The sequence below is a fragment of the Nocardia salmonicida genome (assembly GCF_036142455.1).
GTDB lineage: Bacteria > Actinomycetota > Actinomycetes > Mycobacteriales > Mycobacteriaceae > Nocardia > Nocardia salmonicida.
The window spans coordinates 1,893,574-2,007,223 of sequence record NZ_CP108014.1; the positions used below are offsets into that span (position 1 = coordinate 1,893,574).

109 protein-coding genes (2 of these 109 running past the window's edge) are annotated in these 113,650 nt (G+C 67.8%); 37 read left to right on the forward strand and 72 right to left on the reverse strand.

The genetic code is table 11. From position 1 onward, the window contains the following. Together OHS03_RS08940 and OHS03_RS08945 are read left to right on the forward strand one after the other, a co-directional pair. A protein-coding gene (locus OHS03_RS08940; RefSeq protein WP_328662293.1) for a non-ribosomal peptide synthetase crosses the window boundary here: on the forward strand, nt 1-2,221 show its final stretch. Its footprint begins 22,112 nt before the window's first position; the window shows 2,221 of its 24,333 coding nt (coding positions 22,113-24,333); its start codon lies off the left edge, out of view; the stop codon is at nt 2,219-2,221. Continuing rightward, a complete protein-coding gene (locus OHS03_RS08945) occupies nt 2,221-2,997 on the forward strand; it encodes an FkbM family methyltransferase (protein ID WP_328662295.1) in 777 nt (258 codons plus the stop codon). The genes OHS03_RS08940 and OHS03_RS08945 overlap by 1 nt, the downstream gene beginning before the upstream one ends. A gap of 12 nt (nt 2,998-3,009) precedes the next feature. Here the strand turns inward: OHS03_RS08945 and OHS03_RS08950 are convergent, their stop codons facing one another. Next, nucleotides 3,010-3,594 carry a TetR/AcrR family transcriptional regulator gene (locus OHS03_RS08950; protein WP_328662297.1) on the reverse strand — a complete coding sequence of 195 codons (585 nt, stop codon included), beginning with the start codon at nt 3,592-3,594 and terminating at the stop codon, nt 3,010-3,012. Between the two features lie 170 nt (nt 3,595-3,764). Between OHS03_RS08950 and OHS03_RS08955 the strand changes: the two genes are divergently transcribed. Continuing rightward, nucleotides 3,765-4,610, forward strand: coding sequence for a Vgb family protein (locus tag OHS03_RS08955; RefSeq protein WP_405151631.1), 846 nt, complete (start codon nt 3,765-3,767; stop codon nt 4,608-4,610). 15 nt (nt 4,611-4,625) lie between these two features. On the opposite strand, the gene OHS03_RS08960 is transcribed toward OHS03_RS08955, so the two are convergent. From OHS03_RS08960 to OHS03_RS08970, 3 genes are all read right to left on the reverse strand, one after another. After that, nucleotides 4,626-6,293: a vWA domain-containing protein gene (locus OHS03_RS08960; protein ID WP_328662299.1), complete on the reverse strand. Its 1,668-nt coding sequence runs from the start codon at nt 6,291-6,293 to the stop codon at nt 4,626-4,628. 140 nt (nt 6,294-6,433) lie between these two features. After that, nucleotides 6,434-6,688, reverse strand: coding sequence for a WhiB family transcriptional regulator (locus OHS03_RS08965; protein ID WP_056817644.1), 255 nt, complete (start codon nt 6,686-6,688; stop codon nt 6,434-6,436). After that, nucleotides 6,685-7,227 carry an HNH endonuclease gene (locus OHS03_RS08970; protein WP_407942466.1) on the reverse strand — a complete coding sequence of 181 codons (543 nt, stop codon included), beginning with the start codon at nt 7,225-7,227 and terminating at the stop codon, nt 6,685-6,687. Before OHS03_RS08970 ends, OHS03_RS08965 begins: the two co-directional genes overlap by 4 nt. Here OHS03_RS08970 and OHS03_RS08975 point away from each other — a divergent pair. Then, complete coding sequence (locus OHS03_RS08975) at nt 7,226-7,501, forward strand: hypothetical protein (RefSeq protein ID WP_328662301.1); 276 nt, start codon at nt 7,226-7,228, stop codon at nt 7,499-7,501. The genes OHS03_RS08970 and OHS03_RS08975 overlap by 2 nt on opposite strands. Before the next feature lies 1 nt (nt 7,502). Here OHS03_RS08975 and OHS03_RS08980 read toward each other — a convergent pair whose 3' ends face one another. Genes OHS03_RS08980 through OHS03_RS08995 form a run of 4 tightly spaced genes read right to left on the reverse strand, consistent with a single transcriptional unit; the run spans nt 7,503 to nt 13,948 of the window. Beyond that, nucleotides 7,503-9,056, reverse strand: a complete 1,554-nt coding sequence (locus tag OHS03_RS08980) for a GMC family oxidoreductase (RefSeq protein ID WP_328662302.1) — start codon at nt 9,054-9,056, stop codon at nt 7,503-7,505. Next, nucleotides 9,053-10,567, reverse strand: a complete 1,515-nt coding sequence (locus OHS03_RS08985) for an aldehyde dehydrogenase family protein (protein ID WP_328662304.1) — start codon at nt 10,565-10,567, stop codon at nt 9,053-9,055. The genes OHS03_RS08980 and OHS03_RS08985 overlap by 4 nt, the downstream gene beginning before the upstream one ends. A gap of 11 nt (nt 10,568-10,578) precedes the next feature. Beyond that, nucleotides 10,579-12,726, reverse strand: a complete 2,148-nt coding sequence (gene betT, locus OHS03_RS08990) for a choline BCCT transporter BetT (protein ID WP_328662305.1) — start codon at nt 12,724-12,726, stop codon at nt 10,579-10,581. Nucleotides 12,727-12,736: 10 nt separating this feature from the next. After that, nucleotides 12,737-13,948, reverse strand: a complete 1,212-nt coding sequence (locus OHS03_RS08995) for an MFS transporter (protein ID WP_328662307.1) — start codon at nt 13,946-13,948, stop codon at nt 12,737-12,739. A gap of 82 nt (nt 13,949-14,030) precedes the next feature. On the opposite strand from OHS03_RS08995, the gene OHS03_RS09000 reads away from it, so the two are divergent. Continuing rightward, on the forward strand, nt 14,031-14,483 hold the full coding sequence (locus OHS03_RS09000) for a winged helix-turn-helix transcriptional regulator (protein ID WP_328662308.1): 453 nt from the start codon (nt 14,031-14,033) through the stop codon (nt 14,481-14,483). 53 nt (nt 14,484-14,536) lie between these two features. On the opposite strand, the gene OHS03_RS09005 is transcribed toward OHS03_RS09000, so the two are convergent. Further along, nucleotides 14,537-15,826: an acyl-CoA dehydrogenase family protein gene (locus OHS03_RS09005; protein WP_056817637.1), complete on the reverse strand. Its 1,290-nt coding sequence runs from the start codon at nt 15,824-15,826 to the stop codon at nt 14,537-14,539. 2 nt (nt 15,827-15,828) lie between these two features. Beyond that, nucleotides 15,829-16,446 (reverse strand): TetR/AcrR family transcriptional regulator, encoded by a 618-nt coding sequence (locus OHS03_RS09010; protein ID WP_328664148.1) that lies wholly within the window; start codon nt 16,444-16,446, stop codon nt 15,829-15,831. A gap of 258 nt (nt 16,447-16,704) precedes the next feature. On the opposite strand from OHS03_RS09010, the gene OHS03_RS09015 reads away from it, so the two are divergent. Next, nucleotides 16,705-18,882 carry a malate synthase G gene (locus OHS03_RS09015; protein ID WP_328662309.1) on the forward strand — a complete coding sequence of 726 codons (2,178 nt, stop codon included), beginning with the start codon at nt 16,705-16,707 and terminating at the stop codon, nt 18,880-18,882. Nucleotides 18,883-19,298: 416 nt separating this feature from the next. Here OHS03_RS09015 and OHS03_RS09020 read toward each other — a convergent pair whose 3' ends face one another. Continuing rightward, nucleotides 19,299-19,913: a TetR/AcrR family transcriptional regulator gene (locus OHS03_RS09020; RefSeq protein WP_328662310.1), complete on the reverse strand. Its 615-nt coding sequence runs from the start codon at nt 19,911-19,913 to the stop codon at nt 19,299-19,301. 105 nt (nt 19,914-20,018) lie between these two features. Between OHS03_RS09020 and OHS03_RS09025 the strand changes: the two genes are divergently transcribed. From OHS03_RS09025 to OHS03_RS09035, 3 genes are read left to right on the forward strand one after another with little or no spacing between them, the layout of a single operon-like run. After that, complete coding sequence (locus OHS03_RS09025) at nt 20,019-20,174, forward strand: hypothetical protein (protein WP_328662311.1); 156 nt, start codon at nt 20,019-20,021, stop codon at nt 20,172-20,174. Then, complete coding sequence (locus tag OHS03_RS09030) at nt 20,171-22,099, forward strand: linalool dehydratase/isomerase domain-containing protein (RefSeq protein WP_328662312.1); 1,929 nt, start codon at nt 20,171-20,173, stop codon at nt 22,097-22,099. Before OHS03_RS09025 ends, OHS03_RS09030 begins: the two co-directional genes overlap by 4 nt. Further along, complete coding sequence (locus OHS03_RS09035; RefSeq protein WP_328662313.1) at nt 22,096-23,019, forward strand: oxygenase MpaB family protein; 924 nt, start codon at nt 22,096-22,098, stop codon at nt 23,017-23,019. Before OHS03_RS09030 ends, OHS03_RS09035 begins: the two co-directional genes overlap by 4 nt. 347 nt (nt 23,020-23,366) lie before the next feature. Here the strand turns inward: OHS03_RS09035 and OHS03_RS09040 are convergent, their stop codons facing one another. The 4 genes from OHS03_RS09040 to OHS03_RS09055 are packed head-to-tail and all read right to left on the reverse strand — an operon-like array spanning nt 23,367 to nt 26,689. Further along, nucleotides 23,367-23,969 (reverse strand): TetR/AcrR family transcriptional regulator, encoded by a 603-nt coding sequence (locus OHS03_RS09040; protein ID WP_328662314.1) that lies wholly within the window; start codon nt 23,967-23,969, stop codon nt 23,367-23,369. 45 nt (nt 23,970-24,014) lie between these two features. After that, nucleotides 24,015-24,749 carry an SDR family oxidoreductase gene (locus tag OHS03_RS09045; RefSeq protein WP_328662315.1) on the reverse strand — a complete coding sequence of 245 codons (735 nt, stop codon included), beginning with the start codon at nt 24,747-24,749 and terminating at the stop codon, nt 24,015-24,017. Between the two features lie 50 nt (nt 24,750-24,799). Continuing rightward, on the reverse strand, nt 24,800-25,654 hold the full coding sequence (locus tag OHS03_RS09050) for an alpha/beta fold hydrolase (RefSeq protein ID WP_328662316.1): 855 nt from the start codon (nt 25,652-25,654) through the stop codon (nt 24,800-24,802). Between the two features lie 39 nt (nt 25,655-25,693). Further along, nucleotides 25,694-26,689, reverse strand: a complete 996-nt coding sequence (locus OHS03_RS09055) for an NADP-dependent oxidoreductase (RefSeq protein WP_328662317.1) — start codon at nt 26,687-26,689, stop codon at nt 25,694-25,696. A 396-nt stretch (nt 26,690-27,085) separates the two neighbouring features. Here OHS03_RS09055 and OHS03_RS09060 point away from each other — a divergent pair, with 396 nt between their 5' ends. The 4 genes from OHS03_RS09060 (at nt 27,086) to OHS03_RS09075 (ending at nt 30,293) form a co-directional block, all read left to right on the forward strand. Then, nucleotides 27,086-27,889, forward strand: coding sequence for a HEAT repeat domain-containing protein (locus OHS03_RS09060; protein WP_162256210.1), 804 nt, complete (start codon nt 27,086-27,088; stop codon nt 27,887-27,889). A 47-nt stretch (nt 27,890-27,936) separates the two neighbouring features. Further along, on the forward strand, nt 27,937-28,239 hold the full coding sequence (locus OHS03_RS09065) for a hypothetical protein (protein ID WP_131817049.1): 303 nt from the start codon (nt 27,937-27,939) through the stop codon (nt 28,237-28,239). Then, on the forward strand, nt 28,229-28,615 hold the full coding sequence (locus OHS03_RS09070; protein WP_328662318.1) for a hypothetical protein: 387 nt from the start codon (nt 28,229-28,231) through the stop codon (nt 28,613-28,615). Before OHS03_RS09065 ends, OHS03_RS09070 begins: the two co-directional genes overlap by 11 nt. A 304-nt stretch (nt 28,616-28,919) precedes the next feature. Further along, nucleotides 28,920-30,293, forward strand: coding sequence for an FAD-dependent oxidoreductase (locus OHS03_RS09075; RefSeq protein ID WP_328662319.1), 1,374 nt, complete (start codon nt 28,920-28,922; stop codon nt 30,291-30,293). Between the two features lie 12 nt (nt 30,294-30,305). On the opposite strand, the gene OHS03_RS09080 is transcribed toward OHS03_RS09075, so the two are convergent. Genes OHS03_RS09080 through OHS03_RS09100 form a run of 5 tightly spaced genes read right to left on the reverse strand, consistent with a single transcriptional unit; the run spans nt 30,306 to nt 36,166 of the window. Next, nucleotides 30,306-31,676 (reverse strand): hypothetical protein, encoded by a 1,371-nt coding sequence (locus tag OHS03_RS09080; RefSeq protein WP_328662320.1) that lies wholly within the window; start codon nt 31,674-31,676, stop codon nt 30,306-30,308. Between the two features lie 9 nt (nt 31,677-31,685). After that, nucleotides 31,686-32,522 (reverse strand): ABC transporter permease, encoded by an 837-nt coding sequence (locus tag OHS03_RS09085; protein WP_056817605.1) that lies wholly within the window; start codon nt 32,520-32,522, stop codon nt 31,686-31,688. A gap of 20 nt (nt 32,523-32,542) precedes the next feature. Continuing rightward, nucleotides 32,543-33,490 carry an ATP-binding cassette domain-containing protein gene (locus tag OHS03_RS09090; RefSeq protein ID WP_328662321.1) on the reverse strand — a complete coding sequence of 316 codons (948 nt, stop codon included), beginning with the start codon at nt 33,488-33,490 and terminating at the stop codon, nt 32,543-32,545. Further along, entirely contained in the window at nt 33,487-34,749 is a 1,263-nt protein-coding gene (locus OHS03_RS09095) for a glycosyltransferase (protein WP_328662322.1), read from the reverse strand. The genes OHS03_RS09090 and OHS03_RS09095 overlap by 4 nt, the downstream gene beginning before the upstream one ends. A gap of 4 nt (nt 34,750-34,753) precedes the next feature. Continuing rightward, nucleotides 34,754-36,166, reverse strand: a complete 1,413-nt coding sequence (locus tag OHS03_RS09100) for a condensation domain-containing protein (RefSeq protein ID WP_328662323.1) — start codon at nt 36,164-36,166, stop codon at nt 34,754-34,756. A 796-nt stretch (nt 36,167-36,962) separates the two neighbouring features. On the opposite strand from OHS03_RS09100, the gene OHS03_RS09105 reads away from it, so the two are divergent. Both OHS03_RS09105 and OHS03_RS09110 read left to right on the forward strand, forming a co-directional pair. Next, nucleotides 36,963-37,538 (forward strand): hypothetical protein, encoded by a 576-nt coding sequence (locus OHS03_RS09105; RefSeq protein WP_328662324.1) that lies wholly within the window; start codon nt 36,963-36,965, stop codon nt 37,536-37,538. A gap of 78 nt (nt 37,539-37,616) precedes the next feature. Beyond that, nucleotides 37,617-38,018 (forward strand): YybH family protein, encoded by a 402-nt coding sequence (locus OHS03_RS09110; RefSeq protein ID WP_062987500.1) that lies wholly within the window; start codon nt 37,617-37,619, stop codon nt 38,016-38,018. On the opposite strand, the gene OHS03_RS09115 is transcribed toward OHS03_RS09110, so the two are convergent. Continuing rightward, nucleotides 38,019-38,360, reverse strand: coding sequence for an LSm family protein (locus OHS03_RS09115; RefSeq protein ID WP_062987502.1), 342 nt, complete (start codon nt 38,358-38,360; stop codon nt 38,019-38,021). Nucleotides 38,361-38,464: 104 nt separating this feature from the next. On the opposite strand from OHS03_RS09115, the gene OHS03_RS09120 reads away from it, so the two are divergent. Then, nucleotides 38,465-39,223, forward strand: coding sequence for a 2'-5' RNA ligase family protein (locus tag OHS03_RS09120; RefSeq protein ID WP_328662325.1), 759 nt, complete (start codon nt 38,465-38,467; stop codon nt 39,221-39,223). On the opposite strand, the gene OHS03_RS09125 is transcribed toward OHS03_RS09120, so the two are convergent. From OHS03_RS09125 to OHS03_RS09160, 8 genes are all read right to left on the reverse strand, one after another. Next, nucleotides 39,213-39,551, reverse strand: coding sequence for a 4Fe-4S dicluster domain-containing protein (locus tag OHS03_RS09125; RefSeq protein WP_062987507.1), 339 nt, complete (start codon nt 39,549-39,551; stop codon nt 39,213-39,215). The genes OHS03_RS09120 and OHS03_RS09125 overlap by 11 nt on opposite strands. Beyond that, on the reverse strand, nt 39,548-41,140 hold the full coding sequence (locus tag OHS03_RS09130) for an FAD-dependent oxidoreductase (RefSeq protein WP_328662326.1): 1,593 nt from the start codon (nt 41,138-41,140) through the stop codon (nt 39,548-39,550). Before OHS03_RS09130 ends, OHS03_RS09125 begins: the two co-directional genes overlap by 4 nt. A gap of 101 nt (nt 41,141-41,241) precedes the next feature. Next, nucleotides 41,242-42,177 (reverse strand): TauD/TfdA dioxygenase family protein, encoded by a 936-nt coding sequence (locus tag OHS03_RS09135; protein WP_328662327.1) that lies wholly within the window; start codon nt 42,175-42,177, stop codon nt 41,242-41,244. Between the two features lie 108 nt (nt 42,178-42,285). Beyond that, on the reverse strand, nt 42,286-43,626 hold the full coding sequence (locus OHS03_RS09140) for an LLM class flavin-dependent oxidoreductase (RefSeq protein WP_328662328.1): 1,341 nt from the start codon (nt 43,624-43,626) through the stop codon (nt 42,286-42,288). A gap of 13 nt (nt 43,627-43,639) precedes the next feature. Next, nucleotides 43,640-44,533: an ABC transporter permease gene (locus OHS03_RS09145; RefSeq protein WP_328662329.1), complete on the reverse strand. Its 894-nt coding sequence runs from the start codon at nt 44,531-44,533 to the stop codon at nt 43,640-43,642. Then, nucleotides 44,526-45,389: an ABC transporter ATP-binding protein gene (locus tag OHS03_RS09150; protein ID WP_328662330.1), complete on the reverse strand. Its 864-nt coding sequence runs from the start codon at nt 45,387-45,389 to the stop codon at nt 44,526-44,528. Before OHS03_RS09150 ends, OHS03_RS09145 begins: the two co-directional genes overlap by 8 nt. Then, on the reverse strand, nt 45,386-46,468 hold the full coding sequence (locus OHS03_RS09155; protein WP_328662331.1) for an ABC transporter substrate-binding protein: 1,083 nt from the start codon (nt 46,466-46,468) through the stop codon (nt 45,386-45,388). The genes OHS03_RS09150 and OHS03_RS09155 overlap by 4 nt, the downstream gene beginning before the upstream one ends. A 322-nt stretch (nt 46,469-46,790) precedes the next feature. Beyond that, nucleotides 46,791-47,531 (reverse strand): IclR family transcriptional regulator, encoded by a 741-nt coding sequence (locus OHS03_RS09160; RefSeq protein WP_328662332.1) that lies wholly within the window; start codon nt 47,529-47,531, stop codon nt 46,791-46,793. 198 nt (nt 47,532-47,729) lie between these two features. Here OHS03_RS09160 and OHS03_RS09165 point away from each other — a divergent pair, with 198 nt between their 5' ends. Both OHS03_RS09165 and OHS03_RS09170 read left to right on the forward strand, forming a co-directional pair. Continuing rightward, nucleotides 47,730-49,184, forward strand: coding sequence for a PLP-dependent cysteine synthase family protein (locus OHS03_RS09165; RefSeq protein WP_328662333.1), 1,455 nt, complete (start codon nt 47,730-47,732; stop codon nt 49,182-49,184). Between the two features lie 52 nt (nt 49,185-49,236). Further along, nucleotides 49,237-49,434 (forward strand): hypothetical protein, encoded by a 198-nt coding sequence (locus tag OHS03_RS09170; protein ID WP_328662334.1) that lies wholly within the window; start codon nt 49,237-49,239, stop codon nt 49,432-49,434. Nucleotides 49,435-49,625: 191 nt separating this feature from the next. Here the strand turns inward: OHS03_RS09170 and OHS03_RS09175 are convergent, their stop codons facing one another. The 7 genes from OHS03_RS09175 to OHS03_RS09205 all read right to left on the reverse strand — a co-directional run bounded on the left by OHS03_RS09175 (nt 49,626) and on the right by OHS03_RS09205 (nt 57,110). After that, the gene (locus OHS03_RS09175) at nt 49,626-49,787 is read right to left on the reverse strand and encodes a hypothetical protein (protein ID WP_328662335.1); all 162 of its coding nucleotides are present in this window, start codon (nt 49,785-49,787) and stop codon (nt 49,626-49,628) included. Between the two features lie 51 nt (nt 49,788-49,838). Continuing rightward, nucleotides 49,839-51,044: a peptide synthetase gene (locus OHS03_RS09180; protein WP_328662336.1), complete on the reverse strand. Its 1,206-nt coding sequence runs from the start codon at nt 51,042-51,044 to the stop codon at nt 49,839-49,841. A gap of 34 nt (nt 51,045-51,078) precedes the next feature. After that, a complete protein-coding gene (locus OHS03_RS09185) occupies nt 51,079-52,122 on the reverse strand; it encodes an NAD-dependent epimerase/dehydratase family protein (protein WP_328662337.1) in 1,044 nt (347 codons plus the stop codon). Beyond that, nucleotides 52,119-53,777 (reverse strand): fatty acid CoA ligase family protein, encoded by a 1,659-nt coding sequence (locus OHS03_RS09190; RefSeq protein WP_328662338.1) that lies wholly within the window; start codon nt 53,775-53,777, stop codon nt 52,119-52,121. The genes OHS03_RS09185 and OHS03_RS09190 overlap by 4 nt, the downstream gene beginning before the upstream one ends. After that, nucleotides 53,774-54,673, reverse strand: a complete 900-nt coding sequence (locus tag OHS03_RS09195) for a hypothetical protein (protein WP_328662339.1) — start codon at nt 54,671-54,673, stop codon at nt 53,774-53,776. The genes OHS03_RS09190 and OHS03_RS09195 overlap by 4 nt, the downstream gene beginning before the upstream one ends. A 10-nt stretch (nt 54,674-54,683) precedes the next feature. After that, nucleotides 54,684-55,733, reverse strand: a complete 1,050-nt coding sequence (locus OHS03_RS09200; RefSeq protein ID WP_328662340.1) for a 3-oxoacyl-ACP synthase III family protein — start codon at nt 55,731-55,733, stop codon at nt 54,684-54,686. Nucleotides 55,734-56,114: 381 nt separating this feature from the next. Next, nucleotides 56,115-57,110: an MsnO8 family LLM class oxidoreductase gene (locus OHS03_RS09205; protein ID WP_328662341.1), complete on the reverse strand. Its 996-nt coding sequence runs from the start codon at nt 57,108-57,110 to the stop codon at nt 56,115-56,117. A gap of 158 nt (nt 57,111-57,268) precedes the next feature. On the opposite strand from OHS03_RS09205, the gene OHS03_RS09210 reads away from it, so the two are divergent. Continuing rightward, nucleotides 57,269-57,667 (forward strand): DUF779 domain-containing protein, encoded by a 399-nt coding sequence (locus OHS03_RS09210; protein ID WP_056817566.1) that lies wholly within the window; start codon nt 57,269-57,271, stop codon nt 57,665-57,667. 4 nt (nt 57,668-57,671) lie between these two features. On the opposite strand, the gene OHS03_RS09215 is transcribed toward OHS03_RS09210, so the two are convergent. The 7 genes from OHS03_RS09215 to OHS03_RS09245 all read right to left on the reverse strand — a co-directional run bounded on the left by OHS03_RS09215 (nt 57,672) and on the right by OHS03_RS09245 (nt 65,542). After that, nucleotides 57,672-59,069 carry a hypothetical protein gene (locus OHS03_RS09215; RefSeq protein WP_328662342.1) on the reverse strand — a complete coding sequence of 466 codons (1,398 nt, stop codon included), beginning with the start codon at nt 59,067-59,069 and terminating at the stop codon, nt 57,672-57,674. A 10-nt stretch (nt 59,070-59,079) separates the two neighbouring features. Then, nucleotides 59,080-59,904, reverse strand: a complete 825-nt coding sequence (locus OHS03_RS09220; RefSeq protein WP_328662343.1) for an ABC transporter permease — start codon at nt 59,902-59,904, stop codon at nt 59,080-59,082. Between the two features lie 29 nt (nt 59,905-59,933). Continuing rightward, nucleotides 59,934-60,896, reverse strand: coding sequence for an ATP-binding cassette domain-containing protein (locus tag OHS03_RS09225; RefSeq protein ID WP_328662344.1), 963 nt, complete (start codon nt 60,894-60,896; stop codon nt 59,934-59,936). Further along, a complete protein-coding gene (locus OHS03_RS09230) occupies nt 60,893-62,149 on the reverse strand; it encodes a glycosyltransferase (RefSeq protein ID WP_328662345.1) in 1,257 nt (418 codons plus the stop codon). The genes OHS03_RS09225 and OHS03_RS09230 overlap by 4 nt, the downstream gene beginning before the upstream one ends. Nucleotides 62,150-62,151: 2 nt before the next feature. Then, entirely contained in the window at nt 62,152-63,582 is a 1,431-nt protein-coding gene (locus OHS03_RS09235; RefSeq protein ID WP_328662346.1) for a condensation domain-containing protein, read from the reverse strand. A gap of 362 nt (nt 63,583-63,944) precedes the next feature. After that, nucleotides 63,945-64,805: a glycoside hydrolase family protein gene (locus OHS03_RS09240; protein WP_328662347.1), complete on the reverse strand. Its 861-nt coding sequence runs from the start codon at nt 64,803-64,805 to the stop codon at nt 63,945-63,947. 50 nt (nt 64,806-64,855) lie between these two features. Then, nucleotides 64,856-65,542 (reverse strand): TVP38/TMEM64 family protein, encoded by a 687-nt coding sequence (locus OHS03_RS09245; protein ID WP_328662348.1) that lies wholly within the window; start codon nt 65,540-65,542, stop codon nt 64,856-64,858. Nucleotides 65,543-65,715: 173 nt separating this feature from the next. Here OHS03_RS09245 and OHS03_RS09250 point away from each other — a divergent pair, with 173 nt between their 5' ends. The 4 genes from OHS03_RS09250 to OHS03_RS09265 all read left to right on the forward strand — a co-directional run bounded on the left by OHS03_RS09250 (nt 65,716) and on the right by OHS03_RS09265 (nt 71,468). Next, nucleotides 65,716-67,587, forward strand: a complete 1,872-nt coding sequence (locus tag OHS03_RS09250) for a methylmalonyl-CoA mutase family protein (protein WP_328662349.1) — start codon at nt 65,716-65,718, stop codon at nt 67,585-67,587. Next, nucleotides 67,587-69,851, forward strand: coding sequence for a methylmalonyl-CoA mutase (gene scpA / locus OHS03_RS09255; RefSeq protein WP_328662350.1), 2,265 nt, complete (start codon nt 67,587-67,589; stop codon nt 69,849-69,851). The genes OHS03_RS09250 and scpA overlap by 1 nt, the downstream gene beginning before the upstream one ends. A 110-nt stretch (nt 69,852-69,961) precedes the next feature. After that, entirely contained in the window at nt 69,962-70,945 is a 984-nt protein-coding gene (gene meaB, locus OHS03_RS09260) for a methylmalonyl Co-A mutase-associated GTPase MeaB (RefSeq protein ID WP_056817716.1), read from the forward strand. 199 nt (nt 70,946-71,144) lie between these two features. Continuing rightward, nucleotides 71,145-71,468 (forward strand): hypothetical protein, encoded by a 324-nt coding sequence (locus tag OHS03_RS09265; protein ID WP_328662351.1) that lies wholly within the window; start codon nt 71,145-71,147, stop codon nt 71,466-71,468. A 13-nt stretch (nt 71,469-71,481) separates the two neighbouring features. Here the strand turns inward: OHS03_RS09265 and OHS03_RS09270 are convergent, their stop codons facing one another. From OHS03_RS09270 to OHS03_RS09300, 7 genes are all read right to left on the reverse strand, one after another. Next, complete coding sequence (locus tag OHS03_RS09270) at nt 71,482-72,609, reverse strand: magnesium and cobalt transport protein CorA (RefSeq protein WP_328662352.1); 1,128 nt, start codon at nt 72,607-72,609, stop codon at nt 71,482-71,484. A gap of 179 nt (nt 72,610-72,788) precedes the next feature. Beyond that, complete coding sequence (locus tag OHS03_RS09275) at nt 72,789-74,330, reverse strand: molybdopterin-dependent oxidoreductase (RefSeq protein WP_328662353.1); 1,542 nt, start codon at nt 74,328-74,330, stop codon at nt 72,789-72,791. Between the two features lie 48 nt (nt 74,331-74,378). Continuing rightward, nucleotides 74,379-75,116, reverse strand: a complete 738-nt coding sequence (locus tag OHS03_RS09280; RefSeq protein ID WP_328662354.1) for an anti-sigma factor — start codon at nt 75,114-75,116, stop codon at nt 74,379-74,381. Further along, nucleotides 75,113-75,760 carry an ECF RNA polymerase sigma factor SigK gene (gene sigK / locus OHS03_RS09285; RefSeq protein ID WP_056817712.1) on the reverse strand — a complete coding sequence of 216 codons (648 nt, stop codon included), beginning with the start codon at nt 75,758-75,760 and terminating at the stop codon, nt 75,113-75,115. Before sigK ends, OHS03_RS09280 begins: the two co-directional genes overlap by 4 nt. Before the next feature lie 122 nt (nt 75,761-75,882). Beyond that, entirely contained in the window at nt 75,883-76,539 is a 657-nt protein-coding gene (locus tag OHS03_RS09290; protein ID WP_328662355.1) for a fasciclin domain-containing protein, read from the reverse strand. Between the two features lie 120 nt (nt 76,540-76,659). After that, complete coding sequence (locus tag OHS03_RS09295) at nt 76,660-77,970, reverse strand: cryptochrome/photolyase family protein (RefSeq protein ID WP_328662356.1); 1,311 nt, start codon at nt 77,968-77,970, stop codon at nt 76,660-76,662. Next, on the reverse strand, nt 77,967-78,560 hold the full coding sequence (locus tag OHS03_RS09300) for a lipocalin family protein (protein ID WP_405145704.1): 594 nt from the start codon (nt 78,558-78,560) through the stop codon (nt 77,967-77,969). Before OHS03_RS09300 ends, OHS03_RS09295 begins: the two co-directional genes overlap by 4 nt. Before the next feature lie 174 nt (nt 78,561-78,734). On the opposite strand from OHS03_RS09300, the gene OHS03_RS09305 reads away from it, so the two are divergent. Beyond that, on the forward strand, nt 78,735-79,571 hold the full coding sequence (locus tag OHS03_RS09305; RefSeq protein ID WP_328662357.1) for a MerR family transcriptional regulator: 837 nt from the start codon (nt 78,735-78,737) through the stop codon (nt 79,569-79,571). Nucleotides 79,572-79,715: 144 nt separating this feature from the next. Here OHS03_RS09305 and OHS03_RS09310 read toward each other — a convergent pair whose 3' ends face one another. Further along, a complete protein-coding gene (locus OHS03_RS09310) occupies nt 79,716-81,068 on the reverse strand; it encodes a TIGR01777 family oxidoreductase (RefSeq protein ID WP_328662358.1) in 1,353 nt (450 codons plus the stop codon). A gap of 58 nt (nt 81,069-81,126) precedes the next feature. Further along, nucleotides 81,127-82,617, reverse strand: a complete 1,491-nt coding sequence (locus tag OHS03_RS09315; protein WP_328662359.1) for a multicopper oxidase family protein — start codon at nt 82,615-82,617, stop codon at nt 81,127-81,129. 214 nt (nt 82,618-82,831) lie between these two features. On the opposite strand from OHS03_RS09315, the gene OHS03_RS09320 reads away from it, so the two are divergent. The 3 genes from OHS03_RS09320 (at nt 82,832) to OHS03_RS09330 (ending at nt 85,803) form a co-directional block, all read left to right on the forward strand. Next, nucleotides 82,832-83,986 carry a sensor histidine kinase gene (locus tag OHS03_RS09320; protein ID WP_328662360.1) on the forward strand — a complete coding sequence of 385 codons (1,155 nt, stop codon included), beginning with the start codon at nt 82,832-82,834 and terminating at the stop codon, nt 83,984-83,986. Continuing rightward, complete coding sequence (locus tag OHS03_RS09325) at nt 83,983-84,621, forward strand: response regulator (protein WP_328662361.1); 639 nt, start codon at nt 83,983-83,985, stop codon at nt 84,619-84,621. Before OHS03_RS09320 ends, OHS03_RS09325 begins: the two co-directional genes overlap by 4 nt. A gap of 144 nt (nt 84,622-84,765) precedes the next feature. Further along, nucleotides 84,766-85,803 carry an alpha/beta hydrolase gene (locus tag OHS03_RS09330; protein WP_328662362.1) on the forward strand — a complete coding sequence of 346 codons (1,038 nt, stop codon included), beginning with the start codon at nt 84,766-84,768 and terminating at the stop codon, nt 85,801-85,803. Here the strand turns inward: OHS03_RS09330 and OHS03_RS09335 are convergent, their stop codons facing one another. From OHS03_RS09335 to OHS03_RS09345, 3 genes are read right to left on the reverse strand one after another with little or no spacing between them, the layout of a single operon-like run. After that, on the reverse strand, nt 85,804-86,685 hold the full coding sequence (locus OHS03_RS09335; RefSeq protein ID WP_063003252.1) for an amidohydrolase family protein: 882 nt from the start codon (nt 86,683-86,685) through the stop codon (nt 85,804-85,806). Next, complete coding sequence (locus OHS03_RS09340; RefSeq protein WP_328662363.1) at nt 86,682-87,722, reverse strand: nucleoside hydrolase; 1,041 nt, start codon at nt 87,720-87,722, stop codon at nt 86,682-86,684. Before OHS03_RS09340 ends, OHS03_RS09335 begins: the two co-directional genes overlap by 4 nt. A 55-nt stretch (nt 87,723-87,777) precedes the next feature. Continuing rightward, nucleotides 87,778-88,992, reverse strand: coding sequence for an FAD-dependent monooxygenase (locus OHS03_RS09345; protein ID WP_328662364.1), 1,215 nt, complete (start codon nt 88,990-88,992; stop codon nt 87,778-87,780). A 106-nt stretch (nt 88,993-89,098) separates the two neighbouring features. Here OHS03_RS09345 and OHS03_RS09350 point away from each other — a divergent pair, with 106 nt between their 5' ends. Then, the gene (locus OHS03_RS09350; protein ID WP_328662365.1) at nt 89,099-89,668 is read left to right on the forward strand and encodes a TetR/AcrR family transcriptional regulator; all 570 of its coding nucleotides are present in this window, start codon (nt 89,099-89,101) and stop codon (nt 89,666-89,668) included. A gap of 13 nt (nt 89,669-89,681) precedes the next feature. Here the strand turns inward: OHS03_RS09350 and OHS03_RS09355 are convergent, their stop codons facing one another. Continuing rightward, on the reverse strand, nt 89,682-91,109 hold the full coding sequence (locus OHS03_RS09355; protein WP_328662366.1) for a CoA transferase: 1,428 nt from the start codon (nt 91,107-91,109) through the stop codon (nt 89,682-89,684). Between the two features lie 42 nt (nt 91,110-91,151). On the opposite strand from OHS03_RS09355, the gene OHS03_RS09360 reads away from it, so the two are divergent. Continuing rightward, on the forward strand, nt 91,152-91,904 hold the full coding sequence (locus OHS03_RS09360) for a thioesterase II family protein (RefSeq protein ID WP_328662367.1): 753 nt from the start codon (nt 91,152-91,154) through the stop codon (nt 91,902-91,904). On the opposite strand, the gene OHS03_RS09365 is transcribed toward OHS03_RS09360, so the two are convergent. Beyond that, a complete protein-coding gene (locus tag OHS03_RS09365; protein WP_328662368.1) occupies nt 91,885-92,259 on the reverse strand; it encodes a DUF2784 domain-containing protein in 375 nt (124 codons plus the stop codon). The two genes, OHS03_RS09360 and OHS03_RS09365, sit on opposite strands and share 20 nt — an antisense overlap. A 68-nt stretch (nt 92,260-92,327) precedes the next feature. Continuing rightward, nucleotides 92,328-93,758, reverse strand: coding sequence for an SDR family NAD(P)-dependent oxidoreductase (locus tag OHS03_RS09370; protein WP_328662369.1), 1,431 nt, complete (start codon nt 93,756-93,758; stop codon nt 92,328-92,330). Between the two features lie 83 nt (nt 93,759-93,841). Here OHS03_RS09370 and OHS03_RS09375 point away from each other — a divergent pair, with 83 nt between their 5' ends. Then, the gene (locus OHS03_RS09375; RefSeq protein ID WP_328664152.1) at nt 93,842-94,564 is read left to right on the forward strand and encodes a TetR/AcrR family transcriptional regulator; all 723 of its coding nucleotides are present in this window, start codon (nt 93,842-93,844) and stop codon (nt 94,562-94,564) included. On the opposite strand, the gene OHS03_RS09380 is transcribed toward OHS03_RS09375, so the two are convergent. Continuing rightward, entirely contained in the window at nt 94,561-94,911 is a 351-nt protein-coding gene (locus OHS03_RS09380; RefSeq protein ID WP_056817525.1) for a hypothetical protein, read from the reverse strand. The two genes, OHS03_RS09375 and OHS03_RS09380, sit on opposite strands and share 4 nt — an antisense overlap. Nucleotides 94,912-95,169: 258 nt before the next feature. Here OHS03_RS09380 and OHS03_RS09385 point away from each other — a divergent pair, with 258 nt between their 5' ends. Next, on the forward strand, nt 95,170-95,880 hold the full coding sequence (locus OHS03_RS09385; RefSeq protein WP_328662370.1) for a hypothetical protein: 711 nt from the start codon (nt 95,170-95,172) through the stop codon (nt 95,878-95,880). A gap of 59 nt (nt 95,881-95,939) precedes the next feature. Here OHS03_RS09385 and ligD read toward each other — a convergent pair whose 3' ends face one another. From ligD to OHS03_RS09400, 3 genes are all read right to left on the reverse strand, one after another. Further along, nucleotides 95,940-96,938, reverse strand: coding sequence for a non-homologous end-joining DNA ligase (gene ligD, locus OHS03_RS09390; protein ID WP_063003248.1), 999 nt, complete (start codon nt 96,936-96,938; stop codon nt 95,940-95,942). Next, nucleotides 96,935-98,014, reverse strand: a complete 1,080-nt coding sequence (locus tag OHS03_RS09395) for an ATP-dependent DNA ligase (protein ID WP_200950468.1) — start codon at nt 98,012-98,014, stop codon at nt 96,935-96,937. Before OHS03_RS09395 ends, ligD begins: the two co-directional genes overlap by 4 nt. Before the next feature lie 173 nt (nt 98,015-98,187). Continuing rightward, nucleotides 98,188-98,571, reverse strand: coding sequence for a cold shock domain-containing protein (locus tag OHS03_RS09400; RefSeq protein ID WP_328662371.1), 384 nt, complete (start codon nt 98,569-98,571; stop codon nt 98,188-98,190). 219 nt (nt 98,572-98,790) lie between these two features. On the opposite strand from OHS03_RS09400, the gene OHS03_RS09405 reads away from it, so the two are divergent. Further along, nucleotides 98,791-100,308, forward strand: coding sequence for a condensation domain-containing protein (locus OHS03_RS09405; protein WP_328662372.1), 1,518 nt, complete (start codon nt 98,791-98,793; stop codon nt 100,306-100,308). On the opposite strand, the gene OHS03_RS09410 is transcribed toward OHS03_RS09405, so the two are convergent. The 6 genes from OHS03_RS09410 to OHS03_RS09435 all read right to left on the reverse strand — a co-directional run bounded on the left by OHS03_RS09410 (nt 100,309) and on the right by OHS03_RS09435 (nt 106,396). Then, a complete protein-coding gene (locus OHS03_RS09410) occupies nt 100,309-101,622 on the reverse strand; it encodes a pyridoxal-phosphate dependent enzyme (protein WP_328662373.1) in 1,314 nt (437 codons plus the stop codon). Then, nucleotides 101,622-103,031, reverse strand: a complete 1,410-nt coding sequence (locus OHS03_RS09415) for an alanine racemase (RefSeq protein ID WP_328662374.1) — start codon at nt 103,029-103,031, stop codon at nt 101,622-101,624. The genes OHS03_RS09410 and OHS03_RS09415 overlap by 1 nt, the downstream gene beginning before the upstream one ends. Next, the gene (locus OHS03_RS09420; protein WP_328662375.1) at nt 103,028-104,281 is read right to left on the reverse strand and encodes a heavy-metal-associated domain-containing protein; all 1,254 of its coding nucleotides are present in this window, start codon (nt 104,279-104,281) and stop codon (nt 103,028-103,030) included. The genes OHS03_RS09415 and OHS03_RS09420 overlap by 4 nt, the downstream gene beginning before the upstream one ends. 40 nt (nt 104,282-104,321) lie before the next feature. Next, nucleotides 104,322-105,599, reverse strand: coding sequence for an aminotransferase class V-fold PLP-dependent enzyme (locus OHS03_RS09425; protein ID WP_328662376.1), 1,278 nt, complete (start codon nt 105,597-105,599; stop codon nt 104,322-104,324). A gap of 86 nt (nt 105,600-105,685) precedes the next feature. Then, nucleotides 105,686-106,120, reverse strand: coding sequence for a CBS domain-containing protein (locus OHS03_RS09430; RefSeq protein ID WP_328662377.1), 435 nt, complete (start codon nt 106,118-106,120; stop codon nt 105,686-105,688). Nucleotides 106,121-106,207: 87 nt separating this feature from the next. Then, nucleotides 106,208-106,396 carry a hypothetical protein gene (locus OHS03_RS09435; RefSeq protein ID WP_056817493.1) on the reverse strand — a complete coding sequence of 63 codons (189 nt, stop codon included), beginning with the start codon at nt 106,394-106,396 and terminating at the stop codon, nt 106,208-106,210. 354 nt (nt 106,397-106,750) lie between these two features. Between OHS03_RS09435 and OHS03_RS09440 the strand changes: the two genes are divergently transcribed. Beyond that, a complete protein-coding gene (locus OHS03_RS09440; protein ID WP_056817490.1) occupies nt 106,751-106,984 on the forward strand; it encodes a DUF397 domain-containing protein in 234 nt (77 codons plus the stop codon). An 18-nt stretch (nt 106,985-107,002) separates the two neighbouring features. Further along, nucleotides 107,003-107,887, forward strand: a complete 885-nt coding sequence (locus tag OHS03_RS09445; RefSeq protein WP_056817487.1) for a Sco1979 family transcriptional regulator — start codon at nt 107,003-107,005, stop codon at nt 107,885-107,887. Between the two features lie 99 nt (nt 107,888-107,986). Here the strand turns inward: OHS03_RS09445 and OHS03_RS09450 are convergent, their stop codons facing one another. From OHS03_RS09450 to OHS03_RS09465, 4 genes are all read right to left on the reverse strand, one after another. After that, nucleotides 107,987-108,241 (reverse strand): hypothetical protein, encoded by a 255-nt coding sequence (locus tag OHS03_RS09450; RefSeq protein ID WP_328662378.1) that lies wholly within the window; start codon nt 108,239-108,241, stop codon nt 107,987-107,989. Nucleotides 108,242-108,596: 355 nt separating this feature from the next. Beyond that, complete coding sequence (locus OHS03_RS09455; RefSeq protein WP_328662379.1) at nt 108,597-109,250, reverse strand: SDR family oxidoreductase; 654 nt, start codon at nt 109,248-109,250, stop codon at nt 108,597-108,599. 10 nt (nt 109,251-109,260) lie between these two features. Next, the gene (locus tag OHS03_RS09460) at nt 109,261-109,743 is read right to left on the reverse strand and encodes a DUF2599 domain-containing protein (RefSeq protein WP_328662380.1); all 483 of its coding nucleotides are present in this window, start codon (nt 109,741-109,743) and stop codon (nt 109,261-109,263) included. An 80-nt stretch (nt 109,744-109,823) separates the two neighbouring features. Continuing rightward, nucleotides 109,824-110,075, reverse strand: a complete 252-nt coding sequence (locus OHS03_RS09465; protein WP_056817475.1) for a hypothetical protein — start codon at nt 110,073-110,075, stop codon at nt 109,824-109,826. A gap of 276 nt (nt 110,076-110,351) precedes the next feature. Between OHS03_RS09465 and OHS03_RS09470 the strand changes: the two genes are divergently transcribed. From OHS03_RS09470 to OHS03_RS09480, 3 genes are all read left to right on the forward strand, one after another. Further along, a complete protein-coding gene (locus OHS03_RS09470; RefSeq protein ID WP_328662381.1) occupies nt 110,352-111,569 on the forward strand; it encodes a lipase family protein in 1,218 nt (405 codons plus the stop codon). A 253-nt stretch (nt 111,570-111,822) separates the two neighbouring features. Continuing rightward, nucleotides 111,823-113,187, forward strand: a complete 1,365-nt coding sequence (locus OHS03_RS09475; RefSeq protein ID WP_328662382.1) for a lipase family protein — start codon at nt 111,823-111,825, stop codon at nt 113,185-113,187. 281 nt (nt 113,188-113,468) lie between these two features. After that, on the forward strand, nt 113,469-113,650 hold the beginning of the coding sequence (locus OHS03_RS09480) for an esterase/lipase family protein (protein WP_328662383.1). It continues 1,000 nt past the right edge of the window; only the first 182 of its 1,182 coding nucleotides appear in the window; its start codon is at nt 113,469-113,471; its stop codon lies beyond the right edge, outside the window.

A 113,650-nucleotide genomic window follows, 5' to 3' on the forward strand; every position in this document is an offset into this window, starting at 1 on the left:
GCAGATACCCGAATTCGGCGGGCCGATACTGCTTGTGGACGACGACGCGGTCGCCGCGAGCGGGCACGACGGTGCCGCGCGCCCGGACAATATCGCCTACATGATCTACACCTCCGGCTCCACCGGTCGGCCGAAGGGTGTCGCGGTCACCCACCGCGATGTGGTCACCCTGCTCACGAACGCCGCGGATAATTTCGACGTCGGGGCCGACGATGTGTGGACGCTGTTCCATTCCTACGCTTTCGATTTCGCGGTCTGGGAGATGTGGGGCGCTCTGCTCTCGGGTGGGCGTCTGGTGGTCGTCGATTACGACACCACTCGCACACCCGACGCCTTCGTCGAGCTCGTGGCGCGCGAACAGGTCACCGTGCTGAGCCAGACGCCGTCGGCGTTCTACGGATTCGTCGACGCGGAGCGCCGCTACCGTGGCGCGGGCGGCGACGAGCTGGCATTGCGCTACATCGTGTTCGGTGGTGAAGCGCTCGACCCGGCCCGCCTGACCGGCTGGTTGCTCGCCCACCCGGCGGGCTCGCCGCGACTGGTGAACATGTACGGCATCACCGAGACGACGGTCCACGTCAGCTATGCCGAAGTCGATCATGCCGGCACCAGCGGGATCGGCCGTGCCCTGCCCGGTATGGCGGTGTACGTGCTCGACGAGCGGTTGCGGCCGGTGCCTGCCGGTGTCGCCGGTGACCTCTACGTCGGCGGCGGACAGCTCTCGCGCGGCTACCACGGCCAGGGCGCGCTCACCGCGGGCCGATTCGTCGCCGATCCGTTCGGCACGCCGGGTAGCCGCCTGTACCGGACCGGTGACGTCGGCCGGTGGCGTCGCGGCGAACACCGACTGGAACTGGACTACCTCGGACGCGCCGACGCGCAGATCCAATTGCGCGGTTTCCGCATCGAATTGGGTGAGGTGGAATCGGCGCTGCTCGGCCATCCCGGCGTTGCCCAGGCGGCTGCCGCGGTGCACCGCCACGCCAAGGACGTCGACCAGCTGATCGGGTATGTCGTTCCCGTCGACGGGCAGGAACTGGACCCGGCGCAGGTGCGTGACACCGCCGCGAGGCTGCTCACCGGTTACATGGTGCCCTCGGCCATCGTGGTGCTGTCCGCGCTGCCGGTGACGGTCAACGGCAAGCTCGACCGAAACGCCCTGCCCGCGCCCGACTTCGAACCGTCCGAACGCGAATACGACGCGCCGCGAACACAGTCCGAGATCGCGATCGCCGAGGTGTTCGCGCACACCCTGAACGTGGCCAGGGTCGGGGCCGCGGACGGATTCTTCGACCTCGGCGGCAACTCGCTGCTGGCGACCATGGCCGTGGCAGAACTTCACGGCCGTGGAGTCCGGATCGAGCTGCCGTGGATGTTCGACGACGCGACACCGCGGGCACTGGCCCGCAGAGTCGACGAGGCCGAGGGCGGATCGGGCATGCAGGTGCTGCTGCCGCTGCGGCCCGCGGGTGATGCCGCGCCACTGTTCGCGATCCACCCGGCGGGCGGGCTCGCCTGGTTCTACGGCGGACTGGTGGGGCATCTGCGCGGCGATCGGCCGGTATTCGGCTTGCAGGACCCGCACGTTGTCGCCGACGAACCCGGCGCCACCTCGATCGATGAGCTCGCGCACCGCTACGTCGACGAGATCCGCCGAACCCAGTCCAGCGGGCCCTACCACCTGCTCGGCTGGTCGCTGGGTGGCGAGATCGCCCATGCGGTGGCGACTCGACTACAGGAGCAGGGCGAACAGGTCGCGCTGTTGGCGATGATGGACAGCGCGGTCGGCGCCCCGCCGATCACGCCCGACACCGGTTCCGCACCGGGCGAGTTGATGGCTGATCTGCTGGGTGGCTGGCGGGAACTGTTCGACCTCGGCGACACCGTCACCGCGAGCACCACCGAGCAGGCCTGGCAGGTGGTCCGCGATCAGATCACCGGCACCGGTTTGTTCACCGCCGACCAGATCGACCGGGTGATGGAAAGCTTCTCCACCGCAGGCGAACTCGCCGACGCCTACCGGCCCCGGGCCTTCGACGGTGACCTGATCTTCTTCACCGCGGGCAAGGATCGTGACGACACCGAAGCCGTCGCGCAGACATGGCGACCCCACGTCACGGGCCACATTCACAACACCGTTCTCGACGCACGCCATCTCGAGCTGACCCACCCCTCCGCGCTGGCCGTGATCGGCCCGATCCTCGAAGGATTCATGCACTGATGACGACCACACCGCAGCAATTGCGCCTCGACGACGGCCGCACCGTCACCTGCACCAGCCCCGCCGAAGCGCGCATGCTCTGGAACGAGATGATCGCCGACGGGTACTACCGGCGAGCCGCCGCCACCCTGCGACCCGGTGACCTCGTCGTCGACGTCGGCGCCAATATCGGACTCAGCGCGATGGTGTTCGCCGAAACGCACCCCGGCGTGCGGGTGATCGCGGCCGAACCCGCCCCCGCCACGTACGAGTGTCTGCACCGGAACATGTCGGCGCACGTGCCCGACGGTGTCGCCCTCGAGGTCGCGGTGGGTGCCGCACCCGGTGTGCTGCCGTTCACCTGGTACCCCCGAGCCACCGCGAACTCGAGCCTGTACGCCGATCGGGAGGCCGACGACGACGCGACGAAAACCTTCCTGCGCAACAGCGGTCTGCCCGACGACGCGATCACCCTCATCACCCGTGGCCTGCACGACGGCGAGCAGATCGATGTCGAGGTCACCACGGTGTCGGCGATCCTGGCGCAGGAGGACCCCGCCGCCGAGATCGGCGTACTGAAGATCGACGTCGAACGCGCCGAATTCGATGTCCTGCTCGGCATCACCGAATCCGACTGGTCCCGGATCCGCGCCGTCGTCGCCGAGGTACACGACCACGAGGGCCGCCTCGCCGAATTCTGCGAGGTCCTCGAACTCCACGGCCTCACCCCACGAAGTCGCCAGGATCCCTCGTTGGCCGGCACCGAACTGCACGAGGTGTACGCCGTTCGGGTATGACCACAGGCTGATTCAAGCACCTGTTCTCGCGACGGTGGCCGCGATATCCGCGGCTCGACGTGCCTGCTCGACGGTGACCGGTTCGTGGGTGATGAACAGCCGGTGGAACAGCGGTGCGATGGCCAGCCGGATGATCTCGGTCGCGTCGATGTCGGGCGCGACCTCGCCACGGACGATCGCCCGCCGCACGATCTGCGCCGCCTCGTCGTGACGCGCGGCATAGAAGCCGCGCAGCGCGGCGGCGGCATCGGGGTGCTGCATGCCCGCTGCGACGAAAGCCGCTGCCACCGTGCCGGATTCGGGATCGGCGAAGCTCGCGCGCACCAGTTCGGTGAGTGCGCGCAGATCACCGGTGAGGGAGCCGGTGTCCGGGATCGGCCACGGCTGTTCCGCGGCGCGTTCCAGTGCGTCGGCGACCAAGCCCTCCGGGCCGCGCCAGCGCCGGTAGACGGTGGTCTTGTGGACCCCGGCTCGCTGGGCGACCGCGTCCACGGAGAGGCCCTGATAGCCCTGCTCGGCGAGTTCGGCCGTCGTCGCGTCGAGAACAGCCTCCCTGACCCGGGCACTCCGTCCGCCGGGGCGTCGTTGCGGTTCCAAAAACTACTCCCGTTGCGTTAGTCGGCTCGGTTTTGTAGGTTAAAGCTACATGAGTTGCGATTGGAGCACTGTTCGACCACTCAACGACTACCGCAGTGCGGTGGTCGTGGCGTCGCACGATCGGGCGTTCCGACGTCGTTTCCGGGGAATACAGAAGGGAATTGAAGATCTTGGCTGAGATCGTGCAGGTGATCGAGGTGCCCGGCGCGCCTTACGGAATCACTGTCGGGCCCGATGGGGCGCTGTGGTTCACGCTGGTCGCGCAGGGCGTGATCGGACGATTCGCCGACGGGCTCGTTCGGACTCATCCGCTCGAGCAGTCCGACGGACAACCCACGGTGATCGTGGCCGGGGCCGGTAATGCCCTGTGGTTCACCGAGTTCCACGGTGGTCGACTCGGCCGCATCACCGTCGACGGTGCGGTGACGAGCCGGTCCATGGAAGGCCCCTACGGTGCGTGCGTCGGGTCGGACGGGGCGCTGTGGTTCACCGAGTTGCAGGCGGGTCGGGTCGGGCGACTCGGCGCGGACGGCACCATCACCCGCGTCGAGGTCGACGGCATGCCCTCGATGATCACACCGGGGCCCGATGGGGCCGTGTGGCTCACGGTGAACCAGGGCAACGCCATCGCCCGGATCGACAACGACCTCGCGCTGCGGGTCCACCCGCTGCCCACGCCCGCGGCCGCGCCGGTCGGTATCGCCGCAGGCCCCGACAAGGCATTGTGGTTCACCGAGATCGGCGCAGGTGCCATCGGCCGGATCGACCTCGACGGCACCGTCACCGAGTTCGCCCTCCCGGACGCCGAGGCTCGCCCGCACGCGATCGTGGCAGGCAGCGACGGTGCCCTGTGGTTCACCGAGTGGGCGAGCTGCCGTCTCGGCCGGATCACCACCGACGGCGAGATCACCCACCTCGACCTACCTGGTGCCGAACCGCACGGACTCACGGTCGACGCGGCCGGAGACCTCTGGGTAGCGATGGAATCCGGTGCGCTGGTGCGGGTTTCGCCGTGACGGCGGCGTCGAAACCTACGGCGTGGTGAGCGCCTTGACCACCGCGGTGCCGAAGCCGAGGTCGTTGCTCGCCGGCATGCGGGTGTAGGTGCCGCCCGTCTGATCGGCGAGGGTCTGCAGGGTCTGGGTGCCCTGGCCGCCGATCACCACGACGTCGATGCGGATGGGTTTGCTCGAGGTGGTCGCCGCGGTGATCTGCTCGACCAGCGCGGTGCCGGTCAGCGTCGAGTCGTCGTCGGGGCCGTCGGTGATCAGCAGAATCGAGTTCGTGCGACCGGGGGAGTAACCGGCCACCGCGGCACGGTAGGCGGCGAGCAGACTGGGATAGGCCTGATCGGCGGTGAGCTGGCTCGGTTTCACCGCGGTGACCGCCGAGCCGACCGCGTTGCGTTGGGCGTCGGTGAGCAGATCGGTGGCCACCTGCGCCTTGTACGGGGTGGTGCCGTCGATGTTCTTGCCGAACGTCCACAGGCCGAGCCCGAAGTCGGGCGGCATCACCTGCAGTGTCGAGGCGACGGCGGCTATCGCGTTCGACAGGCGGGTGGTCGACCCCTCCGCGGTGCCCATCGACGACGACACATCGAGCAGGACCGTGGCGTTCACGCCGAGGACCGGGTTCGCCAGCGTCGACCGCACCTTCGCCAACGCCGCGCGCACCGGATTCGCCGGTGCCGAGCCGATGGCGGGCCCGAAGCCCTCGGTGGCGAGCGCACCCGCCTGCTCCGGTGCGCGCAGGAAGTCGATGAACCGCGACGCGATCAGATTCTGGGTCTTGTCGACCCACGGACCCGACACCAGCGCCGCGGGGTAGTCGGCCAGCGGCGCGATGCCGATCGGGCGGAACGCGGTGAGCCCGCCGGTGCCGAGCTGCTGCTGGGTCGCGGCGACCGCGTGCACCTCGTCGTCGGTGGGATTCGCGCTGATCGCCGACATGGCGGTCGTCAGATCGGCCGGTGCATGCGCGTCGGCGGCGAGCCCGGAGATCGCGGCAACGACCTGACCGGATTCGGCGGCCTGCTCGGTCAACGGCTCGGTCCCCGAGATCGAGGAACCGATCGCCGCCGCGGCCGCGGTCGTCGCGTCACCGGCGGGCAGCGCCATCCGCAGCCCGCCCCACCCGGTCAAACCGACTTCGTCGAGCGAGCCCTGCTGCAATCGCGGCAGGTCGGCCCAGGCGATCTGGTGCTGTTCGAGCGCTTGGCGCAGGGCATCGGGCACGGCGAGGACAATCGGACTGGTAGCGATGGAGGCGGGCGTGCCCTCGATGAGACCGGGCACCCGGACCAGTTCGACCGACCGGCTCGAGTCGGCGATCCACAGCCCCGGCTTCGGCCCGAGCGCCGGATCCCACGCCGCGACATCGGCCAGACCGGCGCCTACGGCGGTCGATGGGCGCGCCGACACTTCCACCCGCGCGCAGTGGTCACGCACCCGCGGCTTGCTCGCGTTGTACCGTTCGGCCGCGGCGCGAACCGGACCGGCGATGGCCGGATCGACCGTGACGTCGAGCGACGCGGCCCCTTCGACGCACTCGGCAGCGGCCGCGACGTCTGTCGAATCGGCGCGATCGCTGAGTTGGAACCACGCGAACACGGCCACGATCACCAGGACGAGAACCGATGCCGCGATAACCGGACCCTTGCTGATACTTCGAGAACTGGTCCCGTTGCGATGCGTACCCACGCGGCAAGTTTAAGGACATCACGCGACAACACGGCACAGCGCATACCCGTCTGCATCACCCCAGGTCACGGCCTCGGTAAGAGCCCGACATGCCGAACGGACACGGGGCCGGGTGTCAGGCGACACCCGGCCCCGGCCGGTCATGGACGAATCACGCGACCACGGTCGTATTCACGACCGCCCCACACCCCCGACTGGCCGGTCTGGGCCGCGTACTCGGCGCACCCCGCGAGCAACGGGCAACCGGCGCAGATCCGGCGGGCGTAGTCGAAGTCCTGCGACGGGTACGGGAACCACGCCTCGTGGTTGGGGTCACCTCGGCAGGCGGCGCGGTGCCACTGCCCCGAATCGGACAGGGTCAGCAGTTCGGTCAGTGCGAGGTCGGTGGTGGTCACGGCGCGTACTCCTTCCAGATCCGGCGCTGCTTGCGGGCGAGCGGGTCGGGAGCCTTGGGCTCCCACAGCAGCCGCATCCCCGCCTCTTCCGGGGTGCGGTCGGCCTTGCCCGCATTGCACGGTGCGCAGCAGGCGACGAGATTGCTCCAGGTATTCGGTCCGCCCCGGCTGCGGGGGCGGATGTGGTCGACGGTGTGGGCCCAGTCGGCGCAGTAACCGCACCGGTGCTTGTCGCGACGCAGCACCCCGGCCAGCGTGGCGCGGCTGTCGTCACCGATCGGCGCCACGTGCGCCAGGTAGACGTAGCGCACCAACCGGATCGTCTCCGGCAACGCGATGACCAGATGTTGCGACCGGATCGGGAACCGCGGCGCCCGCTCGATCACGGTCTCGGCGGCGCCGCTGATCAGCAATGTCACGGCTCGGTCGGCGGTGATTTCGTCGAGGGCCTCGTAGCTGGCATTCAGCACGAGCACCCTCGTGCGTATCCAGTCCTCGGATGCGGGGGCCGTCGGGTCGACGGCATGACGAATCATCATGGGAATCACCATGTTTCGGAGAGAGCGAACGTCCGGAGCAGAAAAGGAAACGGGCCGGTCAGGCCGCGAACCGGAGACGGCCGGAGCCATCGATACCCCGGCGCATGGCGCTGTGGGCCGAATTCGCGCGGCGATAGGTATGTTCCGAATCTCGCTGTGGCGCTTGCTGTTTCACGGCCGTCTCCTCCTCTCGATGCTGCTCGTCGGTTCCTCGCCCGATGCGAATCACCTGCGTGAAATCATGGTGACATACCGCGTCCGAAATGTCGGCTGATTTATTTTCGGTCGGCGGCGACGAGTTCCGCGCAGCGCTCGCCGACGAGCATCACGGTGATGTTCGGGTTGACCGTGGTGTGCGCGGGAAACACCGAGGCGTCGGCCACGCGCAGACCGTCGACACCCTTGACCCGCAGCTCAGGGTCGAGGGGACTCATCGGATCGTCGACCGCACCCATGCGGACCGTGCCCACCGGGTGATAGACGGTGTTGTGGGTCAGGCGGACGTAGTCGGCCAATTCGGCATCGGTCCGCACGTCCGGCCCCGGATACAACTCACGCCGCACCCAGTCCGACAACGGCGCTGTCGCGGCGATCTCGCGCGCCTTGCGCAGACCCGCGACCATCACCCGCATGTCGTGGCCGTCGGGATCGGTGAAGTAGCGCGGGTCCACCTTCGGCTTGTCCCGGAAGTCGCGCGAGCGCAACCGCACGGTGCCGCGTGAGCGGGCATGGGTGACGTTCGGGGTCAGGCAGAAGGTGTTCTCGGCGGTCGGGTAGCCCTGTCGCAGCGTGTGCATGTCGAAGGGGACGCTGCCGTAGTGCATCATCAGGTCGGGCCGGTCGAGGCCGTCTTCGGTCGTGGTGAAGATGCCCGCCTCCCACCATTGGGTGGAGCTGTCCACCATCGGTCGCGTCGTCTCGAAACCGATCACGCCCTCCGGATGGTCCTGCAGGTTCGCGCCGACACCGGGAGAGTCGACGATCACCTCGATTCCGTTCTCGCGCAGGTGAACCGTGGGTCCGATGCCCGAGAGCATAAGCAGCTTCGGCGAGTCGATGGCGCCGGCGGAGACGATCACTTCGTGGTCGGCGGTGATCCGGGTGGTGCGGCCGAACGCGTTGTCGGTGATGTCGACCCCAACGGCCCGCCCGTTCTCGATCACGATCTTCTTGGCCCAGGCGCCGGTCCGGACGGTGAGGTTCGGCCGGTCCAGATTCGGATGCAGGTAGCTGACCGACGACGACGATCGCGTGCCATCGGAACGCCGGTTGATCTGAAAGAAGTTGGCGCCGTTGACGACTGTGTTCCCGGAGTTGAACTCGGCGCGCGGAATACCGGCCGCCTCGCACGCGTCGAGCAAGGCCACACCGCACGGATCGTTGGGCGGCACCGTCATGATGTTCACCGGGCCGCCGCGGCCGTGATGCTCGCCGGGAGCGTCGTTGGTCTCGATCCGCGGATACAGCCGGTACACCGAATCGGCGCCCCATCCGGTGGCGCCGTGCTCGCGTTCCCAGGAGTCGAGATCCTCACGCGGAGCCCAGAACGCGATGCAGCTGTTGTGCGAGGAGCAGCCGCCGAGCACCTTGGCGCGGGCATGGCGCATGAACGAATTGCCGTTCTCCTGTGGCTCGATCGGGTAGTCCCAGTCGTAGCCCGATTCCAGCAGTTCCATCCAGCGATCGAGTCGCAGGATGGCCGGGTCGTCGACATCGGAGGGTCCCGCCTCGAGCAGACAAACGGTCACCGACGGGTCCTCCGACAGCCGCGACGCGACGGCCGCCCCCGCGGAACCGCCGCCGACAATCACGTAATCGTATGTGGTCACCGCTGTTCCTCTCGATCGGCGAACCAGCCGGTGACGCCCGGCCGGAGATTCTGGTAGACGTGCTTGGCCTCGCGATACTCGTGCAGCCCGGAAGGACCGAGCTCGCGGCCGACCCCCGAGCGGCCGAAACCACCCCACTCGGCCTGCGGCAGATACGGCCCGAAGTCGTTGACCCACACGGTGCCGTGCCGCAACCGGGCCGCGACGCGACGCGCGCGTGCGGCGTCACCGGACCACACCGCGCCCGCGAGACCGTACTCGGTGTCGTTGGCGATGGTGACGGCCTCGTCCTCGGTGGTGAAGGTTTCCACGGTCACGGTGGGCCCGAACGCCTCGTCGTGCACACACGCCATCGCGCGGGTGGCGCCGTCGATGACGGTCGGCAGGTAGAACCACCCGTTGTCGAGATTGCCGGAGCCCGCGTCGCCGGTGGCGAACGCACCACCGGTGCGGATGACGGCACCCTCGGCACGGGCCTGGTCGACATAGGCGTTCACCTTGTCGCGGTGGGCCGCCGAGATCAGCGGCCCGGTCTCGGTGCCCTCGGCGAAAGGCAACCCGAGCCGGATCTGCTCGGCGCGGCGCACCAACTCGCCGACGAACCGGTCGTGCGCCGATTCCTCGATCACCAGGCGAGCGCCCGCCGAACACACCTGGCCGGAGTGCAGGAACGCGGCGTTGAGTGCGTTGTCGACACTCGCGGCGAGGCGCTCATCGGTGTCGCAGGCGTCGGCGAAGACGACATTCGGATTCTTGCCGCCCAGCTCGAGCGCTACTTTTTTGACCGTGGCGGCCGCCTCGCGCGCGATGATCTTGCCGGTGGCCAGCCCGCCGGTGAACGAGACCAGGTCGACATCGGGATGCTCCGACAGCGGCGCACCCGCGCTCGCACCCGCACCGAGCACCAGATTCGCTACCCCGGCGGGCACGTCGAGATCGTCGAGCACCTGCATCAGCAGAATCGCGGTGTGCGGGGTCAGCTCGGCTGGTTTGAGCACGAACGTATTGCCGGCCGCCAAGGCCGGGGCGACCTTCCAGGCCGCCTGCAACAGGGGGTAGTTCCAGGGTGTGATCAATCCGCAGACACCGACCGGTTCGTAGACCACGCGGGAGTCGATATCGGGTGAGCCCGCGTCGACGACGCGGCCGGCGTCGTCGGCGGCGAGCTTGCCGAAATACCGGAAGCAGTTCGCGATATCGGACATGTCGATGTCGGACTCGTAGGGTCGCTTGCCGGTGTCGAGGGTTTCGGCGCGCGCGAACTCGGCCCGCCTGTCGTCGATGGTGTCGGCGACGCGCAGCAGCAGGTCGCCTCGTTCGGCGGCGGTGGTCTTGCGCCACGGCCCGTCGTCGAAGGCCCGGCGGGCCGCGGCGATCGCGGCGACGGTGTCGTCTCGGTCTGCCTCTGCGACGATGCCGACGAGGGAACCGTCGGCCGGACAGTGGATCTCGCGGGTCTGCCCGGACGCGGACGGGCGCCAGGAGCCGTCGATATAGAGGGTTTCGCTCATGTTGGATCCCTTCACAGATCGCTGTCGGTGCTGTCGCCGGCTTCGGGCTCGTGGTGATCTGTCGCCGAGCGGCGCAGGTGCAGGTAACCCAGGTGGCGCTCGTACTGGTCGAGAATGTCGCCGATGATCTGCTCGCGGCTGTAGCCGTTGAGCGAGTAGCCCTGCGATCCCTCGGCGAGGTAGACCTCGCAGCGGAAGTAGCGATCGTCGGACCGCTGCGCGAGCACGGCGTAGGTCGGGGCCGGTGCCGAAACCGGCCAGATGCCGTACTCGAAGCGGGGCTCACTGGCTTGATCGACCAGCAGACGCGGCGACGGCAGACCCTCGTTGGACTGCGAATCGTCGATGGTCGCCGTCATGCCCATGTGCTCGAATTCCGCTGCGACATCGTGCATCGCCGGATCGACGGTGCCGGTGATGAATTTGCGCGTCGCCGCGGCTCCCGGGTAGTTGATGGTCGAGAGCAACCGGCGACGCCAACTGCTGAGTTCGGCCGGGCCGCGGCCCGCGGCGAATGCCTTGGGCAGCGAGGTGCGGTAGCTGTCGAGCTTGAAGGACTCGTTGTGGACAGCGCGCAACAACGCGATGCCGATCAGCGCCAAGACGAACGAGAACGGCAGCCCCATGATGATGGTGGCGTTCTGCAGGGTCGTGATGGACCCGCCCGCACCGGCGAACAGCATCGACAAGGTGAGCACACCGATCGCGGCCGACCAGAAGATCCGGGTGCCGGTGGCGCAGTCGGCCATCGGATCGGGCAGTTTCGAGGTGAAATTGCCCATGACCAACGACCCCGAATCGGCGGTTGTCACATAGAAGAGCAGCCCGGTGATGGTCGCGATGCCGAACAACAGCGTCGCGCCGGGATATTTCTCGAGCAGAGAGTAGAAGCCGAGTTCGGCTTGGGCTGCGGTCTTCTCGGCGAAGGCGGTGTCGTCTCGGGCGACCTCGAGCGCGCTGTTGCCGAAGATCGAGATCCACATCAGGGTGAAGCTGAACGGCACCACGAGCACCCCGAAGATGAACTGGCGCAGCGTGCGTCCGCGCGAGATGCGCGCCAGGAACAGGCCGACGAACGGGGCCCAGGCCACCCACCAAGCCCAGAAGAACAACGTCCAGCTGTCCAGCCAGGTCGTCGGCGTGTTCGCCGTCTCGGGATTACGTTCCCAGGCGAAGGTGTCGAGGGTCCGGTCGGGGAAGGTCGACAGGTAGTCGCCCGCGTTCTGGGCCAGGCCGTTGAGCAGGAAAGAGGTATTGCCCGCTACCAGGATGTAGATCAGCAGCGCGATCGCCATGATGACATTGAGCTCCGACAATCGCCGGATGCCCTTGTCGACTCCGGTGGTAGCCGAGATCGTGGTGATGGCGACCGACAGCGCGATGAGCCCGATCTGGGCGGCCTTGCCCTGGGAAATCCCGAACAGCTGGTTCAGGCCGTAGTTGAGCTGCACGATGCCGATACCGAGCGAGGTGGCGATGCCGAAGATGGTGCCGAGCACCGCGGCCACGTCGATCGCGTCGCCCCACCGGCCGTGTACCCGCTTGCCGAAGATCGGATAGAGCGCGGCACGGATCGTCAACGGCAGGTTGTGCCGAAACGCGAAGTAGGCGAGCGCGCCGCCCATCAGCGCGTACATCGCCCAGCCGGTGATGCCGTAGTGGAAGATCGTCCAGGCCACCGCGTTGCGGGCAGTCGCGTTGGTGGCGGGCTCGCCGAGCGGCGGATGCAGGTAGTTGTAGACCGGCTCGGCGACCGAGAAGAACATCAGGTCGATGCCGATACCGGCCGCGAACAGCATCGACGTCCAGGAGAACAGGCTGTACTCCGGCCGCGATTCCTCCGGTCCGAGCCGATACCGGCCGTAGCGGCTGGCGCCGAGGAAGACGACGAGGCCGAGGATGGCCGTGGCGAGCACGAAGTACCACCAGCCGAACCAGGTGGAGATGAAGGTCTTGACCGTGCCGACGATGGTCTCGGCGCTCTCCGGTGCGGCCAACGCCCAGATCCCGAAGGCGAGCACGGTGCCGGCCGCGAGCCCGAAGACCGGTTTGTTGACCGAGCGCCGCCCGGCTACGGGATGTACCGGGACCACGTCCTGCGCGGTCCCGGTAGGTGGAAGTTCAGTGCCGTTGTCTCCGGGTTTGCTGACACCGCCCATGCGAGGCAGGCTAGTTCGTTCTCGCCCGTATATCGGGGACCTTCACCGGTTGCCGACCTCGTGTTCCAGCCGTCGCGAAAGCCCACACGACGAGACCGGCTACGGCGTAGAACGCGCCGGTCACGCAGGAGGCCCACCACCCCCAGGAGGTGTACGCCCACGCGGTCGTGATCGCGCCGAGGGCCGAACCGAGGGAGTAGCAGGCCATGTAGGCGCCGATGACGCTGCCCGCGCGGTCGGGGTGCGCGGTGGTCAGCAGATGCTGGCTGCTCACGTGCACCGCTTGGACGGTGAAGTCGAGCACGACGATGCCGATGACCAGCGATGCCAGGGTCGGACCGGTCCGAGCGATCAGCAGCCAGGACGCGGCGAGCGAGAGCAGCGACCACCCGGTGATCGACGGGGCGCGACCGGCATCGGCCCACCTACCGGCTCGTCCCGCGCCGAGAGCTCCCGCGAGTCCCACCAACCCGAACAACCCGATCTCGGTGGTGCCGAAAGACCAGGGTTCGGCGCCGAGCGGGAGCGCCAGGCCACTCCAGAGGGTGCCGAAGGAAGCGAACAGGAAAAAGGTGATCAGGCCCCGGCTCAGGAACAGTCGATCCGTCGCCACGAGGTGTCCCATCGACCGCAGAATCTGGGTGTATCGCCGACCGGATGTTCTGACGTCGGGGTCCAGGCCACCTCGGGTGACGAGGGCGAGCGTCACGCAGAGCACGGCGAGCAGCACATAGACGGATCGCCAGCCGAGCGTGTCCCCCAATACTCCCGCGACGATCCGGGCACCGAGGATGCCGATCACCACACCTGATGTCACGGCGCCGATGTTGCGGCCGCGTTCACCCGGCGCCGACACGGCGGCGACATAGGCGACCGTCACCTGCACGACAACCGCGAACAATCCGGCGATCGCGAGCCCGGCCACCGCGAGAACGCCGTTCGGCGCGGCGGCGGTGATCGCGGCCCCTACCGCGGTGAGCGTCAGTAGAACGCCGATGAGCCGATGCCGATTCACCGCATCGCCCAGCGGTACCAGAAGAATCAGCCCCGCGAAGTACCCGATCTGCCCAGCGGCGACCAACAGCCCCGATGACTGCGGTGACAGCCCCAGGTCGGCGCCGGCCAGCGCGAGGACCGGCTGGATCGCGTAGATCGTCGACACCGCCACGGCGCACACCGTCGCCAGCACCAACCGCTGCGTTCGCGTGACTCCCGATGCCATCCGACCTCCAATTGGTAGCAATATGAAACCAATTCACGGTAAGGCAGAATGGTTTCGAATTGCAACCCACAAGGAGGTGGCCATGGCACCGGAATCGGGCGCCGAACGTGAATGGACCGACCCCACCTGCCCGGTCGCCAGAACCGTCGACCTGGTGGGCGACCGGTGGAGCCTGCTCATCGTGCGCGACGCCATGGACGGACCGGGCTCGTTCACCGAGTTCCGGCAGCGGCTCGGCATCGCGCGCAACATCCTCGCCGACCGACTCCGCCGACTCGTCGAGGACGGCATCCTCCGCACCAGCGCCACCCCGAGCGGCAAGCGTCACGTCTACGAGCTGACTGCCGCCGGGCGGGACCTGTTCACCACCATCGTCGCGCTACGGCAGTGGGGAGAACGTCATGCCTTCGCCGAGGACGAACCCCGCTCGACGCTGGTGGACCGTGACGGGAGACAGCTCGCCGAGCTGTCTGCCCGCGATCGGTCCGGTGCGGTGGTCACCGCCGACACCACCGGCGTGCGCCGAGTGGACTGAGTCCACACCTCGACCCTCGCCGGTGACCGTCCGGACTTCTCAGTGGCCCACGATCAGAGGTTGCCGACCTCGCGTTCGAGGCGGCGGGCGACGAGGTCGCGAGCTTCCTCGATGAGCTTGGGTCGGAAGCCGCTGGGATACACCGGATCCGCCGGTGTGTAATTCTTGAGCACTTCCTTGGCGAGGGTGATCTTGTGGACCTCGGTGGGGCCGTCGGCGATGGCCATGACCTCGGCGTAGGTGGTCATGTCGAGGAAGGGGAGGTCGGTGCTCACGCCCATCGCGCCGTGCAGATGCAGTGCGCGGCGGGCGATATCGTTCATGACGGTCGGCATGGCGATCTTGATGGCGGCGATGTCCTTGCGGACGGCGCGGTAGTCCTGGGCCTGGTCGATGCGCCAGGCAGTGCGCAGGACCAGCAGCCGGAACTGCTCCATCTGGATCCAGCTGTCGGCGATGCGCTCCTGGGTCATCTGGAAGCCACCGAGCACGCCCTTGCGGGCCGGGCGTGAGACGGCGCGCTCGCACATCATGTCGAAGGCCTTGCGTACCAACGCGACCGTGCGCATCGCGTGGTGTACCCGGCCGCCGCCCAGGCGGGTCTGCGCGACGACGAACCCAGCGCCTTCGGCGCCGAGCAGATGATCGGCGGGCACCCGGACATCGGTGAATCGAAGGTGTGCTTCGTGTTCGCTGAACCCGGGCACGGTGAAGTTGCGCACCAGTTCCAGGCCGGGCGCATCGGCGGGGACGATGAACATCGACAACCGCTGGTGGGGTTCGGCCTCGGGATCGGTCACCACCATCACGATGTGGAAGGTGGCGAACTCGGCGGCGGAGTTGAACCACTTCTCGCCGTTGATCACCCACTCGTCACCGTCGCGCACCGCGGTGGTCCGGAACGCGGTCGGGTCCGAGCCGCCGGTGGGCTCGGTCATCGCGTAGCAGGAGCCGATCTCGCCGTCGAGCAAGGGCTGCAGATATTTTGCCTTCTGCTCCTCGGTGCCGAAATGGGCCAGGATCTCGGCGTTGCCGGAATCCGGTGCCTGACAACCGAAGACGAGCGGTGCCCACATCGAGGTGCCGAGTACTTCGTTGAGCAGCGCCAGCTTGAGCTGACCGAATCCGGGCCCGCCGAGCTCGGGACCGAGATGGCAGGCCCACAGGCCCGCGTCCTTGACCTGCTGTTGCAGTGGCCGCATCAGCGCCCGGATCTCGGGGTCGCTGCGGTCGTAGGGGTTGGGGTAGAGCAGATCCAGGGGCTCGACCTCGGTGCGGACGAACTCCGCCACCCAGTCGAGCTTGCGCTGGTACTCTGGATCGGTCTCGAAATCCCAAGCCATGGTCAGCCTTTCGTGTTGTCGCCGGTGGCGCGTAGCCCGGACAGGACGGTGTCGGTGAGGATGTCGGCGATCTCGGCAGGGGAGTGGGTGCCGCGCTCGCGGTACCAGTAGCCGAGGGAATTGAGCATGCCGAGCATGCCGTTGGTGACGATGTGGTCGGCGGTGCGCAGTTGCCCGGCCGCGTGGCCCGCGTCGATGACGTCTTGCCAGAGGTGCTGGAGCCGGTCGCGCAGCTGCTGCAGGACGACGGCGTGTTCGCGGGTGAGCGCGTCGGCGTCGCGCAGGTGTACAGCCACCGCGCGCCGGTGGGTGATGATCAGTTCGACATGGCTGCGAATCAGCAGGCGCACGGTGTCGAGAGGGTCGGAGCCCGCCTCGACGATGCGTTCGGCGTCGGCGAGCAGCAGCCGGGTGTAGTCGCGCAGGATCGCCCACAGCAGGTCTTCCTTCGAGCCGATGTGGTAGTACAGCGCACCCCGCTGGACGTCGGCTTTCGCGCCGATCTCGGCGACCCCGGTGGCATGGAAACCGCGTTCGGCGAACAGCTCGAGTGCCGCGTCGTGGATCCGTTCCCGCGTGTCCGCGCGCTCGGTGGCCCGGGGACGTCCGCGACGACGCATGGGGGATACCGGTTCGGTTGTCACGGCGCCTCCGTTCGGTCCGGCTCCCGACTTAATGTTCCGGTCAGTACATTAATTGTCCCCGCACCTACAATCAAGGGGTGATCCGCCGCGCCCATGCCTCCGACCTCGGCGGCTCGGCGTGGCGGAATGGACGAAGCCCGCAGGGCGTTCGAACCCACACGAGGTGTCACCTCTACCCACGGGTAACATGACATCGACTTATCCCACCCGGTTTTCACCAAAGTGAGGCAGTAGATGACAGAGCGGATTCAGGTCGGCGGGCTCCAGGTGGCGAGCGTTCTTCACGATTTCATCGAGAACGAGGCGCTCCCCGGTACCGGCGTAGATTCCGCCGCGTTCTGGGCCGGTGCCGAGCAGATCATCAACGACCTCGCCCCGCGTAACCGCGCTCTGCTCGCTGAGCGCGACGAGTTCCAGGGCAAGCTCGATGCTTGGCACGGCGAGAACCCGGGCACCGGCTACGACAAGGCCGCCTACAAGCAGTTCCTGACCGAGATCGGTTACCTGCGGCCCGAGCCCGCGCCGTTCCAGATCGGCACCGGCAACGTCGACACCGAGATCGCCGCCACCGCGGGCCCGCAGCTCGTGGTGCCGGTGATGAACGCGCGCTTCGCGATCAACGCCGCCAACGCGCGCTGGGGCTCGCTCTACGACGCGCTCTACGGCACCGACGCCATCCCCGAGGCCAACGGCGCGGAGAAGGGCAGCGGCTACAACCGCGTGCGCGGCGACAAGGTCATCGAGTGGGGCCGTAACTTTCTCGACGACGCCGTCACCCTGATCACCGGTTCGCACATCGGTTCGTCGTACTACAAGATCGTCGACGGCGAGCTCGAGATCGGCCTGGAAGACGGCACCGACATCGGCCTGGCCGACCCGTCGCAGCTCGTCGGCTACCTGGGCGATCCCGAGGCCCCGACCTCGATCCTGCTCAAGCACAACGGGCTGCACATCGAGATCCAGGTCGACGCCGACTCGCCGATCGGCTCCACCGACACCGCCGGTGTCAAGGACATCGTCCTGGAGTCCGCGCTCACCACGATCATGGACTTCGAGGACTCGGTCGCCGCGGTCGACGCCGACGACAAGGTCGTCTGTTACCGCAACTGGCTCGGCCTGATGAAGGGCGACCTGGCCGAGGAAGTCTCCAAGGGCGGCAAGACCTTCACCCGCACCATGAACCCCGACCGCGTGTTCACCGCGCTCGACGGCTCCGAGCTGGTCCTGCACGGTCGTTCGCTGCTGTTCGTGCGCAACGTGGGCCACCTGATGACCTCCGACGCGATCATCGACGCCGAGGGCAACGAGGTCCCCGAGGGCATCCTGGACGGCCTGATCACCTCGCTGATCGCCGTGCACTCGCTCAACGGTGACAACACTCGCCTCAACTCGCGCACCGGCTCGGTCTACATCGTGAAGCCGAAGATGCACGGCCCCGACGAGGCCGCGTTCACCAACGAGCTGTTCGGCCGGATCGAGGATGTCCTCGGCCTGACCCGCAACACCCTCAAGGTCGGCATCATGGACGAGGAGCGCCGCACCACGGTCAACCTCGCCGGCTCGATCGAGGCCGCCAAGGACCGCGTGGTGTTCATCAACACCGGCTTCCTCGACCGCACCGGCGACGAGATCCACACCTCCATGGAGGCCGGGCCGATGGTCCGCAAGGCCGAGATGAAGGCCCAGACCTGGATCACCTCCTACGAGGACTGGAACGTCGACACCGGCCTGGCCAAGGGTCTGCCCGGCAAGGCGCAGATCGGCAAGGGCATGTGGGCCATGCCCGACCTGATGGCAGGCATGCTCGAGCAGAAGATCGGCCACCCCAAGGCCGGCGCCAACACCGCGTGGGTGCCCTCGCCGACCGCCGCCACCCTGCACGCCACCCACTACCACCTGGTGGACGTGTTCAAGCAGCAGTCGCAGATCGCCAAGGGCGGCCCCCGCGCCACCGTCGACCAGATCCTCGAGATCCCCCTCGCCCAGTCCACCGACTGGACCGACGAGGAGAAGCGTCAGGAGCTGGACAACAACTCCCAGGGCATCCTGGGCTACGTCGTCCGCTGGATCGATCACGGTGTCGGCTGCTCCAAGGTGCCCGACATCAACGACATCGGCCTGATGGAAGACCGTGCCACCCTGCGCATCTCGAGCCAGCTGGTCGCCAACTGGCTGCGCCACGGCATCGTCACCGAGGCCGACGTGATCGCCAGCCTCGAGCGGATGGCCCCGGTCGTCGACCGCCAGAACGCGAACGACAAGACCTACCGCCCGCTGGCCCCGAACTTCGATGACAACATCGCGTTCCAGGCCGCCAAGGAACTGGTCCTGGAAGGCACCACGCAGCCCAACGGCTACACCGAGCCGATCCTGCACCGGCGTCGCCGCGAGTTCAAGGCCGCGCAGAAGTAGTGGTGTCGAGTTCTTGAAAAGTAGCTCGTAGCAGCGCTTTTCGTGTGAGGCCCCGCATCGGAGACATCCGAGGCGGGGCCTCTGCCGTCACTGGAGATCGCCTCGGGATACCGGCTCGTCACGCTCGAAACGGTCACAGGCAGAACGCGCTGACATCGTCCACAGAAGTTGTCTACCACCGGGTTCGCTTCTCTCCTTCGGGCTGACGTCGCGGCGATGCGGCGTGGGTTGTGGCCGTCCGGTGTCGGCTACAGGTACGCAAGGTTCCCGCGATCGGCGCGTTGTGCCTTGATCGGCGTGAAGTCGCCGCGGAGACGTGGTCGCGGCAATGGATGATCCGCTGCTCTGTACCGCACACGGTTCGGATACGCGCGGGTCTTCAACGGCGCACAGAAATCGGACCTGGCACGGGGCCGTCAGGCTTCTCGGCGCATCCGCTCCGCGGCATCGGCGCCGATACCGACGAGCAGCGCGACCAGCTCCTCACGCCCGACTCCGGACTCTCCTCTCAGCCACAGCGCTACCACATGGTGGGTGCCTGCCACGAGTAGATGGCCGAGCAGGCGGGCGGTTGCCCGCGGCGGGCTGGTGCCGACCAGCCGGACGAGCAGCTGGTCGGTCAGGGCGCCGACCGCGGCCTCGCGGACGGCCATGCCCGCGGGGCTGCCGGCCGACTCCAGGTAGAACCGGGCTACCCGGGGGTCGTCCATGACCGAGAGCGCGCTGCGGGCGGCTACCTCCAGCAACTGTTCGGCGGGGTCATCGGGTTTCAGTCCGGAGTCCTCGACAGCCCGACCGACCTGCTCGAAGACCAGCTGAAGGGCGCCTGCGACCAGCTCGTCGAGGGAGGCGAAGCTCTCGTAGAAGTAGCGCTTGCCGACGCCGGCGGAGGCGCACACCGACGCCACCGTCAACACGCCGAGACCGCTCTCGCCGACGACGTCGAGCACTGCCTCGAGTAGCCGCGCCCGACGCTGCTCGCGCCGCGCGCCGCTGGGCATGCCCGCGTAGGGGCGTGCGGGGGAGGTCATGGCGAGCATCTTGACACGCCGTGCCGCAACCTGTCACGTTATTAGGAACCAAAACGATCCGGTTCCTGAATCGGATTTCTGTCCGACAGTCCAAGGAGGCTCGTCATGGTTTGTTGTGTGGCCGCGCTCGCGGTGATGGCCGCGCTCGACCGGCTCCTACGCGCGCTGCGTGGGAGCGACGGGACCAGCTGGTCCGGTCGGAACGCGTTCGCGCGGGAGACGGTGTTCGCTCCACCCGCTCGCTACGTGGTGACCCGATGAGCCCGATCACCGGGGCCACGCCGTTACGCACGATGACCGTGGCACTCACCCCGCTGGACGAGCGCGCGCCGCTGCTACCACCGGTCACCCTGCGGGTCATGCTGCGCGTAGGAGGTGGCCTCGGTGTCGTCTGGCTGCTCGGCGCGGCTCTGACCCTCACCGGCGCCGACCGGCTCCGACTCCTGGGCGCGGGTTTGATGCTGCCAGGCGGCCAGCACCTCGCGAGCGGCCATCTGCTGCACGCGCTCGTCGCGGTGCTGGCCATCGGCGCGGCCATGCTGATCTGGTGGATGATCGGCGCGGTCGTCGCGCCTGTCACGGTATGGGCGCTCGACCTCGCTCTCGGTTCCGTGACGAGCCACCACCCCACCGACATCGGGCTGGGCGCCGTCGCCGTCGCCGGGCCGACTCTGGCCGCGCTCTGTCTCGCCGCGCACGCGGTGCGGCACAACCGGCGCCGACAGCGGGCCGCGCGCCTCAACGCGGGCGTTCTGGCTAGGCCGGCCACCATCACCCAGGTGCCCTCGCGCGTCGAGCCGCCGGTGCGTGAGGCGAGCACCGACGACCTCGAGCGGCTCCGGTTCGCGCTCGATCTCGCCCTGCAGCCGGTGGCGTCCTTCGACGGGTTCGACCGGCGCGATCAGTTCCGCGAGGCAGCGCTGCGCTATCAACTCTGCCTGCTCGGCTACGCGCTGGCGGCCTACCGCCACACTTGCGCTCCGGCCTTCGGCGGCTATCTCACCGAGGCGCACGCCCGCTCGATCGAGAAGATGGGTGATCGGCGGGTGTGGGGGTATTGGGCGCTGGAGAACGCGTGGGGGCGGCTGTCACTGCGCCGCGATCCGGTCGACAACGGCGACAACGTCATGCTCACCGGCTGGCAGGGCGTATCGGTCGGCCTCTTCGAGACCTTCGACGACGCCCGCTTCTCCGCACCGGGCGGGCTCACCTACCGCTGGTCCGACGACGAGGCCTACCGCTACGACCTCCCTGCGCTGGCCTCCTCGATCGCGACCAACATGGAGCGCTCGGCGTTCACGCTGTTCTCCTGCGAACCACGGTGGATATATCCCGTCTGCAACACCTTCGCGGTCAACACCCTGCTCATGGACCGCCGTCTGCACGGCGGGATCGCGTACGACCGACTGCACGAGCGCGTCCGGACCGCCTACCTCGAGGAGTTCCATCGCCCCGACGGCCGTGTCGTCGGTGTCCGCTCCGAAACCCTCGGCTTGTCGTGGAGTCCGTGGGCCGGCGACGCCGTGTGGCTGCCCACGACCTACTGGCTGCACCCCGCGTACCCCGAACTCGCGCACCGATCCTGGCGGCTGTTGCGCGAGACCGTCCTGCAGGAGCGCGACGGCCGCTTCGTTCTGCCTGCGACGTTGGCCAACCGCTGCGACTCCGGCTCCTATGCCTTCGGCGGTGAGGCGTTCGGGCAGATCCTGCTGGCGATGGCCGCCCGTGAGATCGGTGACGAGCAGATCGCCGCCCGCGTACTCGCCCACTTGGCCGACACCGAGACCACCCACCGCGCGGGCGGGGCGGCGCGCTACGCCGGCGTCTCGACCCAGGGCAATCTCTACGAGCTGATGGCGCGGTTCGGCCGCGCGTCGGGGTTGCGCGACCTCATCGGACACGGTCTGCCGGACGCCTGGCGCACCGGCCCCCGGCTCGCCGACGCCGACTACCCCGATGTCCTGGTGGCCAGGACACTCACCGATGGCGTTGCGCTGCACTGTGTCCTGCGACCGGGCGCGGGTCCGGTGCGCACCACCGTCGTCGTCGACCGACTGGTACCCGGACGCTCCTACCACGTGGCGGGAGCGCTCGAGCGTGAGGTCGTGGCCGACCGAGCGGGATGTACGACGCTCACCCTCGACCTCGGTGGACGCCTCCAACTCGACGTGGAGCCGCGACCGTGACCCGCGCGAGCAACCACATTTCCGGGGCGCAGGTGCGGCGCCGCATCGCCGCGCTCGACCCCATTCGCGACGCCGACGAGATCGCCCGCCTCTCGCTGACAGTCCTGCACGGCCACGGTGCGTTGGTGTACGCGCTGTTCACCGTAGCCTTCCTCAAGCAGGTGGCGGTGCCGACGATGGCGCGCACGCTGTACCGCCGCGGCACGGGCGACATCGTCTGTGACACCCTGCGCCGCAACGACGACACGATCGTCTTCTTCGGCAGCCTGCTCGAGCACGGACCAGACTCCGCGGTCGGCAGTGCCTGGATCGAACGGCTCAACGAGATCCACGCGCACTTCCCCTTGCGCGACCAGGATTCCGTCTACACTCTCGCTACGCTGGCTCTTGACCCGCACGCCATCACCTCCGACCTCGGTGTCCGGCTGTTCTCCGAGGCTGAGCGGGAAGCGCACTGGCGATTCTGGCGGGCGGTGGCGGTACGCCAGCACCTCGTCGACCTACCCGACGAGCGTGCCGAACTCGCCCGCTGGGCGCTCGCCTACGAGCAGCGCGAGTACGCGGCCTCCGACGACGGACGCGCGATCGCCCGCGCCCTGATCGACGCCTTCGGCAGGCGCTGCTTGCCCTGGCCTGTGCGGTCCGCCGCGCCCCGGGTTATCGCTACGTTCTGCCCCGAGTCGCTTCGTCGCGTGCACGGCCTCCCCGAGCCCGACCTCGCGACCCGTTCGCTGGTGGCCGCCGGGCTGCGCGCCTACGCGGCAATCGTCGACCTCCAACGCGTCGACCCGCATCGGTCCCTCGCCGTCGACTTCGGCGAACGGCGCTACGGATCGCGCACACCCGACGAAGTCGGGTACCAGCGTGGCGGCACCCCCCACCGCGCCCACCCCCCATCGGACGGCGAACCTGACCGGTAAGTCCTCGAGCGTGGCCCGCCCTCGGATGGGCCACAGTCAGGGCCTAGGCCCCATCGGCAAACTGTCGCAGGCGCGGTGCCGCCAGCCACCGGTTCGGCTCGGCGCGAGTCGTGTTCGTGGCTCGGGAGCGTCCGGACCGGTGGGCGCCCTCGGTCGTCAGGTGTACTCGCAGCAGCGGTGTGGTAAGTCGGGCGCGAACACTGTGGGCGGGCCTGGATCGAGGCGAGTCACGGCGCTGGAATCGGGCTGCAACCAGCGCGCTCTCACACCCACCACCGAGGGTGTGGACCTGTGACAGAGGACCCGCGCTGTTTTTGGCACCGGACAGCGCGGGTTCTGCAGCACCGTCATCGCGGGAGCAGGACCCGGACCTGGTCTCTGATCTGCTGCACGATTTCTTCTCGCGAGCTGGTGCTGTTGATCGTCGACGCCATAGTGACGAACATGATCGCGGAGATGATGTGCGCGAGGGTTGGCGCGTCGCCGGGGGTGGTGCGTTGGTCGCGCTTCAGCACGTCAGCGATGGCGATTTCGGTCTGCACGGTCAGGGCCAGCGCGTCGCGATGGTGGGGTTCCTCGAAATCACCGAAGACCATCTCCCGCAGATAGGTTCGTCCATTGTCGACTTGTTTGCGATTGCACTCGACGATGCTGGCGACGATCGTCATGACCGCGTCGAGTATCTCGGGGATGTGCTCGGCCGCCGCAATGCCGCGTGCGAGCGCCTCGGCATAGGTGGCGTTTTGCACGAGTAGGAGGAGCTCGCCTTTGTTCTTGACGTAGAGGAACAAGGTGCCTGCGCCGATGTCGGCTTTGTCGGCGATCTCTTGGGTGGTGACTTCGTCGACGCCGCGTTCGGCGAAGAGCTCTTGGGCGGCGGCGGTGATCCGGTCGAGCTTTTGCTGTTTGTTTCGCTCGCGCCGGCCGGCTTGTCGTGGGACGGGTGACACCTCTGAGTCCTTCGCTTCTGCTGTGTAGGTCGACTGTCGACGAGGCTATTGTGCCGTGTCGACGACACCGACCTCGACGTCACGAAGTTGCGGATAGAGTGTCTCGATCGGATTGCTCAGTGCCGCTTTGACTTTGGCGGTCACCTCGTCGGCGACGACCTCGTACTCACCGGCTTCGACGGCGTCGTAGACCTTGGTCACCAGTTCCGCCGGCGGTATCTTGGGTCCGTCGGCGTGTGCGGCCATCGGTGTGTCGACGTAGGCCATGTGGACGCCGGTCACGTGGACGCCGTGGGGTGCGAGCTCGAGCCGCAGTGAGTTGGTGGCCGACCAGAGAGCGGCTTTGGAGGCACTGTAGACGCCACCGAATCCATACCAGCTCGCCACCGAGTGCACGTCCACGAGTACCGACTCCGGCCCGGCGGTGAGCACCGGCGCGAACGCACGGGCTAGGAAGACCGGCCCGAAGAAGTTGGTCTCCATATTCGCGCGGATATCGGCTTCGGTCGACTCGATCAGACTCGCGCTCGGCGCAGTGGCGCCCGCGTTGTTGACGAGCACGGTCACATCCGGCGCCGCGATCACCGCCGCGGCGACAGAGGCGCCGTCGGTGATGTCGAGGGTGAGCGGGACGATGCGCTCGTCGTCCCATGGGCGCGGTGTGCGGGCCGTGGCGTAAACCTTGGTCGCACCGCGCGCGAGAGCTTGGTGGACGAAATGGGTTCCGATGCCGCCGTTGGCTCCGGTGACCAGGACGACTGCTCCGTTGAGGGAAGGCATGTTCGGTTCTTTCTGTAGTAAGGAATGTGCGGGTTTGCGTGACGCTTGATCTATCGGGCGAGGAATTCGATTGCGGCGGGGGCGAACTCGTCGTGGTATTGGAAGATGCCGCCGTGTCCGGAGTCTGGGTAGATGATCAGCTCGCTGTCGGGGATGCGTCGGTGCAGATCCTCGGAGAGGACCGAAGCCACCATGCGGTCGTTGTCGCCGTTGGCGATCAGGGTTGGTGATGTGATCGTGGCGAGGTTGTCGGGGGAGTGGCGTCCCCACTTCTTGATCGCGGTCAACTGTGTGCGAAGTGTTGTCACAGTGACGGGTGTGTCTCGGTCGGTGGTGCGTTCGGCGAGTCGGTGGATGAACGCACGCGCGGCCGACTTGCCGACGGTGTTGCGGTTGAAGAACAGGAATTCTTTGGGATCTGAGCGGGTCGCGGTGGCACGCAAGATGTCTCGGTAGGTGGTGGCGGCGACCTTGTCGATGCCTTTGCCGCCCTTGGGTCCGGTGCCCGTGAGCACAAGTTTGCGAATCAGCGCAGGGTGTTTCAGCACCAGCTCCTGGGCGACGAAACCGCCGAGGGAGAAGGCGAAGACATCGATCTCGTCGAACCCGAGCGCGGTGATGAAGGTGTAGGCGTCGTCGGCCATCGCCTCGACACTGTCGGGCACGCGGCCCGTGGACGCCCCGACACCACGGTTGTCGAAGGTGATGACATGGCGCTGCCGTGCGATGGGGTCGATGATCCGGGGGTCCCAGTTATCGAGGTTGGCGGCCAGGTGGACGAAGAAGACGACAGGGATGCCGCCCTTGGGTCCCAGTTCGCGGTAGGCGTAGGTCACTCCACCGGCCGCGATGGTGCGGGTCGGCGCGTCCTTGTAAGAGGTGATGACATCCCTGTGTGTGCTCATGATGTTGTCCCGCTTCCTCATTCGATGATCCGGGCTCGGTCAGGGCATTGTGATGACGGATTTGCCGCGGGTGCCGCGCTCCTCCAGGGACTGCAGCGCTTGCGCGGTCTGGGCGAAGTCGAAGACCCGGCCCACGACCGGACGTAGTGCCCCGGCGTCGACGAGGGCGGTGATGCGGCGAAGCTGTGCACCGTCGGCGCGCATGAACAGGAACTCGTAGTTCACGCCGAGCCGCTTTGCCTGACGGCGGATTCCGCTGCTGAGTACGGTGATCGCCAGCCGGAGTACAAGGTTCGCACCGAGATCGCGGGCGAAGGCCGGGTCAGGTGGTCCGGCGATGCCGATCGCCTTGCCGCCGGGGCGGAGTACCCGCAGCGACTTCTCGAGGTTCTTCCCGCCGAGGCTGTCCAGGACCAGGTCGTATCCGTCGAGTAGCTGTTCGAAGTCTTGATCGCGGTAGTCGATCACGACGTCCGCGCCGAGCTCGCGAACGAATTCGACGTTGCCGGTGCTGACCGTGGTGGCGACCGTGGCACCGAGGTGCTTGGCGAGCTGGATCGCGATCGATCCGACTCCGCCCGCGCCGGCGTGGATGAGGACTCGTTGCCCCGGCTGCAGGTTCCCGCGTTCGACGAGGGCCTGCCATGCGGTCAAAGCCACCAGGGGGAGGGAGGCGGCGTCCTCGAAGCTGATCGAGGTCGGCTTGAGCGCCAGATCGGCTTCGGCAATCGCGATTCGCTCGGCGAACGTGCCGATGCGGTCCTTGTCCGGGCGAGCGTAGACCTCGTCGCCTAGCTTGAACCCCTGTACTTTCGCCCCGACGCCGATCACAGTTCCGGCCACGTCGTTGCCCAGAATCAGCGGCAGTTCGTACGGCAGGATCTGCTTGAACTCGCCCACCCGGATCTTCTCGTCGAGGACGTTGAGCCCGGCGGCCTGGACCTGCACGAGTACGTCTCGCTCTCCGACGACGGGCTCGGGAACATCGGCTTGCTGTAGCGGGTCCTTGTATTGATTGACGACGAACGCTCGCATGAGGACTTTCCTTCTCGTTTCGAGGATCGGTACCGAGCATAGTTCTGAGGTTACTCAATTATGAGCATACTCAGTATGCGCGTCGTGGCAAGCGGCCGAGTTGGCTCCGCTTGCAGGTGCCGGACGCGTTCGAGTCGGCGAGTTCGACTACGCACAGCGACGGACAGGCGAAGCGGGCGGCGGTATATGCGCCGCCCGCTCCTGCACCGCCGCCGCGAGGTCAAGGCCACCGACAACGGCTGATCTCCTTTTCGTTGTCGGCGGGTGTGGTTGATCGGCGCAGTATTCTCCGTGCATGCTCGACGAAACCGACTCCCCGAGAACCGAGTGAAGGAGCCCGGCTCTGTGACCTGCGACGTGTCGAGTATCCAGCTGATCGCCAGGTACCGTTGGGCGGTGAACCCAGCTGATGTGCGACTCCTGAAAGACGGCGATCTCGAGACCCGCGAGGACAATCTGCGGCTCCTGCTCGTGCGGGCTGAGGACGGCGACACATCCGCCAAGGAGACATTGCGCGCGCTGGTGCGTGACTATCCCGACTACCACCGGTCGCTCTACAGCAGGGCATTGAACCGGGCCGAGGTGTTCGGTGACGACACCCTGCGCGAACCTCTGCTCGCGTCCCTCGCTGACACCCGCTACAACTGCCAGGCGTGGGCCGCGATGGGCTGCGCGGCCCTCGGGATCCAGGAGGCGGTCCCCGGCTTGGTCGCGATGCTGGATCACCCGCAGGACATTGCCCGAGATCAGGCGGTGATCGCCCTCGGCGTGCTCGGCGACGAATCGGTGGTCCCGGTGCTCGCGCCCCTGCTGCAGGACTCGATCAGCGGAATGCGCGAGCGCGCCGCCGAAGCGCTCGGCATGATCGGCGGCGACGCGGCGCTGGCCGCTCTCTGGGACGAATTCGAGAATCGCCGCTACTACCGCATCGGCTACATCGCCAGCGCGTTGTCGGAATTCGCCCCGGACATCATCCCGAGGCTGATCGAGGCGGCCGCAGGCGACGATCCCGACAAGCGGTACTGGGCGGCCGTCGCCCTCGGTTCGACCGGCGACGATCGTGCCGTGCCGACACTGGAACGACTGATGGCCGACGATCGTGGCTCCACCGTCTTCGACGGCATGGTCAGCGTCGCCGCGAAGAAGGGCCTGCGCACGCTACGCCGAATCCAAGCCGCGATCGCCGCCCGCGAATCCTGAGCACGCAGCCCGGGATAGTTGTCGGTGCCTGACGATAGTCTCGTCCGGTGTCAGTGAATATCGATGTCGCCCTGACTGTTCGGGGGCTCGCGAACGAACGCGAGTGGGTGGGGATGACCGACTTGCTCGTCGAGGTCTTCAAGGACGAGCGACTCGAGGACGAGGTCTTCGTCTGGATGGAGGAGACCGCGGACGGCCTGTTCGTCCGCGCGAAATCGGACTACCCGGTGATCTTCAGCGGGTTCTTCCGCTGGAGTGGGGCTTTCGAAGATCGCCTCACCCGCCGGGTGGCAGCACTCGTCCCACAGGCCCGCGTGGCGTTCGACTGGGGGTATCCGGATGAAGAATGACGAAACCGGCCACGAGTGGATCGACGTACTACCGGACACAGCGCCGACGATCCACCGAAACCTGGACGTGACGGTCGGCGAGCGCACCCTGACCACCCTCACCCGCACCCAACTCAGCTATTGGATCAGCAAACTGAAATACAGTCGCGGCGGCCCGTTCATGACGGTATCCCGCCCCGACCACCCCGAATTCATCCAGACCTACCGCCACAGCGACACCGACTACTACCTCGAGATCCGCTCACCCGATTCCCTCGACGAGTTGGCCTCGACGACCGTGCGAGACGGTGAAACAGTCGCTGACCTCATCTGGGAGTGGTTGGAGCGCAAGGGAAGTCGACTCGATGCGTTGCAATGGGAGCGGCACACGATCTAGCCCCCCGCTGCGGCCGTCAAGTCGCAGTGTGTACTCGACTACCTCAATGACGGCTGGACCCGGATCTACGAGTACGACGGCCCTGACGCGGGAATCGATTACGTTCGCGTCCACTTGAGACGTGGCAGAACTGTGCTCCGGTTTCGCTGGGACAACATCGACGAGGGAAGCGTGTCCGGCCCCCGGAGGTATATCGAGGACATCGCGCGGTATGTCCGCGAGAACGGCACTCGGCGTCCGTCCTGAACCGGTGACTCGCGGTGCTGGTGGCCGACACCGCGACGTGCTCTCGTACGGTGGTGGCATGGGCGGACGGATGGTGGTTGTCGGTGCGGATGCGACAGGGATGGCGGCGGCGTCGCAGGCGCGGAGGTTGCGTGATGTCGGTGAGCTCGAGATCGTGGTGTTCGAGAAGGGCAACCACTCCTCGTACTCGGCATGCGGGATTCCGTACTGGGTTGCTGGGGATGTTCCCGGTGCCGATGATCTGATCGCGCGGTCGGTGGCCGAACACCGTGCTCGTGATATCGATCTGCGGATGCGGACCGAGGTGACCGAGATCGACCCGGTGGGGCGACGGGTGCTTTCTCGCGATCTCGACACCGGTGCGCAGGAATGGACGGGTTACGACCAGCTCGTGCTGGCCACCGGCGCGACGCCGGTCCGCCCGCCGTTGCCCGGTATCGACGCCGAAGGCGTGTACGGCGTGCAGACCCTCGATGACGGGCAGGCGCTCATCGATGGGCTGGAGTCGGCGACCGGACGGGAAGCCGTCGTGGTGGGAGCCGGGTACATCGGTGTCGAGATGGCTGAGGCGTTGGTGCGTCGGGGATTCGAGGTCACCATGATCACCCGAGCCGCAGAACCTATGTCCACGCTGGACTCGGACATGGGCGCGCTCGTGCGAAAAGCCATGGAGGGGATGGGAATACGGATCATCCGTGATGTCGAGGTGACCGGAATGCGGACGGCCGCCGATGGCAAGGTCTGTGCGGTGACCACCGCCGATGCCGAGTACCCGGCCGCTGTGGTCGTGCTGGGGATCGGCGTACGCCCAGCGACTGATCTCGCCCGTCAGGCAGGTCTTCCGCTGGGCGAGAGCGATGGTCTGCTCACCGATCTCGCCCAGCGCGTGCGCGGGTACGACGACATCTGGGCCGGTGGTGATTGTGTGGAGGTACTGGACCTGGTGTCGGGCACGCTCCGTCACATCCCGCTCGGCACCCACGCCAACAAGCACGGCCAGGTGATCGGATCGGGCGTCGGTGGCGGGTATGCCACCTTCCCCGGTGTGGTCGGCACGGCGGTGAGCAAAGTCTGTGACCTGGAGGTGGCGCGCACCGGCTTGGGAGAGAAGGACGCTCGGCGTGCCGGGTTGCAGTTCCACTGCGTCAGCATCGAATCCACCGGCCGCGCGGGGTATTTCCCCGGCGCGGAGCCCATGACGGTGAAGATGCTCGCCGAACGCCGCACCGGTCGCCTGCTCGGTGTGCAGATCGTCGGACGCGATGGCGCCGCCAAGCGCATCGACATCGCGGCGGTGGCACTCACCGCGAGAATGACAGTCGAACAGGTCACCGCCCTCGACCTCGGTTACGCACCACCGTTTTCCCCGGTGTGGGACCCCGTCCTCGTCGCCGCCAGAGCAGCGGTCCGTGCGGTGGCAAAGGGTCGATGACCACCTCGAAAGTCACCAGAAGCTGGGTGTGAGGCCCCACGACTCGAACTCTGCCGACAACAGCTCGCGCAGGGCAGCGCGGGTGGGGAAGCGGTCGGGGTCAGCGCCGGTGACAGCCAAGGTCACCATGTTGCCGTCGGTGGAGAAGGACAGGTTCACGCCTACCTCGACTCGGCGGAACATGGTGGTGTCGTTGGTGCAGACGACCGGGCGCATGAGAACGGCGGAGGCGTGATGGCCCGCGAAATCCGCTACGCCGCCGGCAGTTTCACCCAGGTTGGTGCACAGGCATTCCGGGGCTTTGGCGGTGCGGGCGAAATGGCGCAGGACGAAGCGGGGGAGGATCATCTGCAACGGTTGTAGGTGTTGCAAAGCGGGTGTGGTGGTCGGGTCTCGGTAGGCGGTGGCGGCGCGCTTCACGGCGGAGCGGACAGCGGCGAGGTCGATGCGTTCGCCGGTGCGGTAGGTGACCGAGATCGGCAGACCGGTGGTGGCGTTGGCGCGGGGGTCCTCGGGCGTGCGCATCGAATGGGGGATGTCCACGCGGATGTCGGCGGCGTCGCCGACGCGCCCGCTGCGACCGAGGATGCCGGCGCCCAGCGCGATCAGGAGCCCGTTCGTGGTGCCGGAATATCGTGTGGCGGCGGCGTTCCACTCGGTGAGGTCGAGCTGGACCACCAGGTCGGCCGGTGACCACTGGGCCGGAAGGGGAAGCTCCGGGAACGCGGGACGAAGGGTGCGGTCCGGCTCGGTGACGCCACGGGTGGCGATCGCCGCGCGAATCCCCTTCGCGACCGCACGCAGCTGTCGGCCTGCATCGAGCACGTTCGCGCTCAACGAGTTCTGCGGTGGTTTGCCCACCAGCTGGCCCGAACCGGTTGTGAAGTCCGGGCTCTCATCGAGCCGTGCCAGCGCGTCGCCCACGGCGAACAGCACCGCGCCGCCGTCGGATGCCACATGCGAGGTCACCAGCGACACCAGCGTCCCACCCGCCGTGGTCGGCGCCGCGGACAGCCGCCACACCTGTCCTGTCTCGGGATCGAAGTCCACTCGGCTCTGCGCGAAATACCAGTCGAGGATCTCCTCGTCGGCGACGGGCACCGGATCCCAGCCCAGCGGCAGCGATTCCGTCGCGGGGAGCCAATAGGGACGGGCGAACGGAACCCGGGTCGGTTGCACACGGCGGGCCAGGAAACCCCGGGCCAAGTGGGCGTGGAAGCGGGCCAGCAGCTCGGGCGCCAGTGGCTCGTCGAACCGCCAGGCGAGCTGATTGACCAGCGCGTTGCCGTAGAGGCTGTGCAGCTTGAGGAACAGGTCGTCGTCGGCGGTGAGCCGGTTGACGGCAACGGACGCGGTAACGATGGCCGGGGCGGTGAGCGTCATCAGAACTCCTCAGCGAGCACGCAGAGTGCGGACGGTCAGTGGCGCGAAGACGGCGGCGATCACGAGCGAGGCCACCACCGACCAGAGCGCGTCGGTGCCGACGACACCGTCCTCGGCGAGCCCGCGCACCGCGGACACGAGGTAGGACACCGGGTTGTAGTCGGAGACGTAGCCAAGCCAGGTCGGCATCGCCGACTCGGGCACCAGCGCGTTGGAAGCGAAACTCAAGAAGGTGAGCACCAGCATCGACATGCCCTGCACCGCGGCGGGTCTGGACACGATGACTCCGATGAACGCGAACAACCAGCTGATCGCGATGGTGGCGAGGACCACGAGCACCGCACCGGCGACGAATCCGACCGGATGATCCGGGCGATAACCCATCGCGAACCCGACGATCACCACCGTGGTCGCGGCGATGACATACCGGGTGGCCCCAGCGAGCAGCGCCCCGGCGACCGGTGCCGACCGGGCGATCGGCATGGCGACGAACCGATCGAAGACCCCGCACCGAATGTCCTCGGACAGTTGCACTCCGGTGGCGACCGACGAGGTGAGCACGATCTGCACCAGCACGCCGGGAATCAGAATCGGTAGGTATGCCTGCGTGCTGCCCGCGATGGCCGTGCCGAAAATGCTGCCGAACAGCAGCGGCCCCACGATCGGCAGCAGCAGCGCGTCGTAGAGCAACTGCGGGCTGTGCCGGAAGGTGAGCAGACCTCGCCACGCCATCATCAGCGACTGGAACAGCGAGGCGCGCAGGCTGACATGGGTGATGCGGGGACGGCGGTCGATCATCGGAGGCGTGGTCTGCTCGACGGCGATCTCGGTGATGGTGGCAGTCATGGTGGCCTCGGTCTTTCGGATCAGGCGGCGACGCGGTCGGTGCCGGTCAGAGCGAGGAATACTTCGTTGAGATCGGGACGGTCGACGGCGAAACCGCGCAGCGCGATGCCCGCGGCGCGGCAGGCGGCGACGATATCGGCGGCGGTGCCGGCATCGGTGAGCGCGACGGTGAGCATGCCCGCCGAAGACCCTTCGGGTATCTCGCCGGTGAGCTCGACGACGATGGCCTCCGCATGGGTGGACTGGGCGGCATCGGCGAGTTCCAGGCGCAGCACTTGGTCGCCGATCGAGGACTTCAGCTGCGCCGCCGTGCCCTCGGCCACGATCGTCCCGCGATCGATGACGGCGATCCGGTCGGCCAATGCGTCGGCTTCTTCGAGGTATTGCGTCGTGAGCAGGACGGTCGCGCCACGGGCGACGAGCCGCCGGATCACGCCCCACATCTTCTCGCGGGTATGCGGGTCGAGGCCGGTGGTCGGCTCGTCGAGGAAGATCAGCGGCGGGTCGGTGATCAGGGTGGCCGCCAGATCGAGGCGCCGCCGCATGCCGCCGGAGAACTGATTCACCGGCCGGTCGGTGACCTCGGCCAGTTCGAACTCTTCCAGAAGTTCGACACTGCGGCGCGCGGCATCGCGGCGGGAGAGCCCGAGCAGACGGCCGAAAAGCCGCAAATTCTCACCGGCGGTGAGGGTTTCGTCGACCGATGCGTACTGGCCGGTGAGGCCGATCATCGATCGCACGGCGGTGGCGTCGCGCGTGATGTCGTAGCCGAAGATCTCGGCGGTGCCGCGATCGGGACGGACCAGGGTCGCGAGCATGCGGACCATGGTGGTCTTGCCCGCGCCGTTGGGGCCGAGCAGGGCGAAAACGGTGCCCGCCGCGATGGTGAGGTCGACGCTGCCGACAGCGGTGAAATCGCCGTAGGACTTGCCGAGACCGGTGGTGCGGATGGCGATATCGGTATTCACAGTTGCCTCCCGGCGGAATGGAGCAGGTCAGCGGCGACCGGCGAACCCACCAGCGCCTCGACGGCATCGGCGGCTCGCTCGACACCGTCGGTGGCGAAATCGGCGGAATAGGATGCCGCGCGCAGGACCACGTCGGGACGCGAGACCAGATCGAGTAGTGCGTCGAGGCGTTCGCCGGTGAGCTTCTTCGCGGGAATCGTGGCCGCGAGGCCGAGTCGCCGCAACGCCTGACCCCAGTAGGGCTGGTCGGCCTGGACCGAGCAGATCACTTGCGGCACACCCGCTCTCAGCGCGGCGGCGGTCGTCCCGGCGCCACCGTGGTGCACGGCCGCGACACAACGAGGCAGCACCCGAGCGTGATCGACCTGACCGACGATCGCAACGGCATCTTCGAATCCCGGACCGATCGTCGCCCAGCCCGACGCGAGCAGCAGCCGACGACCTCGCCGGGCACACACCTCGCGCAGGGTCGCGACGAACGCGGCCGGATCGCCGACATCCATGGAGCCGAATCCGACGTAGATCGGCGCGGATCCCTCATCCAGCCACGCATCCAGACTCGGTGACGACAGCGGGGGCTCGGAAACCGCTGTACTGCTGAGGAATCCGTTCGAATCGACCGGAAAACCGACGAACGGACCTGGCAACTGTTCGTCTACACCAGAAAACAGTCGTGGGTCGTAAGCCTGAATTCGCACGCTGGCCGCATTCGGCTCGGTGATGACGGGCAGGGCCGGGGCAAGGGCCGCGGCTCGTGCGCGGGCCAGCACCGACCAACCCCATCGGTGCACGAACCCGGGGAGGTGGGCAGCCCAGCGCACCGGTGCGACAGGGACCGCGCTGTTGGGCTGGATCGGGAAGAAGTGCACGGCCGCGAACGGCAGTCCGACCGCCCGCGCCACCGACTCGGCGGCTTCCTCACCCGCCATTCCCGCGACCACCACATCGTGTCCGGGTGCCAGCGCGCGCAGGTCCTCGATCTGTTCGGGCGCTCCACGTCGCTGCAGGTCGAACAGTGCCCGCAGCCGGGCGCGTGGATCGCGGCTGGTGAAGCGTCGGTCGGTGCGCTGCGCGTGCAGGAGGTCGGCGGTATCGCGGCCGAACGGAACCGCGGGAACGCCGTGGTCATGGGCGAAGGCGACGAGGTTCGGCGCGAGCGCCAACGTCACGTCGTGACCGCGCTCGCGCAGCGCACGGGCCAGCAGGATGCCGGGCTGGGCGTCGCCGCGGCTGCCGGTGAAAGCCAACAGTGACCGCATTCGCTCATCCCGCCTGCACGGCGACACGGAGCGCGTCGGTAGCTGGACCCGCATGCACCGCGGCGGTGACCGACGACAATGCCTGCCCGAACGCGGTCAGGAATTCGTCCATCACCTCGGCGGGGAACCCCGCCGGGTACCGGGTCGACACGTACAGCCCGTCGGCCGCGCGCACCACCCACAGGAACACCTCGTCGGGTGAGTACGACTGCGCGCGTAAGGTCCGCCCGCGCAGGTCAGCGACCAACTCGTAGCCCGGCAGGACCCGGATGTCGAGGAACGAGATGCCGAACCGCGGTGTCTCGGTGACATCGAGTAGGCCGAGCACTCGCGACCAGGAGGCGTCGTTGGCGGTGCGTGAACGACGTAACGCGGCACGTGCGAGGTCCATGGCCTCGGCGATGCCCGAGCCGGTGGGCAGGGCGATATCGACCGGCACCACATTGACGAACCAGCCCATCGATTCCATCCAGCGCAGGTCGGGGCGGGTCGCGATCGGCATCACGGTGCGCATCCGGTTCGCGTCGAACCGCTGCTGATTGGCCACGGCCAACGCGGCGAAGACTGCTACCGACATCCGGTGCCGCACCTGGTCGAGGATCGCTTCGATCTGCTCGAGTTCGCCGAGATCGAGCAGCCGTCGCGACACGCTGTGCTGCGGTAGATCCGCGGGAGCGGGCCGCTGGGCATGCGGGGCGAAGCGCGGCATCGCACCGTCGGCGAGGAACTCGCGCCAGGTGGCGACCGCGGGGCAGGCCGGATCCAGTTCAGCCGCGCTCGCCCGTTCCAGGACGGCGAAGTCGGCCGCGCTGCCGAAAGTGACGGACTCGCGCGCCTGGTCGCCCGCCGCCACCTCGCGGTAAAGCGCGCGCAGCTCGAGGATCAGAATGGCTTGGGAATAGGCGTCCATCACAGAGTGATCGGCGGCGACGAGCACCGTGAAATCGCCGGTGTCGGCATGCTCGATCGTGGCCGCGAGGCAGTGTGGCCACACCAGTGGCGACAGACGCTCTTCGAGCGTGCCACGAAGGAATTCATTGATCCGGGTGCCGTCGGTGAGGTCGGGTACCGGCTGCTCGGCGATGCCGACAGTGGCGGGTGCGGCGACGAGTCTGCGCGGTTCGCCCGAGGCCGCGGTGCTCACCGTGGTGCGCAGGCCCTCGTGCCTGGCGTGCCAGCGCCGCAGCGTCTCGCGCCAGGTGGGGGCGTCGAGCGGGGCGTCCATCTCGAAGACGGTGCCGATCCAGCGGCCGCGACCGGGCAGTGGATCGGCGGGATCGACGCTCGCGCAGTAATCGGCGTGCACGCTGGTCAGCGGACGATCGTCGAGCCGCCATGCGTCGGTGGCGAGTTCGGGCGTCCACATCGACAAAACGCCTGAACGGATTTCGAATTCGGACAGGTGGGTGTATTCCATGACCGGTTCACCTCGTGACGAATGCATGCCGAAGCGGCGGAAGGATGGGATTCGGGAGAACACCGCACTGTGTCACCTGATGCGTCGAACTTCGGCGGTAATATATTTCCGTGAAGTCTCGGCGTGAGTGATCGTATATGTGATCCTGCTGAGAGGAAGACGGTGACGGGCATCACGGTTTCATTGAACAAAAGTCTGCCGCCTGCTGTTTTATGTCATCGCGTGACGGGTTCTCTTGTCGTGCTTCAGTGTTGGAAGTAGGCGCATTCGGGTACGTGATTGTCTCCAGATATTTTGTTCATTCCGGATGGGATGATCCTTGTATGCACGATCACACTGGCGGAGGCGGTCGTCCGAGTTTGTTTCCCTTGCGTTCACCTGCCGCGATTCATATATGCCGTTCGTTGTATGGCGATCGGTGCATCCGGGATCGTCGGCCAGGTATATCCGCCGCGCGGGGGTCGGCGACCGGTTCGGGGTCGTTGTCGGAAACCAGTGCGGGCGTCGTCATCTGTCTGTTATCACAACGTTGCTCACTCGAGGCCGGTTGCTATGGTGAAGGCGCGAAGTGTTCGTCCGAATGTGAAGGAAGACAATGGGAAGCACTGCCCTCGACATCATGGCGTTGGTCCTCAACCGCGTCACCGAGTTCTGGAACTGGATGGCGACCGGATCGTCGGGATTCCCGCCGCTGTGATCGGCTGAGATCACGCTGTTTCTGTGAAACCCCTGGAGGCCGTTGGCTTTCGGGGGTTTCGCCGTTCCTCGGCGCGCGAGCCGATCGTAGAGTGGGCTGATGACGACGGTGGGGACGCGCACGACAGATCAGGCGCCACGGCGATGGTCGGTGGCGATGTGGGTCACCACCGGGTTCGCGACGGTGGCGATCGCGGTGACGCTCGTGGTCGACGCCACCCACATCGACCTTCTCGGCTGGGTTGTCGCGGTCGTGATGCTGCTGGCCTGCGGGGTGTCCTGGATGATTCTGGCGCCGATCGGGTGTGCTCGGTATCGGGAGTATCGGGCCGTCGTCGTCGCCCCGGTGGTGGTGATCGTCGGGCTGGGCCTGGTGTGGTTCGGGGTGCCGGACAAAGTGGGATGGTGGCTGTCGTCCGCGGCGATGACCGATGCCGCCCGGAATTGCCGGGAATCGGAGGGGCAGTGGTTCGGTGTCATTCGGGCCACTGGTGTCAGACCCGACGACGGTGGATGTCAGTTCACTATCGATGACATGGCGATTTCCGGCGGGTTGGCCTACTTTCCGCCGGGAACTCCGCCGCCGGATCACGGCGGTGCGGGATATCAGCCCGTCTATACGCCCTATGACGGAAATTGGTACCGGTTCGCGGTGACGCTGCACGAGCACCCATGACCGCCGTGCCGCGTGCCCGATTCGTGTCGTACCCCGGCGTTACCGTTGTCGCACAACCCGAGTCGAGGGAGGGTGGCGATGGCCGAGAATGTGCGAGAACGTGCGCAGCGCCCGGAAGATCTGAGCCGGCTGGTGGTCGAGCGATTGAACGCCGGTGATGTGGACGGACTCGTCGAGCTGTACGAGTCCGACGCGGTGCTCGCACTGCCGGATGGGGTCGTCGCGACCGGGGTGGACGAGATCAGGGCAGCTTATACGCGACTGGTCGCCGATCGACCCGTGTTCCAACCCGGTCACCAGGCGCCCGCCTTACTCGCGGGCGATCTGGCGCTGACATCGTCACGTCTGCCCGGTGGCCCCGGCGCGACCGTGGAGGTGGCACGCAGGCAGCCCGACGGCAGCTGGCGCTGGATCCTCGATCAACCGAACGCGCCCTGGGTGGTCAGTGCACCGGCAGTTCGGTCGAACGTGCCCGGCTGATCAGTTCGGGTTCAGGCCGGTCGCGAAGACGACGACGACCTTGTCGTCGGTCACCTCACTGACGCGAACATCGGTGCCGTTGCTGGCCTGGGACTGGCCGACCGGAACCGTGATCTGCTGGCCACCGACGCTCAGGGTGACCATGTCACCGTTCACGGCGACGAGTTCGGCGTCGATACCGAGGATCGAGGCCTTGGCGCTCACGCCCCGGTCGAAGGTGACGGTGCACCCGCTCACGGTGCATTCGGAGGTGGTGCCGGGTCCGGTCATGGTGCACGCGGAAACGGCGAGAGGAAGCAGGAGGGCGAACGCGGAAAGCGTGATCAGCCGACGAACAGGCACGGCAGTCAGTGTAGTGCGTCGAAGGCGCAACGGAACGGTCTCGCCAGGTTGCTCGCCGATCACACCGGGAATACCGTCGCTGTGAGGTAGCCGGCATCGCATCGATGCCGATCGTGTCAGCCGAGGTCGGGAGGTTGCGCACCATGATCGCGAGCGAGATGACCGTTGCCAGCCGCTGGTGGTGGCGTCCGGGGTGGACACCGGGTCGTTCGTTCTACAACTGGCAGATCACGCCGAGCCAGCCGGTCGCCGACAAACTGCTCGAGATCTTCGCGCCCACTCTCTCGCGCCTGCCCGGCCTCGAGCAGGTAGACGCCGCGCGGCTGCGGATCGGTGTGCAGGGCATCGGGTTCGCCGACGGGGTCAAAGGGGTGCACCTGGCGGCGCTGGTGGCAGGCGCGCGCGATCTACTCGCCCAGCTCGCGCCGTTCCAACTCGCGTTCGGACCGCCAGAGGTCACCGCCGAATCGATCCGATTGCCCATCACCGTCTCGGACGAACTGCTCCGGGTGCGGGCGGACCTGACCGACGCGCTGACCGAGGTGTGGATCCGGGAACGGATCCCCGACTACGGTGAGCCGCTGCGCCCCTACCTGGCGCTGGCCCACGCGACCCACCCGACACCGATGCACGAGATCCGCACCGCGCTAGCCGAGGACGGGTTGGACGACTTCGCCCTCGACGACACGGTCTCCGCGGTCTCGATGGTCGAATTGCAGTGCGAGGACGGACGATACGACTGGTCCGATGTCAGCACCGCCGGCCTACTGCGTGAACCGGAGCCGGTCGTCGAACAGAGCGTGTTCGACGACCCGCTGTTCGGCCCGCTGCGACACCCGATACCGCCCACTCTCAGGGGTTGAGGCGTGGCGGCGGCGCCCCGTGCGGGAGTCGCGGCCCCACCGCGACCTGAGCGCCCGCGGTGCGTCCGTGCCCCCAACCGAGCTTCTCGCGATACCGGCCGATGTGCTCGGTGGGAACCGCCGCGTCCGGCGGCAGCGGCGTGACCTCGGGCGCGACGTAGAGGGCATCGGTCGGGCAGTACGCCTCGCACATGAAGCAGGTCTGGCAGTCCGATTGCCGTGCGATAACCGGGATCCCGCCGTCGACGCGATCGAAGACATTGGTGGGGCAGGCCGTCACGCATTTGTCGCAGCCGATGCAGTCCTGCGCACGCAGCAGTTCGATCACGACGCCACCGCCAGACCCGAGTTGCGGGTGCTCGCCGAATCGACCCACGGCTCGTCGAGCCCACCCGAATGCAGGTGGTGATGCTGTGCCGGATCGAGGTCGGGATGATCGGCGCGTTTGCTCATCCCACGAGTCTCGGTGCGCGCCAACGTGGATCGGTACATGAGGCGCCCGACCGCGGTGATCGCCGCGGCCTGCCGGGCCCTGACCCGTTCGTCGCCGGTCCCGCCGCCGAGACCCGCCGACGCGGCATCCCACAGTTCGTCGAGCCGGGCGAGAGCGGGGCGCAGCCGGTCACCATGGCGCAGATAGTTCTTCTCGAAGGGGATCAACTCGTCCTGCGCGGCGGTGACGACCTCGGCCGCGGTGACCGACGGTGATTCGGTGGGGCGCAAGCCGACTCCACCGATTCCACGCACCGCACCATCTGAGCGGTCAGCCGTCGTGGCATAGTGCGCGGCGCCCGCGCCCGCCCAGCTTCCCGACGACATCGCCCAGGCGGCATTATGGCTGCCACCGCCGGTGAAACCACCACAGATACGCTCGCGGGTGGCCGCGTCGCCCGCGACGTACAGGCCGGGAACCGTTGTCGCGCAGTGATCGTCGACCACATCGATGCCGCCGGTGCCGCGGACCGTGCCCTCGGCGAGCAGGTCGATCTCGAACCGGTCGGTGAACGGATCGATACCGCGCCGGTCGAACTGCAAGAAGAAGTTCGGCTGACCCACCCGCATCTGCGCCTGCACCGTCTCATCCGCGCGATCGAGCTGCGCGAACACTTTCTCCTGCAACAGGGTTCGGGCGATCACCGAGCGACCCTTGGTCGACCCGGCCTCCTCGAGCACCCGGCCGTCCTCGCCGAAGAAGGTGGCATAGCCGTAGTAGGCGGTCTTGGTGATGGTGGAACCCTTGGGCACGATGGCGTAGGCGTTGGAGAACTCCATGCCCGAGAACCGCGCGCCCGCCTCGGCCGCCATCAACGCGCCGTCGCCGGTGTCGACATTGGTGCCGAGTGCGCGGGAGAGGAACGCGCAACCGCCGGTGGCGAGCACTACCGCGCCCGCGGTGATCCGGTAGTCCCGATCCAGCTGACGCTGATAGCCCGCCGCGCCACGCACCGCGCCCGTTTCGTCGACGAGCAGTTCCAGGGCGGGGGAGTGATCGTGGACCTGCACACCGAGCCGGGTGAGCCACGCCCGCATTCGGCGCATGTACTCCGGCCCCTGCACGCCGGTGCGTAACTGCGCACCGGTGGCCGGGTCCACCGGGAACGGATAGCGGCCCTCGACGGCGAGCCGGTTCATGTTGGCGTAGGTCTGGTCGAGGACGCGATCCATCCAATAGTGGTCGGCGAGGTGACCGCCGAGTGCCTCCCTGCTCGCCTTCGCGTTGGCACGGGCGGCGGCTTCGGGGGCCACGTACCAGACGCCGGTGCCGGAAGGCGCTGTGGCGCCGCTGGTTCCGCAGTAGCCCTTGTCGACCAGGATCACCTCGGCGCCTGCTTCACGGGCGTGGATCGCGGCCCAGGATGCCGCGGGACCGCCGCCGATGATGAGCACGTCGGTACTGGTGTGCCACGGTTCGGTCATGTGTGCTCCTGTGTGTGTCGGCGCGCGCCGCGCGCAGGGTCGTGGCCACCGAGGGCCGGGGTGCGGTGCCCGCCACGAAGGTGCGGGCACCGCAACGGTTCTCAGGCGCCGGTGAACTTCGCGCCGGCGATCGGAGTGGAGGCCGCGCCGTCGACGCCGACCGGGATGTCGCCCTCGAGGGTGGTGCGGTAGAGGACCCGGGTGACGTCGAGGTGGTCGAGGTCGCTGGGGGCGAGGTGCGCGGTGGCGCGGTTGTCCCAGAAGGCGATGCTGCCCTTTTCCCAGCGGAAGCGGACGGTGTAGGCGGGGTGTGAGATCTCGTCGAACAGCAACTGCAACAGGGCATCGCTCTGGGGCGGGGTCAGGCCGAGGATCCTGGTGGTGAAGCCCGGGTTGACGAACAGCACGCGCTCACCGGTCACCGGGTGGACACGCACGACAGGATGCTCGGTCACCAGCGGTGCCGCGGCGATCTTGCGGGCGTACTCGCTGCCCGCCTCCCACGGCGGAATCCGGCCACCGAAGCGGTGCTCGGCCCGCAGTCCGTCGACGAAGGTGCGCAGCGATTCCGGCAGACCGGCGTAGGCCGCGGCCAGGTTGGTCCACTGGGTGTCGCCGCCGATCTCCGGTGCGATCTCGGCGCGCAGGATCGAGGCCGCGGGCGGGTTGATCAGCGGCGAGACATCGGTGTGCCATTTGTTGGTGTAGCTGAACTTCTTGCGGCCGAACTTCTTCTCGTAGAGGCGGCTGTCGACAGCCAGGATCTCCGGGTGCTCGGTGGGCGCGTCGTCGTCGTAGGGATGCGACGGGGTGACCGCGCCGAAGCGGCGGGAGAACGCGATCTGTTCGGTGTGCCCGATCTGCTGATCGCGGAAGAACAGCACCTTGTGCCGGTGCAGCGCCGCGGTGAGCTCGTCGACCTGGGCGTCGGTGAGCTCCTCGCGCAGGTCGACGCCGGTCACCTCGGCGCCGATGTGGCCTGCGACCGGGGTGATCTCGAGGGCGTTGAGAACGCGGGGGGTTTCGATGGTGGTCATGTCGGTGGTCCTTCGTGTGAAGTCTGTCGCCGGGTTGTGGTAGTCGTCATTCCCGACAGGAACTGCTCACCACCCGCATGAACTCGATATCGAGTCGCCGGGCGCGCATCAGGCGCTCACCCGTGAATCCTGCTCGGCGAACTGGCTTTCCACCGGAGCGAGACCGTAATGGCCGCGCAGCGTGGTGGATTCGTAGTCGGTGCGGAACAGACCGCGCTCCTGCAGGATCGGCACCACGCGGTCGACGAAATCGGCCAGGCCGCCGGGAAGGTAGGGCGCCATGATGTTGAATCCGTCGGCGGCACCGGCGTCGAACCAGCTCTGCAGTTCATCGGCGACCTGCTCGGGCGTCCCGGCGAAGGTGCGGTGACCGCGGCCGCCGCCCAGCTTGCCGATGAGCTGACGCACGGTGAGGTCCTCGGATTCGGCCAGCTGCTTGACCAGCGTGAACCGGCTCTTGCCGCCCTCGATCTCGCTCTCGGCGGGCAGCGGGGGCAACGGTGCGTCCAGCGCGTGTGCGGTCAGGTCGACGCCGAGCATCGACGAGAGTTGGCGCAGTGCGTAGTCGGGCGAGATCAGGTCGGTGAACTCCTGTTCGAGAGCCCTGGCCTCCTCGACGGTGTCGGCGATGAACGGCACCAGACCGGGCAGCACCTTCAAGTCGTCGTGTGCGCGCCCGTATTTCGCCAGGCGCGACTTGAGATCGCGGTAGAACTGCACGCCCTCGTCGAGGGTGCGCTGTGCGGTGAACACGGCTTCGGCACGGTGGGCGGCGAACTCCTTGCCAGATTCCGAGGAGCCGGCCTGCACCAGCAGCGGTCGACCCTGCGGTCCACGGGGGGAGTTCAGTGGGCCGCGTACGCGGAACCGTTCGCCCTCGTAGTCGAGGGTGTGCACCCGGCTCGGGTCGGCGAAGACGCCGGTCTCGGTGTCGAGCACGATCGCCTCGGCTTCCCAGCTGTCCCACAGGGCCAAGGCCACGTCGACGAACTCCTCGGCGCGTTCGTAGCGGCGGGCGTGCTCGGGGATCGCGTCGAGCCCGAAGTTGTAGGCCTCGTCGACATTGCCGGAGGTGACGATGTTCCATCCGGCACGACCCGCGCTGATGTGGTCGAGCGAGGCGAATTTGCGTGCGAGATTGAACGGCTCGTTGTAGCTGGTCGACGCGGTGGCGATCAGGCCGATCCGCTCGGTGACCGCCGCGATCGCCGACAGCAGAGTGATCGGTTCGAACACGGTGAGGGTGTTGCGTTCGATCCGCGGGCCCACCGCGAGGGTGTCGGCGAAGAACACCGAGTCGAGCTTGCCGCGCTCGGCGATGCGCGCCAGTTCCTGGAAGTGGCGCACATCGAGCACGCGCTGTTCGTCGGTGCGCGGATGGCGCCACGCGGCCTCGTGGTGGCCGACGCCCATCAGGAAGGCGTTGAGGTGAAAGGTTCTGCCAGACATGGTGATCTCCTGATCAGGCGTTGGTCGGTGAGGTACGCCAGCGCGAGAGCCGGCGTTCCAGGGCGACGAGGGCGAAGTTGAAACCGAGACCGATCAGCGAGATCGCCACGATCCCCGCGTACATCTGCGGAATCTGGAAGTTCTGCTGCGCGGCGGTGATGAGATAGCCCAGACCGGCTCGCGCGCCGATCATCTCGGCGGCGATGAGGACCAGGATCGAGCCCGACGCGGCCATTCGGATACCGGTGAAGATGGACGGGATCGCCGCGGGCAGGATCACCTTCTGGAACAACCGCAGTGGCGAGAAGCCCAGTGAGACCGCCGATTTCACGAGCAGCGGGTCGACGGTGCGCACGCCGGTGATGGTATTGAGCAGGATCGGGAAGAACGTGGCGTAGCCGATCAGCGCGATCTTCGAGGTCTCGCCGATGCCGAGGATCAGCACGAACACCGGAAGCAGCGCGAGCGCGGCGGTGTTGCGGAACAGTTCGAGGACCGGATTGAGGAAATCCGACACCGGCTTGTACCAGGCGATGGCGATGCCGACCGGGACGGCGATCACCAGGGCGAAGGAGAAGCCGGTGACCGATCGGGTGAGGCTGGCCGAGGTGTGTTCGGCCAGCTGGCCGTTGCCCGCCAACTCGAAGAAGGCCTGCACCACCGTGGAGAACGGCGGGAGGAATACCTCGTCGACCAGACCGAACCGTGGCGCCAACTCCCACGCGCCGAGCAGCAGCGCGAAGGCGAGCAGGGGTTTGGCGATGCGAAGTGCAGTGCTGCCTCCCGCGCCGACCGCTCGGCTGAGCGCGGAGCGAGCGGCAGGCACCGCGGTGCGTGTACGCGGGGGTGCGGCCGGTGCGGCGGCGACCTCGACGGGGCGCACGAGCAGGGGGACGGCGCTAGACATGGGCGGGACTCCTGTCGGTGGACGCGACCGCCGCGGCGGCCGTGGTGTCGTCGGCGGCGAGTTCCAGGCGCTGGGCCCGGCTCACCTCGCTCTGCAGTTCCGTCCAGATCCGATGGCGGTAGTCGCGGAACTGTTCGCTGGAGCGGACGTCGATATCGCCGCTGCGGTCGATGTCGATATCGATCACGGCCTTCACCCGGCCGGGGCGTGAGGTGAGCACCGCGACGCGCTGGCCCAGATACACCGCTTCATCGATGCCGTGGGTGATGAACAGAATGGTCTTGCCGGTGGTGCGCCAGATCCGCAGGAGCTCGTCCTGCAGCGACTCCCTGGTCTGTGCGTCGAGTGCCGCGAACGGTTCGTCCATCAGCAGCACCTCGGGATCGAAGGCCAGGCTGCGGGCGATCGCCACGCGCTGCTTCATACCGCCGGACAACTCGTGCGGGTACCGGTCACCGAAGCCGGCCAGGCCGACCAACTCGAGGTAGTGCTCGGCGATCGCCTTGCGCTCCTTGCGAGCGATGCCCTTGGCCTCGAGGCCGAACTGGATATTGGCGCGAGCGGTCCGCCACGGCAGCAGCGCGTACTGCTGGAACACCACGCCGCGGTCGAGACCGGGGCCGGTGATCGGGGCGCCGTCGAGCAGGATCTGTCCGGAGCTGGGCTTGCTCAGTCCACCCAGCAGGTCGAGCAGCGTGGACTTGCCCGAGCCGCTCGGCCCGACCAGGACGAGGAACTCGCCTGCTCCGACCTCGATGGAGATGTCGTCGATCGCGGTGAACTTCTCGTCGGTGCCGCGCACGGCGAACTGTTTGCCCACCGATCGCAGCGTGAGTTTGGCTGGGGTGCCGGTCATTTCGCGGCCACCACCTCTCCGGTCGGACCGCTGGTCGGCTGGTACGTGCCGTTGGCGTAGGGGTTGTCCTTGTTGGTGAACAGGTCCGTGGCGGTGATCTTGCCCTTGGGCAGTTCGCCGTTGCGCTCGAGCCAATCGATCCAGATCTGGATCTCCTTGTCCGCGATCACCGCTCCTGGCACCGGCAGGCCGGGGCTGCGCCAGTAGTCGAGCAGCTTGAGGTTCTCGTTACGGCCGCGCTTGTTGATGATCTCGGTGAACTTGGCGACGACCTGATCACGCGGGGTGAGCTGCAGCCAGCGGGTGGCGCGCGCGGTGCCCTGCACGAAGTCCTTGACGGCTTCGGGGTTCTGCGCGATGTAGTCCTTACGGAAAACGTAGGTGCCGTAATCGAATTCGCCGAAGATATCCTTGTCGGTGAACAGCGGGTGCAGGCCTCCGCGCTCGACGGCGGTCTCACGGAATACGCTGCCGAGCGCGCCGACGTCGATCTGACCGCTGCGCAGCGCCTCCTCGGTGTTGACCGGCGGCACCACGATCAGCTGGACCTGCTTGATCTCGGCCTCGCTCAGGCCCTGCTGGTGCAGCCATTCGCGGGTGACGAACTCGTGGTGCGCGCCGAGGGTGTTGACGCCGACCTTCTTGCCGATCAGGTCACGGGCGTTGGTGATGCCGGCATTGTCGCGGACGAAGTAGCCGGTGAACGACTTGGCATCGGAGCCGTAGGAGCTCAGCACCGCTTGCACCGGGGCGCCGCCCGCGGCGAGCTTGACCACCGCGCCGTTGAACGCGCTGCCGAATTCGACCTGCTTGGTGGCGGCCGCCTGGATATTGGCCGGGCCACTGGTGGTGTCGCCCTCCCACTGAAAGCTGATCTTGGTGAAGTAGCCCAGGTTGTCGGCGAGCTCGTACGGCGTGACCTGTCCGGTCTGTCCCTGGTAGCGCAGCACGGTCTTGCCGTCGGCAGTCGTCACGGCATCGGTGCCGCCGCACGCGGTGACGACCGCGAGGACGGCGGGTGCGACGAGCGCGGCGGCGAGCGCACGCAGCGGACGTCGTCGGAAGGTAGTGGACAACATGTTTCGCGATTTCTTTCTACGGCGTGGGAGGACTGAGCGACGGGCCACAACGGGCGCACGCCGCGACGATCCACACACAAAGGGCGGATTAACGGGTATGAGAGAAAGTGGAGTTCGACGACGGAGGAATGTCGCCGCTATTTCAGCTGCGACAGAATCCGGGGGACAGGCGCATCAAGTCCACCGTACGGCGGCGAACGAGCGCGGGGGATTCGATCATGATGGGACTTTCGTGAAAGTGGTCGGCATAGGGGACGCCGCCTCGATTCAATAGTGCGTCAACAGATAACGACTCGGCAATACTGTTTCCACATCGTGAAAATCATGGTGCGTCGAATCCCTCACCTGCGGCCGCGGTATGGAAATAGGGGCTGATGCGCACCGCGATCTGATGGATGGCAGGCAGTACGGCGCGAACCAGATCGCGATCCAGACGTACCGCGCGCGCCTGCACACCGATCGCGCCCCACACCTGTCGATCCGGCCCGAGGACCGGAACGGCGATCGCGCGGATCGGTTCGTCGCTGTCGATCTCCTCGATGGCGTACCCGCGACGGCGGATGGTGTCGAACAGTTCGCCGTTGCCGCGGTCGAGTCCCGCCGTGGTGTGCGCGAGCAGCGCGTGACCGACGGCGCTGGTGCTCAACGGTCTGCGCTCCTGCGGAATCTGGTTGTGGCAGAAGTGGATCGGTGGCCGGGCCTGGAACACGGTGAGCGCCTCGTCGGCATCGGCGACACTGAGACTGACCGTGATCTTGATGCCGGCGGCCAACGCGTACAAATGTGGCGCCGCGTCGTCGAGGCCGAGCCGCGACAGCGCGGGACGGGCCAGGCACGCCAGTCCGTGCCCGATCCGGTAGCGATCGGTCGCCGGGTCCTGCTCCAACAGCCTGCCGCGCACCAGCGCCTGCGCCAGCCGGAAGGTGGTGCTCACCGGGAACCCGGCCCGCTGCGCCAACTCGCTCAGCGACAATTCCGGGTCGCCGCCCTGAAAGCAGTTCAGCACGTACACGGCACGGTCGACGGCTTGTGCACCGGAACGTGGGGGTTCGGTCGCGGTCACGGCGGCCTCCTTCCTACTCGACGGCGTGCCGAGAACTATCGTCATCGCGCTATCCAGGCGCAATGATTCGGCGCATCGGTGCGAGTAATTCATCAGGCGGCGATCGAATCCGGGTGAGAACAAACCTGTCGGCGGGGTGGGGTTGCGGGGAATCTGGAACCCGCCCTGAAGCGTCGGCGAGACAGGAAGGTCGGCGGCATGACCATCGACATCGAGGACACCCGGCGCACCGCCGCGGTGTTCGACTCCATCGACCAAGCTATCGGGCACACCCCGCTGGTTCGGTTGAACCGGATCACCGACGGCATCACCGCCACGGTGTACGTGAAGCTCGAATATCTCAATCCCGGTGGGAGCGTGAAGGATCGAGCGGCCCTGTTCATGCTCGACGCCGCCGAAGCCGCAGGGGAGCTACGGCCCGGTGGGGTCGTGGTGGAGGCGACCTCCGGCAACACCGGCATCGGGTTGGCGGCCATCGCGGCGGCACGTGGCTATCGCACGGTGGTGGTCGTGCCGGACAAGTCCAGCCGCGACAAGATCGCGCTGTTACGGGCCTACGGCGCCGAGGTTCATGTGACTCCCGGCGGTCGCCCGGTCGGGCACCCCGAGCACCTGCGCAGCGTCGGACTGCGATTGACCGAGGAGATCCCCGGCGCGTGGTTCGCGGGCCAGTACGACAACCCGGCCAACCCCACCGCGCACCGTGAAACCACCGGACCCGAGATCTGGGCCCAGACCGCGGGCGGCGTCACGCACTATGTGGCGGGCATCGGCACCGGCGGAACTGTCAGCGGCACAGGGGAATTCCTGAAGGAAGCCTCGGGCGGTCGGGTCCAGGTCATCGGGGCCGATCCCGAGACGTCGGTGTACGGCGGCGGCGACGGTCGCGCCTGGTACGTCGAATCGGTGGGGCACTACCGGCATCCGGAAACCGAACTCGACGAGTGGCCGCAGTCGTACCACACCGAGGTGATCGACCGGATCGAGCGGATCACCGACGGTGAATCGCTGCGGGTGCTGCACCGATTGGCCAAAGAGGAAGGCCTGCTGCTCGGCGGTTCCTCCGGCACCTCGATCGCCGCCGCGCTGCGGGTGGCCCGTGGGCTCGGACCCGAGGATGTGGTGGTGGTGATCGCGCCCGACTCGGGACGCGGATACCTGTCGAAGTACTTCGACGACGGGTGGCTCGGGCAGTTCGGGTTTCCGTTGCTCGCGGCACACGGTGAGCCGACAGTCGGTTCGGCGCTCGGTGTGGTCGAGGGCGCCCGGTCGGCCGGGACAGGTTCGTCGGTGCTCGCCGAGGCACGATTGCTCCCGTCGACGGCGACCGTGTCCTCGGTGCGCGGGGAACTCGCTTCACGCCTATCGCTTCCGGTCGTCCTCGCCAGGCAGACCGCCGGGCCGGTGGTGGTCGCCGAGGTACTCGGCACCGCGACACAGGCCCGGCTCGTCGGCGCACCCGATGAAGATCCGATCGAGGCGCATCTGGACCCGCCGCCCGCGTTCGCCGGCACCACCGAGCCGGTGGGTACGGCGGTGACACGGCTCGCCGACTATCACGGTGAGGTGCTGGTCGTGCACGAAGGCCGAGTGGTCGGCGGGGCCGACGCCGCCGCGTTCGTTGCCGCTGTCGTGAGCGCGGGTGCGTCGTGAGACGCGCTACCTGGGCCGTGCTGGGGGCGCTGGCCGACGCACGCTCGGCGCTGTGATGGCGACGGTAGCGATGGGTGGTGAAGACATCCACTGGAGTGGGCGCCGGTGGTGGGATCGGGTCGTGTGGTCGGCGAATCGGCAGGTGAATCCGCCTTCGGGGTCGGCGAACGAGCCGCGCGAGCGCGAACCGGAATGGGAAAACGCGCTCGCCGCCTCGGTGTTCGCCTGGACGGCCTTCCTCGGTGGATAGTGCCGCGCGAGCCGGACCGCAACGACCACCCCGTCTCAGTAGGCTGCCCGCCGATCTGGCGGACGACACCTATCTGCTCAGCTGGGTGATTCTGTCCGCCGACGGCGGGCGCGTCGATCGAATCGCAGCGATGCGATCGGTGGTGCACTGCCCAGCCGGGCGCGCGGGACCCGACAGCGGGAGTTCGCAGGTCAGGCGTCGGATTCCTCGTCGGTCGGGTGCGGGGTGGTGGTGCCGGACAGGCGGATGACGCCCGCCTCGAGGTCCAAGTCGAGGTGGGGTTGGCCGTTGGAGTCGCCGCTGCCTTCGTTCTGCAGCTTCTTACCTGGGAAGAGTTCGCCGATGATGCCCACGAGGTTCAGGATAGTCGCGGTAGCGACCTGGCCGCTCGCCGTGCGGCGGGGTCACGGCCGCTGGTCTGCCGGGCTCGGTGCGCGAAGTTCGGCTTCGAGCATGGCGACGATGCGGTCGAGTAGGGCTTCGAGGCGGGACTCGATGCCCGCGCCGTTGCGTGCTGACACGGTCAGGTGGGTGTGGCCGTCGAATTCGGTCAGCCCGAACAGCAGGGGCATGGCGATGCTGTGCTGAGGCAGGACGAACAGTCCGGTCGGGCGGAAGCCGGGCACGGCGAGTTCCGCCGCGGTGAAGCGACCCATGTGGGACACGGTGGCCGAGGCCAGGTTTCGGCCGAGGCGGGCACCGAGCCAGTTCGTGGTGCGCAGCACGGCGCGGTTGATCGGGTCGGGTACGAGCGTGATGCGGGTGTTGGCGAGTTGATTCAGCTCACGCCGTTCGCGTAGCCCTGTCTTGATCTGGTCCTTGATCGCGGTCCATTCGCGGCCCGGCTCGATATCGAGGAACAGCGGGAGCGCGAGGTTGGCGGTGGAACGTAGCGCGGGGTCGTGGCGACGGAGGTCGACGGGCATCATGATGCGCGAGATGCCCGGGGTCTCGGCGGCCAGCAGGGCGCAGACGCGGGCCAGCGCGCCGGGCCCGGCGGCATCGATGCGCCGATGACGCAGCAGATGGGGTGCGAGATCGCGATGCTGTCTGCCTCGCCCGACGGCCGCGCGGTAGCGCGGGACCATCGGCGTCGGCCTGCCCGGTGCGCCGACTCGCGCCACGAGCTCCTGGTCGGCGACCGGATCGAGGTGGGGAACGAGGTCCTCGCCGCGCAGTGCGCGCAGCACATTGGTCGCCCACGCGACCATGCCGACGCCGTCCATCACGCCGTGGAAGACTCGGAAGATCAGCGTCGTCGACGCGCCGGTGAGCAACAGGACCTCGACAGTGGTGTCGGGGGTCGGCCCGATCTCACCGGTGAGGACCGGGTCGGTCTCGAGCGCGGGGTAGCTCAGCCGGTGGTCGGATATCACGCGCACCGCCGGCGCGATCTCGCTGTCGATCCACTCGCCGCCGTGGCGTCGCAGTCGCGCGCCGGGAGTGACCGATGCCGCTGCCGATACCGCTGTGCGCAATGACTCCGGTTCGATGTTGCCCTCACCGGGAACGACCAGCTGCATGAGGAACGGCGGTGCCAGCTCGCGCATCGGGAAATACATGCGCTCGGTAGTCGACACCGGCCGACGAAAAACGTTGCTGCCGTTCATGATTACCTTCTGCGAGTCGGTAGTTGCGGGTGCGTTACTGCAGATCTTCGGCGAGCGCTTCGATGCCGCCCTGCTGGTCGAGCCACGTGAGGAAATCGGTGAGACCGGTGTCGCGATCCACGACGGGCGTGTAGCCGAGATCGCGGTGAGCCGCCCCGGTGTCGTAGGTGGCGGTGCGCGTCATCAAGGCGACGGCATAGCGCGACAGGGGAGGCGACCAGCGATTCGCCACAGCCGGTATGCGCCAGACGGTTTCGATGGCCGCGACCACCGCCGCCAGTACGCGAGGGTTCGGTCGGCGAGAAGGCGGTCGATACCCCAGCCGGGTCGCGACCTCGCCGAGGAATCCCCAGACGTCGGTCTTCTCGGCATCGGCGACGAAGTAGGCCTTGCCGCCCACCGCGTCCGAGGTCAGCGCCAGCAGGCAGGCGTGCACGATATTGTCCACATGGCACAGCGAGGCCTCGATGGTGCGACCGTAGGACAGGTCGGGCAGGGAGCCCGCGGCCGTCCGGTCGAGCAGCCGAACGATCGGTCCCGAGCGGTCCCCGGCGCCCCAGATCGCTCTCGGGCGCAGCGCCACCGTCGTGAATTCGGGTGTGTCAGCGGCGAGTACGGCTCGCTCGGCCGCAGCCTTGGTTTCGGAATAGTGGTTGAGGTAGCGGCTCGGATATGGCAGCGATTCGTCGACGTCGACCTGATCGCCGCCCTTTCGCTCCATCAGAGCACTCGGACTCGAGATGAAGACGAACCGGCCCGCGCCACCACGTCGTGCCGCGTCGAGCAGCAGTTCGGTGGCACGGACGTTCTCGGTCCAGAAGCGGGCCCTGGTGCCGCGTTCGTCGACCCGCGCGGCGCTGTGGATCACCACGTCCATCCCGCTGGTGGCTCTGCTCAGCGAGGCCGCGTCGGCGAGATCGCCGTAGACGAGCGTGACGCGCGCCGCGGCGGGGCCGAGATCGTCGAGAATGCTGGTGCGCCGGACCAGGATCGAGACATCGTGGGTGCCCTCGGCGATCAGCGCGCGCACGATGGCGCCGCCGAGGAATCCGGATGCGCCGGTGACCAGGATCTTCATCGTCGCGAGTCCAGTTTCTTCGTGGCCCAGCGGGCGAGTTGTTCGCGGCCTATCTTGGCGTTGTGCCGGATATCGACCGGGAAGCGCGGGTGTACGAGGAATTCGCGGATCGGGACGAGCGTGTCGAATTCGGCAGCGCGCGTGCGCAATCGGGTGAGTGCGGCCGCTGCGTCGGCGCCGGGTTCGAGCTCTACACAGAGCGCCGGTCGCTGGGTGCCGGGGGCGCCGACGCCGACCAGCGCCGTGCGTGCGACTCCCGTCACCGCGTTGAAAACCTGTTCGACCTGCACTGTGAACATCGGGCCGCGCGCGGTGGTGATCCGCTGGCTCTTGCGCCCGCAGAACCAGATTCGCCCCTGCCCGTCGAGCCATCCCAGATCGCCGGTGCGATGCCAGATCTGCTCGCCGTCGGTGATCTTGCCCGCGGTGTTGGCGTGCGCGGGCCAGTAGTAGCGTGTGCTCACATTCGGGCCGGCGACCACGATCTCGCCGACCTCCCGCGGGCCGAGTTGTTCGGTGTCGTCCCAGGTCTCGACCGGATCATCGGTGATGGCGAGCAGCCGGACCCGTACCCGATCGGTGGGTCGACCGATGCAGGTGCCCTCGCCGCTCTTGGCTCGCTCGACCAGACCGGCGAGCAACTCCCGCGATTCGATGGTCGACATGGGCAAGGCCTCGGTCGAGCCGTATCCGGCGTAGATCTCGACATCGGGGCGCAAGACTTCCCGCAAGCCCGCGACACACCAGTGCGGAACGGGAGCACCACCGGAGAAGATGCTGGCCAGCGACTTCACGTCGACCGGATGCGCGCGCAACCGTTCCAGCAAGGGAATGAGCACGGCGGGCGAGGCGAACATGGTGCGCACGCCGAAGCGCTGGATCGCGTCGACCACGTGTGCCGGGTCGGTCGAGCCGACCTTGCTCGGAATCAGCGGTGGCAACACGCATCGCGATCCGAGGAGCAGGTCGAGGACGCCGACCAGTGGCAGTGTCACCAGGGAGGTGTCCGGTGGTGTGTGCCCGCGGGCGGCGTGTACCTGTTCCACCATGGCGGCGAGATTGCCGTGGGTCAGCTCGACGGCTTTGGCGGGACCGGTACTGCCGGTGGTGAAGCCGATGATCAGCAACTCGTCCGGATCGGCGGGCACACGTACGGGCAGAGCGCCGGTCGGGGTGCGGCGGTACGAGGCCAGCGTGGGTCCACCCCAGAACCAGCGGCGCCCCACGGTGAGGGTGGTGCGCACCCGCCGGAAGCTGCGCGGAAACAGCACCCGCAGAGCGTGCGCCTGCGGGATGCCGATGAACGCTTCCGCTTCGACCGCACGCAGGCAGTGCACCATGCGACGCACGCCCATGCCCGGATCGATCACCACCGGTACGGCGCCGATCTTCAACAGTGCGAACAGGATCGCGTACAGCTCCGGGCTCGGCAGCACGAGCACGATCGTGCGGGTGCCGCTGCCGACCCCGGAGTCGGTGAGATGTTCGGCGATGGCGTCGGACCAGCGATCGAGGTCGCGGTAGGTGATGCTGCGGTACTCGGGTAGCCCGTCGGCGGTCGAGCCGTCGGGATGGATGACCGCCTCGCGGTCGGGCTCCTCGCGGGCGAGTTCCCGGAATCGGTCGATGGTCTGCCAGTAGGTGGCCGTCCTCACGCGGTGGTGTCCGTGGGAAGTCGGTACAGCGTCGCGGCCGCGGACGGGCCCGCGCCCGCCGCGACGAACAGCACATGGGTGTAGCCGACGAGCGTGCCCTCGGCGCTCGCGCGCGCGTAGGCCAGCGGCAGCGCGGCGGTGTGTGGGTCGCCGTCGGACAGGTCGGGTACCCGCACCGCGTCCTGGTCGATGCCGAGCGCGTCGGCGAGCCGCTTGGGGAAATGCGGGCTCGGGGTGGAGGCGATCAACGCGACGAAGGCGCCCTCGAAATCGGCGAGCGCGGAGCGGGCGACATCGGTGGCGACCGTGAGGATTCGGTCCTCGAAGTCGGGTTCGCGTTCTACGGTCATCAGTGCGCGGCCGACGGTGCCCATGGCTTCGGTATCGACATAGGCCTGTCCCGCGGGAGTACCGGGCGCGGTGGCGGTGTGGACCGGACCGAAGCCCTCGGGGCCGTCCACCTGCTCGAGCAGCAGCGCCGCGCCCGCGGTGGCGTAGGGGAATTCGGCGTCGGCGCTCGACCTCGTCATCGAGGGATGGGTGTCGCCCGCGACGATCAGGACGTGCTCGGTACTGCCGGTCGACAACACCGAGCCCGCCACCTGCACGGCATTGACGACGCCGACCGCGCCGTTCATCAGGTCGAAGGAGAATGTCCGCGGATCGGACTTCGTGTAGTCGAGCCCGACGCCCGCTGCCTTCTGGATCAGCGCCGCCACCGCCGGTTCGACGGTGTTCGAGTCGCGGAAGATGCCGGTATTGATCAGCACGCCGACCTGGTCGGGCCGGACGCCGCCCTGTTCGAGGCACTGCCGGGCGGCGCGGCCGCTGTGTTCGACGACGCTGTGGGTGTCGGTGGATCTGCTGGTTCCGGTGGAACGGATACGGATGCCCATGGCGAAAACCTCAGACCTTCAGGGAGGAGATGGTGGTGGACAGGAAGCCCGCTACTACGCCGGACGCGGCCGGAACCATGAGCAGTTTCGATCCCGCCGCGATGTTCTCGTCGGCCAGCTGATCGTGCAGAACGATGAAATGCGAGGTGGTGGAGGTGTTTCCGTACTTCTCGATCACATTCAGATCCGGCGGCATCTCGGCACCGAACTCGCGGGCGGCCACCGCGTTGATGTATGGAACCGCGGAAGCGCCGAACTGGTGATGGATGATGTAGTCGAACTGCTCACCGGCGAAGTCGCGGCCCTGCTGTTCGAGGAAGGTCCCCTGGGCGTCGGGCCAGAGCATAAACCGCGCTTCGTTGTGCATCTTGCGGTTGTCGGTGTAGAGCGCGACGCCCGAGGACTTGTCGCTCGGCATGCCGAGGCACAGGTGCGAATGTTCTGCGGCAGTGAACAATTCGACGTAGTGGATCTTGTCGGCGTCGTCGACCGCCCGGTCGAGCACGACCGCGCACCCGGAATCGCCCACCGACAGCGAGGCGAACTGCAGGTCGTACTTCTCCGAGATCTCGTTCACCGCGGTCTCGGCGATGGGGGTGATCGCCTCGCCGCTGACCACCATGCCGTTGCGCACCACGCCCGAGCGGATCATCCGATCGAGAATGTATGTGCCGGTGAGCATTCCGGCGCAAGCGTTGGAGACGTCGAAGGTGATGGCCCGCTCGGCGCCGAGGGACTTGGCGATCGTCGAGGCGAACGAGGGCTCCATGTACATGCGGGTGCCGTCGTTGCTGCGGGTGATCGAACAGGAGATGATCACCTCCAGCTCGCCCGGGGCGTAGCGCGAGCGGGCCAGGCAGTCCTGCGCGGCGTTGACGGCGAGGGTGAACGAATCCTCGACCGATTCCGGTCGGGTGTCGCGCACGCGGCGTTCTTTCACGCCGGTGATGCGCTCCAGATCGAATGCCGGTGGCGTTTTCAGCCGGGAGATCAATTCGGTGGTGGACAATATGTTCGACGGAAGATATGCCCCGATGGATTCGAAACGCGAATGCGACACGTGAGCTCCCGGATGCGGTCGAAGAATGGTGTCCCGGACGATTTCTGATCGCCGGTGGAACCGAACCCTACCGGTCCCGGACACGCGCTGCGAGCAGTGATCCAGCACACCGGACGGCACGATTTATTGTGTGCGACAACATGTTACGGAAACTACGGCAATCCGGGAAATGCGCACATACTGCCAGGACAGGTGACTTCGTGCGCGTATCGGCAATGGTTGGGCTATCGATCACTCAGGTCGTCGACGCGGCCGTGCGGTGCTGCAGAACGGTGCTCGCGCAGTGAGTGACCTCACGATTGTTTACACCGTCGAATAAATTGCGCGCAGAGCGGTCTTGTCTTCGGAGCACAAGTGTCCGCGCGAAGTTTGGCTGCCGGACTAACTTCCCGAGCCGACGACGCGAGCCAGCCGCCGGTGCGAATCCAGCCGCGCCGCACGATCGAAAGTGCTGGTGTGGACGAGGATTTCGTCGGCGTCGGTGCGGCCGACCAGGTTCTCCAACGCTTCTGCCACCTGGTCCTCGGTGCCGTGGATCTGATTGCCGAGCGCCTGCTCGAAGTGATGGCGCTGCCGGTCGGTCATCGTCGCCGGGTCGATCTGTTCGGGTGGGATCAGCGCGGGGAACTCGCCGTGCGTGCGCGAGTAGGCACTCGACCACGCCTCGGGGAGCAGGAGTCGGTGTGCCTGTTCGGTAGAGTCGGCGATCACCACCGCCGCGGAGACGACGACATACGGTCGTGGCACCCGAGCGGTGGGCTGGAACAGAGTGCGGTACCGCTCGATCGCCTCCACCATGGACTGTGTGCCCGCGATCGGGGCGATCACCAGCGGCAGCCCGAACCGCGCGGCGCGCTCGGCCCCGGAACCGGTGGCAAGGAGGAACGTCGGCACGTCGGCGCCTTCCGCGGAGACGGCGTGCACGCCCTGCCTGCCCGCCTCGAAGTAGTCGAGGACCTCGATCAGGCGCGCGTCGAAATCGTCGGCATCGTCGAGATCGTGGCCGAGTGCGCGGCGTACACCGTCGGTGAATCCGACCGAACGACCCAGGCCCATGTCGATACGTCCGGGGAACAGTGATGCGAGCACGCCGAACTGCTCGGCGACGACGAGTGGTTGATGATTGGGCAGCATCACCCCGCCGGTGCCGACGCGGATTCGCGCGGTGGCCGCCGCGACCGCGGCGGCGAGCACGGTCGGCGCGGTTCCGGCGACACCGGGAACGCTGTGATGCTCGGCGACCCAGAACCGGTGATAGCCCCACTGCTCGGCCAGTGCCGCGAACGCGACTGTCTCGCGCAGGGCGGCGGCGTGGTCCTGCCCGCGCCGCACGCGCGAGCGGTCCAGGATCGAGAAGCGAACCGATTCGAGTGCCATATCAGTAGTCAACGTCGAAGACGCGCGGCGATTCCGTGGCGGTGACACGCGCGGGTGATCTTCGCAGGTTTAGATCGGTACCAACCCTGGACCAACCTTTCGCAACCATAGTGTGCCCCGAGCGCGATCACCGGCGAGAAAACTGCGAGGAGTGCACCATGGTTCGACATCCCAACGGCCGCAAGGTAGATCATCGCCACCGTGCGGTCGAGGCCAGCGATGACGCGCTGCGCGTGCTGCGACTGCTGCTCGAGATGCACGGCCCGGTGGTGCTGTACCTCGCGCCCGATACCGATGGGTACACGCCGATCTGTGTGCGGCGCAGTGAGTTCCGTCCCGGCGCGGGTGACGTCCTGGCCGGCCAGACGGCATGGCACACACAGTTGTGGATGGCGGAGCGATTCCATGTCGGCTTCGACGACATCGATGTGCGGATCGAGGTGCGCAACCGTCCGCAGCGAGGTTCTGCTTCCCTGGAGGCGACGTGCGGGTTCCGGTTCGCCCTGCGCGTCGACAACATCGATGCCGCTGCCGAATTCGCCGAGGAGGCCTCCTAGTCGCTCACCAGAAGCGCGGAGTCAGCCCCCAGCCGGCGAACTCCGCGGCCAATAGCTCGCGCAGAGCCGCACGGGTCGGGAAACGGTCGGGGTCGCCGCCGGTGACCACCAGCGTCACGGTGTCGTCATCGCAGGAGAAGGCGAGATTGACGCCGACCTCTACCTGACGGAACAACTCGACCGGGCCGGGATTGACCACCGGACGCATGATGACGTCGCGCGCCCGGTGCGGGCCGAGGACCGCGATGTTCTGTGCCGTGCGACCCATGTTGGTGCACAGGCACTCCGGCGCCTTCGCGGTGCGGGCGAACTTGTGCAGCACCACCTTCGGCAGCAGCATCTGCACCGGTTGCAAGTGCTGGATGGGCGGGATGGTCGTGGGATCGCGGTAGGCCAGGCCCGCCGCCTTGAGCGCGGCGCGGACGGCGGGCAGATCGGCGCGTTCGCCGACGCGGTAGCCGACACTGATCGGTAGTCCGGTGGTGGCATTGGCCCGGCGGTCGTCGGCCTCGCGCATCGAATGCGGAATGTCGACGCGGACCTCGGCGCCGTCGGCGATCCGGCCGCTGCGGCCGAGCAAGCCGACTGCGACGCCGATCAGCAGACCGTTGGTGGTCCCGCCGTGTGCGGCGGCGACGGCGTCCCATTCGGCGAGATCGAGCTGGACGATCGACTCGGCGGCCTGCCAGGTGTCGGCATGCGGTAGACGCGGGGCGGTCGGGCGGGGATTGCGGGCCGGTTCGCTGACGCCGCGGGACCGGCGAGCCGCGCGGACTCCGCGAGCCACGGCACGCAACTGACCGCGGGCATCGGCGAGGTCGGCGGCGAAACGGCCTCTGCTCGCGACCGGGCCGACGAGTCTGCCCGCACTGGCCGCGCGGTCGGGTGACTCGCCACGGTTGAGCCGGTCCAGCGAGTCGACGATCGCGTGCATCATGCCGCCGCCGTCACACGCGACATGGGATGCGACCAGGGTGACCACGGTGCCACCGGATTCGGTCGGCGCGCCGGCCAGTTGCCACACCAGTCCGCGTTCCGGGTCGAATTCGACGGCGGCCTGCTCCAGGAACCAGTCGAGTACCCCGTCGTCGGAAATCGGCGTGTCCGACCAGCGCAGCGGCAGGGATTCGGTGGCGGGCTCCCAGTGCGCTCGGGCGATCGGGAACCAGGTGGTGCGGACCCGGCGAGCGATGAAACCGGTCGCCAGGTGTGCGTGCCACCGTTCGAGCAGATCGCGCCCCAGCGGGGCGTCGAAACGGTAGGCCAGCTGATTGACCAGGGCGTTGGGGTAGAGGCTGTGCAGTTTGAAGAACAGGTCGTCGTCGGCGGTGATCCGGTTGAGGCCGGTGGGACCCGCGGCCACCGCTGCGGCGGAGGTGACGGAAGGGGAAGTGACGGTCATCGGGTACTCCTCATCGGGAACGGAGGGTGCGCACGGTCAACGGCGCGAAAATGGCGACCACGACTACCGAGGCGACCAGTGACCACAGGGCGTCGGCGCCGACGGTGCCGTCGGCAGCCAGCGTGCGCACCGCGGAGACCAGGTAGGACACCGGATTCAGGTCGGACACGTGGCGCATCCAGGTCGGCATGGCTTCCTCGGGCACCAGCGCGTTGGAGGCGAAGCCGAGGAAGGTCAGAACCAGCATCGACATGCCCTGCACGGCGGCCGGGCGGGCGATCGTGGCGCCGATGAAGGCGAACAACCAACTGATAGCGGTTGTGGCGACTACGACCAAAACAGCACCGGCCAGGAATCCGGCGGTGTGCTCGGGTCGATAGCCCATGCAGAATCCGACGATCACGACCGTGGTGGCGGCGATGAGATAGCGCACCGCGCCCGCCAGCAACGTTCCAGCTACCGGCGCTGAGCGGGCGATCGGCATGGCGACGAAGCGATCGAAAACACCCGAGTGGATGTCCTCGGAGAGTTGCACGCCGGTCGCGACCGAGGAGGTGAGCACGATCTGGACCAGCACGCCCGGAATCATGATCGGCAGGTAGGCCGCCGTACTGCCCGCGATGGCGGTGCCGAAGATGCTGCCGAAGAGCACCGGCCCGACGATCGGCAGCAAGATGGCGTCGTAGAGCAGCTGTGGGCTGTGCCGGAACGTCAGCAGTCCGCGCCACGCCATCATCAGCGAATGCTGGAGCGCGGCAAAGGGACTGACGCGGGTCACGCGCGGCGCGCGCACGACCTGAGTGGGGGTCGGGGCGGTCTCGACGGCGAGAGTCATTGCGGGCCTCGATTTCTCGCGTAGGGCGCTCACGCCACGTCGGCTCGGTCGGCGGTGTGGGTGTGTCCGGTCAGCGCCAGGAACACCTCGTTGAGATCGGGTCGGTCCACCGCGAAGCCGCGCAGGGCGATGCCCGCGTCGCGGCAGGCCGCGACGATGTCGGCGGCGATGGTGACCTCGGACAGGGCGACGGTCAAGGTGCCGGTCGACGACCCGTCGGGGACCTCACCGGTGATGTCCTGGATCAGCGACTCGGCGCGTCGCAGGTCCGCGGTGTCAGGGATGTCCAGGCGCAGAACCTGGTCACCGATCGAGGATTTCAGCTCGGACGGGGTGCCCTCGGCGACGAGGTTGCCCCGGTCGATGACCGCGATCCGGTCGGCGAGCGCGTCGGCCTCGTCGAGGTACTGAGTGGTCAGCAGTACCGTGGCCCCCCGCTCGACCAGGCCACGCACGATGCCCCACATGCGTTCTCGGGTGTGCGGGTCCAGGCCCGTGGTCGGCTCGTCGAGGAAGATCAGCGGTGGCACAGTGATCAGGGTCGCCGCCAGGTCGAGTCGTCGCCGCATGCCGCCGGAGAACGCGCTGACACTACGGCGTGCCACCGACGAGAGCTCGAACTGCTCGAGCAGTTCGTCGCAGCGCCCGGCCGCGTCCTTGCGTGACAGCCCGAGCAGGCGACCGAACAAGCGTAGATTCTCACCGGCGGTAAGGGTTTCGTCGACCGAGGCGTATTGACCGGTGAGCCCGATCATCGACCGCACGGCCGTGGCCTCGGAGACGACGTCGTAGCCGAACACCTCGGCGGTGCCACGATCCGGTCGCAGCAGTGTGGCCAACATTCGCACCGTGGTGGTCTTGCCCGCCCCGTTGGGGCCGAGCATCGCGAACACCGAGCCGGCCGCGATCTCGAGATCGACGCTGCCGACCGCGGTGAAGTCGCCGTAGGACTTGCCGAGTCCGCTGGTGCGGACGGCAATTTCGGTGCTCATCCGAGCCTCCCGGCGTGGTCGAGGGGTGCTGTCGGAAATGGTTGGCGGACCAGGGATTCCACCTCATCGGCGGCCCTGGGCACGCCGTCGCCGGAGAACCGGCTCGCATAGTCGGCCACCCGCGATACCACACGCGGTGCGGCCACCAGGTCCAGCAGCGCGGTGAGCCGACGCTCGCTGAGCTCGGCGGCGCGCATGGTGCCCGCCAGGCCGAGCCGAGCCAGCGCGCGACCCCAGTACGGTTGATCGGCCTGGATCGCGCAGATCACTTGCGGCACACCGGCTCGTAGCGCGGCGGCTGTCGTTCCGGCGCCGCCGTGATGGACCGCGGCGACGCAACGTGGGAACACCGTGGCATGGTCGAGCTGTTCGACGATCGCCACCTCCGGTGTCAGGACGGGTTCGATGCCGGCCCACCCGGCGGCGAGCAGCAGGCGCTGCCCACGCCGCGCGCACACCGCACGCAGCACGGCCATCAGCGCCGCCGGATCGCCGACCGCCATCGAGCCGAAGCCGACATACACCGGTGCGGGCCCGGCGTCGAGCCACGCGTCGAGCTCGGCGTCGACCGGACCGCCGAGGTATCCGTCGACGTCGACGGCGAACCCGACGATCGGGTGCCGATCCGGCAGTTCGGCCGCCAACCCGGGAAACAGGTCGACGTCGTATGCCTGGATCGAGACCCGTTCCGGCAGAGGATGTTCCACGACTCCGAACTCGGAGAAGGGCAAGGCGAGCGCGGCGTCACGCGCCCACCTCAGCGCCGACCAGATGCGACGGTTGAGCGCACCGGGAATCCGGGCCCCCCACTCGGTAGGTATCACCGGGACCGAGCGATTGGGGTGGATCGGGAAGAAGTGCACCGCGGCCAACGGCAAGCCGACTCTTCGCGCGACCTTCTCCGCCGTCTCCTCGCCCGCCATCCCGGTGACCAGCACATCGTGACCGGGCGCGAGGACGTGGAGTTCGCGCAGCGCGCGGGCCACCCCGCGCCGCTGCAGGGCCAGCACCGCGCGCACTCGTTGGCGCGGGTCCGGACTGCGGAACCGCTGATCGCTGTGCTGGGTGTACAGCAATTCGGCACTGTCGCGGCCGAAACCGACCGCGGGAATGCCGTGGGTGGCGGCGAATTCGACGAGATTGGGCGAGAGCGCGAGTGTCACGGAATGCCCGCGAGCCAGCAGCTCGCGGGCCAGCAGGATGCCGGGTTGAGCATCGCCGCGGCTTCCGGTGAAGGCCAGCAGTGCGCGCATTGTCAGCCCGCGCTCAGCGCCGCCGCTGCCGCGGTATCGATGCCGGCCGCGGTCGCGACCGGCGCCGCGATCGTGGTCACCGCGTAGATGGCCTTGGCGAACTCTGCGAGGAAGGTGTCCATCACCTCGGCGGGTAGGCCCGCGGGGTAGCGGGTGGACACGTAGAGGCCATCGGGACCACGCACGATCCAGAAGTACACCTCGTCGGTGGAGTACGACACCGCGCGCAGCGTGCGTCCACGCAGGTCAGCGACCAGTTCGTAGTCCGGCAGGATACGGATGTCGAGGAACGAGGCGCCGTAGGTCGGGCCTTCCGTCGCACCGACCATCGCCAGCGAGCGTCCCCAGGAGGCGTCGTTGCAGTGGCGGGAGCGCTTGAGCGCGGTGCGGGTCTCGTCCAGCGCCACGGCCATGTCGGCACCGGCGGGCAGGGTGACATCGACCGGCACGACATTGACGAACCAGCCCATCGACTCGAGCCAGGTCAGGTCGGGTCGGGTCACGATCGGCATCACGGTGCGGAATCGGTTCTCGCCGAAGGTCTCACGAGTGGCGATGGCCAGTGCGGCGAACACGGTCACCGAGAGCCGGTGTTTGACTCGTTCCAACGCTTCCTCGACCTCTTCGAGCTGCGCGAGGGAAAGGAGCGTGCGCGAGACACTGGGCTGGGCGTGTTCATCGTCCAACACGGCGACCCGGTCGGCGGCGAAGCGGGGCATGGGAGAGCCTGGGGTGCCGAGGAATTCGCGCCACAGTGCGACCGCGGGCGAGTCGGGGGTCAGTTCCTCGGCCGCGGCGCGCTCGATCACGGCATAGTCGGCGGGACTGCCGAAGGTGGCCGAGTCGCGGATCTCGCCGCCGGTGGTGACCGCGGCGTAGATGGTGCGCAGCTCGAGGATGAGCACCGCCTGGGAGTAGGCGTCGAGGACCGAGTGATCGGCGCCGACCAATACGGTGAAGTCGGCGGTCTCGTGGGCGACGGTGGCGACCAGCAGATGCGGCCAGACCAGCGGGGACAGGCGCAGTTCCAGTAGCTCGCAAAGGTATTCGTTGATCTCGTCACCGTCGGTCGGATCGGCGACCGGAACGCCGGTGACTCGGACGGTGCCCGGGGCGGTGGTCACCCGGTGGTAGCCGCCGTCGCCGGTGGGGGCGACAGTGGTCCGGAAGCCCTCGTGGCGATCGTGCCACAGTTGCAATGTGGTCGCCCACGCCTGCTCGTCGAGTGGGGCATCCATTTCGAAGATGGTGCCGATCCAACGACCGCGGCCCGGACGGGGGTCTTCGGGGTCGATGAAGCCGAGATACTGCTCGTGCACGCTGGCCAGCGGACGCTGGTCGTCGGTCCAGGTATCGGCAGTGATGGTGGCGGGAGTCCAGATCGACAGATCGCCGGAGCGAATTCGGAATTCGGACAGATGTGTGTATTCCATACCGGGTCACCTCAAGGGGGAAAAACAGGCCGAGAACGGCACGAACGAACAGGGACTGGGTGACCGCAGAAGCGTCACCGATGTTGCTCTGGATACCGCACCGGATGCTTCCGGCGAACCCTGGGTTATCCGCGAGTCTACAGCTTATAACTGTATAGATTTGTGAAATATTACTTAGTCACTAATAGATGATGTGAACAATATCACTTTCATTTCGTGTCGATTCTCCGACATGAAACAGGCGTCTTCAGGTAATGGACGTTTGGTCGACACTGTCCCGATCAGTCGGTGGGCGGCCCGAATTCGGGGAGCACCGTGCCGTGCCGCACGACCCCGGACAGGCCGGGCAGCTCGGTCGGCGTCTACCAGGTGCGGAACCCGTCGTAGCTGTCGCTGAAGTAGTACCGACCGTCGGTGTAGGCGTCGAGGTAGATGCGATGGCCGCCGCCGGGGAGGGGGACCACCGACTGGCCTTCGCGTGGACCGCCCCAGCCCGCCCAGTCACCCGTGGCCACGAAAGTGAAGGGGCCGAGCGGGCGATCGGCGACGGCCAGTTCGATCAGCTTGGAGTCCTCGTTCTTCACGAACGCGAAAAGTCGCCCGTCCAGTCGTTGCAGTGTGGTGTCGATGTATCCCAGCGAGCCGGGCCCGCTCGGACCGAGGCCCAACAGGGGCAACGGCGGCGCCCATGTCGTGAGTCCGGCATCGAGGGGGATGAGCAGATGCGGAGTGAAACCGCGACCCCAGGTGAGCGAGACGATGATGCCGACTCGGCCTGCTGCGTCGGCGTACCACTCCGGCGCCCACGCACCCTCGAGTCGTCCCGGCACGAGGATCGGGACGTTGGCGAGGAACGTCCATGTGATCCGGTCTCGACTGCGTGCCAGCCCGATCGCGGTCGCGTCACCGGCGATCGTATAGGTGAGGTAATAGGCGCCGTCGGTATGCAACAGCACGCTGGGATCGCGGACCAGGCCGGTTGGTGGGGTGAACGCGTGCTCGCTGACCGGAGAGAAATCGGTACCGTCGCTCGATTCGTACACCGCGAGCGTGGTATCGCTGTCGGCGCGAAAAGCCGTCATCGTGTAGCGGATCGGGGTGCGTGGCGGGTCGATGCCGACGCCGGGGCCGAGCGAGGATTGTGCCCTGGCCGTTCCCGCGGCGAGCAGTGGCAGCCCGGCGAGCAGCGCGAGTGCAGATCGTCGGCCCACTGTCATCGCCATGACCAGCGATTATCCGGTCGAATCGCTACGCGGCGCGGGAGGCGCGCCGATCAACGGGTAACAGCGACGGGTTCGGCGTCCGCGTCGACCGGGGAGGGGTGTACCGGCAACCGGGCGTCGACGATCAGCCCGATCAGGCCGAGCGACAGACAGATCGCCGAGACGGTGATCGCGATCGGGTGGGTGCCGCCGACCAGCGAACCGGCGAGCACCACCGTCGCGATCGTGCCCGGCGCCGAACCGACCAGTGTCGCAACGAGATAGGGCCGGACCCGCACCGAGGACAGGCCGCAGCAGTAATTGACGATCGAGAACGGCGCCATCGGGATCATCCGCAGCGCGGCCACCGCGAGCCAGCCGCGCCGAGCCAGCCGCTCGTCGATCGTGCGCACCGCCGGATGCGTCAGGTGTCGGGCGACTCGGTCGCGGCCCACCGCGCGGACGCCGAGCAGAGCCGAGGTCGCGCTCACCGCCGTCGCGCCGAGAGCGATCACCGAACCGAGGATCGGACCGAACAGCACGCCACTGGTCACGGTGAGCACGGTGCGCGGAACAGGGGCTACGGCGACCACCGCATAGAAAAGGAAGAACAGCAACGGCAACAGCGGCCCGGCGCCACCGGCCCAGTCTCGGATCTGCTGCGGGCCCGGCAACGGAACCAGCATCGCCACCACGAACAGCGCGGCGAGCCCGGCCATGGCGATGAGCAGGCGCGGGGAGCGGATCAGTCGAGACACCCGGGTAAGCGTACCGGCCGGTAGGGGATGGCCCGAGTGGGTGGACACGCTGTCACAGATAGCATCATCGGGGAACCGGATACATCCTGGTTCGCTGTGGGCCCGTTTGTGGGATTTCACGGACCGGCAGCACACCGGGGTGCGGTCGTCGAACGGAAGAGAGAACAGCAGCTATGCCGATTGGTTCAGAGTCCGGGGCGGGGCTCGCACCGGATCCGGTGCCCGAGTACGCCGCGTGGCGCAAGGGTGTGGCGGGTGTGCTGGCGAAAGCGCGACGGGTCGAGGCTTCCGAGCTCCCCGCCGAACCGGAACATCTGCTCGATGAGACCACCTATGACGGGCTGACGATCGCCCCGCTCTACACCCGCCGCGACGAGCTGCCCGAGCAGCCGCTGCCCGGCGCCTTCCCGTATGTGCGCGGTGGCGACGCCACGCGTGATCCGCAGCGCGGCTGGTTCGTCGGCGCGTTCGCCGGTGCGGACGACGCCGAGGCCACCAACCGGGCGATCCTGACCGGTCTGGAAAACGGCGTGAGCGCGATCGCGCTCGGAGCGGGCACCTATGGTGTCCCCGTCGACGACATCCCTGTCGCACTGCGTGGCGTGCTGTTCGAGCTGGCTCCGCTGACGCTGGTGGCGGGTGCGGCTGTCGGCGCCGCCGCCGAGCAGGTGTACGAACTACTCGACGCGTATTCGATCGCCGATCGCGCGCAGATCCGCGTCGGCCTCGGCGCGGCCCCGCTGACGAGTGCCTTCACCGGTGCCGAAGACCTCGATCAAGCAGGGACTGTCGCACTCGCCGTGCAAGCGATCGCCCGGCCCGAGACGGTCCGCGCGATCACGGTGGACGGCATCGCCTTCCACAACGCCGGTGCCGCCGACGCACAGGAAGTGGGCGCCGCCGTCGCGGCCGGTCTGGCCTACCTGCGTCTGCTGACCGCCGCCGGGGTGGACATCGCCGACGCGTTCGGTCAGCTCGAGTTCCGCTTCGCGGCCACCGACGATCAATTCGCCACCATCGTGAAGTTCCGGGCGGCACGACGGCTGTGGGCCCGAGTCGCCCAGGTCTCCGGTGCTCCCGCCTTCGGCGCCGCTCCGCAGCACGCGATCACCTCGGCCGCCATGATGACCCAGCGTGACCCCTGGGTGAACCTGTTGCGCACCACGCTCGCCGCGTTCGGCGCCGGCGTCGGTGGCGCCGACTCGGTGACCGTGCTGCCCTTCGACGCGGCGCTGCCCGCGGGCGAACTCGGCGTCTCGACGACGTTCTCCCAGCGCCTGGCTCGCAACACTCAGCTGCTGCTGCTCGAGGAATCCCGTCTCGGGCACGTGCAGGACCCGGCTGCCGGTTCCTGGTATGTCGACAAGCTGACCGACGAACTCGCCGCCAAGGCCTGGGAATTCATGCAGGAGCTCGAGTCCGCCGGTGGCTACCTCGCCGCGCTGGACGCCGGTGTGCTCGCTGCCCGGATCGCCGAGACCGCCGCCGCGCGCTCCGCCGACGTGGCCCATCGCCGGACCGCGGTCACCGGAGTCAACGAGTTCCCCAACCTCGCCGAGACCCCGCTGTCGGAGCAGGCCCGCGAGCCGGGCCCGAACGTGCGTTACGGCGCAGCCTTCGAAGCGCTGCGCAACCGCTCCGATGCCTACCTGGCTGCCAACGGCGCTCGTCCGAAGGCGCTGATCGTGCCGCTCGGCTTGGTCGCCGAACACAACGCGCGCACCATCTTCACCGCGAACGTGCTCGCCTCGGGCGGCATCGAGTCGGTGAACCCCGGTCCGCTCACGGTCGACGCGATCGCCGCCGCCGCCACCGAATCCGGTGCGCGCATCGCGGTGCTGTGCGGTGCGGACAAGCGCTACGGCGAGCAGGCGGGAGACGCCACCGACGCCCTGCGCGCCGCCGGAATCGAGACCGTGCTGCTGGCCGGACCCGAGAAGGCGGTCGAGCAATTCAGCGGGACGCAGCGTCCCGACGGGTACCTTGCCCTGCGTATCGACGCGGTCGCGGTCCTGTCGCAGCTGCTGGAGAAGGTGGGAGCCTGATGACCACATCCGATATCGAGCACGTCATCGGCAGCTTCGCCGAGGTGCCGCTGACCGACCACGCGCCCGCGCCCGCCGACGTCGACGCCGAGCAGGTGCGCACCTTCGTGGCCGATGCCGCGACGGCCAACCACACCACTGCCGAGCAGCTGGTCTGGTCGACCCCCGAGGGCATCGACGTTCCGCCGGTGTTCACCAAGGCCGACCGGGATGCCGTTGTCGCACAGGGCTATCCCCTCGACACCGTGCCCGGCGTCGCGCCGTTCCTTCGCGGCCCGTACCCGACCATGTACGTGAACCAGCCGTGGACGATCCGCCAGTACGCCGGCTTCTCCACCGCCGCGGACTCCAATGCCTTCTACCGCCGCAACTTGCAGGCGGGCCAGAAGGGCCTCTCGGTCGCCTTCGACCTCGCCACCCACCGTGGCTACGACTCCGACCACCCCCGCGTCCAAGGTGATGTCGGTATGGCCGGTGTCGCGATCGACTCGATCCTGGACATGCGTCAGCTCTTCGACCAGATCCCCCTGGATCAGGTGTCGGTGTCGATGACCATGAACGGCGCGGTGCTGCCGATCCTGGCGCTCTACGTGGTCGCCGCCGAAGAGCAGGGCGTGACGCCCGAGCAGCTGGCCGGAACCATTCAGAACGACATTCTGAAAGAGTTCATGGTCCGCAACACCTACATCTATCCGCCCAAGCCCTCGATGCGGATCATCTCCGACATCTTCGCCTTCACCAGCGCGAAGATGCCGAAGTTCAACTCCATCTCCATCTCGGGCTACCACATCCAAGAGGCCGGTGCGACCGCCGATCTGGAGCTGGCCTACACCCTCGCCGACGGTGTGGAGTACATCCGCGCCGGCATCGCCGCGGGCATGGATGTCGACAAGTTCGCACCGCGCCTGTCGTTCTTCTGGGCCATCGGCATGAACTTCTTCATGGAGGTCGCCAAGCTGCGCGCGGGGCGTCTGCTGTGGAGCGAGCTGGTGTCGAAGTTCGAACCCAAGAGCGCGAAATCGCTGTCGCTGCGGACACATTCGCAGACCTCGGGCTGGTCGCTGACCGCGCAGGACGCCTACAACAACGTGGCGCGCACCTGCATCGAGGCGATGGCCGCGACCCAGGGACACACCCAGTCACTGCACACCAACGCGCTCGACGAGGCACTGGCCCTGCCGACGGACTTCTCCGCCCGCATCGCCCGCAACACCCAGCTGCTCATCCAGCAGGAATCCAACACCACCCGCCCGATCGACCCGTGGGGCGGCTCGTACTACGTCGAGTGGCTCACCCACCAGCTCGCCGAGCGGGCTCGCGCCCACATCGCCGAGGTCGAGGCGCACGGCGGTATGGCACAGGCGATTTCGGAAGGTATTCCGAAGCTGCGCATCGAAGAGGCCGCCGCGCGGACCCAGGCGCGCATCGACACCGGCCAGCAGCCGGTGATCGGCGTGAACAAGTACCAGGTCGAAGAGGACCACGCGGTCGAGGTCCTCAAGGTCGAGAACTCGCGGGTGCGTGCCGAGCAGATCGAGAAGCTGGAACGGCTTCGCGCCGAACGTGATTCGGTCGCTGTGGAGCGGGCACTGGCCGAATTGACCCGTGCGGCTTCGGCGACCGAAGGCGGCATGGAGAACAACCTGCTCGCGCTCGCCATCGACGCGGCGCGCGCCAAGGCCACCGTCGGTGAGATCTCCGACGCGCTGGAGAAGGTCTACGGCCGCCATCAGGCCGAAATCCGTACCCTGTCCGGTGTGTACCGTGACGAAGCAGGCAAGGCCACCAACATCGGCGCCGCCATCGCGCTGGTCGAGGAATTCGGCGAGGCCGAGGGGCGTCGTCCCCGCATCCTGGTCGCCAAGATGGGCCAGGACGGCCACGACCGCGGCCAGAAAGTGATCGCGACGGCGTTCGCCGACCTCGGCATGGACGTCGACGTGGGCCCGCTGTTCCAGACGCCCGAAGAGGTGGCGCGCCAGGCGGCCGACAACGACGTGCACATCGTCGGTGTGTCCTCGCTGGCCGCTGGTCACCTCACGCTGGTGCCCGCCCTGCGGCAGGCACTGGCCGATGTCGGTCGCCCCGACATCATGGTCATCGTCGGCGGCGTGATCCCGCCCGGTGACTTCGACGAGCTCTACGAGGCCGGTGCCGCGGCGATCTTCCCGCCGGGCACCGTCATCGCCGACGCGGCCATCGATCTGTTGAAGAAGCTGGGCGCGGCACTCGGGCACGAGATCGGCGGCGGCACAGGCGAATGAGCGACGCCGCACAGGTAGCCGGGGGTGCCGACGCGCACCCTCGGCTCGGGACCACCGCGGGCGTCGGCTCGCCACGGAACGAGGGGCGCACCGCCGTGGGCGTTCGCCGGATGATCGATGTGGACGCGCTCGCCGAGGAGGTCAAGGCAGGGCAGCGCTCGGCGCTGGCCCGCGCGATCACGCTGGTCGAATCCACCCGCTCCGATCATCGGGAACTCGCGCAGCAGCTGCTGCTGCGGGTGGCGGCGGAACCGGGCAGCGTCGTCTCGAACCGGGTCGGCATCACCGGTGTCCCCGGCGTCGGCAAGTCCACCTTCATCGACGCGCTCGGTATGTACTTGCTGGCCAAGGGACATCGAGTCGCGGTCCTCGCGGTCGACCCGTCCTCGACCCGCACGGGCGGGTCGATCCTCGGTGACAAGACCCGCATGGCCCGGCTGTCGCTGGAAGCCGACGCGTTCATCCGGCCGTCCCCGACGGCGGGCACCCTCGGCGGCGTAGCCAAGGCGACCCGCGAAACGATCGTTCTCCTGGAAGCCGCCGGATACGACGTGATCCTCGTGGAGACCGTCGGCGTAGGCCAGTCCGAGGTGACCGTCGCCAATATGGTCGACGTGTTCTGCTTCCTCACCCTGGCTCGCACCGGAGATCAGTTGCAGGGCATCAAGAAGGGCGTGCTGGAACTGGCCGAACTCGTCGCGGTCAACAAGGCCGACGGCAAACACGAGATCGAGGCCAAAGGCGCGGCCCGCGAACTGGCAGGGGCGCTGCGCCTGATCCACCCGCACGATGCCCTGTGGAAGCCACCGGTGCTCACCATGAGCGGCCTGGAAGGCATTGGCCTGGACAAGTTCTGGGGCACGGTCCTCGATCACCGGCGGGTGCTCACCGACGCGGGCGAATTCGCCGAGAAGCGCCGCCGCCAGCAGGTCGACTGGACCTGGACCATGGTCCACGATCAGATCCTGCGCCGCCTGGCCGATAATCCGAACGTGAAAGATGTTCGCGCGCAGGTGGAATCGGCTGTCCGTGCTGGAACGCTCACCCCCGCTCTCGCTGCCGAACAGATCCTCACGGCCTTCGACCGGAGCTGAGACACCTGCCACGGTGCCCGCCGGTAGCTGTTGGTGGCGTCATCGAGTCGCCCCTAGGGTGATCGCCCGGAATTGTGGCCTTCACGTGGGAGTTTGTGGATCATAGTCTGATTCCGACCACTTTGCCAGCTGTTGTCTGAGCCGATTTTCAAGGATCCTCGGAAGTGGACGTCGAGAGCTGACGGCCGAGGAGGCAGTGATGACGATCTTCCGTACGAATCGGATGATGAGCAGCGACAGGACGCCCGAACGGGCGATTCTCGGGGGCGACGGTCGTTGGCGGCTCACCTGGCTGCCGGAACTCGGCTTGACGTCCGACCAGGCGATATCAGGTCTGAGGCTGGACGAGATCCTCAGCGACCCAGCCCTGGTCTATGACCGGATGGCGCTCGCGGAGGCCACCACCTGCGCCGACCGCATCGGCATCATTCTCGAGCTCGCGATGGTGCGACTCTGGAAGCGAATGATCACCACCATCGCGCTCTGCGGGTTCGTGGCGACCCGATGTGGTCGACTCGCATGACCGGGTCGGACTCTCACAACCAGCGGATACGTCGGAAGACGACGATCAAGGCGGTGCAGATGGCGAGCATGACGATCACCGTGGCGGGGTAGCCCCAGGTCTGTCTGAGCTCGGGCATGTAATCGAAGTTCATGCCGTAGATGCCGGCGATCATGGTGGGGACGGCCAGGATGGCGATGTAGGCCGAGATCTTGCGCATATCGGTGTTCTGCTGGACCGCGATCTTGGCCACGGCGGCGCCGACGAGGGTGGTGAGGGTCTCGTCGAGGTCGTTGATGCGTTCGGCGACACCGCTGTGGTGGTCGGCGACATCGCGCAGGTAGCGCCGCACTTCCTTGGGCAGGGGCGTGCGCGGCGCGGTGAGGGTTTGCAGCGGGGCCGCGAGGGGGCGCACGGCGCGACGCAGCTCGACGATTTCCCGTTTGAGCTGGTAGATCGCCTCGATGGGGAGTTTGCTGCGCGGGCTGAACAGCTCCTCTTCCATGGACTCGACATCGAACTCGACCGCCTGGGTGACATCGATGTAGGTGTCGACGACGTGGTCGGCGATCGCGTGCAGCACTACGCCGGGGCCGAGTGCGAGGCGATCGGGTTCGGTCTCGAGCCGGTGCCGGACCGCGGTGAGTTCGTTGTGTTCGCCGTGGCGGACCGCCACGACGAAATCGGCGCCGAGGAAAACCATGATCTCGCCGGTCTGCACGATCTCGCTGACGATGTGCATATCGTGCTCGACATAGGCGACGGTGCGCATCACGGTGACCATGGTGTCGTCGTAGCGTTCGAATTTCGGGCGCTGTCTGCCGGTGACGGCGTCCTCGACGGCGAGCTCGTGCAGGCCGAATGTCTCGGCGACCTCGCCCATCTGCCGCAGGTCGGGCTGGAAGAGGCCGATCCACACGAAACCGGTACCGCGCGCGCGGATTTCGGCCAGGGCGGTCTCGGGGGTGAATCGGCCGGGTAGACGGTTGCCGTCGACGTAGGCGGCGCAGTCGATGATGGCGCGCGCGGTCGGGACCGAGGGTTTGGGGACGACTTGCGCCCGGCGTCTACCGCGCGACAGCAGCGGAGAGCCTGATACCACGGCCCCGATGCTGCGCCGGGGCGCGAGGCGAGTCGATGAGACGTGAGGGTCGTCGACCATCGTTTCACCTCGCTCTCTTCGATCGTTGCGCAGCATCCCACGGTGGCCGACGCGGACGCAACCGAACCGAGGGGTCTTCGGGCCTTGGCCGATCCGACTCGTCGCGCGTGGACGGATTCGACACCGGCGCCCAGCGTGAGAAAGGCACCCTCGGCTCGTCGACGCCCTGGTGAACTATCTCACCGCACCATGACAACGCGCGAATGCCTGCCTGTCGCGCCGTCGGGGAACGGGGTGGCTCTGGCGTCGGTCTGGACCTCGCCGGTGGCATCGACCGCGCGCACGCGAAGAGAGTGGGTGCCCGGCGAGGCATCCCAGGTCCAGGTCCATTGGCGCCAGGTATCGAGGGAGTAGGCCGTGGCGAGTGTGGTTGGCTGCCACGGGCCGTCGTCGACCTGGATCTCCACGGCGCTGATCCCGCGGCCCTGGGCCCAGGCGACGCCGGCCACGGTCACGGCTCCGGCGTCGAGGTGGGCGAAGGCTGCCGGGACATCGATCCGGGACGCGGTCTTGACCGGTGCCCGCGGCGCCCAGTCGCGTTGGGTCCAGTACGCCTCGGCGCGGTCGAATCGGGTGAGTTCCAGGTCGACAACCCATTTGGTGGCCGAGACGTAGCCGTAGAGGCCGGGCACGATCATGCGGGCCGGGTAGCCATGGGCGACGGGCAGCGCTTCGCCGTTCATCGCGACGGCGAGCAGGGCGTCGGGGTTGCCGCGCACGGCAGCCAGTGGTGTTCCCGCGGTGAATCCGTCGATGCTGCGCGACAGGATCATGTCGGCGTCGGCGGAAGGGCCCGCCTCGGCCAGCAGATCGGACAGACGATATCCGGTCCACAGCGCGGTGCCTGCGAGATCACCACCGACCTCGTTGGACACGCAGGTGAGCGTGATGAGCGACTCGACGGCGCGCCTGGCGCTCAATTCGTCGAAGTCGAGACGTATTTCGCGGTCCACCATCCCATGGATGCGTAGCCGCCATTGCGCGCGGGTCAACGACGGGAGCTGTAGCGCGGTGTCGACCCGGTAAAAATTCGTTGCGGGGGTGATGAATCGAGTGAGTCCGGGAATCGCTCGGTCCATCTCGGCGGTGACCGGCAGGGCCGGATCCGCGACCCGGGGGAGCACGAAAGCCGCCCGGTCGGCAGTGATGTCGCGCAGTCGGGTACCGATGACCCGCCCCGCCGCACCCGCCGCCGCGGCTCCTGCGGCCACCGCCGTCAGCGCGAGCAGGAAGCCGCGCCGCGTCGGCCCCGCCTGCTGGGCGCCCTCCGACGGCACGAGGAACAGCGCGCACAGCGCCGCGATCCCGGCCATCGCCCCGACCACCGATGGGACAACGAAAAGCGGTGTGGCAGTAGGGCGGAGCAGGGCCAAGCCCGCCACAACTACACCGAGCGCGCCCAGCAGGCCCGCCGCCGAGGCCAGGCTGCGGCGGGCCACCAGACCGATCATCGCGGCAGCCACCGCCATCACCAGGCCCATCGTGACGGCCAGAGCCACCTTGTCGTTAGCCCCGAACCAGCGGATGGCGTTGTCTTTCAACCACTTCGGTGTGTGATCGACCACGGTGGCACCGAGGACGAAAAAGGGAGAAGAGGCCGGATCGACGAACACGGCGACGAGGTGTCCGACCCCGAGGACGAGCGCTGCCGCGGCCGTCGCGGCGGCTGCCGCGGCGAGACGGCCCGGATGACGATGGGTGAAACCTAGTCGGCGAACCATGCTGTCACTCCTGGTGTTTCGAGTGTCGGCACGGCCCGCCGAAGCGGGTCAGCCGACGATCATGCTGACGATCGGGGAAGTGGTCGGCCCGGGCGAACCACCGGCGGGCTCGACGGTGACCGCGAGGGTGTCGGCGTGGTCGACAGCGGTGACGACCGAGGTCTGACCGTCCATCACCGCCACCGATGTCGGCGGGTCGCTCTCGCCTGTCAGCCGCCACAGTTGGTAGCTGCGATCGGCGGGCAGCGCGGGCATATCGTCGAACGACACCGCGGCGGCGCCGAGGGACTTCGACTGATACACCGTCATCGCGCCGCCGCCGGGTACGGCGACCGAGGACTCCACGCTGTCGGGCTGGTCGAGCACCTGCTGTGCGGTGACGGCTCCCGTGCCGTCGTCCGCGCGCTCCATCACCACCGCGATGCCGACGCCGGCGCCGACCGCCACGATCGCCGCGGCGGCGACGGTCAACCACCGCAGCTGCCACCGCTTGCCGAGCGCGCGATGCCGCGCGAGCGGATGTATCTGGGGGTCGTGGCGGTCCAGTGCCCGCATCAGCGCGGATTCGAGTCGCGCCGGTGGCGGGACCGAGTCGAACACGGTCAGCTCCGCCATGGTCTCCTGGATGCGACGAACGACGGTCTGGAATTCGGCCACCCGGTCGGGTCCGGCGGCCTCCAGCCAGTCGTCGAGCGCCTGTCGCTGCGCGGGATCCAGCGCGTCGATGGCATACGGGTAGGCCTCGTCGATCCACGACCAGGGCGTTCGCCGATCGGTCTCGCTCATCGGGAACCACCTCCGGTCAAACAATTCTCGAGCCGCTTCAAGCCGTCTTTGATCCGGCTCTTCACTGTCGGCAACGGCACCGCCAGGGTCTCGGAGACCTCGACGTAGGTGCGGCCGCCGTAGTACGCCAGCGCCACCGCTTCACGTTGGAGCTCGGTCATGGTCTCGAGACAGTCCAGCACCGACTGCTCGTCGAGTCGCTGAGTGACCTCCTCGGCCACGATGTCGTGGTCGCAGCCGAGGTGGGCGTGACCGAACACGATGTCGCGACGGGTGGCCGACTGCTCGGCCCGTACCCGGTCGACCGCGCGCCGGTGGGTGAGCATCATCAGCCAGCCGATCGGGCTGGCCTTGGCCGCGTCGTACTGCCCGGCCAGCGACCAGACCTGGAGGAACACCTCTTGGGCGATGTCCTCGGCGGCGCCGTGGTTGCGCACCACACGGAGCGCGAGCCCGAACACCCGCGGGCTGGTGGCCCGGTAGAACTCGGCGAAGGCCGACCGGTCACCTGCCGCGACATCGTCGAGCAAGGTGACCAGTCGCGCTTGCACGGCATAGTCGCGCTGGGCGCCCGCCGGGCAGGCCGGAGCCGGCTCGGTCACCGATCGCAGGCGGATCGGTGAGGAGCCGGGCCGGGCCGTCATCGTGTGGTCCCTGCTTGAATCAGCATGAGAGGGATTTCGGCCTGCCTTCGGGTTCGGATGGGCGTCGCCGAGATATTTCTGCAGTGACGCTGGACTGAGCGCCGGCGCGACCATCGTCGACATCATGCCGCAGGCGGCATGAGCACGCTGTCGATCATGTACACGGTGGCGTTGGCGGTGCGGATGCCACCGCAGATGACGTTCGCGTCGGCGACCTTGATCGTGTTACCCGAGCCACTGACCGTGACGTCGGCGCCCTGGACCGTCTTGTGTGTGCCCGCGATGTTCTGCGGCGCGATCTGGCCCGGCACCACGTGATAGGTGAGGATCGAGGTGAGCGTAGCCGAATCGGTCTTCAACGACTCGATCGTGGCCGGATCGATTTTCGCGAATGCCGAGTCGACGGGCGCGAAAACGGTGAACTGACCGCCGTTGAGCGTATCCACCAGGTTGACCTCGGGATTGAGTTTGCCCGAGACCGCCGAAACCAGGGTAGTGAGCATCGGGTTGTTGGACGCGGCGACGGCGACCGGTTCCTGGGCCATCCCGCTGACCGAGCCGGGTCCACTGGGAACCTGGGCGGCGTATGCCGCGCACCCGGGCCCGACCAGGTCCGCGGAGGCTGCGGACGCGCCGGTGGTCGCGGCCGGTGCCGACGTCATCGGCGCGGCGGAGGACGAGGCGGCGGTGGTGCTCGAGTTGTCGTCGGAACAGGCCGCGAGGCCGAGGGCCGAGCCGAGGAGCATCGCCGCAACGAGAGTTCTTGGCAGAGATCGCATGGTGTTTCCGTCACTTCCGTCGAGGCGGCGAAGTGCCGCACAGGTTCTGGACGCAACGGAGTTCGGCAGGCTCGGTGGCTCGGACTGGTCGCGAGCCGAAGTGATTTCCTCGACATCGCGCTAGCTGCCGACACAATCGATGATCGGCGCGGGATAGTCTGCCGCAGCGACGTTCTCGCGCCACGGACGGTGAATGCTCGCGCCGGGCAGATGCGCCAACTCGGGCAGCCAGCGCCGCACGTAGACGCCGTCGGGGTCGTAGCGGTCGGCCTGCCGCAGGGGGTTGAGAACCCGGTTGGGCCGGGTGTCGGTGCCGGTGCCCGCGACCCACTGCCAGTTGAGCTGGTTGTTCGCGAGGTCGGCGTCGACGAGCCAGCGCAGGAAATGTGCCGCGCCGACCCGCCAGTCCTGATGGAGCGACTTGGCGAGGAAGCTGGCCGCGATCAAGCGCGCTCGCCCCGGCATCCAGCCCTCGGCGCGCAGTTGCCGCATGCCCGCGTCGACGATCGGGTAGCCGGTGCGCCCGTCTCGCCAAGCGGCGACGGCTTTTTCGTCGTCGGGGCCGGCGTTCACGCGTGTGCGGTAGTCCGACCAGGCGGCATCGGGGCGGGCGGCGAGCACCTGGTGGTGGAAGTCGCGCCAGGCCAGCTGCCGGGCGAAGGCGAGTCCGCCTTCGGTCGACGTATCGACCCGGCTCACCACCTCGGTGGGCGAGACGCATCCGAAGTGGATATACGGCGACAACCGGGAGGTGGCATCGGCGGCGAGAAAGTCGTTGTCGCGGGCATAGTCGACGATCGGGCCGTCGAGCCAGTCCTGCAGCAGGGCCCGCCCGGTGGACTCCCCACCGACCTGCAACCGGGGCGACGGCTCTCCCGAGCTCAGATTCTGCGCTTGTGGCAGCGCCTCACTCCGGATCGTCGGCACCGCCAGTGATCGCGGCGCCGCCAGTGGGGTGCGGTGATGTGCCGCGCTCCAGCGCCGGAAGTACGGGGTGAAAACCGCGAAATGATCGCGTCCCGTCGACGGGACCAACTCGGCGGAAGTGGCTGTGACGGAACCGGAATGGCACACCACGGTGATGTCGGGGATCTGGCGCAGCGCCTTCTCGCGCTTGCTGCTGTAGCGGCTGACATCCTCGGCCAGGTGCACGCTCGCGGCGCCGGTTTCCTTCACCACTCGCTCGACTTCGTCGATCACCGCGCCGCGGCGCACGACGAGTGTGCCGCCGAGTGCGCGCAGTTCCTTGTCGAGTTCGGCCAATGCGGCGGCGAGGAAGTGCGCGCGATTGGGCGGGCAGCGATCGGGCACCAGCGCCTCGTCGACGACGAACAGCGGCACCACCTGGTCGGTATCGCGCGCGGCCGCGGTGAGCACCGGGTTGTCGTGCACGCGCAGGTCGCGGGTGAACAGGGCGATGGCGACGCTCATCGTGCGCAGAGGGGCGCCACGCCCTCGCGTCCACCGGTCGTGGGTGAGGTGAGATAGATGCACGGGTCCTGACCGGCGATCCTGATCGCCTCGTCGATCTGCTGCCAGGTGGCATCGTCGAGTGCCGGAGTGCGGGAGAGGACGAAACCGGACAGCCTGCTCGGCGAGGTGACCAGAGCCCACGAATAGTCCGGGCCGAGCGCGGTCACGATGTAGTTGGTGTCTCCTCGAAGCCCGTCCTGGCCGGGAACACCCGGAAAGCTCACGTGCAGTTGCGCGTTGGTGGCCGGGTCGTTCACCGTCGCGGTGCCACGGATCTCGTCGACGCCGCCGGTCCAGGTGTGGCAGCGGTTGAAGACGCCGACGTCGCCGGCCGGGTCGAGGGTGTAGGTCGCGGTGGTATCCCGCGCGCAATTGAGGTTGAACGGCTGCGGTACCGCCGCGAGCTGATGCCATTCGCCGAGATAGCGGTCGAGCTCGAGACGAGGTACCGGCGCGGGCGGTTGCGCGGCTGCGGTGGCGGCGCCCGTGACGGAGAGGCCGACGGCGATCAGCAGGGTGGTGGTCCACGGGCCGAGACGGGTGCGCACAGGAACTCCTCGCGGGTTGGTGGTGTTCTCACCATGCTAGCAGCAAACGATGCATTATTGATGCATGAAATAGTCGGTTCGGTGGGAGGTCGATTCGGCGGGCAGCGTACGCCGCCGACGCGCGGAGGACGGGTCGTGACGCGCCGGTCATGCCATTGCGGGCAGAATGAAACGATGTCCGCCGGTTTTGCTCCCGAATCCGCCGCGGCCGGATTCACGGTGCGCGCGGTGGCCGATCGTCTCGGCATCCCGACCGCGACCCTGCGGAGCTGGAACCGCCGCTACGGCATCGGTCCCGCCCAGGATCGGCCCGGCCGCCATCGCCTCTACTCCGACACCGATATCGCCGTGCTCGAGCACATGCTCGAGCTCATCGGCGGCGGCGCGAGTCCGGCCGGGGCCGCAGCGGCGGCTCGTGGGCCCGCGCCGGTGCTCGGTGACCGCGCCGGCCTGCTCGACGCGGCGTTCGCACTGGATACCACCACCGTGTGCGCGCATCTGGACGCGCACGTGCGGGCGCACGGCGTTGTCCAGACCTGGGAGACCCTGTGCCGCCCCGCCTTCGCCGATGTCGTCGCGCGGCAGGGCGGCGGTGAGGGCTGCATCGACGTCGAGCACCTGCTGTCGTGGTCGATCGCGGCAGTCATGCAGCAGGTGAAACCGGCGCAGAGCAGCGCGCCCGTGCTGCTCGCGTGCACCAGCGGTGAAACGCATTCGCTCCCGCTCGATGTGTTGCGTGCCGCCCTGGCTCAGGCCGGTGTCGGTGCGCGCATGCTGGGCGCCGACGTGCCGACGGTCGCGCTGTCCGACGCGCTCGCCAGGCATCCGAGCGGGGCCTCGGTGTTGCTGTGGTCGCAACGGGAGTCGACCGCGTTGACCTCGGCGGTGCTGGCGTGTGCGGGGGCAGGCGCGCGGGTGCTCGTCGGTGGGCCGGGGTGGGAGGTCGTGATGCTGCCGGAGACGGTCGAGCGGATCGGCGGACTCGCACTCGCGGTCGATGCCCTGTGCTGAATATTGCCGGATCTGCCGCGTTGGGCTCGGTGTCGACGGGTCAACGATGCGCAGTCGATGCGTTCGAGGCGGCACGGCTGGCAGGTGGTGGTCGGACCCCGCCGACCGCTGTCGCTCGATGCTGACGACTGGCGCCGGGCTCTGTCAGCTCGCGGTTCGCCCGAGTAGATGCCGCAGCGTCTCCTCCAAGCCCTCGGTACGGAAGGTGTGCCCGGCCTCCGTCAGCCGGGTCGGCGTCACCCGCTGATTAGCCTCGGCGAGTTCCCGCGATCCCTGTCTGCCGAGAAGGATGGCCGGACCGAAACTCGGGACCGGCAGCAGCGCGGGACGATGGAGCACTCGTGCCAACACCCGGGTGTAATCGCTGTTGCGAACCGCCTGCGGCGCAACAGCATTGACCGGTCCGCGCAGGGTATCGTCCCACAGCGCGCGATGGTAGACGTCGACGAGATCGTCGATACCGATCCACGACAACCACTGTCGGCCGTCCCCGATCCGCCCACCGAGCCCGGCGCTGAACAGCGGTCGCAGCAACCGTAGGGTGCCGCCACGCGGAGACTGCACGATGCCGGTGCGCACCCGCACGACACGGACTCCGCCCACCGCGGCGGGCTCGCAGGCGTCCTCCCACTGCTCGACCACATCGGCCAGAAACCCGTCACCGCGCTCGGACTGCTCGGTCAGCGTCTGCTCGCCGCGGTCGTATCCGTAGTAGCCGATGGCCGAAGCGCTCACGAAGGTGTCGACCCCCGAGCCGGCGGCGAGTTCGGCGAGTCGCCGGGTCGGCTCGATGCGGCTGTCGGCCACCGCTCGCCGGTGCGCGGCGGTGAACCGGCCCGCGATGGATGCCCCGGCCAGATGAACCACGGCGTCGACGTCGGCGAGCAGGTCGGCGGCGGGTGCGGCGGGGTCCCACTGTCGTTCGTCGGGATGACGCGCGTCATGGCGGACCAAGCGCACGACGCGATGCCCGCCGGTGCTGAGGAAGGCGCTCAACGCGGAGCCGACGAGCCCCGACGCGCCGGTGATCGCGATCGTCGACGGTTGCCAGCCGGACTGGCTCGCACGCAGGTGGGCGGCCAGATCATTGGTCAGCTGGCGGTAGCGGTAGTCGAACATCGGCCGCAAGAGCGACTCCGGAATCGGGGTCTGCACCCGATCGATGACCCGGGTGTGCGCGTCGTCGATCTCGGCGAACTCGTGGACGTGCCGCCACGGCAGCAGGCGCGAGACCGGCAACGAGGCCGGTCCGTCCGCCGCGACGGCATCGGCGAACCGCTCCGGTGGGTGATACTGCTCGGGGTCGTGCGCGGCGACCCAGCGCAGCCCGCCGGGAAGACCGAGCACCGCGCGCCCGGTGGCCAGCGAATCGGCCTCGTCGAGCAGGGTGACCGGTTGCCACGGCGGAGCCAATCGCGTGAACGCTCCGCGACGAGCGAACCAGGCGAAGACGTCGGCCCGGGGTGTTGCGACGATGCCAGAACACTCGATGCCCATGACTCGACTGTAGCCACGATCAGCGATCGGTGAAGCGATGACGCATCGAAACGCGGCTTCAGCCGTGGCCCATCGCGCCCATGTCCATCTGCATCGGAGCGGGTTGCTGACCAGGGGCCAGGACCAGGAATTGGCCCATCATGCCCTGGTCTTCGTGGTGGAGGAGGTGGCAGTGGTACATGTACGGATAGGTGGGATCGGTGTGGTCGGCGAAGTGCATGGCGAGGGTATAGGTGGTGTCGGGGGCGGTGTAGACGGTGTCCTTCCAGCCGGAAAGGGCTGGGGGAGGCGGTGTTCCGTCGACGGCGAGGATCTGGAATTGGACGTCGTGGACGTGGAAGTTGTGCGGCCAGTTGTCCTTGTTGCGAACCGTCCAGACTTCGGTGGTATCGACGGGAATGCTCATGTCGATGCGGTTCATGTCCATGCGGCGGTTGTTGATCATGAACCATTGCAGGTCGAACGAGCGGGTCGGTGGGGCGGTCGCGGCGGCGAGAGCACGCATCGGGATCAGCGTCGTGGGCAGCGCGGCAGAAGGTCGCAGGGATTCGGCGGCACGCAGTGTCAGGATGTCGAAGGTGTCGTCGAAGCCGAACTCGGTGGCGCGGTCGATGCCCGCGCGCTCGCTGATCGGCAGGGACCGTAACGTGACGTTCTCGCCCGCACCAACGGAGACCACCACCTCGACACGTTCACCGGGACTCAGCTGAATCCGGTTCGCGGAAAAAGGTTTCGGGAGCAGGCCACCGTCGGTGGCAATGAGCTGGAACGCTCTGCCGTCACCGAAGGCGAGGTTGTAGAGGCGGCCCGACGAGCCGTTGAGGATGCGCAACCGGACGCGGTCGGTGGTGACCGACAGGTGGGCGTCGGCGATGCCGTTGGTGACAATCGTGTCGCCGAGCAGGCCGACATCGGTGGCGTCGGATTCGTCGAGCGCACCGTCGGCAGTGAACCGGCGATCCTGGATCACCAACGGAATGTCGTCGACCCCATAGTCTTTCGGCAGGTCCAGCGCGTCCGCCGCATCGTCGTCGATCAGGAAGAAGCCGGAAAGCCCACGGTGGACATGCTTTTCGGTCGCGCCGTGTGGATGTGGGTGGTACCAGAGCGTCGCGGCCTGCTGCTGCACCGTCCATGTCGGCGCCCACACCGCGCCCGGCCCGATCATCTGGTGGGGACCACCGTCGAACTTCGCGGGCAGGTGCATGCCGTGCCAGTGCACCGAGGTGGGCTCGGGCAGATCGTTGGTGATGGTGAAGGCGACCTTCTCGCCGCGTCGAGCGCGCACCGTCGGCCCGAGAACGGACCCGCTGTAGCCCCAGGTGGGGGTCCGCTTGCCCTGGATCATCTCGGTGGTGCCTGCCTGCGCCCGCAGCGTGAACCGGCGGACGCCGTCCGCTCCGACGGCAGCGGCGGCCAGCGGCGGGATAGGTAGCGGGCGGGTCGAGCCGGTGCCCGGACCAGGTGTCGACGGGCGAATCGAACACCCGGCCGCGAACACCACCGGTGTGAGGGCAAGACCGGTGAGAAATCCTCGTCGCGAGACCACATGCGCTCCTTCTGTGCGGGAGCCTCCAGCTTGGTGCGATGACGGCGGCAGCGACTCCGCCGAACAGCCGGATCGGGCCCACCGGATTCCGCCCGCACGGCCCTTGCGGACATGCCGGTCGCGTGGTAGTTCGAGCCGCTCGGTCCTCTCCCGCGCGGACGCGCCGACCGCCTACTGGTGCGGTCCGAACCGCTCGGTCGCCTACCGTGGGGGCGTGATCGACATCCGTGCCCGCCGCGACCTGCGCGGGCTGCTGCGGTGGCTGCCGCTGGCGCTGATCCCGGTGGTGCTGCTGGCCAGCACCTACCCGGACCAGTACCGCGTGCCCGCGCACTACTGGCTGCTGGCGATGACCGCGGCCGTGGTATTCGCGGCCGGATCACGATGGCCGCTGGCGGTATCGCTGGTGCTGTCGGCACTGGCCGTACCGATGCTGCGCACGGAGGCCTGGGGCGTCTCCGGCCTGGTGCCCTACCTCGGCGCGGTGGCCTTGGTCGATGTGGTGGCGCGCACGCACCGGTGGTCGATCGTGGCGGTGGCGACCGCGGGATGGGCAGCCGCCGTGACGCTCGGGCGGGTCGGTCTGCACGACACCTCGATCGGGCGGGCGTCCACCCTCGTCGAGGCCGCGGCGTATGTGGGGTTGCCGTTGCTGCTCGGGCTGTACCTGCGCGGACAGCGTGACCTGGCGCGGAATCTGCGACTGCGCGCTGTCGAGGCGCAAGCGCGGACCCGTCTCGACGAGCGCGCCGCACTGGCCAGAGAACTCCACGACGTGGTCGCCCACCACATGGCCTCGATCATCCTGCGGATCTCGGTGGCCGGACATGTTGTGCGAGAAGCCGATCCGCGCATCGTCGCTGTCCTCGACGACGTCCGTGGCACTGCGGCCGACGCGCTCGCCGACATCCGCAGGCTGCTCGCCGCCCTGCGTGATCCGGCCCTGGGCACCGTCGCCCTGGTCGACACCGACGCGGTGGCGACCGAAATCGACGCCGCGCTCACCCGGGCTCGTGCCGCCGGGTTCGCCGTGGAGGCCGAAGTCGATGCCGACCTCGGCGGGCTCGACGCGATCAGCAGGCTCACTCTGCTACGGCTGGTACAGGAATCACTGACCAACGTGATGAAGCACGCCGATCACGGTGTGCCGGTGCGATTCCGGATCGGCAGACACGACGACGGGATCACCATCGAAGTCGTCAGCGGCGCTCGCGAAGCGACTGCCGTCGCGGGACACGGCATCGTCGGGATGCGCGAGCGCGCCGAACTCGCGGGTGGCACCCTCACGGTCGGCACGGGCGCCGACGACGAGAGTTGGACGGTGCGCGCCTGGCTGCCGGACAGTACAAGGGGAGTGGAGGCGTCGTGATCACAGTCTTGCTGGTGGACGATCAGCGTCTCGTGCGCGCGGGCCTGCGGATGCTCATCGAGGACACCACCGATCTCGTCGTCGTCGGGGAGGCGGCCGACGGCGTCGAAGCGGTGCGACTGCACGCCGAGCTGACCCCCGATCTGGTCGTCATGGATCTGCGCATGCCCGGACTGGACGGTGTCGCGGCGACCCGGCAGATCCTCGCCTCGTCACCGCGCGCGAAAGTGCTCGTGCTCACCACCTTCGACGACGACGAACACCTGTTCCCCGCGCTATCGGCCGGGGCCGCGGGCTATTTCGTCAAAGACACCGAGCCCGCTGTGCTGCTCGACGCGATCCGGCGCACGGTGGACGGTGATCTGCTGTTCTCGCCCGTGCTCCTGCGTCGACTGGTCGGACGGGCTCTCGCAGCGCAATCGGCCCCCGAAACGCCATCCCTGCCTGCCGATCTGACACCTCGTGAACTCGACGTTCTGCGCCTGGTCGGCGCCGGGCACGGCAATCAGGCGATCGCCGACCAGCTCCATCTCGGCGTGAGCACCGTGAAGAGCCACGTCGCCAACCTGCTCGACAAAACGGGCACCGACAACCGCATTCGGCTCGCTGTCTACGCGTCCAAGATCACCGGCTGATCGCCCGGGCCGGATTGTGACAGTGACCAATCACAGCGGGCTGTTGGTGACGAAATGGTATGAGGACGGTAACAGCGATGTGATCTAGCCCGATACTGTGATCGACCGCACTGAGCGGTCTGTTTCGGTGTGGAGGTTGGATCGATGAAGTGCCGCAGTGCGGTCTCGGCGGTGCTCGTCGCGGTGTGCTCGACGATGATCAGCGCGGGCGAGGTGCACGCACAGGGTCCGGAAGCCGCTGTGGCGGTGGTGAATCCAGTCGTGACCAGCGAAGGGTCGCGGGCCGAGGTCACCGCTGTCGACGGTCGGCAGGTGACGGTGCGGATCCACTCCGCGGCCATGGGTCGCGAAGTCTCCGTCAAAGTGCAACGGCCCGGCGACACGTCGGTGCCGCGGCCGTCGCTGTATCTGGTGAACGGCGCGGGCGGCGGTGAGGACACCGCCACCTGGGAGCAGAACACCGACGTGGTGGACTTCCTGGCAGGCAAGGACGTCAACGTGGTGATGCCCGTGGGCGGTGCGTGGAGCTACTACACCGATTGGCGCGAGCCCGATCCCATGCTGGGCGTGAACAAGTGGCGCACCTTCTTCCTCGACGAACTGCCCACCGTCGTCGACACGATGTTCGCGACGACCGGCAAGAACGCGATCGCGGCTAACTCGATGACGGCCACCTCCGTCCTGCAACTCGCGATCGCCAAGCCGGGACTGTTCCGCTCGGTCGCCGCCTACAGCGGCTGCGCCCAGATCAGTGACCCGGTGGGCAGGCAGTTCGTCAATGTCGTCGTCGGGACCGGCGGCGGTGACGCGTCGAACATGTACGGACCTCCCGGCGATCCGGCCTGGGCAGCCAACGATCCCGTCGTGAACGCCGAAGGTCTGCGCGGGACGAAGCTCTACGTGTCCAACGGCAACGGTCTGCCCGGCGAATTCGACAAGCCCGGCGACTCGCATCTGGTCACCTGGGGGCCGGTCGGATTGGCCAACCAGATCGTCATCGGCGGCGTCATCGAGGCCACCACCCAGTGGTGCACCAAGAACCTGCAGCGGCGGCTGGACGAACTCGACATCCCCGCGACCTTCGACGTGTCGACCCAGGGCACCCACTCCTGGGGCTACTGGCAGAAGGCCTTCAAGAACTCGTGGCCGCTGCTGGCCGACGGGATGGGTATCCCCGCCTGATCAGTCGAGCTCGAACAACCGCACGGCGTTGTCGTGGCAGACCTTACGCAGCCAGTCCGGACCGAGGTCGAGGCGCTCCAGCGCGGCCACCGCCTCGGCGTAGGGATACGGGATGTTGGGGAAGTCGCTGCCGAACAGGATGCGATCGGCGAAGCGGCGCAGGCGTTCTCGTTCGGCGGGCGGGAAGGGCGCACCGCCTTCGCTGAAGTCGGTCCACACCATGGTGGTGTCGAGATAGAGCAGCGGGTACTGCTCGGCCAGATCGAGGAACTCGCTGTATTCGGGGGTTCCCATGTGCGCGATGATCAAGCGCAGGGTCGGGAAGCGCCGCAGGAGTTCGGCGATGGGAGCGGGTCCGGTGAATTCGCCGGGGGCGGGACCGGATCCGCAGTGGATGAGAACGGGTGTGCCGGATTCGGCGAGGATCGCCCACACCGGGTCGAGCAGGGGGTCCAAGGGCGAGAACGCGCCGACCTGGATGTGCACCTTGAACACTCGCGCGCCGTTGTCGATCGCCTCGCGGACATAGCGTGGCGCGTCCGGCTCGGGGTAGAAGGTGGCCGTGTGCAGGCACTCGGGGGTGCGGGCGGCGAACTCTGCGGTCCAGTCGTTGAGCCAGGCGCCCATCTCCGGCTTGTGCGGGTACACCAGTGAGGTGAACGCGCGGACGCCGAAGTCGCGCAAGGTTTTCAGGCGCACCTGTTCGTCGTCGCGATAGGTGATCGGCCACGGTCGACCGGTCAGCGGCCCGGCGGCGTCGAAATAGGCCCAGACCTTACGCATCACCTGATCGGGCATGAAGTGGGTGTGGACATCGACGATCGCGGGCAGGTGGTAGCGGGCGCGGAAGTCGGCGAGATAGGCAACAGTGTCTACGGTCATGACTGCTCCGGGTAGAGGCGGCGGGCCAGGGCGCCGACGCGAGTGACGAGGCGTTCGAAGAAAACGGCGGGGTCGGTGCGGATCGCGATGTCGGCGTTGGGTTCTCGGCCCCACATGCCCGCCCAGTCGGCGACGGTGGTGGCGCGGGTGATGGTGCCCGCCAGTTCCACGTCGACGGTGGCAGGGCGAGTGGTCGCCAGGGTCGGGTCGAGTGCCACCGCGGCGGCGAACGGGTCGTGCATGTGTGCCAGGTAGCCCAGGTCGTACTGGTGGTGGAAGTCGAAATAGAACCGCACCGCGTCGGTGAGATAGCGGATGATCGGATTGCTCGCCGCCGAACGGAATTCGGGGGGATCGTCCGCGTCGACCTGCTCGATCGGTGCGCTGTGCGCCGCCCGCGCCAGCAGTTCGAGGTGTTCGGGGACCATCTCGATGGACTCGGTGATGTCCAGTGCGCAGACCAGCGGTCTACGGTCCGGCGGTGCCGCAGAGAATGCGTCGAACACTTCTTTGGCCGCTTCGGGGTCGACGTGGATGTTCCACTCGTTGGTCGGGGTCGTGTTGCCCGGATGGTTGAACGCGCCGCCCATGATGACCAGACGGTGCAGCAGGCGCGGCAGTTCGGGTTCGATGCGCAGGGCCAGTGCCAGATTGGTCAACGGCCCGGTGCACAGGCCGGTCACCTCCCCGGGATCGGCGCGAACCAGGTCGACCCAGAGTTGGGCCGCCGACCGCGACGACAGCGAGCGCGGCGAGACGGGCAGTTCGGCGTACCCGAGGCCCTGCGGACCGTGGGTGTCCTCGGTGGTGCGCAAGGGGACGGCCAGCGGTTCGGCCGCGCCGAGCGCCACCTCGATCTCGGGTGCCCGGCCCAGGTCGAGCATCGCCAGGGTGTTCGCCGCGACCTGTGCCCCGTCCACGTTGCCCGCGGTCGCGGCGATGCCGATGATCTCGGCGTCGTCGCAGGCCAGCAGGTAGAGAATGGCGAGGGAGTCGTCGATCCCGGTATCGACGTCGAGGATGATCTTCTGCGGCACGTCATCGAGAGTAGCCGCGGACCTCACCGGGTCCGCGGCCAGTCTGTGGGTGGGATCAGTAGGTCGGCAGGGCGAATTCTTCGGTGTGGCCGAAGAAGATCTTCTTGGTCAGCGGACGCATCGGGCGAGACATCATGAGTCGCACGTTCGCCTTGGCGAGCCGGGTCAACAGCGGGGACTTGGGGATCATCATCGCCATACCGCCGCCGGGGATCTCCTTGGCCTTGTCCAGGAACGGCGAGATCTTGTCCTGGTAGCGCTGTTGCGCGCCTGCCAGATCGTCTGGCGTGGCGGCGATTTCGGCGGCCAGCACATAGGCGCCGACGATGGCCATCGCGGTGCCCATGCCGGTCAGTGGGGAGCCGCAGTAGCCCGCGTCGCCGATCAGCGTCACCCGGCCGATGGACAGCTCGGGCACGTCGACGCGGGCGATCTCGTCGAAGTAGAAGTCGGGCGTGGAGTCCATCGCGGCGAGGACCGCCGGGGCGTGCCAGCCGGCGTCGCCGATCGTCTCGGTGATGAGTGCTCGCTGGGCGTCGGGATCGCGGCGCAGCGCCGGGTCGACCTCGGTGCGCATGGTGATGATCGCCTTGGCGGTGGCCGGGTCGCCGTCGGGGCGGATGCCGAGCATGGCGCCGGGCACCAGGCGCATGCTGAACCAACCGGGCTCCACATCGGCCGGCTTCGGCATGGTGAAGAAGGCGCCGTACCCGCCGAGGTTGGTGCTGAACTTCTCCTCGGGTCCGAAGACGAGTCGGCGGGTCGCCGAGTGGATACCGTCGGCGCCGATGACCAGGTCGAATCGCTCGGTGGACCCGGAGGCGAAGGTGACGTCCACGCCGGCGTCGTCCTGGACGATCTTGTCGATCCATTCGCCGTAGCGGTAGTCGAGCCGGCCGTTGTCGGCGGTGGCCAGCGCGTCGAGGAGGACCTGATTGAGATCGCCACGGGTGATCTCGATTTCGGCGACGGCACCCTGGCCGTCGAAGTCCTCCATCGCCATCCGGGCGTAGATCTTGCCGTCGCCGTCGATGTAGGACATCCCGCGCTCGTCGAGCTGGTACTCGGCGATGCCCGCCATCAGGCCCATCCGCTGTGCGGCCTCCTTGCTCGGGCCACGCAGATCGACGGCTTGGCCGCCGGGACGGGGGACCGCGGCGCGCTCGACGACGGTGGTGCGAATGCCGTTGCGCAGCAACTGGAGTGCGACCGCGTTGCCCGCGATACCGCCGCCGGAGACGAGAACGTGCAGGGGGTTGGTGATGCTCATGATGATGTTTCCCGTCTGATGTACGAATGTCTTAGACATATGTCTAACAGAGATTTGCACGTCTGTCTAGAACAAACGTCTAAGACGATCGGGTAGGCTGCTGAGCATGGGCAACAGGGAAGATCTACTGGCTGGGGCGCGCAAAGTGATTCTGGAGCGCGGCGTCGCGAAGGCGACCGCGCGCGATATCGCCGCCGCGGCGGGGGTGAGCCTGGCCGCGATCGGCTACCACTTCGGGTCGAAGGACCGCCTGGTCACCGAGGCGTTGAGCGAGGCGCTCGGCAACTCCATCGGTGACGCGATGGAAGGGCTGATCGCCGCCGGCGCGGGGAAAACGCCACTGGAAGGGCTCGCTCAGCTCTGGAACGGAATGCCCGCGGTCTTCGCCGACAACCACGAGGCGATGCTGGCCAGTCTGGAGAACATCGTGCGGATCGTGCGCTCCGATGATGCGCGGGGGCAACTCGGCGACCAGCTATCCGGCGCGTTCGACGACCTCGCCGCGAACGTCCAGGCGGCACACCCCGAACTCGACGCCACCCAGGCCGCGGCCATCGGACGGATGTACTTCGTGCTCGTCCAGGGGCTCGGGGTGCTGTGGTTGCTGAATCCCGGCGAGGTGGTCGCCAACGGGGATCAGTTGACGGCCGCGGTCTCGGCGCTGGCCGGAAAATAACCGGGGCTAGCCGTCACGCGGGGTGGTAGTGGTCGGTCGCTTCGACCCAGAACGGCTGCGCCGAACCGTACGGTGGTGCGGGCCAGCGGAAGTCGTCGTACTCGGCGAAAACCGGTGCGGCCGTGATCAGTTCGCCGTGGGTGACGGTCGCTGCCTCCTCGGGCGGTGTGGCGACGGTGTGGTCGGGGGAGCGGTCGTCCGCGTTCAGGAGCCAGGACGCGGTGCGGGCCAAGGAAACCCGAACGGTCCGGGCGAGCCCGTCGTCGGCGCGAGCCAGCAGGGCGTCCATGACACCGGCGGCCAGCAGGTAGCCCGAACCGTGGTCGAGCGCCTGGGCGGGTAGCGCGCCGGGACGACCCGGTGTGCCCTCGAGAAGCGCGATGCCCGATGCCGCCTGAACGATGCTGTCGAACCCCCGGCGCGCACCCCACGGTCCGTTCGTACCCCAGGCGCACACGGATGCCTCGATCAAGCCTGGATGTCGGGCCGCGCGGACTCCGGCCGCGGCGAGCGCGCCCGGGCGGTAACCGGTGACCAGCACGTCCGCCGCGGCGAGGAGATCGTCGAAGGTCGCGAGGTCGGTGCCCAGGTCGAGCAGCGTGGAGCGTTTGCCCTGGCAGGTATCGGAGAATTGCCAGTCGATCTCGGGCAGCTGCGGTGGGTCGATGCGGAGCACGTCGGCGCCGAGCAGGGCCAGCGTTCGGGTGGCGACCGGGCCTGCGAGGACACGGGTGAGGTCCAGGACGCGAACGCCGGTCAGCGGTCGCTCGACGGTCGGCGAAGCGGAGGCGGTGCCGAGTCGATCGACCGCGTGCCGATCGAGTGAAGCCGGGGTAGCTGCGGCTCTCGGCCACGGTGCGGTGGACGTGCGAGCGTCACGTGTCTCCACGGCGACCAACGGACCTGTCGCAGCGGCGCGGCCCATCGGACTGTCCGCCCATTCGCCCTCGGTGCGGACTCGCGCGGCGATGGCACCGGCGGCCGCGGCGGCGTCTTCGACCTCGGCGCCTTTCATCGCGCCCACCCTGGCGGTGAGCTGGGCGACGTCACTGTCTGCCGCGAGTTCGAGCGCTCGCAGCAGTCGTTCACGGTGATGTGGATAGTTCGCGTGGGTGCGGACCCAGCCATCGGCGGTGCGGAAGAAGCCCGACAGCTCCGCGAAGAACTCGGGTGCGCTGCCCCCTCGGCGGAACAGCCGTTCGCTGCTGAACGCCCCGGTCACTCGGTCGGCGTCGAGGCGAACCGGACCGACAGCCAGACTGTGCGCCGCCCGCACGCGGTTGGCGGCCGCGCTCGCCGCCGCGACCGAACCCGCCGCGAGCGCCCACACCGGTAGGGTGGCCGCCAACCGCGCACCGGGGTCGGGCACGTCGGCGTCGCCGGACGGTGGGAGTCCCAGTCCCGTCTCGTAGGCGTGGACGAGCTGCTGCGCGGTGGTCACATCGACCAGCCTAGTTGCGGTGATGACGGTGAGGAGTGTGATGTGGGCGTGAATACGGCTGCGACGGAGTGGGTTCGAGTACTGCGACCGGGTACCGCGACGGGTGGGCGATTGACGTGCTTCCCGCCGGGCGGTGGGTCGGCGACCTTCTATCGGGAGTTGGCGCGACACATCGGCCCGGACGTCGACGTGACAGCGGTGCAGTATCCCGGCAGACAGGACCGCCTGGGCGATCCGATGATCACCGACCTGCATCTGCTCGCCGACCGGATCGCCGCCGACATCGCGCGTCGGCCCGCAGCGACGCGTTCGCTGTTCGGGCACAGCATGGGCGCCACCGTGGCCTACGAGACCGCGCTGCGACTGGCCGCTGCCGGACAACCCGTTCGCGCCCTTGTCGTGTCCGGCCGTCCCGCGCCGGAGTTCGTCGAAACCGCCCGGCTGCACCAGGCATCGGATGCCGCGCTCATCGACGACCTGGAGCGGCTGGCGAACGACCCGGCCCCGGTGCGACTACTGCGTACCGAACCGGGACTCGCCGATCTGGTACTGCCCGCCGTCCGCGCCGACTACCAGGCGGTCGAGACCTATCGGCATCGGCCGGGACCGCTACTGAGCTGCCCGGTCGTCGCGCTCGTCAGCACCGAGGACCCCACGACCACCGTGGCCCAGGCCGAGCAGTGGCGTGCGGTCACCTCAGGGCCGTTCAGCATGCGCACCTTCGGTGGCGGGCACTTCTATCTCGACGCACAACACGCCGCGGTGGCGCAGGAGATCACACAGCACGTGAACTGAGTCGGCGCTGGTACAGGCGCGCGTAGCCGAGCCAGGAGACGAGCACCGCCAGCGCCACGAGCGCGCGGACCAGGCCGAGCGCGCTGTCGGGGTAGATCACCCCGGTCAGGTAGTGGTCGATGAATCCCGCCTCGGGCAACTCGCTCACCCCGGCTCGCCTGCGCGCCCAGTTCTCGGCGTAGGTGAGCGGGCAGTGGAAGCCGATCAGGATGGTGCCGAAACCCCATGCCACGGCCATCGCGTGCAGGCCGATGGTGCGAGGCCATCGCCACGCGAGGAATCCGCCGACGACCACGTACGCGATGAACGCGACGTGAGTGACGGCGAGAACATCGGCCAACACCCGGAACGGCACCTATTCAGAATATGTACCCGCTCGCCGGTCGGAATCATGATCATCATTCCGGTTCGGCAACGCTTGAATCACCAGGGCGAAGGCCGGTAGTCCTTCAGGAAGCAGCCGTAGAGGTCGATGCCGTCCTCGCCCTGCACGATCGGGTCGTAGACGCGGGCGGCGCCGTCGACGAGATCGAGGGGAGCGTGGAAGCCCTCTTCGGCCAGCCGGACCTTCGTGAAGTGCGGGCGCTCATCGGTGATCCAGCCGGTGTCGACCGCGGTCATGAGGATCGAGTCGGCCTCGAACATCTCGAGCGCGCTGGTCCGGGTGAGCATGTTCAGCGCGGCCTTGGCCATATTCGTGTGCGGGTGCCCCGGACCCTTGTAACCGCGGCCGAACTGGCCTTCCATCGCGGAGACATTGACCACGTACTTGCGCCTGCCCGCCGCGGCGGCCAGTGCCGGACGCAATCGCGACACCAGGATGAACGGCGCGACCGAGTTGCACAGTTGCACCTCGAGCAGTTCGGTGGCCTCCACCTCGCCGACGGTCTGCACCCAACTGTTGGTGTGCGCGAGATCGGGGACGAGGCCTCCTGCGTCGATGGCCACGCCCGCCGCGATCCGTTCCGGGGTGGCCGAGCCTGCGACCAGCGCGAGTTCGGCGACATCGGTCGCCGACAGCGACGGCGTGAGCGAGGCGGTGAGCGCGGTCGGGTGAGCCTGCATGGTCTTGCCGAAGGTGACCATTTCCGGCAGCACGCCCGCGGGCAGCGGGGAGTTCTCGGCGTCGACCAGCGCGCTGTAGGCACCAGCGGAGCGGCGCACGGTCTGGGCGGCGTTGTTGATCAGGATGTCGAGTGGGCCCTGAGCGGCGACGTCGTCGGCCAGGGCGACGACCTGCGCGGGGTCGCGCAGGTCGATGCCGACGATGCGCAGCCGGTGCAGCCAGTCGGCGCTGTCCTCCATGGCGGCGAAGCGGCGAATCGCGTCGTTGGGGAAGCGGGTGGTGATGGTGGTGTGCGCGCCGTCGCGCAGCAGGCGCAACGCGATGTACATGCCGATCTTGGCCCGGCCACCGGTGAGCAGGGCGCGCTTACCGGACAGATCGGTGCGGGCGTCGCGCTTGGTGTGGCTCGAGGCCGCGCACTCGGGGCACAGCTGGTGGTAGAACGCGTCGACCTGGGTGTATTTCTGCTTGCAGATGTAGCAGGGTCGCGCCTTGAGCAGGGTGCCCGCGCTCGCACCCGAGGTGGCCGAGCTGATCGGGATGCCCGCGGTCTCGTCATCGATGCGCTGGGGGGAACCGGTGGCGGTGGCGGCGATGACCGCGCGGTCGTTCGTGGAGATCTGCTCCCTGGCCTCGATGCGGCGGCGGTGCTTGAGCTTTTTGAACATGTGCCCGACGGCGCGCTGCACGGCGATGGAATCGGGATGTTCCTTCTCCAACTGCCCGGCGCGTTCCAGTACCCGCAGACAGGTCGCCAACTCATCCGGATCGATCATGTTCTCGGTCATCGGGGAGTGCGACATTCCTTCGTGCGGGAGCGGTGGACGACATCTATTGTCGCATTGGCCGCGCGAGCGACCCGCTGGGTATCGTGATGGGCCGTCGCCGCAACCGCGCGACGACGAAACGAACCCGACGGAGCAGCCCGATTTCCCCGCTGGACACCGATACCGCAGACGCGCCGCGCAGGCGCAGGCTCGAACCCGACGAGCGACGCGCGCAGATCCTGGCCTGTGCCATCGACATGTTCGGTGAACGGCCCTACGCGGCGGTGTCGACCGCGGAGCTAGCCCAGCGCGCGGGGGTGGCGCGCGGCCTGATCAACCACTACTTCGGCAACAAGCGCGACCTGTATCTGGCGGTGGTGCGTCGGATGGTGACCCTGCCGCGTCAGGACAGGGTGTCCATTCCCGACGGCACGGCGGGCGAGCGGGTCGACGCGATCGTGGGCTGGCTGCTCGACACCATCGCCGAGCACGGCACCACCTGGGTGAAGGTCACCAGCCACGAGGGCGTCGGTGACGACCCCGAGGTGCAGCAGATCCTCGACCAGGCCGACGACGCCGCCGCCGAACGCATGCTGGTGATGATCGGACGCGCCGATCTGGCAGACAGTGCATCGTTGCGCGCGCTGGTGCTCGCCTACGCGGGCCTGGTGAAAGTCGCCGGGCGCGAATGGATTACCCGTGGCACGCTGACCAGGGCCCAGATGCATCAACTGCTGGCGGACACCTTGCTCACGATCATCAACGAGACGATTCCCAGCGTCCTGCGCACCGAACCGACGCCGAGCGTGCAACCCGGCGAAGGTTAGGGATCGAGCGCACGCCGCGAGGGTGGCATCGCGACCTCCGCACTGTAGCGCTGTGGTCCGGCGTGGCCGGGTGCGTGGCCGGTGCGGCCCAGCGCCTGTTCGATCTTCTGCTCGCGGTGATGTTCGAACATCAGCGCGCCGACTCCGCCGCCGAGGAAGAGCACCGTCGCTATTCCGGCCAGCACGGCCCACCCGGTGTGCTCGGTGCCTGCCGCGACGAGGGTGCAGGCGAGCCCGACCACCCCGATCGCGCACATGATGATGCCGGGGACGTTGTAGTCGTCGGCCAGGAGGTCACCGGCTTGGGCATGCCAGGGCGGGTCTGCCGAAGGCGTGCTGCCGGACATGAGTCCTCCTCGCGAGCTGAGGGGTGCGAGCAATGGTGCACTTGATGACCAGCATGAACCTGTTCGGTCCTGCGAAGCAAAGGTGGTAGCCGGTTCGTTACCAGGCGGGTTTCCGCAGAATCACACGTTATGTCACTGTGACCCTATTTTGCGTTTGAGCTGTGCTATCGGGCTCGGAGTCCTTATTCTCGTCGCGTAACCCGGCGCCATACCTGTTTCGTTGTGCGCCCGGGGAGATCGGAGAGGGACCCGGGGTTGATGGCACGGTACGAGGAATGGGACGACGACCCCGAGCAGGAGTCCGATGATCGACGTTGGGACGGTCAGCGCTGGCCGCAGGTGTCATCGGAGGGTGTGGGCGGTGGGCGCCGCAATGATCAGCCGCGCGTGAATCCGTATGCGATGGTGGCGCTCGCTGCCGCGCTGGTGCTGCTGTTTCCGATCGCGATCGTGTTCGGGCTGCTGTCGTTCGGGCATCCGCGCGGGCGGGGAATCGCGTTGCTGGCGTTGTTGCTCGGCATTACCGAGGTGGCGGTGGCGGCGGCGATCGGGCTGGCTGTTTTCGGTGGGTTGGATGTGTCCGTTCCGACGCTCGCCGGGTCGTCGACCACGACACCGAGGCCGGTGTCGGTGACCTCCCACGCGACGCCGACGACCACCGAGGCCGTCCCGGTGACGAGCCCTGCGGCCGGCAGCGAGAAGGGCAGCGTGGTCGAGAAGGGCACCGAGTGCGCCGCCGAGAAGGCCGGTCTACTCGGTGTCGCCGCAGACGGTGCGACGTTGCTCTGTCTGCGCGGAGCAGGCGGTTACACCTGGTCGGGGCCGTTCCGGGTGTCGGGGTCCTACTACACCGCGGGGGCGAAATGTGATCCCTCGGTGGACAAGTCGGGCCGCACCACCGACAACCACGCGCTCGTGTGCGAGGGCAAGGGCAGCGCCGCGGTCTGGTCGCCGTGGACCACCGAGTAGAGCTCAGTGGCCCGTGGGGTCAGCTTCCGTGTCCGGGGCTCGGATCGGGGGAGTAGACCTCAGTCTTTCTTGGCCCGGCTCGGTTGCACGCGCGGTGGCTCGTTCGGCATCTTCGGATATTGGGGTGGCCACGGCGCGTCCATCAGCCCCGCTGCCATGTCGCGCTCCGACATCTCCAGCAGCGGCTCGATCGACTGCGCTGCCCGGTTCGCCCACGGATCACCGGACTCGGCGAGGCGGGCGGGCACTGTCGCGAGGGTGAGTTCGTCGGGGACGACGGTGTCGAGTTCGGCCCAGGTGATCGGCGTCGACACCTGACCGCCGACCTTCGGCCGCACCGACCAGGCGCCGAACACGGTCTTGTGCGGCGCGTTCTGATTGAAGTCGATGAAGACCCGCGAGCCACGCTCCTCTTTCCACCACTGTGCGGTGATCTCCTCGGGGTGCCTACGTTCCAGCTCCCTGGCCAGCGCCACCGCGGCCGCCCGCACCTCGTAGCCGTCCCACCTCGGTTCCAGCGCCGCGTAGATGTGCAGACCACGCGAGCCCGAGGTCTTGATGGAGGAGTCGATGCCGAGTTCGGCCAGCAGTTCGCGCGTACGCACCGCGGCGCGGCGCAGATCATCGAATCCGATGCCGGGCGAGGGATCGAGGTCGATGCGCAGTTCGTCGGCGATCCGCAGATCGGGAACGTGATTGGGCCACACGTGAAAGCCCAGGCAGCCCTGGTTCACCGCCCACAGGATGTGGGCGAGATCGTGGGCCACCAGCGCGTCGCTGGTGGTGCCGTTCGGCGTGGACACCTCCACCGTCTGCAACCAGTCCGGCGCCGACTTCGGCACCCGTTTCTGGAACCACGATTTGCCCGAAGCGCCGTCGGGATAGCGTTCCAGCAACAGCGGACGACCCCCGATCACGCCGAGCAACGGATCGGCGACGGCCCGGTAGTAGTTGACCAGGTCGAGCTTGGTCTCCCCGCGTTTGGTGAAGTAGACCTTGTCGGGATTGCTGATCGTCAGCGCGCGGCCGTCGACGTCGAGTTCCACCGCGGCGCTCATCGGCCGACCCCGAAGATCGCGTCGAGCTCGGCGGGCGCCACTTCGTCGAGCTGGGCGTAGGTACACGACTCCGGGGTGCGATCGGCCCGGAACCGGGCCAGCCGCCCGCCGTGGCGGAACCGTCCCGACTGCACGTGCTCGTAGCGCACCTCGGCCACCAACTCGGGCCGTAACGGCTCCCACGAGAGGTCTTTGCCCCCGCTCCATCGACTCACCCCGCCCGGCATCTTGCCGTCGGCGTTCGCCTGCGCGACAGCGTCGGCCCAGTTGCGCCACGGATGATCGTCGAGCGCGTTCTCGCGCAACGGCGCCAGCTCGCCGAGCAGTTCGCGGCGCCGGGCCGCGGTGAAACTCGACGCCACCCCGACATGATGCAGATTGCCCTCGTCGTCGAACAGGCCCAGCAGCAGCGAACCGACGCCCTCGCCGTCCTTGTGCATCCGGTACCCGGCGACCACACAGTCGGCGGTGCGTTCGTGCTTGATCTTGAGCATCACGCGCTTGTCCTGCAGGTAGGTGAGCTCGTCGGACTTGGCCATCACGCCGTCGAAGCCCGCGCCTTCGAACCGGGTGAACCAGTCCTGGGCCACGTCGGGATCCTGGGTGATCGGCGTGAGGTGGATCCGGCCGGGCGCGGCGTCGAGCAACGATTCGAGCTCGCGGCGCCGCTGCGCGAACGGCTCGGTGGTGAGATCGCGATCGCCGAGGGCGAGCAGATCGAAGGCGACGAAACTGGCAGGCGTCTCGGCCGCGAGCTTGTTGACCCGCGAGGCCGCCGGATGCAACCGCTGCTGCAAGGTATCGAAATCGAGGCCCTGGTCGGTGACCACCACGATCTCCCCGTCGACGACACAGCGTGGCGGCAGCGCCGCTTTCAACAGCTCGGCCAACTCGGGAAAATACCGGGTGAGCGGGCGATCGTTGCGGGAGCCGAGTTCGATCTCGTCACCGTCGCGGAACACGATGCAGCGGAAGCCGTCCCACTTGGGCTCGTAGCTGAGTCCGGGTTCGCGCGGCAACGACGGCGTCGACTTGGCCAGCATGGGGCGCACTGGCGGCATCACCGGTAGATCCATCCGATCCTCCTCGCGGGTGTGTTCACCCGTATCGACGATGCGAGCACGCCCGATTCATCGGTGTGTGAGGCGATCGTAGGACGGGGTACCGACACGTGCGCGGACATCGGGCGCGCGCCTGTCGCGGTGAACTGTCCGCGTGGAGCGCACGCGGCGCAGAGCGCGGCGCGAGGTCAGCTGTCGAGCCAGCCGTGTTCGTCGGCGAAGGTGGTGAACCGGTCGCGGATGGTGATGATCTCGGCCGCGGTGAGCGCGGGGGAGGCTTCCAGCAGCAGTTCGGTGATCTGCTGACGCAGTTCCTCGGGACCCAACTGGCCGCCGCTCTTGCGCGTCTTCGGAGCTGCGGGGGCATGGCCGACCCCGGTCAGGTTGATCGCCTTGGGTCCCCGATCACCTTCGGTCACATCGAATTCGAACAGACGACCCTGACGGAGCTCGTCCTCGTCGAGGCCGATGTCGTTGACGTGGACGAACACATCGGGCCCGCCGTCATCTGGCCGGATGAACCCGAAACCCCGTGAACCGTCGAACGACACCAATTTCCCGATGGACACCAACCAACTCCTCGCTCAGCTTCCCGTCGCTACTCTAACGCGGCTTTTGGGCGATTTCCCCCGGAAAGTGGATAGTCGGCGAAATCTTCGGAGTCGCGATGCGATCGGCCGACCGAGCATGGTCACGATCCGGTAACTGCGCGTTCACATCCAGTCATTAGCGTGACTCACCTGTCGGAACGGTGTGGAGGTTGTAGACGCGTGTTGGACCCCGGCGTGGGGATGAGGTCGGGGGGATTCGAGGCCGATCGCGGCGTGTTGTCGGCGACGGTGCGCACCGGAAGTGCTCCGGGGCGTTCGCGGCCCGCCACGCCACCGGTGCTCGCTCCGCGCCCGTGTCCGGCGCACGTGCCGCTCGCGCCCGCCCAGGAGCGGATGTGGCAGGCCGCGCGGCTGGGCCGGTCGGCGGACTGGAATGTCGCGCGGGCCATGCGCTTGCGCGGCGCGTCCGTCGATGTGGCGGCCCTGCGCGAAGCGCTGGAACTCCTTGTCGCCCGCCATGATCCGCTGCGGACCCGATACCCGACGACCGAGCTCGGCCCGGCGCAGCGGGTAGCCGAGCCCGGCGACGCTGTCCTCGATGTGGCCGAATGCGCGGTCAGCGCAGCCGAGCTCGGCCCCGCGGTCGCCGAGCTGGCCCGGCGGCCCTTCGACCTCGCCGGTGAGCTGCCGGTGCGGGCACGGCTGTTCGTACTCGGCCCCGACGATGTGGTGCTGGCCCTTGTCGTACACCACATCTCGGTCGACGGCCGCTCGATGGGTCCGCTGATCCGCGATCTGGTCACCGCCTACCTGGCTTGCCGGGCCGGTACTTCCCCGCAGTGGCGGCCACTGCCGATCAGCTACATCGACTACACCCTGTGGAAGCACGAGCAGCTCGGCGAGTTCACCGACGAGTGGAGCCGGGCCACCCATCAGCTGCGGTACTGGGCCAATGCGCTGGCGGGCCGTCCCGCCCTGCTCGCCCTGCCCGCCCGCGAACAACCCGCCCCGCCGATAGACCCCGTCGCCGGTGCGCTGCTACCGATTTCGTTCGATGCCGCGACCCACGCCGGGCTGCTGCGGTTGGCGCACGACGGTCGGGCGAGCCTGTTCATGGTGTTGCAGGCCGCGTTCGCCCTCACCGTCGGCGCCTTCGCGCGCAGCTCCGATGTCACTGTCGCCACGGCGGTTTCGGGACGCGAGCACCGCCTGCTCGACGATCTCGTCGGCAACTTCTCCGATGACGTGCTGATGCGGGTCCGCCTCGACCGCGCGGGCGACGTCGAGGAGCTCATCGATCAGGTCCGCCGCGTCGCGCTCGCCGCGTACGCCCACCCCGACACCCCCGACACCCGCCTCAAGCGTTGCCTGCTGGAGGACGCCGCGCTCCCGCTGTTCCAGGCGACGCTCATCCTGCAGCGAGCAGAGGCGCCGCGAACTGCCACTGAACCACCACCGGCGCAGGGTCTTTCGATCACCGAGATACCGACCGGCGTCGTCAGGGCAAAGCATGATCTCGAGTTCGGGCTCACCGATCACTACGATCCGCTCAGTGCGCCCGCCGGTATCGACGGGTCGTTCATCTATCCGATCGCCCGATTCGACGAGGCGACCGCACAGCACTTCGTCGCGCGCTTCGACGCGGTCGTCGGGCTGCTCGCGCAGGGGTATCGCGGCCCGCTGGCGCCGTTGCTGGCGGCGGCCGGTCGAGGTCGCTCGCTGAGCACCGCTCGACGTGCGACCAGGGTGCTCGTCTGATCAGCCGCCGCGCTCCATGGCATATCCGGCATCGCGCCACGCGACGATGCCGCCCTCGAGGCTGAACGCCGCATAGCCCGCGCGGTGGGCCAGTGCGGCGAAGCGCAGCGAGGTCTCCCCGACCGGGCACACGAACACCACCGGCCGTGACCGCGGAAACGGCACACCCTGGGTGAGCATCTCGTCGAGTTGGTCGTCACGGATATTGAGCGCGCCGGGGACATGCCCGACCCGGTAGGCCATCGCGCCCCGGGTATCGACGACAGTGGGTCTGGCGGTGCGGTCGAGCTCGGCGAGTTCGGCGGGTGAGAGTGTCGGCGCGGAGTCCTCGGGGCTCGGGGGCGCCGGTGCGGTGGGCTTGCCGAACAGGTCGGGCCGACGTTTGGCGAAATAGGACAGATACGGTTCCATTCGGTCACACACGATCAACACCGCCACCAGCGGTCTGCCCTCGGGCCGCGGCGCCGCGGCCAGGGCGTGCAGGGCGGCGTAATAGCCCGCGCCGCTGGTCGGCCCGGCGAGGACGCCGTAGCCGCGAACCAGGTCGAGGGTCGCCTCGATGGCGGCGGCGGCGTCGACGGTGACGATCTCGTCGTAGAAATCCGGCCGGAACAGGCCGACCTCCCACATCTCGCGCTCGGAGCGGATACCGGGGATGAAATCGAAACGGTCCGACACCACCCCGATGGTGCGCAGGCCGGGATGATGGGCGAGCAGTGCGGTCGCGGTGCCACGGGTGGAGCCGGTGGTGCCGAGGCCGCCGATCAGATAGTCGAGATGGTCGATGCCCGCGTGGGCGAGGTCGGTGGCGATCTCGGCGCCGGTGCCGTCGTGATGGGCGGCGACATTGCGCTCGTTCGTGTACTGCGAGGGGTGATACCAGCGGCCCTGCCCCTGGCTGATGGTCTGCTCGATGACGGCCGAAACATCATCGGCCGCATGGGGATCGGGGCACTCGGACAGGCCGGGAAGCTCCACGATCTCGGTGCCGAGCAATTGCAGCAGCTGGCGGACCTCGCTCACCCTGATCCGGTTGGTGACCGCGCGCAACGGGATGCCGTGCAGTGCGCCGAGTACCCGCAGCGCTTTGGCGGTGTTGCCGCTCGACGCCTCGATGAACGACTGTCCGTCCGCGGCGATGTGCTCGAGGTCGTCGCGGATCATCGCCCAGGCGACACGGTCCTTCACCGAACCGAAAGGATTGTGCGACTCCAGCTTCGCGTACAGGTCGACGTCGGGTAACCCGTGCACGGCGGGGTCGAGACGCAGCAGGGGAGTGTTGCCGATCAGCTCGGTGATGTGGGTGTAGACCATCACCGGTCCCCGGGGCGATAGTCGGCGTCAGGGCAGAGTTCGAACCGTCCGTCACGATGCAGCACAGCGACTTTCGCCGGGACCGGATGCATGCTGGCCTGTGCGGCCGACAGATCCATATGGTAGGCGGCGGTATTGGCGAATACCACCAGATCGCCGGGGGAGGGCAGCTGCGCGACCCGCACTTGCCGCTGGGTGATCAGGTCGCGCTCGAGGCACAGATGTCCGGCGAAATACACTCCCACAGGCTGTGATTCGACCTCGTCGGACAGCACGATCGGATCGATGAGGACCTCCTGGTCGGCGGCGGTGACGGTGTCGCGGCTGAGATCCAGATGGACCAGGGTCGCGCCGTTACCCGCCTGTTTGACGAATTCCACCTGGGCCACGGTGATTCCGGCGTGATCGACCAGCGCCTTGCCCGGTTCCAGCCACAGGTCGAGGAGATTGTCGGTGAGCACCGTCCCCAATGCCCGTCCACCGTGTCCGGGCAGCGCGGCGGCGAGTAGTTCGGCGAGCATGCCGGCGGCGGGTTCGGTATTGGCGTATTTGTGGAACACCGGCCCGCCGTGCACCATTCCCTCGGCGAGGTGGTAGCCGAACGTGTTGTTGCCCCAGTGCATCGCGGGACCCCGGCCGAGCAGGCCCGCCCGCAGGACATGGTCGTAGGCGTCGTAACCCGCGGCGTCGGCGGTGAAGACCTGGCGCAGCCCGCCCCCGATGTCGAGCACGGTCGGCGCGAGTCCGTGCGCGTAGGCGCGTTCGATCAGTTCGAGACAATCGCCGACCGCGTTGACCCGCTCCGTGGTGGCCGCGGTATCGAGGTGGAAGGCGAACCCGAGTAGCCGCACCTGATCTCGATGCCCCACCAGCAGCTCCAGCGCCGTGTCCACATCGGCGAGATCGATGCCGAACCGGCTCGGCGAGCTACCGGAGAACCCCGAAACGCGCAGCAACACTTGTACCGGCTGCTCCGGCGGCGTCAGCTCGGCCAGCGTCGCTAGTTCCCAGAGATTGTCGACATTGACCGTCACCCCCGCGGCCAGTGCGGCCCGCAGCATCGCGGCGCCCTTGGGCCCGGTCACCTCCACGCGGTCGGCGGGAAATCCAGCAGCCAGTGCCGAACCCAGTTCCTGCGCCGACGCCACATCGACTGCGATCCCCGCGTGCGCGGCGGTACGGGCGAACGCCGCCGAACGATTCACTTTGTGCGCGTAGCAGAGTCGATATCGGACGGCGTCGGTGTCGAGCACGGTACGCAGCGCCGCGAGGTTGGCGGTGAAGACCTGGGGGAACACCAGATGCAGGGGGGAGCCGTAGCGGCGCAGCGCCGCACGCACGCCGTCGCGGTCGGTGAGGAACGCGGCGACGAGCGGATGCAGCGCGGCGGGGACGGCGGGCGGAATCATCCCACCGACGCGCCGGGCACCTGCGCCGGCACGTCGTCGACCGGGTTGTACCCGCCGTCTCGCAACGCCTCGAACACGCGGAACCGGTTGCGCGGACTCCGGATCCGGGCGATCACTCGCTTGGATTCCAGGTCGATCTCGACGACGGGGATGTCCATCGACTCGAGCAGCGCGGTGATCGTGCGCACGCAGTGTCGGCAGCTCATATCGGGCACATAGAAGACACCGTCGTCACCTGTCGGGTCGGTGCCGGGTCGCTGTTCGGTGAGGTCCTCGACCACCTCCACCGAGCCCGCCAGCGCGGCGAACGTCTCGACGAACCGGTCTGCCACGGTAGCGAGAACATGCACGCCGACGCCGTCGACGTCGTGCTGGGTAGCCGCGAGGCAGGTGGGCCTGGTGTCGGCCGGCAGCAGTGCGTACTGCCGGGAGATCAGGTCCAGGTCGTCGTGATACTTCGCGACGGCCGCCTCGGTCTCGAGACCCTCCTCGGTGGTCGCGCGCGCCATCACCGCGTGCGCGTCGGCGATGGTGGCGTCCTTCATCGTGCGCAGGACGGCGATCGAATCGGCGGTATAGCGCACGGACCCATCGGGCTGGGCGGCCAAGCGCACCGGGATCATCCCGCGCCGGAAGGTCGAGGCCTGCAATTCCCAGAACCAGCGGGTCGCGACGGCGGTGAAGATGCCGGAATCGTGGATACCCCTGGCGAATTCGACGACGCCGCCATAAGGGGTGTCGGCGGCGATCAGTCCGTGTTGGACCAGCGCGCGTCCCGTCGCTTCGACGCCGACCCGGAAGATCTCGTGCGGATCGTGATCGGTGGTGGTCGCGGCGAGGACACCGCGATCGTGGGCGAGCAGGGCAGCGGCCCGCGCCGGGAGACCGGATTCCGCCAGCGAATGCCACAGTGCAAGAACGGTTTCACGCGCGATCACCGCGAGTTCAGGGCCCGATCCCGCGGTGTGGAAGTACCCGGTGTTGGGGATGCCCGCGCTGTCGGTCCAGGTGAGGCGGTGGGTCGCGCTGGTCACCTGGTCGGGGCGACACGGTCGCATGAACCGTTCCAGATACATCCGCTGGGACTGCGTCAGCGCGGCGCCGGGTTCGGGTTGTAATGCGCGGGTACGGAAGGTGATGCGCACCGGAGCCGGCGGGGCGGTCGAGGCGAAGAGTCCGGGGGCGGCCAGTCGGGCCAGTATCCGGGACGCGGCGCGACGATCGTAGTGCTGCACGGTGGGCGTGCCCATCGTTCCTCCTCGGCGTCGGGGGCTTGGTGGACAGCTCGGGTCAGCGCCCGTGCCCGGCGATGCCGGACACGCAGGCGACGAATCGGTCGATCTCGTCGAGGGTGTTGTAGAGGTGGGTGCTCACCCGCACCGAACCGCTCCCGGCATCGGCCGAGGGCACGCAGTGCGCCCCGGTTCGGACCAGGAACCCGGCATCGGCCAGCACGAACCCGAGGTCGGCGGCGGTGAGCGTGTCGAGGGTGAACGAGACGATGCCGTAGCCGACGGCGCACGCGGCGTGCGCGGGCCCGGGGAGAAAATCCAGCCCGGGGATCTCGCGTAGACCATCGATCAGCCGCAGGGTGAGGACCCGGTTGTGCGCGGCGACAGCGAACCGGTCGAGTTCGCCCAGCAGATCGAAAGCCGGTGCCAGGGAAAGGATGCCGGGAATATTGTGAGTGCCGCCCTCGAGCAGTTCGGGCATCCCGGTGCCGACCAGACCGGCGTCGGTGATCGTCACCCCGGAGTGCCCGCCGGGCAGGAAGGGCCGCAGCCTGTCGTGTACCCGGCGATGGCAGTACAGCAGCCCGGTACCGGGCGCACCGAACATCTTGTGCCCCGCGAAGACCGCGAAATCGGCGCGCAGAGCGCTCACGTCGACCGGCAGGTGCCCACCGCTCTGCGAGCAGTCGAAGCACAGCAGGATCTCCGGGTCGATGCGGCCGTGCAATTCCTCGAGGGTGGTGAGCCCGCCGTACACGTGATGCAGGTGGCTGGTGGTGATCAGCCGGGTGCGCGGACCGACCTGCGCGAGGAGGTCCTCGATATCGGCCTCGCCGGTCGCGGTGCTGCGATATGGACGCAACACGATGCGCCGGCCGAATCGGGCGAGGGTGTCACGCAGGTGATGCCACGGCAGCACATTGGCGGCGTGATCGGCGGGGTTGTAGACGATCTCGTCGCCGTCGTTCAACTCGGCCAGGCCCCAACTGTGCGCGATCGCGCCGAGCGCGGCGGTGGCTCCGCCGGTGAACACGATTTCGTCGCGGTGCTGGGCTCCCAGGAACCCGGCCGCTCGGGTACGGACAGCGTCGATCCGTGTGGACAGTGAGGTGGCCCAGCCGTAGGTGCCGCGGCCCGCGTTGGCGGTGTGCTCGCGGTGGTAGTCGGTGACGGCCGCGATGACCGTGTCGGGCTTCTGTGTCGTCGCGGCACTGTCCAGATAGACCACCGAGGGATCGGCCAGGGCGGGGAACCGCGCGCGAATCGAGGCGGGCACCGGAGTGGGCGCGTGCCGGATCACCGAGGCGGCGGCGAGCTCGGGCCGGGCGGGGTACACGTGCTCAACGATACGCACGTTTGTGGCACGGCTCGCGAAGAATTCTCAGCCGCAAGGCTTTTCGGCAGTGGCGGGCGGTGTCCGGCTCAGTAGTTGCCCTGGAGGTACTCGACGAGATGTTCACGCTCGGCGGCGAGTTCGGTGATCTCACTCTTCACCACATCACCGATGCTGACGATGCCGACGAGTCGGTCCGACTCCACTACCGGCATGTGCCGGATCCGATGCTCGGTCATCACATCTCGCAGCGAGGACACGTCTTCATCGGGCCCACAGGTGCGAACCCGGGCGGTCATGATGTCGTTGACCGGCCGATCGAGCAGCGGGGCCCCGTGGGCGTGTAGATGACGCACCACGTCGCGTTCGGAGACGATGCCCGCGATCACCACGCCATCGGGGGAGACGACCACCGCGCCGATATTGTGCTCGGCCAGCGCCGTCAGCAAATCGCGCACCGTGGTCTGCGGTGTCACCGTGGTGACCGCCGTGCCCTTGTTGCGCAGGATCTCCGCTATCCGCATACGCGCACCACCTGTCCGGATCGATCGTCGCCCACCAGCATGACCTGTCGGAACCGACCTGACCAGCACGAAGACGTTACGACCGGACTATTCGTCGTCCAGCCCCGCGGACAGATACGCGGCGGCGGCCAGCCACTGGCGACACTGTGGGCCGTGGATATCGTGCTGGCGCAGCATCTCGCGCGCCTGACGGTAGGTCAGCCCGTTCGGCTCGTCGCTACACGCGGTGGGCGATACAACCGCGGCACCGACGTGACGCTGAAACGGACTACTCATCGAAGTCCCCTCCCATCCGGCGACGGAAGGTTTGCCCGGCAGGGTGGAGCCGTGGAACCTTCCGATGATCTTGCGGCCTGAGTCTACGGGCGGGCCGAATTCGAATGCAAGCACATCTGCACGTTCGTTTCGGCCGTGTCGGCTCGCGATGGGGTTGCGGCGCTTACGAATTCAGGGGACTGGACGGCTCTATCCGAGCGTGTTCCAGGGTCATGACGTCGGGTAAGTACCGACCGGTGCGCGGTGGCCTCGAGCGTGTTAATGTCCCCCTCGCGCAAGCAGATGCAAGAACGTTTGTGCGTGCATCTGCAAATTTCGTACCGATGGGCATCATTCGAGAAGGAGGAGTGCGGTATGTCCGGAATGCAGCATGATCAGCGTGAACGCCCGGGAGACGGTGCGTGGCGCAAGAGCACCTACAGCAACCCCAGCGGCAATTGCGTCGAGGTTGCCGAGGCCGCCGACGGCTCGGTCGCCGTGCGCAACTCGCGCGACCCGCAGGGCTCGGTAATTTTCTACACCCGGCCCGAAATCGACGCGTTCATCCGCGGCGCGAAGGCCGGAGAGTTCGACTACCTCACCGGGTAATCGGTAGGATCTGGGTCCATGACGGCTGAACCCGACGAGATCGGTCGCGTGCAACCTGTGGTGGACCGCGGCCCCACGGTGTTGCGCATTGCGCTCGGTGGCCAGTTGCGCAAGCTACGCGAGAGCAAAGGCATCACCCGCGAGGCCGCGGGTGATGCGATCCGTGGCTCGCACGCCAAAATCAGTCGACTCGAGTTGGGTCGCACCGGTTTCAAGGAACGCGACATCCGGGACCTGCTCACGCTCTACGGCGTGCACGATCCGGTGGAACGTACCTCGTTCTTCGAATTGGCCAGGCAGGCAAGTGAACCCGGTTGGTGGCACCGCTACAGCGATCTGCTGCCGTCGTGGTTCAGTACCTACCTCGGGCTCGAGCAGGCGGCCAGCCAGATCCGCACCTATGAGGCACAGCTGGTGCCGGGCCTGCTGCAGACGCCGGAGTACACCAGGGCGATTGTCAGCCTCGGTTTCGACGACGCCGAAACCGACCGTCGGGTCCAGGTTCGGCAGTTGCGCCAGGATGTCCTCCGCCGGATCGACCCGCCGGTGGTGTGGGCGGTGATCGACGAGGCCGTGCTGCATCGTCCGATCGGTGGGCGCGAGGTGCACCGGGCCCAGCTGCGCCATCTGGCCGAACTGTCGCTGCTGCCGAACGTGACGGTGCAGGTGTTGCCCTATGCGGCGGGCGGGCACGCGGCGGCGGGCAGCTCGTTCAGTATTCTCCGCTTCGGCGAGCCGGAACTGCCCGACATCGTCTACCTCGAGCAACTCACCAGCGCGCTCTATCTCGAGCGTCGCCAGGACCTCGCGATGTATCTGACGGTGATGGATCAGCTCAGCGTCCAAGCCGAACGGCCGGATCGCTCGCGCGAGATCCTGTTGTCCTACGCCGAGCGGGAGTGACGGCCGAGCAAGATCGACGGCCGAGCGGATTCGGCACCGAGAACTGGATCGTACTGCACCGAATATCGCGCAGTCGATCGTCGGATACCGACTCTATAGTCAGTATCGGATGCAGCCGGCGGCGATTCGCCAGAAAGTATCCGGGGTCAGCGTCTGCAGATCCCAATCGTCGGCCAGGTCGTGCGCGGTGGTCACGATCCGGTCGATATCGAAATCATTGCGGGTCGCCGCGCCGGTGGATTCCACGGCGTCGATGACGAAGGCGACCGCGCTTTCCCTCGACCACTGGGTGGTCTCGGCGTGGGTGGCCGCTGCGCGATCAGCGAGGCCGGACCGGCCCTTGGTGTTGTTCATGATAAATGCCCCTGTGCTTCTTGAGCAGTGGCAAACCCAAGGCAATCCTGACCCCGGGTGTGCCGCTCGCGGCCTCCCCTGACTATCCCCTCAATTGTGTTGCGGCCCTGAGTTTAGGACGGCGGCACTTTCAGATGCAAGCACATCTGCACTATCGATTCCGTCTCGATGCAGCGTATTTCCCGGCTTCTGAGCGGCGAATCGAGGGTCGCGGCACCGCCCTCGCCGGGAGTGGCGCTCGAATAGTGGCGTGACCGGCGGTTCACGGTGTTCATCGGGTGGCGACACAGTGTTCCCGAGGAATGACGATCATGTCAGCCGAGCGAAATATACTGCGATAGTTAATTTCTGGCTATCAAATGGCCGCGACGGCCGAATCGATGGGCTGCGATCCGGAGACCAGCTCGAGAGTGTGGCGAAAAGTGTTGTCCGCGACCAAGATCGATGCGAGCGTCGCGGCGACGTCGGCGCGCGGCACCGAATCGCGCGGAATCGGCGGCGGTCCGAGCGTGATCAGACCGTTGCCTTCGGTGTCGGTGAGCCGACCGGGACGCAGGATCGTCCAGTCCAGATCGCGGGTCCGCAGATCTTCTTCGGCGCGGGTCTTGGCGTCGATATAGGCAGCCCACACCTCGTCGGTTCCCGCAGCGGGTGGGCTGCCGGCGCCCATCGTCGAAATCTGCACGAACCGCGCTACGCCGGTCTGCTCGGCGGCGTCGGCGAGTTGCACCGAACCGTTGAGATCGACGGTGTATTTGCGCGCGGCGCCGCTGCCCGCGCCGGCACCCGCGGCGAACACCACCGCGTCCGAGCCCGCGACGGCGGCCGCGAGGTCGGCGGGGGTGTCGCGTTCCATGTCGTAGATCACCGGGACGCCACCGGTCGCGGCGATATCTGCGGCCTGGTCCGGGTCGCGGATGAGCGCGTGCACGTGGTCGCCGCGCAGGGTCAGCGACTGGGCGAGCAGGAGGGCGATTTTGCCGTGTCCACCGGCGATGACGATGCGCATGGTGCTCCTATCAGCGTTCGGGTCCTCCGGGATTGCAGTTCGCCGCCACCGTAGCCTGATAGCCGACGTCGGGGCGCCACGGCTCGAGATTCCAGCTCGGTTTGTCGGGCGCTACCATCCTCGCCCACACCCAGTGGCACAGGAACTGGTCGCGCATGCCCGGCGCGTCGGCATCGGCGTCGAGCGCGCGCACTTCCTGCCAGGCCAGCTCGTCGGTGCCCGGAGCGGTCGTTTTGCGACCCGCCTGGGTGGGGACGACGAGCAAGCGGGGGCCGTCGATGTTCTCGGTCCAGCTCACGTGATCGATGAGAGGCAGGCCGGCATAGGGGTCGACCGTCGTGGTGGGCGGTGCGATGGTGGCGGGCACCCGCTTGGTGGTCGTTGTCGGAGCGGTAGTGCCTGCCGGGGTCGCGACCTGCGCGGTGTCGGCCGAGCCGCAACCGGTGAGCACGGCCGCCGCGGCGAGTACGAGCGGGAGCTGCCACCGTGTCACGAACGCCCTTTCTGTCATAGCGGGCCGATGAGCGCCCGTCCGGACAGCCTAATGCGGTCGGTGCGGAGGCGTCGCGATCGTCAGTGCCACAGGGACCGGCAGGGCAACCGGCGCAGTCCGGGGGCGACCTGGCCGTCGACGGTGACCTGCAGGCCGGAGTGCGCGGCCGCCGAGGTGAACTCCCACGCCTCGGCCTGGGTCGCGGCATATTCGAGGACCAGTGCCTGCTCGGGTGTCGGGCCGTCGAAGTACACCGTGATCCGCCGGGTCGGTATCTCGTTCGGGTCGATGCGGTGGAGGGTGGCGGCGATGTTCTCGTCGGTGGGAATCATGGCGTGCTCCTTTCGCCCCGGCACTGATGAGCGCCTTCCTACTCGACGGTAGGGCCTACACCATCGAGAGGAACACGTTCCGATTTCGCTTGGAGATCTCACAATCCACCTGTCGTCGCGGCGGTGCGCCCCCCATATGGGCGCGCTGCCCTCCGGTCACAACCCTGTGGCAAGCAGGTTGTGAGCTCCGCCGATGTTCGCGGCGACCCGTCGACGGGGAGCCACGGTACCGGCGAGGATCGCTTTTGACAGCAGCGACACGGGAGGGACAGCCGCATGATCTGGGGACGCGCTCGGCCACGCAGGACACTGTCGGTCTGCCTGGCGGCGGCGGTGCTCACCCTCGCCTCCGCCGCGGCAGGCCACGCCACACCCCTGTACCCGACTGCCGACCCCGACCCCTTCTACAGCCAGCCCGACGACCTCGACGATCATCAGCCCGGAGACGTGCTCGGCGTGCGGCCGATGCCGCCGCTGGCGATGTTCCCCGACACCACGATCACCCTGATCCAGTTCCGATCCACCAACTCCGCGGGCGACCCGATCGCCGCGACGACCACGGTGCTGCAGCCGAACAATCACCGCACCGATGCCCCCGTGCTGTCCTATCAGCACATCATCAACGGGCTCGGCACGCGGTGCTCGGTCTCCAAAGTCCTCTACACCGACGATCCGGACCTGATGGTGCGCGAGGCGGTGGCCTGGAACTACGCGCTGAAGCGCGGTTGGACGATGGCTGTGCCCGACCACCTCGGGCCCAATTTCGCTTATGGCGCGGCGAAACTAGGTGGTCAGGTGACTCTCGACGGCATCCGGGCGGTGCGCCAGGTCGAGCAGCTGCGCGTCGGCGGCAGCCGGGTGGCGATGGCCGGGTACTCCGGTGGCGGCATGGCGACGGCGTGGGCGGCGGCCCTGCAGCCGGAGTACGCACCCGAGCTCGAGATCGCGGGGGCGGCGATGGGCGGGGTGCCGATGAACCTGGTGTCGATGCTCGAGGGGCTCGGTTTCGGTTCGCATCCGGTATTCGGACTCGCGCTGGCCGCGGGGATCGGCCTGGAACGTGAATACCCGCAACGGTTTCCGATCAGCGATCAGATGAATGCCAGCGGTCTGGCGGCCCGCGCGTCGATCCGGGACGCCTGCACCAACGACATTCTCGGTGCGGGCGCGGGGCGCGGCATTCTGGACTTCGCGGCCACCACCTCGCTGGTGGGGGATCCCCAGGCGCGCGCCGTGGTGGAGGAGAACAGCCTCGAGCTCTATCCCGGTGCGCCGACAATGCCTGTCTTCGAATGGCATTCGCCGATCGACGGCCTCATCCCGGTCGACGCGATCACCTCGACGACGCATCGGTGGTGCACTGCGGGGACCAAGGTCGTCAGCCAGCAGACACCCACCCCGGACCACCTGACCGCAGCTGTGCTCGGACTGCCTTCCGCGCTGAGTTGGCTCGATGCACGGCTGCAGGGGGAACCGGCGCCCAGCACCTGCTGAGTCCGGTTTCGATCGGTCCGGATCCGCGCGCCCCGAAGCGGATCCGGACCGTGTCGTGGTGCGACGGGTCGATTCTTGTTGCGATACAGCGGCATTGCGCACACGACTCGGGCACAACGCCGAAGTCGGAGAGTGCCTGCACGTAGCGTAATTGCTCTGACGACGGCGCGGTGGGGGAGTTTCGGCGGGGGTCGAAGCACCGCATGGTGGCACGTCATCGACGAATCCGTTGCCACCCGAAGGCGTGTGTGCCATGAGATCTGTTCGAGTACTTGTCGGTTCGATGCTGCTGCTCTTCTCGCTCGCGGCAGGCACCGCCGCCGCGGACCCGCCGCCGACTCAGGAATTTCCGGTGCCACAGGTGGGCACACCCGGTTTCCTGCCCGATCTACAGCGTTGGATCGACCAGGTGCTGCCCTCGCCGATCCAGCCCGACGCCGCCGATCCGGCCGCCGAGCTCGCGGCGCTGCACGCGGCGGTGCTGCCCTCGGCGGTAGGCGATCCGATCTTCGACCAGTGGCCTGCCGGGCTGGACGAGTTGTCGCCCGGTGATCTGATCGAATCGCGCGACATCACCACGACCGCGGCCTGGTTGACGGTGGTGCCCATCCGCTCGGCGACGCTGCTGAAGTTCCGCACCGAAGACGCGCAGAACAGGCCGTCCTACGCCACCGCGACCCTGATCGTGCCCCCCACCGAGTGGACCGGGCCGGGGGACCGCCCCGTGCTGGTGAACAACCTTCCTATCGACGCGCTCGGCCGCAAGTGCACCCCGGGATACTCACTGACGCACGGTCTGACATCGCAGTCGAGTGCCACGGAATTCCTTCCGCCGACCACCCAGCTGGCGGTCCTGCGCGGATACGCGGTCCTGGTGCCCGACCACGAGGGCCCGTGGATGGCTTACGCCGAACCGTATGTCGCCGGGCACGCGGTGCTCGACTCGATCAGAGCGGTGCGCGGTATCGACCCGGTGTCCTACGGACGGAGCCGCTTCGCGATGACCGGTTACTCCGGCGGTGCGATCGCCACTCACGGTGCGGCCAAGCTGATCGACTCCTACGCACCGGAACTGGCCGACGTGATCGTCGGCGCGGCACTGGGCGGCGTACCGGCCGATTTCGAAATCCTGTCGCGCAGTATGAACGCCAACCTCGCCTCCGGAATATTTATGGCCGCGACCTTCGCGATCGGCCGCGAGCGCCCCGAAATCCTCGCCGCGATGAACAATCTCGGGCGGTGGGTCACGACCTCGTTCATGAAAGATACGTGCGCCAGCGTGTTCGCGGTGCCTGGGATTCTGCACCTGCCGATCGACGTCGGCGCCAATATCGCCGACCCGCTGCGTTCGGAACTGGCCACCGATATCTACGAGATCACCCGGATGCAAGGTCTTCGGTCGGCTACTCCGCTCTACATCTACAACGGTGACCAGGAATTCTGGATCCCCGCGGAGGGCGCTCACAATCTCTACACCGAGCAGTGCGAACTCGGGGCGAACGCGGTATATCGCGGTGTGCTCGGTGAACACATCATCGGTGCGGTCACCGGCTATCCGGAAGCTATGGTGTGGCTCGACGAACGACTCCTCGGAGTCGCCGCGCGGAGCGAATGCTGAACGGCTAGATGATATTTCACAGAGCATTTCGCGGAACGTGATGGTCGGACACAGCAGGCATTCGTGGTTCGAATTCGTGGGATGTCGGAGAGCTGAACATTTTCCTGTGCCTCGTCATGGCAGTTTTCGAGAAGACGTGGTGACCTGCCCAGACCGGACGTGACTGACGTCTCGTAAGGATTTCCGCGGCTTATGTTTTGGGCGGTTTCGACAAGCCATTCGTTCTCCCGGCAGGAAAAGGGCGACGAATATTCGAATCGCACAGGAAGACAAGTCAACACATGAAATCTCCCAGTCGCAGGCGCACGCTGCACACGGCGGTCTTCGCCGGAGTCGGCGCCCTCTCCATGGTTTTCACCGGGCCGGGGGCGAGCGCGGCTCCGGCCGCGGCGCCGACCGAGCAGGATCTGGCCAATATCGTCTCGGAAGGTCGGCAGGTCGCCGGATCCGGTTCGGCGTGCAC

Excerpts from the sequence above, each read along its gene's own strand:
- OHS03_RS09100 (WP_328662323.1), bottom strand. The coding sequence starts at position 36,166 with ATGGAATACACCCACCTGTCCGAATTCGAAATCCGTTCAGGCGTTTTG.
- OHS03_RS09270 (WP_328662352.1), bottom strand. The coding sequence starts at position 72,609 with ATGGTCGACGACCCTCACGTCTCATCGACTCGCCTCGCGCCCCGGCGC.
- OHS03_RS09070 (WP_328662318.1), top strand. The coding sequence starts at position 28,229 with ATGAAGAATGACGAAACCGGCCACGAGTGGATCGACGTACTACCGGAC.
- OHS03_RS09015 (WP_328662309.1), top strand. The coding sequence starts at position 16,705 with ATGACAGAGCGGATTCAGGTCGGCGGGCTCCAGGTGGCGAGCGTTCTT.
- OHS03_RS09455 (WP_328662379.1), bottom strand. The coding sequence starts at position 109,250 with ATGCGCATCGTCATCGCCGGTGGACACGGCAAAATCGCCCTCCTGCTC.
- OHS03_RS09135 (WP_328662327.1), bottom strand. The coding sequence starts at position 42,177 with ATGACCACCATCGAAACCCCCCGCGTTCTCAACGCCCTCGAGATCACC.
- OHS03_RS09265 (WP_328662351.1), top strand. The coding sequence starts at position 71,145 with ATGACGATCTTCCGTACGAATCGGATGATGAGCAGCGACAGGACGCCC.
- meaB (WP_056817716.1), top strand. The coding sequence starts at position 69,962 with ATGATCGATGTGGACGCGCTCGCCGAGGAGGTCAAGGCAGGGCAGCGC.
- OHS03_RS09105 (WP_328662324.1), top strand. The coding sequence starts at position 36,963 with ATGACGACGGTGGGGACGCGCACGACAGATCAGGCGCCACGGCGATGG.
- OHS03_RS09050 (WP_328662316.1), bottom strand. The coding sequence starts at position 25,654 with ATGAGCACACACAGGGATGTCATCACCTCTTACAAGGACGCGCCGACC.
- OHS03_RS09445 (WP_056817487.1), top strand. The coding sequence starts at position 107,003 with ATGACGGCTGAACCCGACGAGATCGGTCGCGTGCAACCTGTGGTGGAC.
- OHS03_RS09095 (WP_328662322.1), bottom strand. The coding sequence starts at position 34,749 with ATGCGGTCACTGTTGGCTTTCACCGGCAGCCGCGGCGACGCCCAGCCC.
- OHS03_RS09120 (WP_328662325.1), top strand. The coding sequence starts at position 38,465 with ATGCCGATCGTGTCAGCCGAGGTCGGGAGGTTGCGCACCATGATCGCG.
- OHS03_RS09415 (WP_328662374.1), bottom strand. The coding sequence starts at position 103,031 with ATGATTCCGCCCGCCGTCCCCGCCGCGCTGCATCCGCTCGTCGCCGCG.
- OHS03_RS09030 (WP_328662312.1), top strand. The coding sequence starts at position 20,171 with ATGAGCCCGATCACCGGGGCCACGCCGTTACGCACGATGACCGTGGCA.
- OHS03_RS09130 (WP_328662326.1), bottom strand. The coding sequence starts at position 41,140 with ATGACCGAACCGTGGCACACCAGTACCGACGTGCTCATCATCGGCGGC.
- OHS03_RS09275 (WP_328662353.1), bottom strand. The coding sequence starts at position 74,330 with ATGGTTCGCCGACTAGGTTTCACCCATCGTCATCCGGGCCGTCTCGCC.
- OHS03_RS09250 (WP_328662349.1), top strand. The coding sequence starts at position 65,716 with ATGCCGATTGGTTCAGAGTCCGGGGCGGGGCTCGCACCGGATCCGGTG.
- OHS03_RS09465 (WP_056817475.1), bottom strand. The coding sequence starts at position 110,075 with ATGATTCCCACCGACGAGAACATCGCCGCCACCCTCCACCGCATCGAC.
- OHS03_RS09380 (WP_056817525.1), bottom strand. The coding sequence starts at position 94,911 with ATGTCCGGCAGCACGCCTTCGGCAGACCCGCCCTGGCATGCCCAAGCC.
- OHS03_RS08975 (WP_328662301.1), top strand. The coding sequence starts at position 7,226 with ATGGGAATCACCATGTTTCGGAGAGAGCGAACGTCCGGAGCAGAAAAG.
- OHS03_RS09290 (WP_328662355.1), bottom strand. The coding sequence starts at position 76,539 with ATGCGATCTCTGCCAAGAACTCTCGTTGCGGCGATGCTCCTCGGCTCG.
- OHS03_RS09185 (WP_328662337.1), bottom strand. The coding sequence starts at position 52,122 with ATGAAGATCCTGGTCACCGGCGCATCCGGATTCCTCGGCGGCGCCATC.
- scpA (WP_328662350.1), top strand. The coding sequence starts at position 67,587 with ATGACCACATCCGATATCGAGCACGTCATCGGCAGCTTCGCCGAGGTG.
- OHS03_RS09235 (WP_328662346.1), bottom strand. The coding sequence starts at position 63,582 with ATGGAATACACACATCTGTCCGAATTCCGAATTCGCTCCGGCGATCTG.
- OHS03_RS09205 (WP_328662341.1), bottom strand. The coding sequence starts at position 57,110 with ATGGCACTCGAATCGGTTCGCTTCTCGATCCTGGACCGCTCGCGCGTG.
- OHS03_RS09280 (WP_328662354.1), bottom strand. The coding sequence starts at position 75,116 with ATGAGCGAGACCGATCGGCGAACGCCCTGGTCGTGGATCGACGAGGCC.
- OHS03_RS09220 (WP_328662343.1), bottom strand. The coding sequence starts at position 59,904 with ATGACTCTCGCCGTCGAGACCGCCCCGACCCCCACTCAGGTCGTGCGC.
- OHS03_RS09310 (WP_328662358.1), bottom strand. The coding sequence starts at position 81,068 with ATGGGCATCGAGTGTTCTGGCATCGTCGCAACACCCCGGGCCGACGTC.
- OHS03_RS09085 (WP_056817605.1), bottom strand. The coding sequence starts at position 32,522 with ATGACTGCCACCATCACCGAGATCGCCGTCGAGCAGACCACGCCTCCG.
- OHS03_RS09145 (WP_328662329.1), bottom strand. The coding sequence starts at position 44,533 with ATGTCTAGCGCCGTCCCCCTGCTCGTGCGCCCCGTCGAGGTCGCCGCC.
- OHS03_RS09005 (WP_056817637.1), bottom strand. The coding sequence starts at position 15,826 with ATGGCTTGGGATTTCGAGACCGATCCAGAGTACCAGCGCAAGCTCGAC.
- OHS03_RS09440 (WP_056817490.1), top strand. The coding sequence starts at position 106,751 with ATGTCCGGAATGCAGCATGATCAGCGTGAACGCCCGGGAGACGGTGCG.
- OHS03_RS09295 (WP_328662356.1), bottom strand. The coding sequence starts at position 77,970 with ATGAGCGTCGCCATCGCCCTGTTCACCCGCGACCTGCGCGTGCACGAC.
- OHS03_RS09165 (WP_328662333.1), top strand. The coding sequence starts at position 47,730 with ATGACCATCGACATCGAGGACACCCGGCGCACCGCCGCGGTGTTCGAC.
- OHS03_RS09010 (WP_328664148.1), bottom strand. The coding sequence starts at position 16,446 with ATGCGTCGTCGCGGACGTCCCCGGGCCACCGAGCGCGCGGACACGCGG.
- OHS03_RS09350 (WP_328662365.1), top strand. The coding sequence starts at position 89,099 with ATGGGCAACAGGGAAGATCTACTGGCTGGGGCGCGCAAAGTGATTCTG.
- OHS03_RS09075 (WP_328662319.1), top strand. The coding sequence starts at position 28,920 with ATGGGCGGACGGATGGTGGTTGTCGGTGCGGATGCGACAGGGATGGCG.
- OHS03_RS09240 (WP_328662347.1), bottom strand. The coding sequence starts at position 64,805 with ATGGCGATGACAGTGGGCCGACGATCTGCACTCGCGCTGCTCGCCGGG.
- OHS03_RS09405 (WP_328662372.1), top strand. The coding sequence starts at position 98,791 with ATGAGGTCGGGGGGATTCGAGGCCGATCGCGGCGTGTTGTCGGCGACG.
- OHS03_RS09230 (WP_328662345.1), bottom strand. The coding sequence starts at position 62,149 with ATGCGCGCACTGCTGGCCTTCACCGGAAGCCGCGGCGATGCTCAACCC.
- OHS03_RS09150 (WP_328662330.1), bottom strand. The coding sequence starts at position 45,389 with ATGACCGGCACCCCAGCCAAACTCACGCTGCGATCGGTGGGCAAACAG.
- OHS03_RS09470 (WP_328662381.1), top strand. The coding sequence starts at position 110,352 with ATGATCTGGGGACGCGCTCGGCCACGCAGGACACTGTCGGTCTGCCTG.
- OHS03_RS09195 (WP_328662339.1), bottom strand. The coding sequence starts at position 54,673 with ATGGGCATCCGTATCCGTTCCACCGGAACCAGCAGATCCACCGACACC.
- OHS03_RS09450 (WP_328662378.1), bottom strand. The coding sequence starts at position 108,241 with ATGAACAACACCAAGGGCCGGTCCGGCCTCGCTGATCGCGCAGCGGCC.
- OHS03_RS09435 (WP_056817493.1), bottom strand. The coding sequence starts at position 106,396 with ATGAGTAGTCCGTTTCAGCGTCACGTCGGTGCCGCGGTTGTATCGCCC.
- OHS03_RS09000 (WP_328662308.1), top strand. The coding sequence starts at position 14,031 with ATGGCACCGGAATCGGGCGCCGAACGTGAATGGACCGACCCCACCTGC.
- OHS03_RS09475 (WP_328662382.1), top strand. The coding sequence starts at position 111,823 with ATGAGATCTGTTCGAGTACTTGTCGGTTCGATGCTGCTGCTCTTCTCG.
- OHS03_RS08995 (WP_328662307.1), bottom strand. The coding sequence starts at position 13,948 with ATGGCATCGGGAGTCACGCGAACGCAGCGGTTGGTGCTGGCGACGGTG.
- OHS03_RS08945 (WP_328662295.1), top strand. The coding sequence starts at position 2,221 with ATGACGACCACACCGCAGCAATTGCGCCTCGACGACGGCCGCACCGTC.
- OHS03_RS09080 (WP_328662320.1), bottom strand. The coding sequence starts at position 31,676 with ATGACGCTCACCGCCCCGGCCATCGTTACCGCGTCCGTTGCCGTCAAC.
- OHS03_RS09210 (WP_056817566.1), top strand. The coding sequence starts at position 57,269 with ATGGTTCGACATCCCAACGGCCGCAAGGTAGATCATCGCCACCGTGCG.
- OHS03_RS09370 (WP_328662369.1), bottom strand. The coding sequence starts at position 93,758 with ATGACCGAGAACATGATCGATCCGGATGAGTTGGCGACCTGTCTGCGG.
- OHS03_RS09110 (WP_062987500.1), top strand. The coding sequence starts at position 37,617 with ATGGCCGAGAATGTGCGAGAACGTGCGCAGCGCCCGGAAGATCTGAGC.
- OHS03_RS08985 (WP_328662304.1), bottom strand. The coding sequence starts at position 10,567 with ATGAGCGAAACCCTCTATATCGACGGCTCCTGGCGCCCGTCCGCGTCC.
- OHS03_RS09335 (WP_063003252.1), bottom strand. The coding sequence starts at position 86,685 with ATGACCGTAGACACTGTTGCCTATCTCGCCGACTTCCGCGCCCGCTAC.
- OHS03_RS09410 (WP_328662373.1), bottom strand. The coding sequence starts at position 101,622 with ATGGTCTACACCCACATCACCGAGCTGATCGGCAACACTCCCCTGCTG.
- OHS03_RS09025 (WP_328662311.1), top strand. The coding sequence starts at position 20,019 with ATGGTTTGTTGTGTGGCCGCGCTCGCGGTGATGGCCGCGCTCGACCGG.
- OHS03_RS09420 (WP_328662375.1), bottom strand. The coding sequence starts at position 104,281 with ATGGGCACGCCCACCGTGCAGCACTACGATCGTCGCGCCGCGTCCCGG.
- OHS03_RS09330 (WP_328662362.1), top strand. The coding sequence starts at position 84,766 with ATGAAGTGCCGCAGTGCGGTCTCGGCGGTGCTCGTCGCGGTGTGCTCG.
- OHS03_RS09045 (WP_328662315.1), bottom strand. The coding sequence starts at position 24,749 with ATGCCTTCCCTCAACGGAGCAGTCGTCCTGGTCACCGGAGCCAACGGC.
- OHS03_RS09225 (WP_328662344.1), bottom strand. The coding sequence starts at position 60,896 with ATGAGCACCGAAATTGCCGTCCGCACCAGCGGACTCGGCAAGTCCTAC.
- OHS03_RS09140 (WP_328662328.1), bottom strand. The coding sequence starts at position 43,626 with ATGTCTGGCAGAACCTTTCACCTCAACGCCTTCCTGATGGGCGTCGGC.
- betT (WP_328662305.1), bottom strand. The coding sequence starts at position 12,726 with ATGGGCGGTGTCAGCAAACCCGGAGACAACGGCACTGAACTTCCACCT.
- OHS03_RS09055 (WP_328662317.1), bottom strand. The coding sequence starts at position 26,689 with ATGCGAGCGTTCGTCGTCAATCAATACAAGGACCCGCTACAGCAAGCC.
- OHS03_RS09155 (WP_328662331.1), bottom strand. The coding sequence starts at position 46,468 with ATGTTGTCCACTACCTTCCGACGACGTCCGCTGCGTGCGCTCGCCGCC.
- OHS03_RS09430 (WP_328662377.1), bottom strand. The coding sequence starts at position 106,120 with ATGCGGATAGCGGAGATCCTGCGCAACAAGGGCACGGCGGTCACCACG.
- sigK (WP_056817712.1), bottom strand. The coding sequence starts at position 75,760 with ATGACGGCCCGGCCCGGCTCCTCACCGATCCGCCTGCGATCGGTGACC.
- OHS03_RS09345 (WP_328662364.1), bottom strand. The coding sequence starts at position 88,992 with ATGAGCATCACCAACCCCCTGCACGTTCTCGTCTCCGGCGGCGGTATC.
- OHS03_RS09385 (WP_328662370.1), top strand. The coding sequence starts at position 95,170 with ATGGCACGGTACGAGGAATGGGACGACGACCCCGAGCAGGAGTCCGAT.
- OHS03_RS09215 (WP_328662342.1), bottom strand. The coding sequence starts at position 59,069 with ATGACCGTCACTTCCCCTTCCGTCACCTCCGCCGCAGCGGTGGCCGCG.
- OHS03_RS09395 (WP_200950468.1), bottom strand. The coding sequence starts at position 98,014 with ATGGATCTACCGGTGATGCCGCCAGTGCGCCCCATGCTGGCCAAGTCG.
- ligD (WP_063003248.1), bottom strand. The coding sequence starts at position 96,938 with ATGAGCGCCGCGGTGGAACTCGACGTCGACGGCCGCGCGCTGACGATC.
- OHS03_RS09305 (WP_328662357.1), top strand. The coding sequence starts at position 78,735 with ATGTCCGCCGGTTTTGCTCCCGAATCCGCCGCGGCCGGATTCACGGTG.
- OHS03_RS08970 (WP_407942466.1), bottom strand. The coding sequence starts at position 7,227 with ATGATGATTCGTCATGCCGTCGACCCGACGGCCCCCGCATCCGAGGAC.
- OHS03_RS09180 (WP_328662336.1), bottom strand. The coding sequence starts at position 51,044 with ATGAACGGCAGCAACGTTTTTCGTCGGCCGGTGTCGACTACCGAGCGC.
- OHS03_RS09020 (WP_328662310.1), bottom strand. The coding sequence starts at position 19,913 with ATGACCTCCCCCGCACGCCCCTACGCGGGCATGCCCAGCGGCGCGCGG.